Consider the following 115,343-nt stretch of genomic DNA (forward strand, 5'->3'; position numbering starts at 1 on the left):
AATACGTCTCGCTCTTCTAATAAAAGGTCAAAGCCAATTCCTTTTTGCATACACCACGATTGGAGCGCTTTGATTTCTTTCGTTAGCATGTTTTGGAGATCCAGTTTTTCAATAAATAAATCATTTTCAATATGTTGGATCCTGCTTTGATGCAGCTGTGCATCAAGGAGTAAATGTATTCTAAGCCATTCATATGTCATATTTGATTTGAGCGGCTGTTCTGTTATGCGGTCAATCATTAAGTGCATCGCCGTGAGCGGCGTTTTCACCTCATGTATCCATGAGAGCAGTTCATCTTTTTCTTCTTCCAGCGCAGTCTTTTGCTTAGCCGTCATCTGGCGGTATCGGTCGATTTGCTCTGACGCTGCCTCCTGTACAATTTGTTCAAAGGGGGAAGAGGGTTTGAGACGTATTTGATGGTCTATGTTTTCATCCCATTCTTTCAGTTGCATGTAATAAGCAGTTTCTTTCCGATAACGAAAAAAAAGAAAAACAATGAAGAGTAATGTAGACAAAAGCACGATATAAAAAAGAGAAGCTAGTGGAATCGTTGTATCCAAATATGCAACAAAGAGAATGAGAAGCTGCAAACTAAGAAAGAACAAGATCCAGCTTCTTCGTTCTTTTAGAAATGCTTGCAGCATCATTGATCATCCTTTTCCTTTGCAAGATAACCTTGACCCACTTTTGTTTCAATGAAGGCGCCAAGGGAGATTTCGTCTAGTTTTTTTCTAAGGCGGTTGACATTTACAGTGAGTGTATTGTCACTCACGAATCGTTCATCGTCCCATAAAGCTTGGATGAGAGATTCCCTTTTGACGATATGGTTTTTATGCTGAATCAATTCTTTGAGAATAAAAAACTCATTTTTTGTTAATTCAACCTCACCGTTTTCATTTGTCACTGTATTATTTTCGAGATCAAGGGTAGCGCCGCACCAGACTTTTAAGTTGGCTGGTTCCGCATTATAATCATGGACTCGGCGAAGAACAGCACTTACTTTGGCGATGAGAACGTCAAAGTGAAAGGGCTTTTGTACAAAATCATCAGCTCCAAGCTGCATCGACATGACCATATCAGCAGGATGATCACGAGAGGAAAGAAAGATGATGGGCACATTAGAATGATGCCGAATCATCCGGCACCAATGAAAGCCATCGTACTTTGGTAGCTGAATATCAATAATGACTAAATCAGGCTGGATGGAAGTGAACTCCTGCATGACCTGTTGAAAATTGTTGATCCCATACACATCATAAGACCAGTTGACTAAACGTTCTTTGATTTCTTGGAAGAGGGTTGTATCATCCTCAATCAGCAAAATTTTAAACAAAACGAGCACCACACTTTTTGAATTACTTGTACATCATTGTAGCGGAAAACAGGCACTCCCGCTAGAAGCAGACAGCAAAAAAGCAAGGGAAGAGATCCCTTGCTTCAGTTTATTTACCTAAAAAGTGCTTTTTAAAGAATGATAATTGATATTCAAGTGTGAGCGGGTCATTAAAGTAAAACTCTTCCGCATTTGCTTCATACACACGATGTTTTTTCACAGCAGGAATGGACTTATAGATTTCACTGTTTTGATAAGAATTGTCCATTTCGCTGTTTTTGCTAATGATCATATAGTCTCCGGCAAATTCAGGGATGACCTCTTGTGATACCGCATAATAGCCAGCTTTTAATGCTTTTTCTTTTACTTTTTCAGGCATTTTTAGTTTCATTGCTTGGTAGAGGATTTCTGTTCCCCGTCCCCACGCATCTCCAAAGACGTAAAGATCTTTTGTGCCGCTTTCAAAGACAGATACGGTTGCATCTTCACCAATTTTTGCTTTGATTTCTTTGCCAGCTTCAGCTGCACGCTGTTTGAAATCCTTGACCCATGCTTTTGCTTCTTTTTCTTTGTTTAAGACTTTTCCAATTTCAATATGCTGCTGAAGGTAATCGACTTTGTTATACGTGAATAAAACGGTAGGGGCGATTTTTTTTAGTTTTTCTACATTTTTTGCACCGCTTAAACCGATGATGACATCAGGTTTTAGCTTCATGATTTTTTCTACATTTTCATCGGATACTTCTTCCACATTTTTTAATTTTTTTTTGAAACGTGGATTCTTTTTTGACCAAGAGTCAACGCCCACAAGGTTCACACCAAGTGACAAGACATTTCCTGTATAAGAGGCGAGAACAACAACACGTTTTGGATTTGCTGGCAGCTTCACAGGTCCATTTTCAGATTGATATGTAATCGTGTCCGATGACGTTGATTGCTTTCCTTTATTTGAGGAAGAGTTGCTGCTATTGCCACATGCGCTCAACGCAAGTACGAAGATGAGCATCAGAGGGAACAATATTTTCTTCATGAATGTAAACTCCTTTGAAATCGGCACATCAGCCGTGTATTTGATTGTATGAGTGATAATGATAATTATTATCACTCAGATATCATACCATAGAAGTGAGGTTTGTTGTCAATGATATTTTAGCAGTGGATAGAGGAATTCTGATAAAAAGAAAAAAAGATCAAGGCAGTGTCTGACCTGATCTTTTTTCTTATTTAAACCAGCCTTTTTCTTTGGAACGAGTGATGGCTTCAATTCGGTTTTTGACTTCTAGTTTATCTAAAATAACGGATATGTAGTTTCGGACAGTGCCGCTTTTTATGCTGAGTTCCTTGGCGATTTCTTTTGTGTTTTTTCCGTCTGCGACGAGTTCTAGAACAGACTTTTCTCTTTCAGTTAAAGGATTTTCGTCGCTGTACAAGTCTTCCATTAATTCAGGGGCGTACACCTTTTTCCCTTTCATCACGCTGCGGATGGCACTTGCCAAATCTTCGCTTGGGCTGTCTTTTAACATGTAGCCGCTAACGCCAGCTTTCAGTGCTCTTTGAAAATAGCCAGAACGGGCAAAGGTTGTTAAAATGATGATCTTCACATCAGACTTTTTGAGTTCTTCAGCGGCGTCGAGCCCAGATTTCCCGGGCATTTCAATATCCATTAAACAAATATCGACCGGGTGTTTTTGAGCAAAATCAATCGCGTCCTGGCCGTTAGTGCCTTTTCCAACAACCGTCATATCGTCTTCTAAATCAAGAAGAGATCCAAGAGCACCGAGCAACATTTGCTGGTCCTCTGCGATAAAGATGTTAATCATTTTATTTCCTCCTTATCTTTCGCTGCTGAATCATTTGGAATACTCATGATCAGCTTCGTCCCGTCTTTTGTTTCAATGTGCAGGCGTCCATTTGCAAATTCCAATCTTTCTCTAATTCCTAAAAGGCCATGTCCCTTCGTTTGAGAGGATGGATCACCGCCTTTAAATGTGCCGTTATCCTCAACTGTAATGACAACTTCCTTTGACTTTTGATGAATGGTGATTTGACAGACAGTGGCATCGCTATGTTTGACGACATTCGTTACGGCTTCTTTGATGCACATGCTCACAATGTTTTCGTTCAGAAGAGAGATGTGTTTCGGCGCTTCCTTTTCATCATAAATCATGTCAATATCGGCGGCTTCAAGGATTTGCTTGATGTTCAATATTTCATCTTTGATCCGAATACCTTTCATGGAAGAAACAATTTTCCGCACTTCATTTAGAGACGTTCTAGCTGTCTGTTGGACGCTTTTTAGTTCGGCGCGTGCCTGTTCAGGGTCTTTATACACGAGTTTACGGGCAAGGTCACTCTTTAAACCGATAAGAGAGAGTTTTTGTCCAAGTGTATCATGTAGATCACGAGCAATGCGCTGTCTTTCTTCAAGTTTGACAAGATCGGCGATCCGTTCATTGGCATTTTCTAATTTCTCTTCAAGGCGTTCACGTTCTTTTCGGCTTCGAATGCTGAGAGGGAGGAGAATGGCGCTAATAAGTGTGATCACAACAAAAGGAATTTGTGTGAGAAACCATCCCTTTTTTAAAATCAAGCTAAAGTTCACTGCTACGGCGGCGCTCCCTAGATGAATATAGTATAAGATATAAAAAGGGACTTTTCTTTTAATGTGCCCATTGAAATAGGCGATGCAAAAAGCGAAATAAATATAGCTGTAGAGCATCACATAGCCTGTAGAAATCGCAATCAATAAAAGACCGAAGACATATAAAGACCAGCCTTTTGCGACAAAGGCAAAACGATACACTCCGAAAAAAACCACGTTCAAAATAATGCCAATGACAATACCTAAAGTCGTAGGCGTCTTTAAGATAAAATAGAAGGGCAGGATGAAAAAAATGGCCCATATATAGGGGGAAATCCCATGCAATTTTTGAATTTTAAACTGTTTTTTCATCCGTGTGCCACCTTTTCCGTTTTCGTTCTTTTCCTTACTTTATCAAATTCAACTTACGGTTGCATCCTGTAAATGGCAACAAGCTCCTTCTAGAGTAAGAAAGAGCTTGCACCAATTATGCATTTTTCTTCAGAATGTCTCCTTTAATGACAGGTGCGGGCATCTTCTTAGATTGCCGTGCTTCTTTAAAGGTAACGAATGCTTTCGTTTCTTCATCCCAAAGTCTAAATTTCATTGATTCGATACTTGTTTTTAAAGTGATGGTTGGAACATTTTGAAGCGGCTCACTATGATCATGTGCATGCTCCAAGTGATAATTCGGTACCCTCGGACTTAAATGATGAACATGGTGATAGCCGATATTGCCTGTTAACCATTGAAGAAGCTTTGGTAATTTGTAAAAAGAACTGCCTTCTACTGCCGCCTGCACATAATTCCAATGTTCATCTGCTTCAAAGTAAGAATCTTCAAATGTATGCTGCACATAAAACAGCCATACGCCGATTGATCCTGAGATCAGGAAGATTGGACCTTGGACAAGCAGGAACTCCTGCCAGCCAAAAAGAAGACACGTTGCAGTTGCTAGTGCAATGATGCTCACGTTTGTGAAATACGTGTTCCAGCGCTCTTTTTTACGAGCATTTTTGACGTTGAAACGGTTTTTTAAGAGAAAAACAAAGATCGGTCCTAAAATAAACATCACAAAAGGATTACGGTAAAATCTGTAGCGAAATTTCGTCCAAGCTGATGCTTCTTGATATTCTTTGACTGTCAGGAGCCAAATGTCGCCAGTACCTCGTTTGTCTAGATTACTGCTTGTGGCATGGTGAATTGAATGATCTCTTTGCCATTGAAGATAAGGGAAAAGGGTGAGTACGCCCGTTACAAAACCGAACAGGTGATTCAGCGGCTTCTGTTTAAAAAAGGATTGATGGCAGCAGTCGTGAAAAATAATAAAGACACGTACTAAAAAACCAGCTGCAATCACCGCAAAGAAGAGGGTTAAAAGGTAGGAGATGTTCAGGCTATAATAGGCAAGAAACCAAAGCCCCAAAAATGGAATGAATGTATTAAAGAGTTGAATGATACTTTTTTTCGAATTAGCACCAGAGAATTGGCCAACTTGTTTTCTTAAAGTGGCTTGCTGCTGTGTGTTTGTTGAAGTCGTCATGAACGTTCAAGTCCTTTCCGTTTCTTTCTACTTCAAAGTATAGAAGGAAAGGTGTCATGCTCATAGTAGCACCCATCATGTATTCAATATGACATTTGTCATGTTGGACGCGGGAAAGGCTGATGGTTCAAGGGTTGTAAGCTTATTTTATTTTAAATAAAAAAAGTAAAGGCGCTTAGCCTTCACTTTTTATGCACGTGCTTCATGTACTTTTAACTGCTTGCCTTTAATCGTTGTGTGGCGCATGGCATTTAGCACAAGAGGGCCTTTGCCATTTAAAATATCGACATATGTTTTCGTTTCCTGAATGGTAATAATCCCAATGTCATCAAACGCAACGCCATCTATTTTGGCGATTGTTCCAACGAAATCAACTGCCCGGAGTTTCTTTTTCTTCCCGCCGTTAAAATAAAGCTTCATAATATCCTTTTCAACGCCAGCTTGTTTATTTTCCTTTTGAATCGGCGTTTCAATCTTTTCTTCAAAGCTTTCTACATGCTGTTCTGCGTCTTCTTTTGTAGGATAAGGATGAGTCTGAAAATGAATGCCAGCTTCCTGCTTTAATTCTTCAATGAGCTGCTGCCCGTGCCTTGTCATAAACGCAATCGTTTTTCCGCTTTTACCCGCTCTGCCAGTTCTTCCGGTCCGATGAATATAGCGTTCTTTTTCATATGGCAAGTCGTAATGAATGACATGTGTCATATCACTGACATCAATTCCTCGGGCTGCTATATCGGTTGCGATCAAATAACGGAATTCCCCGTTTTTGAATTCATCCATTACAGCAAAGCGGTCTTCCTGCCTCATGCCTCCGTGAATTTTGTCACAAGGCACATCCCATTCATCCAGCTTCATTGTGAGTTCGTTCACTCGGTCCTGTGTATTACAGAAAATAATGCAGCTATCTGGGTTTTCAATCACGATCGTACGCTGAAGAAGAGAGAATTTCGCTTCTTCCTCCGTTTCAATCACGGTGTGAGTGATTTGTGGTACAGACGTTTCTTCCCGTGCAATTTCAATTACTTTTGGTGAATGTAAAAACTGTTCACTTAATTTCTTCATCTCATCAGACATGGTCGCTGAAAACAGCATTGACATGCGCTTTGGCGGCAGATACTGAATAATAGAAGAGACTTGATCAATAAACCCCATGTTCAGCATTTCATCCGCTTCATCTAATACAAAAAATTTAAGGTTTTCTAAGGAAAGAGTACCTTTCTCAAGGTGATCCAAGACTCGTCCCGGTGTTCCGCACACAATGTGGTTTTTTTGTGCAAGCTCTACTTTTTGAGCTTGAAAAGGGGCTTTTCCATAAATGGCTGCGGCTTTAATTCGTTTCAATCGTCCAAGACTTGTGAGATCCTGTTTGACCTGCATGGCGAGTTCTCGCGTTGGAACGAGGATGAGGGCTTGAGGTTTATTTTCAGCCCAATCGACCATTTCACAAATCGGCAGACCATAGGCTGCCGTCTTGCCGCTGCCAGTTTGAGATTTGACGATCAGATCCTGCTTTGAAAAAGCAACGGATAAGGTCTCGTGCTGGACGGGTGTAGGTGTATGGAAATGAAGCGCTTCTAGCGCTTGTTTCAATTCATCGCTTAATGGATATTGATCAAAATGTTGTAATGGCATCGTGTTCTCCTTTTCGTACATGTATACTTGTGACATCATACCATATCTTTTCAAAGACACCATGACCTTGAATGAAAAGGCATGAAAAAAGCCCCGTAAAGGAGCTTTCAGCGTGTAGACAAACCCTCGCATTCGGTGTCAGATTTGCGCTCCGGTACTCACGAATGTCAAATTCGCTCCGTTCCGGTGCTCACTCTTCCTAGACTTCAAAGGTTTTCTATCACGCTGAAAAGAAAACAAAAGCCCCTTAAAGGAGCTTTTTGATTAAAGGAATCTGCGTTTTACTTTTTCCCAATAGGAGTTATCTTTTAATTTGACCGTTTTGATCACTTTACCAGAAAGGCCAATATCAATTTGTTTGACATGTTTTGTACCTAGCGCTTCGTTATCAAGACCGATAATCGGATGGTCGTTACCGTCCTGAACAACCTTTAGTGTCAGCTTGCGGTCACTGCTTAAAATGAAAGGAGCTCCAAGTGTACGGTATGAGTTGTTATTCAGCGATGCCAGCTCGGTTACTTGCATACACGGAAGCATCGGATCCACCACGGCGCCGTTGACCGATTTATTGTAGGCCGTTGAACCGGTTGGAGTGGAAATAATCATCCCGTCGCCTCTAAAGGTTTCAAAATGGAAATCATCTATATACACATCGATGACAAATGTTTTAATGATGCTAGAGCGGATCGACAGTTCGTTTAAGCAATGGAACTGGTTTGTACTGTCAACGCTTACATCGATGATCGGATATTTTCTCACTTCAATCTGTTCAGTGTTCATGGCATCAATCATTTTATCAAAATGTTCTAACGAAAAATCGCAGTATAAGTGCGAATTCTCTGTTTTTGATACCCCTACATACAAGCAGTCATCCCGGAAGTTCGTTTTGCGAACCGCTTGAAGAAATGTACCATCTCCACCAATTGAAGCAATGATATGGGCATCTTCTGCACGCTTTACGACATGAAAGCCTTGATCGGTAGCGAGCTTCTCCAGAGAAGAAATGTGTCCATCCAATTCATGATCTTTTTTGTAAAAGAAAAATACATTGCGACGATTGTCTGTCATTGACGTTCTCCCCTTTGTTGTCAAAAATAGATTTCGAGTAGTAAAGGGCTTACATAGAAAACCCTTGTTCACATTTTACACTTTTTTCATATGAAAGTAAAAATATTAGAAAGACGCTTCATCATGATAGAGGCTTCCATTTAAGAAATGAGTCATTGTAAGTGATTAGACAACGCTGACTTTGAGCATAATTTAATAGCTCATTTTGGAAGAAAGAGAGGTCTGGGCGTTTCGTTGTGAAGATGGTCTGAGCTATTAGATATAGGAAGAGGATAAAATCGCCAATTTTTCGTCATGATGAGCAAATGATAGAAGATGTAAAGTTGATCGTCATTTCACATCGATGCTATCATATGTTGAAATGAAATGTAAAAAAACCACAGTTCCTGTGAAACATTTCATGTGTGTATTCGTATGAACGAAGTGAGACAAAAAGGAGGAGAAAGAAATGAATGCGAAAAGATGGGTAGCCTTAATCATTGCACTTGGTGTTTTCGGCTTTTCGATTGTGATTAGTATCACGACTGCCTTGTATGAAAGCTTCAATGATAATAAGATGAGCTATCAATTCGGGGACGAAATCGAAGAAAAGGTACTAGAAGATGGAAGCGGTGCGAGTAAAATTGCTGTACTTGAGATTAATGGTACGATTCAAGATAACGGCGGTGCATCCAGCCTTCTAGGCGGGGAAGCATATGATCATCGTGCGTTCTTAAAAGAATTAGATAAAGCAAAAGACGATGCGTCTGTGAAAGGTGTCTTGCTGCGCGTCAACTCTCCTGGCGGCGGTGTCTATGAAAGTGCTGAAATACATAAAAAATTAGAAGAAGTAAAGAAAGCGAAGAAGCCAATTTATGTTTCTATGGGTTCAATGGCGGCTTCTGGCGGCTATTATGTATCCACTCCAGCGAAAAAAATCTTTGCTTCACCTGAAACGTTAACAGGGTCTCTAGGGGTCATCATGCAAAGTTTGAACTATGCAAAGCTGGCAGATAATTTAGGCATCAAATATGAAACCATTAAAAGTGGAAAATTCAAAGACATCATGTCCCCAAATCGTGATATGACAAAAGATGAGCGAGACATCATGCAAAGCATGGTTGACAACTCCTATGAAGGCTTTGTGAAAGTCATCTCAGAAGGACGTGGCATGTCTAAGCAGGACGTCAAGAAAATTGCTGACGGCCGAATCTATGACGGAACACAGGCGAAATCGAACGGATTAGTGGATGAGCTTGGATACTATGAAGATGCTCTAAAAGCAATGAAGAAAAATGAAAAAGGGTTAAAAGGAGCGACAGTGATCAGCTATTCTCAAAGCTTCGGCTGGAACTCTCTCTTCAATATGAGTGCAAGTAAGCTCTTTAAAAGCGAAATTGATTTTCTGAACTTAAAAGAAACACTGGCTGGCTCCAATGGGTCTAAACCGATGTATCTCTATTCAAAATAAAGGAGGGATCATAGATGGATTCTACATTCGATGAAGTAACGGAAAGTCGCAGCCAAGAGGGAGAATCAAGGCCGACTCTTGCGAAGCGCACTTCAATTGAAGCGCAGGCTTTTGCAGGTTTCTGGATTAGATTCTGGGCATTTATCCTAGATTGGCTCGTCGTATGGGGTGTTAACCATTTGACGGTTTCTCCAATCTTTAGTCTCTTTGGCTGGTCAAAAGGTGGAGGCTGGTTTTCCCCATTTTCCGTCACAACCACAATTGTCTTTCTGCTTTATTTTGCGATCATGACGAAGATTTTCCAACAAACACTTGGAAAGATGGTGTTTGGAATCAAAGTCGTCTCACTTCAGCCGGAGAAGAAGCTGCCATGGGATGTCATTTTCTTTAGAGAAATTGTGGGGCGATATATTAATACGCTTTTTGTTCTCTATGCCGTGGTTGGGTTCACGCCGAAAAAGCAAGGGGTTCATGACTACTTTGCAGATACAGTGGTTGTTCATGAACATTTATATGAAAAAACAGAATCAAACGCATAATCAAAGAGAGTTTGGCCAGGTACCGGTCAAACTCTTTTTTTTGGTGATTGGGTATAAAATCCAGAAGGAGAGCCATAATCGTAGTGGAAGCATCATTTGTTATGGAGGAAGTGAGCACAGTGCTGTACGTTTGGATCGCAGCTTTTTTGTTCCTTGTGATCTTATTGATCTTTATGAAAGTGACCATTTCACTGGATTATTCACATGCAAATGACAATGACCATATTGCGGTGAAGATCATCACCTTATATGGAATCGTCAGACTGAAGAAAGACATTCCGATGGTGAAAGTGAATACGGAAGATCAAACGATTGATATTCGTGAAAAGAAAATGGCCAGCACCAAAACGCCTAATCAAGAAAAAGAAACCATGCATAAAAAAGTGGGAAAACGTGATGTAAAGGAAATCCTTCATCAAATGGAGCGTATTACAAAAGAAATTGTCGATCTAAACCGGATCATGCGAACGTTTTTCATTCATATAAAAATCGTCTCATTTCACTGGTCCACATGGATTGGTTTTCATGACGCAGCTTTAACAGGTGTAGCAGCCGGTGGTGTGTGGTCAGTCAAAGGAGCACTTCTTGCCTTTATGCAGGAGCATCTCACCTTTAAGCACAAACCCGTCTATGAAGTGATTCCCGCTTTTCAGCACAAAGTATCACAGACACACTTTGCATGTATAGCTTATTTTCGGATTGGACATGCTATGCTTGCAGCCATTCGATTACTTGTCCATTGGTTAAAAGGGAGAAAGGCGAGAAAAAATGCCTCTCTTCAAGCAACGAAGAATGAATCATCTGTTTAAGGAGGAACCCGAAAATGGCAGATCATCCAATCCAAGGTCTGATGAAGACAGCGATGGAAAACTTAAAAGAAATGATTGATGTGAACACGATCATCGGCGATCCAGTCGAAACCCCTGACGGCAGTGTCATTCTCACTGTGTCAAAGGTTGGTTTTGGATTTGCAGCCGGCGGCAGTGAATTCAACGGTAACCAAAAGAAAGAAAAACGGTCTGATGAACAAGAACGAAAAGAACCGAGACTCCCATTTGGAGGCGGAAGCGGTGGGGGAGTATCGATTACACCAATCGCCTTTTTAATTGTGGGAACAAATGGCGTAAGAATGCTTCATTTGGATGAACACACACATCTGCTCGATAAAATATTGGATTCTGCTCCTCAAGCAATTGAACGTCTTCAGCACATGTTTAAGAAGGATGAACGGGAGCATCGTCACAAAGAACGAAAACTAGATGACATAGACCTTTAAAAAGTTAGCTGCCCTGCAGTTAACTTTTTTTTCAAAATGGACGATTAGGCTTTGCAGTTTTTTGCTTTCTCTACTATGATAGAACCATACATTTGATAAGGGAGGAATTGTTTTGGCATCGATCACATTTAAAGGGAGCCCAGTAACGCTTGTAGGAAATGAAGTGAAAGTAGGCGAGCAGGCTCCAGATTTCACGGTATTAACGAACTCACTAGGGGAAGTTTCACTTTCTGATTTAACAGGAAAAGTGACGATTATCTCAGTGATTCCTTCTATTGATACAGGTGTGTGTGACGCACAAACAAGACGTTTCAATGAAGAGGCAGCCGGTTTAGGTCCGGTCAATATCTATACCATTAGTGCAGACCTACCATTTGCACAAGCACGCTGGTGCGGAGCAAACGGAATTGAAAATGTTGAAACATTATCTGATCATAGAGATATGTCATTTGGTGAAGCGTTTGGTTTATATATGAAAGAATTGCGTTTATTGGCGCGTGCGGTCTTCGTATTAGACCCAAGCGGAAAAGTGGTTTACACTGAGTACGTAAGCGAAGCAACCAATCACCCAAATTATGAAAAAGCCATTGAGGCTGCGAAATCACTGTTATAAAAGCAGCATCGACAAGAGCTCCGGCTTCATACTGGGGCTCTTTTCAATGAGAACATATAGCTTTTAACAAAGCGAGGAGAGAAAAGCATTGCAGAAAGATCAAGTGAGTACGATTTTTGAGCTGCTCGATACAGCTTCAATTCGTTTAAAAAAGGAACAGAACATTTCCTATATTGAAGCATTGGCAGAAGCAGGAGAAGCCTTTTTCCAGGCAAATGATCGAAACGGTTTACTAAAAGATTTAATAGAGAAAGCAGATTTCACCTCTTATGATCATGAGCAGATTCGTAAAGCGTTTCAGCTCGCCGTATTAAAAGGACAAAAGGATATTTCACATCCAAACCGGCAGATGACACCTGATACAATTGGTCTGTTTGTCAGCTATTTGGTCAATAAATTTTTAGAAGGACAAAAAGAGCTGGTTGTCTTTGATCCAGCAGCGGGAACAGGGAATTTACTGCTTGCGGTCCTCAACAATGTAACAGCAGAAACAACACGCGGTTTTGCCTCTGAAATTGATGACGTGCTCATTAAAATTGCGTGGGCACAAGCGAACTTAGAAGAAAAAGAAGTAGAGCTATTCCACCAGGACAGCCTTGAGCCGCTTCTTATCTCACCAGCAGATGTTGCTGTATGTAGTCTTCCTGTCGGGTTTTATCCAAACGATGAGCGCGCTAAAGACTATGAATTAAAGGCAAAAGAAGGTCATTCCTTTGCGCATTATTTATTCATTGAGCAAAGTCTTCGTTATACGAAAGAAGGCGGCTTCTTATTCTTCATCATTCCAAATGATTTGTTTGAAGGAAAAGAAAGCGTACAATTAAAGGATTTCATCAAAGAACATGCATATATGAATGCGTTAATTCAGCTGCCAGTCTCTATGTTCAAAGACAAAAAGCATGCCAAAAGCTTATTTGTGATGCAAAAGAAAAAAGAGGGGCTCGAAGCACCGAAACGTATGCTATTTGCCAATCTGCCATCTTTCTCACAGAAGGAAGCAATGGTTGGCGTCATGAGAAAATTAGACCAATGGTTTATAGAAGAAAAAGAAACGAAAGAATAGCCAGAGTGATGTCTGGCTATTTTATTATTCAGAAAATAACGACTTATTGATGTAAGCGGTAACAGTTCGAAGGTGTACTTGAAATGCAAAGTTTTCAATGTTTAAATGAAAAAGTCAGATATTTTTCGGACTTATCGTTAAACTATAAAAGACCCGTTCAAACAGGTTGAATATAGCACCGAAAAAACGTGAAACCTTATATAACAACTGAGTAAAAGGAGCGACAGTAATGTCCAAAATTATTGCAATCAACGCAGGAAGCTCATCTCTTAAATTCCAATTGTTCGACATGCCAGAAGAAACCGTTTTAACAAAAGGTCTTGTTGAAAGAATCGGAATGGACAACAGTATCTTCACGATTTCTGTAGATGGAGAAAAGAAAACAGAAGTCACAGATATTCCAGATCATGCAGTAGCGGTTAAAATGCTGCTTGAAAAACTAATTGAATTTAACATCATCAAAGACTTTAATGAAATTGATGGCGTAGGACACCGCGTCGTTCACGGCGGAGAAAAATTCAGCGATTCTGTTGTTTTAACAGATGAAGTCATCAAAGACATTGATCAGCTTTCAGAGCTTGCACCACTTCACAACCCTGCAAACGTTGTAGGAATCAAAGCATTCAAACAAATTCTGCCTGACGTACCAGCGATTGCTGTGTTCGATACAGCTTTCCACCAAACAATGCCAGAGCAGTCTTACCTATACAGCCTTCCGTATGACTACTACAAAAACTTTGGTATTCGTAAATACGGATTCCACGGGACAAGCCATAAGTTCGTAACAGAGCGTGCAGCAGAGCTATTAGGCCGTCCTCTTGAAGAGCTTCGTTTGATTTCTTGCCACCTTGGAAATGGTGCAAGTATCGCAGCAGTTGAAGGCGGAAAATCAATCGATACGTCAATGGGCTTCACACCACTTGCGGGTGTTGCAATGGGAACACGTTCAGGTAACATTGACCCTGCCCTTATTCCATTTATTATGGAGAAAACAGGACATACAGCTGAAGAAGTACTTTCTACTTTGAATAAGAAGAGTGGTCTTTTAGGTGTGTCTGGTCTTTCAAGTGATCTTCGTGATATCGAAGAAGCGACAGAAGAAGGAAACGACCGTGCTGAAGTAGCACTAGATATTTTTGCAAGCCGTATTCATAAATACATCGGTTCTTATGCAGCGAGAATGAATGGTGTAGATGCCATCATCTTCACAGCTGGAATCGGTGAAAACAGCTCAGAAGTGAGAGCACGTGTACTTCGTGGTCTAGAATTCATGGGCGTATATTGGGATCCATCTCTTAACAACATGAGAGGCGAAGAAGCATTCATCAGCTACCCTCACTCTCCTGTAAAAGTCATCGTGATTCCAACGAACGAAGAAGTTATGATTGCAAGAGACGTTATGCGTTTAGCGTAACATCCTTTTGAAGCTCTTTTCCTCAGCGGAAAAGGGCTTTTTTCTATTGAAATCAGCATGCTATAATGTGAAGCAATATGAAAGGAGCGGTGTGAAGATATGAGCGTCGAAGAACATAAACGCGAAGCGAAAACGAGGCTTCATGTAAAAGTCATTACCGTCAGTGATACAAGGACAAAAGAAACAGATAAAAGCGGCCGTCTAATGATTGATTTGCTCAAAGAACAAGGGCACCTTATTCTTGCATACGATATTGTGAAAGATCACATTGGAGCGATTCAAGATGCCGTTTTAGAAGGAACAAGTGAAGCGAAGATTGATGCCGTCTTGTTAAACGGGGGAACTGGTATTGCAGCAAGGGACGTCACGATTGAATCCATTACACCTCTTTTCTCAAAAGAGCTGCCGGGCTTTGGAGAAATTTTTCGCATGCTGAGCTATACAGAAGATATTGGATCAGCCGCTATCTTATCTAGAGCGACGGCAGGGGTGATTAACCAAAAAGCCGTTTTTGCCACACCAGGCTCTACCGGAGCAGTTCGGTTAGCCATGACCAAACTCATTATTCCAGAGCTTCCTCATGTCTTGCGAGAGCTTGAAAAAGATCAAAAATAGCCCAAAATGACTCTGCCAAGAAAATTTGGCAGAGTTTTTTTCATAAAGGGGTTGAAAAAACAATTTTTCCTTGTTACAGTGTATACATACTAAATGCATGTTTATAAATTAAAACTTATTTTTATGCAAAAAAAACATTCACAGAATCAAAACAAGCGAGAGGAGCTTTTCAAACATGTCACAAAATAAAAAAGTCGTATTAGCATATTCCGGAGGTCTTGATACCTCTGTTGCAGTTAAATGGTTACAGGAGCAAGGTTACGAAGTTGTTGCTTGCTGCCTGGACGTAGGTGAAGGAAAAGATTTAGCATTCGTTCAACAAAAAGCACTTCAAGTCGGAGCTGTTCAATCTTACATGATCGACGCAAAAGAAGAGTTTGCTGAAGAATTTGCACTTGCTGCACTGCAAGCACACACGATGTATGAAGGGAAATACCCACTCGTGTCTGCACTATCTCGTCCGCTCATTGCCAAAAAGTTAGTGGAAGTCGCAGAGAAAGAAAATGCCGTAGCCGTTGCACACGGATGTACAGGTAAAGGAAACGACCAAGTTCGTTTTGAAGTATCAATCAAAGCATTGAATCCAGACCTAGAAGTTCTTGCACCAGTGCGTGAATGGAAATGGTCTCGTGATGAAGAAATCGACTATGCACAAAAGCACGGGATTCCAATTCCGATTAACTTAGACAGCCCATATTCAATTGACCAAAACCTTTGGGGCAGAAGTAACGAATGTGGTATTTTAGAAGATCCTTGGGCAGCGCCGCCAGAAGGTGCTTATGATCTGACAAATCCACTTGAAAAAACACCAGACACACCTGAAATCATTGAAATCACGTTTGAAAAAGGAAAACCAACAGCTATTGACGGAATCCAGTATTCATTATCTGATCTCATCCTTCATTTAAATGAAGTTGCTGGCCAGCATGGTGTAGGCAGAATCGATCATGTTGAAAACCGTCTTGTTGGAATCAAATCTCGTGAAGTGTATGAGTGCCCAGGTGCAGTTACATTGTTAAAAGCACACAAAGAACTTGAAGACTTAACGCTTGTCAAAGAAGTAGCACACTTTAAGCCAATCGTTGAACAAAAAATGGCTGAATTAATATACAACGGCTTATGGTTCTCACCACTTAAAGGAGCACTAGATGCATTCTTACAAGAAACGCAAAAGAACGTAACAGGTGTTGTACGTGTGAAACTATTTAAAGGCCATGCCATTGTAGAAGGACGTAAATCACCATATTCACTTTATGATGAAAATCTAGCAACTTACACAAAAGCAGATGAATTCGATCATGATGCAGCTGTAGGATTTATTAACCTTTGGGGGTTACCAACAAAAGTAAACAGCATCGTGAACAAAAAGGAGCAGGTTAAAGCATGAAAAAGCTTTGGGGAGGCCGATTTCAAAAAACACCAGAAAAATGGGTCGATGAGTTTGGTGCATCCATTCATTTCGACAAACAATTAGTCAAAGAAGATCTGACCGGCTCCCTTGCCCATGCAAGTATGCTGAATAAATGCGGTATCATCGGTGATGAGGAGGCCGCTGCAATCAAAGACGGACTGAATACGCTCATGGAAAAGGCAGAGGCGGATGAACTCGATTTCTCAGTAGATTATGAGGACATTCATTTAAACCTTGAAAAAATGCTCATTGATGAGATTGGTCCGCTTGGCGGCAAATTGCACACAGCGAGAAGCCGGAATGATCAGGTCGCAACCGATATGCATTTATATTTGAATAACCAAGTAGAGCATATCATTGAGCTGATCTCTTCTTTTCAAACAGTACTTGTAGAAAAAGCTGAACAGCACGTTGAAACGATTTTTCCAGGATATACGCACTTACAGCGTGCACAGCCTATCTCTTTTGCTCATCATATGCTCGCCTACTTTTGGATGCTTGAGCGGGACAAAGCGCGTTTTCAAGATTCATTGAAGCGGATTAATGTGTCACCACTTGGATGCGGGGCGTTAGCAGGAACGACATTCCCGATTGATCGTGAATATACAGCAGAGCTTCTGGGCTTTGACCATATTTACGAGAACAGCCTTGATGGTGTGAGTGATCGTGATTTCATTTTAGAGTTCTTGTCTAATAGCAGTCTTGTGATGATGCACCTCTCACGTCTTTGTGAAGAAATCATTTTATGGTGCTCTCAAGAATTCAAATTCATTGAGCTTGATGACACGTACGCAACAGGCAGCAGCATGATGCCGCAAAAGAAAAACCCGGATATGGCTGAATTGATCCGCGGAAAAACAGGCAGGGTATATGGCAACCTGATGGGACTGCTCACGATTATGAAAGGCTTGCCGCTTACGTATAACAAAGACTTGCAAGAAGATAAAGAAGGCATGTTTGATACGGTGAAAACGATCGCTGGTAGCCTGCAAATCTTCACAGGCATGATTCAAACGATGACAGTGAACGAAGATGTCATGAAAAAAGCAACAAAAGAAGATTTCTCAAATGCGACCGAAGTGGCAGACTACCTTGCGAAAAAAGGTATGCCATTCCGTGAAGCACACGAAATCGTTGGGAAGCTTGTGTATACGTGCATTCAAAAAGGCATCTATTTAAGTGACCTTCCATTTGAAACATTTACAGAAGCAAGCGGCCTCTTTGAACAAGACATTTACACTGTTCTTGATCCGTATGTTGCTGTTGAAAAAAGAACAAGTGCAGGTGGAACTGGATTTAAACAAATTCAGCTCGCTTTAGAAAAAGCAAAAGCCTGCCTAGCGTAATTCGCCAAAACCATTCGTTTATACGGATGGTTTTTTTCATGGGAAAAAGGAGATTGATCTTCACTGGAGAAAATGAAAGCATACCAGTGTCAAGCTGAATAAGGAGTGACAACAGTTCATGAAGAAAACGCTTCAGGCTTTGTTTGATCAGCCTATCGTATCAGTGAAAACGTTAGGAGAACCATACGACGGCCGGGCTAATGATGTGTGGCTGATTTCCTTACAAGACCAAACGGAATATGTAGTGAAATCTCCAAAAACTGCAAGAGAAGAAAGTGAATTTGTGTTTGGGATCAACATGATTTATGGAGTAGATGCCCGTACTGTACAGGAGCATCTTGATGAAATCAATGAAAAGCTGTCTCATACGAATTCCTTTCATATTCCGAAAGTTGTTCGTAAAGTGAAGAAGGCGGGGAAACACTTTTATGTCATGGAAAAAGTAGAAGGAATCCCTTTAACATCTTTTGAGGGCCGTTCAGCACAATTCTATAGGGATTACGGGAGGAAACTAGCACATCTTCATTCATATCAAACAAACTTTTTCGGTGCAGTATACGGGGGAGAAAAGAGACATTTGAGAGAATTCCATGCGCTGTTAAAAAAGGCAGTTTCCAAACTCATCAGCCACTATTACGCTGATCAGCCTGAATATCAGAATTATGCAGAAAAGGTGCAGCAAAAGCTTGAAAAGCTAAGTCCTCCTGATGCAGCCAGTCTCATTTTAATTGATTTAGACCCATCGCAATATATTGAAGACGATGATCAAGTGACGAGTCTAGTTGATACGGAATATGTCGTATTTGGACCAGCTACGTTTGATTTGATTGCACTCGAATACCTTTTGACGAAAGAAGCTGCACAAGCGGTTCAATTAGGGTATGAAGAGATTTGCCCGCTTCCTCGCCAGCTTCATGAGGTGAGAGAATGCTATCGGTTTGTTTCGCTACTTCTCGATATCCATGGTTCATGGGATATGAAAAAGTGGATGAATCACCCTATACGGTTTTCCCCTCACTGTTAAAGGGTTCAAAAGTGCGAAGGAAGCCGGTTTATAGTAAAGTAAAGATAACAAAAGAAACACATGAACTTGCAACCTTTGCTTTAGGAGGAGATTGTGTGCGACACGCATTAATAACAGCGGGTTCTAAAGGACTTGGCAGGAAAGTCACCGAGTCTTTACTGAATATGGGGTATTCTGTGACAGTCAATTATCGAAGTGATGATGAAGCTGTCCGGCAGATGAAAGAAGAACTGCAAGAATACGAAGAAAAGCTTCAATTTGTCCAAGGCGATGTGACAAACAAAGAAGATTTAAAAAACATGGTCGAGCTGGCAGCAGAGCGATTTGGGCGGATTGATGCCTTGATCAATAATGCTGGACCTTATATTTTTGAACGAAAAAAACTCGCGGATTACTCTGAAGACGAATGGTATCAAATGATGGAAGGCAACCTATCCGCAGTGTTCCATTTGTTCCGAATGGTGATCCCTATGATGAGAAAACAAGGCTTTGGCCGGATTATCACATATGGCTTCCAAGGAGCAGACCATGCGCCAGGCTGGATGCACAGATCAGCTTTCGGAGCGGCAAAAGTGGGCCTTGCGTCATTGACGAAAACCATTGCGATTGAAGAAGCCGAAAACGGCATCACCGCTAATATGGTGTGTCCAGGTAAAATCGTTGGAGACATGAAAGAATCAACGATAGAGGAAGCACGTCAGATAAAAGACGATGAAACACCGATTGGTCGGTCTGGGACAGGTGAGGATATCGGTCGTATCATTTCATTTCTATGTGATGACCGTTCAGACCTCATTACAGGAACCGTCATTGAAGCAACAGGTGGTCTTAATGTAATTCACAGGCACTAAGTTTTTCAGCTTTTTATAGAGGGAATAGACAAAATGAGATCAAATTCGAAAGGTGGATATATTTACATGAAAGCTACATATCATGGACATTCAGTCGTACACATTGAAACAAACGGATACCATATTTGGATTGATCCATTTTTAAATGGAAATAAGCATACAGAGATCAAACCGCAAGATGTGAAAGCAGATGTGATTTTGCTCACGCACGGGCATGGAGATCACGTCGGAGACACGATTGAAATCGCTAAAAACAATGACGCACTCGTGATTGCGCCATTCGAACTTGCCACTTATTTAGGCTGGCAAGGGGTGAAGACACACCCGCTTTCTATTGGTGGCGGACGTGAATTTGAATTTGGTAAAGTCAAGCTGACGCAAGCGTTCCATGGCTCAGCGGTCATTGATGAAGAATCCAAAACGATTACGTATACAGGGATGCCATCCGGTATTTTATTTACTGCTGAAGGCAAAACAATTTATCATGCTGGAGACACGGCTCTCTTCTCGGATATGAAACTCATTGGGGAGCTGAATCATATTGAGCTCGCCTTCCTGCCAATAGGTGATAACTTCACAATGGGACCAGACGATGCGAGAATCGCAGCAGAGTGGCTTCGTGCGAAACAAGTCGTACCGATTCATTACAGTACATTCCCGCCGATTGAGCAAGATCCTCATGCGTTTGCAGACAGCTTGCATGGCGGCGTGGGTCACGTATTAAACAGCGGAGAATCCATCGATATTTAATCAATATGCAGAAAAACCGGCACACAAATATTGGCTTCAGTGTGTAGATAAACCCACGCATTCGTTGTCAGGTCTGCGCGCCGGTGCTCACGAATGTCAAATTCGCTCCGCTCCTGAGCTAGACCTTCCTAGACTGCAAAGGTTTTCTATCACGCTAAAAAGAAGGCAAAGGGCTAAAATAGAGTACATTTTAGCCCTTTGCCAATAATCTAGGGGTAAGTCCGAGATAAGGTCCAAAAAGCGCCATGCAGATGCAAGAAAATGTAAATAAAAGTACATAAGCCCTTATTATGCTTTTAGCTTTCCGTATAAGCCCTCCTGTAATATGGCAATAAAGTTATTTAATTTTAAAGTCTCAAACATGCATAGCCCCGTTCTAAATTTAGGACGGGGTTAAAACTGTAGTTATTTAATTTTTGATGTAAGATACTTCACTACACTAAAAATTTAACAATAAAGTCGTTTGAAAATCTAAGTTTTATTCAACAATAGTACCGGATTGTTAAATTACGATGACTGGAGTTTTTAACTTATTATCATCAAACAGTTAATACCAAAAGTTTATCGCTACTTTTGATAATTAACATAAGTTTCTTTAAAAGAAATATTTACTCATGCCATTTTTAAAGATAGGCAGGGTCTTAGTCACTAGCTCTTCTGATGAAATAAGTCTTCCATCCTTATTCCATGTGTATGCAGCTCCGTAAATCCCCCAACTTAGCATAGTAGATAGGGTTGTTACCATTTGTTTATCCTCTAATTCGATGATGTTGTTAGTTCCTTTTAGCATAAGATCAGCTATTAGTTTCTGTAACTCCTCTTTAATTTTACTTTCGATAATAGTTCCTAAAGATTGATAACCTTTAGGACATAGGTCGCTTATCTCTTTATGGTGATCACACATGGCTAGAAAAATATTTGCAATGACTTTTTCATTGAATCCATCGTGATCATTGAGTCTTTTTTTCAATTTGTCTGTAAATGTATTGGTGATTGTAGAATGTAACAAATCAAATTTATCGTCAAAGTGCGCATAAAATGTAGCCCGGTTAATAGTAGCCTTTTCTGTGATATCACGTACCGTTATATGGTTGAAATCTTTTTCACTAGCTAACGAAAGAAAAGAGACTACAATCAATTGTCTTGTACGAAGTATTCTCGGATCTTTTTTTGGCATAATCATTTTTTCTTCTCCTTTTAGGGTTCATCATCTTGTCTAAAAACGACAATACATTAGAAGTGTTGGGTAAACAACATGTTAGCCATTTTGGTGGTTGTTGATAGTTCTTTTTCATCTTATCATCAATTATACAACGTATGTTGCTTAAATAACACATGTTTTTTTGGGAGGGTTTTATCAAGCTAATTATTGTGATCATTCAGAATCATACCCAAAAATTGAAAAGACAATTGGTTGTTAATAAATAAAATAGTACCTATCATAACACAAGGAGGCAGAAGACCATGAACATCACTATTTTTGAGGCAAGCGGTCACACAGGATTTACGGATGAAAATGTACCTGACCAATCGGGCAAATGCATCATCGTCACCGGGGCCAATACTGGAATTGGCTTCGAAGTATCGCAAGTGCTTGCAGCACGAGGTGCACGTGTGCTGCTGGCCTGCCGCAACCATGCGAAGGCGAAAGAAGCCATGGATCGGATTCGGAGGAAGACCCCGGGAGCGGACCTAGCTTTCCTGCCCCTCGACTTGGCGGATATGGAGAGTGTGCGGAGTGCAGCTGAATTGGCCGCCAAGGAACCACGCATCGATGTATTGATCAACAATGCCGGCGTGCAAGGTTCGAAACTGAGGCACACTGTGCAAGGCTTCGAGCTGACGTTCGGCGTCAATCACCTTGGCTGTTTCGCGTTCACCACGCTGTTGCTGCCCAAGCTCATGGAAACGCCTGGGTCGCGCATCGTCGTCACGAGTAGCGGTCAACACAAAGACGCGAAAATCGAGTGGGAAGACCTTAATGCAGAAAAGAGCTACAAATGGCTCCCGCGCTATGGCGCCAGTAAGCTCGCGAATATGCTCTTCGTCTTCGAGCTGGACCGGCGGTTGCGGGCGGCGGGATCACCAGTAACAGTCGTGGCTTGTCACCCGGGCCTTGTGGGAACGGACCTTGGACGCGATAACATGGCTGGCAAAGTAATGATGCCGTTGATCGGCCTGTTCTTTGCCAAACCGGCCATGGGTGCCTGGGGCGCGTTGCACGCAGCCACAGGGAAGATAAAGCCAGGCGGCTATTACGGGCCGTCAGGATTAGGCGAGTTGCGGGGACCTTCCCGTGAATGTTCCCGCTCAGAGGAGGCGAAAGATCCGAAGCTTGCCAAGCGACTGTGGGATGTATCCGTTGATATGACAGGGATCGATCCCGGCTTGCCTCCTGTAATTTGAAACTGTACTTTTGTTTATAACAAGAGAAAGGGTGTAGTGAACAAGATATCTCCATTGGGGTATAATCCGGCATCAATCACCAAAAATGAAGAAGATGGAAGGAATAATTAAACAATCGAACCTAGATAGGACGGTTGTACGAATGAATAATCCTAATGTCAAACACAAAGGGCAATCTTATGATTATTCATTCGGCGATTGGTAGGCTAAACTGTCCGTCACTAGGGAAAATGTGGTGAAATTCATATATGCCGCTACTCAGCAAAGCCAATTGAACAGAAAAATGCCCATTGTCTATAATAATTAAATCAGCTTAAAAGGGAGCATTCAAAATGAAAATTGAGATATGGTCGGATTATGTTTGTCCTTTTTGTTATATTGGCAAACGTAAATTTGAAATAGGGTTAGAACAGTTTGAACATAAAGAAGAGGTAGAAGTCGTATTTCGTAGTTTTCAATTAGATCCATATGCGAAAAAAAATACAGGGATGGATATCCATCAAGTATTATCTTCAAAACATGGTATCCCATATGAAAAAGCAAAAGCGTTAAATGATCACATGGTGCAACAAGCGAAAACAGTTGGATTAGATTATCAAATGGATAAAATGATTCCTACAAATTCATATGATGCACATCGTCTTTCTTATTATGCAAAAGAGAAAGGTAAAATGAAGGAGTTCATAGAGCGTATTATGAAAGCTCACTTCACGGATTCACTAGACATCGGTGACCATGCAACACTTGTTCAACTTGCAAGTGAGATAGGTCTTGATGTCAACGAAGCTTTGGATGTTTTAGTAAATGATAAATATAACGAGAATATTGCAGCTGATAAAGCCGAGGGATCGAATATTGGGATTCAAGGTGTGCCCTTTTTCGTAGTGAATGACAAATATGCCATCTCAGGAGCGCAACCTAGCCAAGTATTTTTAGAAACATTACAAAATGTTTGGCAAGAAGATTACGCGAAGGCTAAGGCTGAAGAGCATAAATTAGAGCCGTCGCTCGATGATTATTGTTCAGATGGAACATGTAAATTTTAATGACTTTTCAAAAAGGTTTTGATTTGTTTAGATGGAACTTTGTTTTGGGGAATAAGTTTTGGAACTAACATAGACCCGGATGACCTAAGTGTATTTAGTCCTTATCTTAAGGAACGATTACATCATTGATTTAGAAGAACTGCCTGAACCTTTAGTTTAGATGAAAGGCTGGGGTTAGGGTTTAAAACAGCTTAATGGAGGGCCTTTGTGTTCTTTTTTCATTTTTTTACATTTGTATGGCGCTTTTTGGACTTATCTCGGATTTCCCCCATCTAAAACCGGCACAAAAAAGCCGGTTTTTTTGTTTGCCTTTATTGTGCTCGTGTAAAAGACAAATTGCTATTAAAAGCCTCCTGCCTTTATAATGAAATATAGATGAAAACGCTGAAAACAAAAAGGGTGAACGGGATTGGCGACAAAGCATGAGCAAATTTTATCGTATATTGATTCATTGGATGTCGGAGAGAAAATTTCTGTCCGGCGTATAGCGAAAGAAATGAAAGTCAGTGAAGGCACGGCTTACCGGGCTATTAAGGATGCTGAAAATAAAGGGTTCGTGAGCACCATTGAACGAGTCGGTACCATTCGAATTGAACAGAAGAAAAAAGAAAATATTGAAAAGCTGACATATGCGGAAGTCGTCAATGTCATTGATGGTCAGGTACTTGGCGGACGAGCCGGCTTACATAAAACGTTAAATAAATTTGTCATCGGTGCAATGGAACTGGATGCGATGATGCGATACACAGCAGCAGGCAACCTGTTAATCGTCGGAAACCGAATCAATGCTCACCGGCAAGCATTAGAGGCGGGAGCGGCTGTGCTGGTCACGGGCGGATTCTCAACAGATGATGAAATTATTCAGCTCGCAGATGAGCTTGAGCTGCCCATTTTATCAACAAGCTACGATACATTTACCGTAGCGGCTCTCATTAACCGGGCCATTTATGACCAGTTGATTAAAAAAGAAATTGTGCTTGTGGAGGATATTTTAACGCCAATTGAACGGACCGTCTATTTATCGCCAGAAGACAAACTTGAGAAATGGTATGAAAAGAATTATGAAACCGGGCACGGCCGGTTCCCGGTAGCAGACGATCAAATGAAAATTCACGGCATTTTGACCTCAAAGGATATTGCAGGCCATGACCGTTCTACACCGATTGAAAAGGTGATGACAAAAAATCCGCTGACCGTTATTGGCAAAACATCTGTCGCTTCAGCTGCACAAATGATGGTGTGGGAAGGTATTGAGGTACTGCCAGTTGTAAATGATCATGCGAAGCTGATTGGGATGATTAGCCGTCAGGACGTGCTGAAGGCGCTGCAAATGATTCAAAAGCAGCCGCAGGTCGGTGAAAAGTTGGATGATGTCGTGTCACGAGGATTTAAGGAGACTGAGACAGAAAAACCAAAAACAGATGCGGTGTACCAATATGAAGTCTCACCACAAATGACAAATCAACTCGGTAATATTTCGTATGGTGTGTTTACACAAATTTTAATCGAATCAGCCAACCGCTTCTTAAAGTCTCATAAAAAAGGCGAACTAATTGTAGAAAGTCTTTCTGTCTATTTCTTAAAACCGGTTCAAATGGAATCCACGATACAGATCAAACCGAATATTTTAGAAGTTGGGCGCAAGTTTGGAAAGCTGGAAGTGGAAGTTTACCATCAGTCAAATATTGTAGGCAAAGCGATGTTGATGGTGCAGCTGATGGAGAGAGGATAAATGGCAAAAAAGGGCGGCATGAATGCGCCCTTTCAGCGTGTAAACAAACCCTCGTATTCTTTATCAGTCCTGCGTGCTGGTGCTCACGAATGACAAATTCGCTCCGTAAAAGTAGCTGTCCTTCCTAGACTGCAAAGGTTTTCTAACACGCTGAAAAGAAGAGAAAGGGCTAAAATCAAGTTCATTTTAGCCCTTTCTCTATTATGCGTGGTCTTTTTCGCCTTCCTTTAAAAAGAGCGGAAGATAGTGCTTATAGGCTTTATATCCGGCCCATGTACTGCCGATACCAACTGCAACAAAAACAAACCCAATGACAAATGCGAGTGACGAGCGGTTTAAAAATAATTGATTCACACCGAAGAGCAGGACAAAGCAGCCAAGTGCCATACTTGATTTGGCAGACCAGAATTTCTTTTCGACCGGCCGGTTCGTACGGACATTCTTTGCTTTGTAGTATAAATAAAACATGGCAGAACAAATAATAAACACAATCAAAACAAGCATGTGCCAAGCCTCCATTGTAAGTGGTTACAACCCTATTTTAAACGTAAATAGGCTTGCTTACTAGAATAAATTGTCTATTCCTCACTTTTCTGTCTGGGTAGATTATGATTTAATAATAAAAAGAGTATCGCATAAGAAGGAGTATTTATGAAAAAAGAACTGATTAGAACCATATCATTATATGACACCATCATCATTCATAGACATGTAAGACCTGATCCAGACGCATATGGATCACAGTGCGGCCTTACGGAAATCTTGCGTGCCACCTATCCAGAAAAAAATATTTATGCAACAGGAACCCCTGAGCCATCTCTTTCATTTTTATATGAATTAGATGACGTGCCGGATGAAGTGTACAAAGGTGCCCTTGTCATTGTCTGTGACACTGCGAATCAAGCAAGAATTGATGATCAGCGCTATTCAATGGGCGATAAACTGATGAAAATTGATCATCATCCGAATGAAGATCCGTATGGTGATTTGCTTTGGGTTGATACAGAAGCAAGCTCTGTCAGTGAAATGATTTATGAGCTGTATTTAGAGGGGAAAGAAGAAGGATATCAGCTGAATACAAAGGCGGCAGAACTCATTTATGCCGGCATTGTAGGAGACACAGGCCGTTTCCTTTTCCCAAACACAACGAAAAAGACACTCAAATATGCGGGTGAACTCATCGAATATCCGTTTTCATCATCAGACCTTTTCAATCAATTGTATGAGACGGATTTGAATGTCGTGAAATTAAATGGCTATATTTTTCAACATATCTCTTTATCAGAGAATGGCGTAGCTTCTGTTTTTATTAAACGTGACATTTTGGAGTCGTTCCAAACAACAGCGCAGCAAGCCTCACAGCTTGTTGGGACACTTGGAAATATTGCAGGGATTAAGGCATGGGTCTTTTTTGTGGAAGAGAACGATCAGATTCGTGTGAGATTCCGCTCAAAAGGCGTCGTCATTAACACCATTGCTAAAAAATATCATGGCGGAGGTCACCCGCTTGCAGCCGGTGCGTCCATATATGATTGGGCAGTTGCAGATGAGATTTTGCGTGATTTAGAAGAAGTATGTAAATCATCATCGTGAGAGAGGGGCTTCAAGTCCCCCTCTCTTTTTTTGAGCTTTGAGAAAAGGGTTACTTGGATACAGGGATAAACCAGCAGCCAATGTCAGTTGAATCTTCATAGGCTTGGAGATTTTGATGCTTTAATTCTTTTTTAATTAAATGGGCCATCATTTCTGTCTCAGCATAAGCACACATGCCGTCTTTAATCCGGCTTGCTTTGTCTCGTGCCATTTGACGATAGCTGTAAACCTCCATTGTTCTCACCTCTTTCTTATGATCATCTCGTTCTTCTTTTAGTGTATAAAAATAACAAGTGAAAAGCGATCATTGAGTGCAGAAATTCATAAAAATTCCACATCATCTATTATTCAGCGAAGGAAATACGCACTTCAAGCGAAAGCTTTGTATAGATGGTCAGTTCGGTGACTTTGGCGCGGTATGCCTTTTCTCTAATCGTATATTCTTTATTTTCCACGGTCCGTTTTAAGAGCTCTTTTGTTTTATAGACACTTTCAATATCCTTTGTGATCACCTCAGAGATATCTTCTTTCACCTGATCTTCAAATTTCAAGGTATCTGGCTCCGGGATTTTGTACTGCTCACGGTTGACGAGGTGAACGTCTACGCTCTGAATAAGCAGACGCTGCTTATTGTCTTCATTTAATTTATGCAAATCTTCCCGATAGAGTGTGATTTGTTCTTTCAGACTGTCCATATGGTGCTGCTGGCTTCTGAGCAGTGTCACCTGCTTCTCCTGAAAGGTGCCATACGTAAAGAGAAAAATCAGCCAGCTGATAATTGCGCCGAACATCATCCCAGCAAAAAAACGCTGCCAGCCTGGACGTTTATACAGCTCAGGCACCCTCATGATGACACATGCTCCTGAGTGAGCCACGTAATCAGGAGATACCCTGTTTGCGCACCGCCCATAGCAGAGATAATGAGCAAGATCTGCTTGAAAATATCACGTGTGTTCCCTTCGAAAATCCCTCTTTCAAAACTATAAACCGCATCAAAAGTTCCACCGATTGCCGCAACAAGTGCCCAAATTTTTAAGCGGTTGGCAAGACTTGAAATAATTGATAGCGGCGGCTGACCAGATAAATATGCACCTACCCCGCCTATAATGGCACCGCCCAAAATAACCCCTAGTGCGATAAAATAACAGCTAATAAAGTTTGGAATAAAGGCTTCCTTCACATCCATTTTTCCCACCTCACTCTATTCAATATATGGCGAATGCTGGACAAGTATGAACGAGCGGAAAAGAAAGAACATTTGTTTCTCACCGCATCGCGATTTATAATGAAAGAATGAATTTAGACGAAAGGAGTGGATTAAGCATGTCCTATGTTCATCTTCAGGTCCACAGTGGATACAGCTTGTTGAGCAGTGCAGCGAAGGTCAAGGAGCTCGTATTAAAGGCGAAAGAACTTGGCTATCAAGCGCTCGCTCTTACCGATGACCATGTGATGTATGGAACGGTTGAATTTTATAAGGAATGTAAAACACATGGCATCAAACCGATTATCGGTTTAACAGCTTCTGTCTTCATAGATGAACAAGAGACAGAGGCTTATCCTTTGATCCTCCTTGCCAAAAACAATGAAGGCTATCAAAACTTGATCAAAATTAGCAGTGTCTTGAAATCAAAATCAAAAACCGGCCTGAAAGAGAAATGGCTGAAAGCCTATCATCATGGCCTTATTGCCATCACACCAGGCGTATCCGGCTATATTGAAACGCTGCTGCAACATAATCAGCTAGATGAAGCAAGGGATGCAGCCAGCCATTTAAAAGATCTTTTTGGTGAGGAACATGTGTATTTAGCCGTTCAGCCGTTTCAGCAGGGCGAAGAGCTTTCTCGTAAGCTAAGGGAACTCTCAAAAAGAGCGAACATCCCGCTTGTGGCAACAGGTGATGTCCACTATATCCATCAAGAGGACAAAACCGCATATACATGTTTAAAAGCCATTAAAGCAGGCCAGCAGCTATCAGAAATTGAGGAAGACCAAGCAGACAAGCATTTCAGATCGATCGAAGAAATGATGAAGTGGTATGGTGATGATCCAGAATTGCTGGCAAGAACGGTTGAGATTGCAAACCGCTGCGAGGTCGATTTAAATCTTGGCCAGACGAAACTGCCAACCTATCCGACGCCTGATCAATCAACAGCTGATCAATTTTTACGAAGAGTGTGCCAAGAAGGCATGAAACGAAGACAGATTGCTTCAAATGACACATATATCAAAAGGCTTGAGTATGAGCTGAGCATCATTCAAAAAATGAATTTCAGTGATTATTTCCTCATTGTGTGGGATTTTATGAAGTATGCTCATGATCATGGCATTGTCACAGGTCCTGGCAGGGGATCAGCAGCAGGCTCTTTAGTTGCGTATGTTCTGTTTATTACAGATGTCGATCCGATCCGTCACGGGCTTTTATTTGAGCGTTTTTTAAATCCTGAACGCATCAGCATGCCAGATATAGATATCGATTTTCCTGACACGAGAAGAGATGAAATCATTTCATATGTAAAAGACAAATATGGGGATATGCATGTGGCGCAAATTGTCACGTTTGGAACACTTGCCGCAAAGGCAGCTTTAAGAGATGTCGGACGTGTGATGGGAATTGATTCAAAAGCAGCAGACCGCCTTGCAAAGCTTATCCCATCAAAGCCAGGAACGACACTGAAAGAAGCGGTGACAGTCTCCTCAGAATTAAAAACACTGCTCCAGCAATCTGAAGAGCTGCAAAGAGTGTTTCAAACCGCTTTAAAGGTAGAAGGATTACCAAGACATACGTCAACACATGCAGCCGGCGTTGTCCTAAGTGAGGAGCCGCTCACACAAGTCGTGCCTATTCAAGAAGGCCATGATGGAGTGTATTTGACGCAATATGCGATGAATTATTTAGAAGATCTCGGTCTTTTGAAAATGGATTTTTTAGGTTTGAGAAACTTAACATTAATTGAATCCATTAAAAACCAGATTGAAAGACAGGAAAACGTCCACATTAACTTTAGTGACATTTCATATGAAGATCAGAAAACGTTTGATTTGTTATCAGCAGGAGATACAACGGGGATTTTCCAGCTGGAGTCACAAGGTATGCGTCAGGTGCTGAGGCGACTGAAACCTTCTAGTCTAGAAGATATCGTGGCTGTCAATGCCTTATACCGCCCGGGGCCGATGGAGAATATCCCGCTCTTTATCGACCGAAAGCATGGCAGAGTGAAAGTCTCCTACCCGCATCCAGATTTGTATGACATCTTAAAGGATACATATGGGGTCATCGTCTATCAGGAGCAAATCATGCTGATTGCAGCAAAGATGGCAGGCTTTAAGCTGGGCGAGGCCGATCTACTAAGAAGAGCCGTTTCAAAGAAGGATAAAAAGGTGCTTGATGAAGAGCGAAGCCATTTTGTTGAAGGATGCCTAAAAAAGGAGTATCCTGTTAACATTGCAAATGACGTTTATGACCTAATCGTCAAATTTGCAAACTATGGTTTTAATAGAAGCCATGCTGTTGCATATAGCATGATCGGCTTTCAGCTTGCTTATTTAAAAGCGCATTATCCGTTATATTTTATGTGCGGTCTTTTAACGAGTGTGATTGGAAATGAAGACAAAGTGGCTCAATATTTCTATGAGGCAAAGGAAAAAGGGATATCGGTGTTGAAGCCTTCTATTAATAAGAGCGAATTTCCATTCACGGTTGAAAAAGGGGAGATCCGCTACAGCTTAAGAGCGATCAAAAATGTCGGAGTGTCAGCTGTAAAGGATATATACAGAGCAAGACAGGAAAAGCCATTTGAAGATTTATTTGATTTTTGCGCAAGGGTATCAACAAAGAGTGTCAACCGAAAAACGATTGAAGCCCTCATTTTCTCAGGGGCAATGGATGAGCTTCATCCAAATCGTGCTTCGTTATTAGCATCGATAGATATTGCGTTAGACCATGTGTCATTTTTAACACCTGAGGATCAACTGGACTTTCTTGGGGATACAACGTTCTCCATTAAGCCAAAATATGCGGAGATAGACGAACTGCCGCTTGTTGATCTCCTGCAATTTGAAAAAGAGGCACTCGGGTTATATTTATCAAATCACCCTGTACAAGCGTATCGAGATCGCTTAAGAGAGAATGGTGCGGTGGAAATCATCAGACTTTCTTCCTATATAAAGCGAAAGATCTCAATGGGTGGTCTTTTGACAAAGGTGAAATCGATTCGGACAAAAAATGGACAATCGATGGCATTTGTCACATTCGGGGATGAAACGGGAGAAATGGAAGGTGTCGTCTTTCCAGAGCAATTTAGAAAGCTGTCCCCCTTACTTGAGGAGGGCGCAATGCTTTATGTTGAAGGCAGAATAGATGTCAGAAATGAGAGCAGTCAAATCATCGTGCAAGAAGCTGTTCTACTGGAAGAGATGGGCTCTAAAAGAAAAGAATCTGTCTACATTCGAGTCAAAGAAGAGAATCATACGCAGGAGCTGCTAGAACAAGTGAAGCGAGTAATCTCCATGCACAGGGGAGAAGCAGATGTCTATTTGTATTATGAAAAGCAAAAAAAGACGATGAGACTTCCAGATGCATACAAAGTTCATGCAGATCATGCGGTCATTTTCCAGTTAAAAGAGCTGCTAGGTGAACAAAACGTTGTGATTAAATGATGACAAATCGTCTGAATATGTTTTACAATTTCACCTATTGTGTTATCATTTTAAAGATTCTGTGTATTTAAACTGCCAAGTATGTGCTTATCAACTTAGCAATTCATTAAATCATTTTCCACTTGAAGGAGTGTTCATCACATGTCATTAAGAGAAGAAGCATTACATATGCACAAAGAGAATCAAGGCAAACTCGAATCAAAATCAAAGGTACAAGTGAAAAATGCGAAAGACTTGAGCTTGGCTTACTCACCAGGTGTAGCGGAGCCATGTAAAGATATTTATGACGATACAAGCAAAGTGTATGATTATACAATGAAAGGCAATATGGTCGCTGTTGTCACAGACGGAAGTGCTGTATTAGGGCTTGGAAACATTGGGGCAGAAGCATCTCTTCCAGTAATGGAAGGAAAAGCTGTCTTATTCAAAAGCTTTGCAGGTGTTGATGCATTCCCAATCGCACTTGCAACAAACGATGTAGACAAAATCGTTGAAACAGTGAAGCTTCTTGAGCCGACGTTTGGCGGCGTGAACCTTGAAGATATTGCAGCACCAAACTGCTTTATCATTGAAGAGCGTTTGAAAAAAGAGACAAACATTCCTGTTTTCCACGATGATCAGCACGGGACAGCGATTGTAACAGTGGCAGGACTTGTGAATGCACTGAAGCTGTCTGGAAAATCAATGTCTTCAATTAAAGTGGTTGCAAACGGCGCTGGAGCAGCAGGAATTGCGATTATCAAACTTCTTTATCATTTCGGTGTACGTGATATCATCATGTGTGATACAAAAGGCGCTATTTATGAAGGCCGTCCGAATGGTATGAATGCAGTGAAAAATGAAGTAGCTAAATTCACGAACCAAGATCGTAAAGAAGGTTCTTTAGAAGAAGTGATTGAAGGCGCAGATGTCTTTATCGGCGTTTCAGTAGCAGGTGCTTTAACTAAAGAAATGGTTGGAAAAATGGCAAAAGATCCTGTCATCTTCGCAATGGCTAATCCAAACCCAGAGATCATGCCAGAAGACGCACATGCAGCAGGTGCAAGTGTTGTAGGAACTGGCCGTTCTGACTTCCCGAACCAAGTGAACAACGTCCTTGCATTCCCTGGTATTTTCCGTGGAGCGCTTGATGTACGTGCGACACACATTAACGAAGAAATGAAAATTGCAGCTGTTGAAGCGATTGCTTCCCTTGTATCAGATGAAGAATTGTCAGCGGAATACGTTATCCCTGCACCATTTGATGCACGAGTAGCGCCAGCGGTAGCCAAAGCAGTGGCAAAAGCAGCAATGGAAACGGGCGTTTCAAGAATCAAAGTAGACCCAGAAGCTGTTGCAGAAAAAACAAGAAAATTAACGATTATCGGCGAGTAATCGAATTGGAAAAGTGTGCACGTTCTTTCTGAATTTGGAGGAAAAACGTGCACCATTTCCTCTCTTACACGAAATTTTTTTCATCCTAAATGAGATTTTTTTGTAGACGTTCACAATTCACATATACCAACTACTCAGCGCCCCAAACCTATACTCATTTCTCATCAATTCCCCACTGAAAAAATTGAATGAAGGATGACAGCGTTTGACAAAAAAAGTACAATAGTTTCGGTACAGTTATGACATGTCCTATAATAGTGGATGTGCGTGTAAAGAAAAAACCCTTCAAAAAGGGAGGTAGTCATTTGTCAATCAAGAATATTTTCAGTAAAAAGAAAAAATATGCATCTGTACCCTCTGAACAGGCAAGTCAAGATGTGCCTGAAGGCATCATGACCAAATGTCCGCAATGTAAAAAAATAATGCTCACCAAAGAACTAGATAAAAATTTACGTGTTTGCATGAATTGCGGCAGACATTTGCAAATGAATGCAAAACAACGTATTGAAAGCCTTGTAGACGAAGGCACATTTGAAGAATTTAACGGTCACCTCATTTCTGAGAACCCGCTCGGTTTCCCAGGCTACGAAGAAAAGCTTCAGAAAGACAGAGAAAAAACATCTTTGAATGAAGCCATCGTAACAGGAAAAGGTGAAATTAAAGGTCAAAGTGCTGTCATTGCTGTCATGGATGCCACGTTCCGTATGGGCAGCATGGGCTCAGTCGTTGGTGAAAAGATTACATTAGCTATTGAGAAAGCAAAAGCGGACAAGGTGCCATTTATCATCTTCACTGCATCTGGAGGAGCAAGAATGCAAGAGGGGATTCTTAGTCTGATGCAGATGGCAAAAACAAGTTCAGCATTAAAGCTATTCAGCGAGGATCAAGGTCTGATTATCTCTGTGATGACCAATCCGACAACTGGCGGTGTATCAGCTAGTTTTGCGTCTCTCGGTGATTACAACTTTGCAGAGCCTGGTGCATTAATTGGTTTTGCTGGTCGCAGAATCATTGAACAAACCATTCGTGAAGACCTACCAGAGGACTTCCAAACGGCTGAATTTTTAATGAAGCATGGTCAGTTAGATGCTGTGATTCACCGTGCAGAAATGAAAGAAACATTAGGCCAAATCTTAGCATTACACAGCACAGGAGGTGAACGAGAGTGGCTGGAGAACTAGAATTTGAAAAACCTGTCATTGAACTTCGAGCGAAAATTGATGAATTGAAAAAGTTCACACAAAACTCAGAGATGGATTTAAGTGCGGAAATTGAGCGCCTTGAAACGCGTCTGAGTAAGCTTGAAACAGACATTTATACAAATTTAAAGCCGTGGGACAGAGTACAAATTGCTCGTCATGCGATGCGCCCAACAACTCTCGATTACATTCAAGAGCTGTTTGATAACTTTTTCGAATGTCACGGTGACCGTTTTTATGGCGACGATGAAGCCATCGTTGGAGGAATTGCTACGTTTAAAGGACTTCCTGTCACAGTCATTGGTCATCAGCGCGGAAAAGACACAAAAGAAAACTTGCGCCGTAATTTCGGGATGCCGCATCCAGAAGGTTACCGTAAAGCATTGCGCTTGATGAAACAAGCAGATAAATTTAATCGTCCAATCATTTGCTTTATTGATACAAAAGGAGCTTATCCTGGTAAAGCAGCTGAAGAACGCGGGCAAAGTGAAGCAATTGCGAAAAACCTTTTCGAAATGGCAGGACTTCGTGTACCGGTTGTCTGTATTGTCATTGGAGAAGGCGGAAGTGGCGGAGCACTAGGCTTAGGCGTAGGAAACCACCTATTTATGCTAGAGAACTCAACATATTCAGTGATTTCACCTGAAGGTGCAGCAGCACTGCTCTGGAAGGACTCATCACTTGCGAAAAAAGCTGCAGAATCAATGAAAATTACCGCTCCAGACCTAAAAGAATTAGATATTATAGATGATGTTATTAAAGAAGTGCAAGGTGGAGCACACCGAGACGTGAAACAACAAGCAGCCTACATTGAAAAAACATTAAAACAGTCACTTACATCTTTGCTCAAACAATCGCCTGAAGAATTAGTCGAACAAAGATATCAAAAATACAAAGCAATCGGTAAAGTATCGATTGAAAATCAATATATTGGGGTAAACTAAATAAACGTACAGCCTTTTGGCTGGCGTTTATTTTTTTCGTCTTTTTTCATCAAAACGATCTGATGTAAGCGCTATTTGAAAATAATTTTCTTTTGTTTTCATAAAATTTGAAACGTCTGAAAACGTTGATTTGACAAGGTTTAGAGCAATTGAATCAACTGTTTTTTGAACAAAGTGCTTTCATGACTTTCTTAACTTTTGTTTAAAAACATTTTATTTAATTGTATAATAAGTACGGTTTTAGAAATTCGTATTGAAAACATCCGGTTTTGCTCATGATTGTTTTCAAGCAGTGGAAATGGTATGTTTAATTCATATATGGTCTCTGAGGTGAAAAAGATGAAGCGTATAGGAGTTTTAACGAGCGGTGGGGATTCCCCAGGAATGAATGCAGCTGTGCGCGCAGTTGTAAGGAAAGCAATTTACCATAATGTAGAAGTTTACGGTATTTATAATGGATATTCAGGTCTAATTAACGGTAAAATTGAGAAACTCGAAATAGGTTCAGTAGGCGATATCATTCATCGTGGAGGAACAAAACTTTACACGGCAAGATGTCCTGAATTCAAGACAGTTGAAGGTCGTGAAAAAGGGATTGAGAACTTAAAAAAATTCGGTATTGAAGGACTTGTTGTCATCGGTGGAGATGGCTCATTCATGGGAGCGAAGAAATTAACAGAGCTCGGTTTTCCATGTGTAGGTGTCCCTGGCACGATTGACAATGACATTCCTGGTACTGATTTCACTATTGGCTTTGATACAGCACTAAATACAGTCATTGATGCCATTGATAAAATTCGTGATACAGCCACATCTCATGAACGTACATACGTAGTGGAAGTAATGGGAAGACATGCAGGTGATATTGCCCTTTGGTCAGGTCTTGCAGGCGGAGCTGAATCGATTTTGATTCCTGAAGCAGACTATGACATGGACGAAATTATTGCCAGATTGAGAAGAGGACATGAGCGCGGCAAGAAGCACAGTATCATCATCGTCGCAGAAGGCGTAGGCAGCGGTGTCGAATTTGGTAAGAGAATTGAAGAGGAGACAAGCCTTGAAACGCGTGTATCTGTCTTAGGACATATTCAACGTGGAGGTTCTCCAAGTGCGTTTGACCGAGTGCTCGCAAGTCGCCTAGGAGCGTATGCAGTAGAACTTCTTCTTGAAGGAAGAGGCGGACGCTGTGTAGGCATACAAAGCAACGAACTCGTTCATCACGATATTTTAGACATCTTAGATAAAAAGCATACAGTCGATCAAAATATGTACCGACTTTCACAAGAGCTCTCTATATAAAACGAGAAGACCTTAGGAGGAACAGTAATGAGAAAGACAAAAATCGTTTGTACAATCGGTCCAGCAAGTGAAAGCATTGAAAAGCTGACTGAATTGATTGAAGCAGGAATGAATGTAGCCAGACTAAACTTCTCTCATGGAGATTTTGAAGAGCATGGTGCACGTATTGAAAACATTCGCAAAGCAGGTAAAACTTTAGGCAAGGACATTGCGATCCTTCTTGATACAAAAGGTCCAGAGATCCGTACACGCACAGTTGAAAACGGCTCAATTGAGTTAGTTGCTGGTGCTGATCTTATCGTGAGTATGGAAGACATTGTGGGAAACACTGAAAAAATCAGTGTGACGTACGAAGATTTAATTCATGATGTAGAAGTGGGCTCAACCATTTTATTAGATGATGGTCTGATTGGTCTAGAAGTAAAAGAATTAAATAAGGACCGAAAAGAAATCGTCACAAAAGTAATGAATACAGGCACACTGAAAAACAAAAAAGGTGTCAACGTACCAGGTGTGAGTGTGAACTTGCCGGGTATTACAGAAAAGGATGCCAATGATATTCTGTTTGGAATTGAACAAGGTGTCGATTTCATCGCAGCTTCTTTTGTGAGACGAGCTTCTGATGTTCTTGAAATTCGTGAGCTACTTGAAAAGAACAACGCAACTGACATTCAAATCATTCCGAAGATTGAAAACCAAGAGGGCGTTGATAACATCGATGAAATCCTTGAGGTATCAGATGGACTGATGGTTGCGCGTGGAGATCTTGGTGTAGAGATTCCGGCAGAAGAAGTACCACTTGTTCAAAAAATGCTAATCAAAAAATGCAACCGTTTAGGCAAGCCTGTCATCACAGCAACTCAAATGCTGGATAGCATGCAGCGTAACCCGCGTCCAACACGTGCGGAAGCAAGTGACGTGGCAAATGCTATTTTTGACGGTACAGATGCGATCATGCTATCTGGTGAAACAGCAGCAGGAACATATCCAGTTGAAGCTGTGCAAACGATGCACAACATTGCCTCACGTTCAGAGGAAGCACTTAACTATAAAGCAATCCTTTCTCGCAGAAGCGAAGAAGTAGAGGTCAGCATTACAGATGCAATCGGTCAATCTGTTGCGCACACAGCTATGAAGCTTGATGTGGCAGCAATTGTGACACCTACTGAGAGTGGTCATACAGCAAGAATGATTTCAAAATATAGACCTAAAGCACCAATCGTTGCAGTCACAGCAAACGAATCAGTAGCAAGAAAGCTATCTCTCGTATTCGGTGTATTTGCGAAGAGTGGATCAAATACGTCATCTACTGATGAAATGCTAGAGAATGCAGTAGAAAAATCTATTGAATCTGGCTATGTAAGACATGGCGACTTGATTGTCATTACAGCTGGTGTGCCGGTTGGAGAAGCTGGTACAACGAACTTAATGAAAGTGTATGTTGTCGGTGACATCATTGCGAAGGGTCAAGGAATTGGCCGCAAATCTGCATTTGGACCGGTTGTTATTGCACAAAGCGGAAAAGAAGCAGAGGAAAAAATGTATGATGGTGCGATTCTTGTCGCAAACTGCACAGATCGTGATATGATGGGTGCTTTAGAAAAAGCGTCTGCCCTTATCACGGAAGAAGGCGGTCTAACAAGCCATGCAGCAGTCGTTGGGCTTAGTCTTGGAATTCCAGTCATTGTCGGTCTTGACAGTGCCACAACACTTCTAAAAGAAGGCGAAGAGATTACAGTAGATCCAGCACGCGGAGCGATCTACAAAGGCCGTGCAAGCGTCCTTTAAATCACACACGAGGGGAGTTATCTGACTCCTCTTTTTTTTTATGTTACACTAAAAAAAGTAAACAGCTTTCGATGAAAGAGACCCCATGAGGTGATATGGTTGAAAAAATATTTTCTACTATTATTGATTCTGTTCCCAGCAGTGGAAATTAGTTTATTTTTAATCTCAAGTAACATCATTGGTATTTTACCAACGATGCTATTCATTGTGCTAACAAGCGCATTAGGTGCTTACTTTGCAAGAAAACAAGGAATAGAAGCATTTCAGAAAGTGCAGCGAGATTTACAGTATGGCAAAATGCCAGGGGCCACCATTGTCGATGGCTTCTGCATTCTGATCGGTGGTTTGCTGCTGCTCATACCTGGATTCCTTTCTGATCTGATTGGGGCTGTGCTGCTCATTCCCATGACAAGAAAACGGATCAAACCGCTCTTTGAGCGCTGGCTTAGAAACATGTCCAATCGCAAACGCTATACGATTATACGATAAAGAGACCTTCGCATCAGGTCTCTTTTATTTTTGCGCACCATACCGAATGTACTGATAAAGGTCTCTGAAAACCCCTGCATTACGAAACGCCTGCCAAACGACAAGAGAAGCGGGACCGAGTGCAAGTCCAAGAAAACCAAAGCATTTTAACCCGACAAACAGCGCCACAAGTGTTGCTAAAGGATTAAGACCGATTGATTTACTTAAGACTTTTGGCTCTGATATTTGTCTTTGAATGAGCACCACAATATACAAAATGCCTAGTCCAATGGCGAGTGAAAGATTTCCTGTCATGGCGGAGTAAATGATCCACGGAAGAAAAACGGTGCCACTCCCGATGTAAGGAAGTAAATCAACTAGACCAATACATAGAGCAATCACAATCGCATGCTCGACCTTTAAGATGAAAAGTCCAATCAGCACGATCCCAATGGTCATGGCAACAAGGAGAAGCTGGGCCTTCATAAAGCCAGAAATGGCTTTTTTGATTTCAGATAAAATGGCACGTGTATGAAGCATCCATTTGGCGGGAAAGATACGAGAACCATATTTTTTTAACGTAAACCAATCTTTTGTGATAAAAAAAGTCGCTAGTGCGGAAAATAAAAGCGTCGCTGCTGCGTCAGGCAAAAGACCTAAAAAAGCTGGAATGAATTCAAGAGTTTTTGAAAGGAAAGTCCCGATTTTTGCCGCTGCTTCGTCACCAAGTGCTTGGATTTGTCCTAAAATCGATTCCTTTTGACCTGCTTGAAGTGTATTAAATTGAGCAGTCAAATCATGATATAAAGGCAAAATCTGATCTGTGAAAAAACGTTCCACGATCCCAATCAGTTGATCAAGATGACCTGGCAGGACCTTTGCTAAATAAGCACTTCCTGAAATGATTTCCGCCACTAAAAGTGTCATGAATCCAGCTGCTGCCACTAAAAAGAGTAATAACACAATGATGACAACAAAACCTCTTGGCATCCCGGTCATGTTTTCGATTTTGCATACGGCTGGATGAATCAAACACGACACGGCAAATGCAATCCAAAATGGATATAAAAACGGAAAAGACTGATATAAAAAAACAACCGCACAAACGGCGATGCTGAAAATCATCAAACTTCGCAAAAAAATGCCCACATAAGTGTGATTCACACAATCCCCTCCAAAAAACAAGCATGTCCGATACTTCATTTTATTCAAAAAGATTAGTAATATGAAAAGGTCGCAATAAAAAGAAAGAAAGGAGCGGCGTATGTTTACTCAAGCAAATTTGTTTTTGGTTCTTTTACTCGTTATTGCACTTATTGCAAAAAACAATTCGTTAATTTTAGCGGTCTCTGTGCTGATTGCCATTAAGCTGATTGGCCTGGATCAAAAAATATTCCCGGTTCTGCAATCAAAAGGTATCAATTGGGGTGTGACGGTCATCACGATCGCTGTGCTTGTACCGATCGCAACAGGGGACATTGGATTTAAACAACTTGGAGAAGCGATGAAATCTTCCTATGCTTGGATAGCTCTTGGAGCGGGTATATTAGTAGCATTAATTGCAAAAAACGGCATTGTGCTACTCGAAAACGATCCGCATATCACAGCAGCACTTGTATTCGGTACGATTTTGGCAGTCAGCTTATTCAAAGGTGTGGCTGTTGGCCCGCTGATTGGTGCTGGAATTGCCTATTTAGCGATGCAAGCAGTGAAATTTTTCAGCGGTTAAAAAGAGAGTGGCTCATGCCACTTTCTTTTGATTTTTTTCTGGCATGAGCTTTTGCAAAAAAACATAATTAAATATATTAAAAGAAGCAAAATCCCTTTATTCCATGCCCGAACCGGAAGGCTGGAAAAAAAAATATCAAAAAAAATTATAGTTAAACATTTAACAAATGTCTGATTATTGTTTATAATGGGAATAGGCTTAATTTTGAACTCATTGATCAAACACGAGATATGAGGCTAAAAGCGCTCTAACCGTATAGGTAAATGTAAGCATTTTCTTTTCTAAACCTGCCAGCCTATTTTGGTTGGATAGCGCTTTCAAAAAGCGAGAATTTTGCAACGAAGGGGAATCTTTTTAAAAAGGGGAGATTGAACATGACAGCAACAAGAGGTCTTGAAGGTATCGTGGCAACAACTTCATCCGTAAGCTCAATTATTGATGATACTCTTACTTATGTAGGGTACAATATCGATGATTTAACTGAAAAAGCGACTTTCGAAGAAATTGTCTACCTGTTATGGCACTTAAAGCTGCCGAATGAGCAGGAGCTAAGCGAGTTAAAGCAGCAGCTCAATGAAAATGCTCATATTCCGCAAGAGATCATTGAGCACTTTAAATCTTATTCGCTGGATGGGGTTCATCCAATGTCTGCGATTCGTACAGCGGTATCCTTATTAGGTTTACTTGATGACGAATCAGAGATTATGGACAAAGAAGCGAATTACAGAAAAGCCATTCGCTTACAAGCGAAAATTTCTGGACTTGTCGCTGCATTCTCACGTATTCGAAAGGGACTTGAGCCTGTACAGCCAAAAGAAGAATACAGCTATGCTGCAAACTTCTTATATATGCTAAACGGCGAAGAGCCTTCACCAGTAGAAATTGAAGCGATTGATAAAGCGCTCATTCTACATGCGGATCACGAATTAAACGCATCGACATTTACAGCACGTGTATGTGTTGCTACACTATCAGATATCTACTCTGGTGTAACAGCGGCTATCGGCGCATTGAAAGGACCACTTCATGGCGGCGCGAATGAAGGCGTAATGAAGATGCTCTCAGAAATTGGCGAAGTTGAAAACGTAGATTCCTATATTCATGGTAAGCTAGAGAAGAAAGAGAAAATTATGGGCTTTGGCCACCGCGTTTACCGCCAGGGTGACCCGCGTGCAAAACATTTAAAAGAAATGAGCCAGCGCTTAACAAATCTCACAGGCGAGCCAAAATGGTATGAAATGTCTGTACGCGCAGAGGAAATCGTGACATCAGAGAAAAATCTTCCACCAAATGTTGATTTTTATTCTGCTTCTGTCTATCACAGTCTTGGAATTGATCATGACTTGTTTACACCAATTTTCGTGATCAGCCGATTCTCTGGATGGATTGCTCACATTTTAGAGCAATATGACAACAACCGTCTGATCCGTCCAAGAGCTGACTATATTGGACCTGATCTTCAAACGTTTGTTCCGATCAGTGAAAGAGACTAATGTTTATAGAATAGCGGAGGCTGATCCATCTAAACCAATCAGCCTCCATATCAACAAAAAACGAATCACGTGAAAAACTTCTTGGCTTGCAGACATCAAGCTTGGAAGTTTCAAATATTCACTACATAACCTGGGAGGTAATATCATTGTCACAAGGCGAAAAAATTACAGTTACTGGCGGCGTATTGAATGTACCAAATAATCCAATTATCCCGTTTATCGAAGGGGACGGAATCGGTCCTGACATTTGGAAAGCAGCATCAAGAGTTCTTGAAGCAGCTGTAGAAAAAGCATATAAAGGTGAAAAGCAAATCACTTGGAAAGAAGTATATGCAGGTGAAAAAGCTTACAATAAAACTGGCGAGTGGCTTCCAGAGCAAACACTTGAAGACATTCGTGAATATTTAATCGCGATCAAAGGACCACTGACAACACCAATTGGCGGAGGAATCCGTTCATTGAACGTGGCACTAAGACAAGAGCTTGATTTATTCACATGCTTACGTCCAGTTCGCTGGTTCAAAGGTGTACCATCTCCTGTGAAACGTCCAGAAGACACAGACATGGTCATCTTCCGTGAAAACACTGAAGATATCTATGCAGGAATCGAGTATGCAAAAGGATCAGACGAAGTGAAGAAGTTAATCGACTTCTTGAAAAACGAATTAGGTGTGAATAAAATCCGTTTCCCAGAAACATCAGGTATCGGAATCAAACCAGTTTCTGAAGAAGGAACATCTCGTCTTGTCAGAGCAGCGATCCAATATGCGATTGACCAAGGCCGTAAATCTGTGACGCTTGTTCACAAAGGAAACATCATGAAATTTACAGAAGGAGCCTTCAAAAACTGGGGCTACGAAGTGGCTGAAAAAGAGTTTGGCGACAAAGTCTTTACATGGGCACAATATGATCGTATTGTAGAACAAGATGGAAAAGATGCGGCAAACAAAGCGCAAAGTGAAGCAGAAGCTGCTGGCAAAATCATTGTCAAAGACAGCATTGCAGATATTTTCCTTCAACAAATTTTAACTCGTCCAGCTGAGTTCGATGTTGTCGCAACAATGAACTTAAACGGAGACTACATCTCTGATGCACTTGCAGCACAAGTTGGTGGAATTGGTATCGCACCTGGTGCAAATATCAACTACGAAACAGGACACGCTATTTTTGAAGCGACTCACGGAACAGCACCGAAATACGCTGGTCTTGATAAAGTGAATCCATCTTCTGTTCTTCTATCAGGCGTGCTTTTACTTGAGCACCTTGGATGGCAAGAAGCTGCTGATCTAGTGATTCAATCTGTTGAAAAAACAATTGCATCTAAAGTCGTCACGTACGATTTTGCTAGATTAATGGACGGTGCAACAGAAGTGAAATGTTCTGAGTTTGCTGACGAGCTCATCAAAAACTTGTCTTGATTCTTAAACTTTAAAGTTAAAGGGGAAAAAGGAAATGGCAAACAAGCGTAAAAAAGTATCTGTCATCGGAGCAGGCTTTACTGGAGCAACTACAGCATTTCTAACAGCTCAAAAAGAATTAGCGGATGTCGTATTAGTGGATATCCCTCAGCTTGAGAACCCGACAAAAGGGAAAGCACTTGACATGCTGGAAGCAAGCCCTGTTCAAGGCTTCGATGCGAATATTACAGGAACTTCTAACTACGAAGATACAGCCGGTTCTGATGTCGTGGTCATTACGGCAGGAATTGCAAGAAAGCCGGGAATGAGCCGTGACGACCTCGTGTCAACAAATGAAAAAATCATGCGCAGTGTGACACGTGAAATCGTTAAATATTCTCCAGAAGCGATCATTGTTGTGTTAACAAACCCTGTTGATGCAATGACATATGCAGTTTATAAAGAATCAGGATTACCAAAAGAAAAAGTCATCGGACAATCAGGAATTCTTGATACAGCACGTTTCCGTACGTTCGTTGCTCAAGAATTAAACCTATCTGTGAAAGATGTGACGGGCTTTGTTCTTGGCGGACATGGGGACGACATGGTTCCTCTTGTACGTTACTCTTATGCAGGCGGTATCCCGCTGGAAACATTAATTCCTAAAGAGCGAATTGATGCAATTGTTGAAAGAACAAGAAAAGGCGGCGGTGAAATCGTCAACCTATTAGGTAACGGTAGTGCGTATTATGCACCTGCTGCTTCACTCGTTGAAATGGTTGAGGCGATCTTAAAAGATCAACGCCGCGTCATGCCGACGATTGCATACCTTGAAGGTGAATATGGCTACGAAGGCATTTACCTTGGAGTTCCAACAATCGTAGGTGGAAACGGTCTTGAGCAGATCATCGAGCTTGAGCTGACAGAAGAAGAAAGAAGTCAGCTTGACCGTTCTGTTGAATCTGTAAAGAACGTCATGAAAGTATTGTCTTAATAAGAATAAAAAAGAAGGCTTCTCATATGAGGAGTCTTCTTTTTGTTTACAAAGCCAATATTGTCGAAATTTTAAATTGTTCTCTTGTTAAGCTTTCGTTAAAATGAAAGAGAAAGCATGACTTCTCGCTTTTCACATAAGATACAAAAAACCGGATGCAGGGGAAATCACTAATTGGAGGCACAACATGAATAAAAAAATATTAGTTGTGGATGATGAAGAATCAATTGTAACACTTCTAAGCTATAACCTTGAAAGGGCGGGCTACGATGTCGTCACAGCAAGAGACGGAGAAGAAGCGCTTGAAAAAGCAGCAAGTGAACAGCCTGATCTGATTGTGCTTGATTTAATGCTTCCGAAAATGGACGGCATTGAAGTGTGCAAACAACTGAGAATTCAAAAAATGATGTTCCCTATTTTAATGCTGACAGCAAAGGACGATGAATTTGATAAGGTGCTCGGTCTTGAACTTGGAGCCGATGATTACATGACAAAACCTTTCAGTCCTAGAGAAGTGGGTGCTCGGGTAAAAGCCATTTTGAGAAGAGCACAGCAATCTCAGCCGGCTCCCGTGCAAGAAGAGAAGGAAGAGATCATTGCAGACCAAATCAAAATTGGAGACCTGCGCATTTTACCTGAACATTACGAAGTCTATTTCCAAGAAGAACGTCTAGAGCTTACGCCAAAGGAATTTGAACTGCTTCTTTATTTGGCTAAGCATAAAGGCCGTGTCCTTACGCGTGATCTATTGTTAAGTGCGGTTTGGAATTATGACTTTGCAGGTGATACTCGTATTGTGGATGTGCATATCAGCCACTTGCGGGACAAAATTGAAAAGAACACGAAAAAACCAACATATATTAAAACCATTCGAGGCTTAGGCTACAAATTGGAGGAGCCAAAGCCAAATGAGTAAAGTGAGAACCCGCCTTTTTTCTGGGCTCATTTTTCTCTTGTTTATTGTGTTTGTTGCGCTTGGTCTTTTCTTGGATCATATGTTTCATATTTTCTATGAAACAAAATTAACCGAACGAATGGAAAAGGAATCGAGTTTTCTCCTTTCTTCTATGAATGTTGAAGATTTGAATGCGGAGCAAAACAAGAAGATTCTTAATCAAGCAAAGCAGCATCTCGATATGAATGCGTCGATTGTGGACGTGAAGGGGAATATCATACATACAACGGGTCAAGCAGAACAAAGGGCTGTCATTTTAAACACACTGAAAAGTGAGCAGCTCCAAACAAAAGGAACGTTCATTGAGGATGAGAAGGATGCGCTGTTTCATTATGCACTTCCAATGATGAAACAAAACGAACCGGCGGGATATTTATTTCTGCATGCTTCATTCCAGCCTTTGAATGAGATTGACGGCCAGCTCTGGCTTGCATTAGCCTTTTGTCTTGGTTCGGCCATCATTATCATCGTCTTCTTTGGCTATCGCATGTCGATGAAGTATGTAAAGCCGATTGATTATGCCACAAAGGTGGCCAAACAGCTTGAACGAGGGAACTATGATACAAATAACTATGAAGAGCTGATCATTGAAACAAGTGAACTCAATACATCAATGAAGCGTCTGGCAGAAAGTCTTCAAGACATGACAAGCGCTGGCGAAATGCAGCGAGATCGTCTGCAAACAGTCATTGAAAACATTGGAGCGGGGATTATTTTGATTGATAAAATGGGCTATATCCACTTAGTCAATCGAACATTCCGCAAGCAATTCAAAGTGCAAAAACATATTTACATGCACAAGCTGTATCATGAAGCCTTTACCCATGAAGAGATTATTGAGTTAATAGACGAAATTTTCATGACAGAAACCAAGGTCCGAAAGTTTTTACGTCTCGCTGTTGACATCGAGCGCCGTTATTTCCAAGTCGATGGTGTCCCGATCTTAAGTACAGACGATGAATGGAAAGGGATTGTTCTTGTCTTTCATGATGTGACAGAAACAAAGCAGCTAGAACAGATGCGAAAAGACTTTGTCGCTAACGTGTCACATGAATTAAAGACACCGATCACGTCAATTAAAGGCTTTTCTGAAACACTTCTGGATGGTGCCATTGACGATAAAGAAGCGCTGACACAATTTTTGTCCATCATCCTAAAAGAGAGTATTCGTTTAGAAACGCTCATCCAAGACTTACTTGATCTCTCGAAAATTGAACAGCAGCATTTTAAGCTGAATATTCAAGAAGCCAATGCGACAGAAATCATTCAAGAGATTGAAGTACTGCTAAAACAAAAGGCTGCTGAAAAAGGCATTGACCTACAAGTGCGTGTCCCGAAAGAGCCGGTCTATGTCATGGCAGATCCGCTGAGATTAAAACAAATTTTCCTCAACCTGATCAATAATGCCCTCACCTATACACCAGAGGGAGGAAGTGTCACGATCACAGCAAGACAGAGGAAAGACAGCTATGAATTTGATGTAGCAGATACAGGGATCGGTATGAAAAAGAGTGAGATTCCAAGAATATTCGAGAGGTTTTATCGAATTGATAAAGATAGAAGTAGAAACTCAGGCGGTACAGGGCTTGGTCTTGCCATTGTCAAACACCTTGTCGAAGCACATGAAGGAACGATTTCTGTTCATAGCAAACAAGGCAAAGGGACGACGTTTACCGTGAGTTTAAAGTCAAAATAGAGAAGAATGGAAAGTGGCGTTAAAATTTACATGATCTTTACAATGAATTCATGTTTTGTTAATCAATCATTGGTAGGATGAATAGGAACCCCTTCATCCAAGGAGCCAATTTTGGAAGGACGAAAACACTTGTTGTTTTCGTCCCTTTTTTATGCAGGCTCGTCTATTTTCTTTTCAAAATAAACTTTGATAAAATGAACATACAATGTGCGAAAGAGACGGCTGAGCCGGCTCAGTCGATGGAGGATTAAAAGATGACAGATCAAAAGAAATTAGTACTTGTGGATGGAAACAGTCTCGCTTATCGAGCCTTTTTTGCTTTGCCGCTATTATCCAATGATAAAGGCGTACATACAAATGCCATTTATGGCTTTGCGATGATCTTAATGAAGATGCTGGAAGACGAGAAGCCGACTCATATGCTCGTAGCATTTGATGCGGGTAAAACCACCTTCCGTCACGAGACCTTTAAGGAATATAAAGGCGGAAGACAAAAAACTCCGCCAGAACTATCAGAACAAATGCCGTTCATCCGTGAGCTATTAGATGCTTATCAAGTGAAAAGGTACGAGCTTCCGCAATACGAGGCGGATGACATTATCGGCACACTGGCTGTAGAGGCAGAAAAGGACGGCTTTGAGGTCAAAATCTTCTCAGGAGATAAAGACTTAACGCAGCTTTCAACAGACCATACAACAGTAGCCATTACGAAAAAAGGCATCACAGAAGTAGAATATTACACACCGGCCCATATTGAAGAGAAATACGGCCTCAGACCAGATCAAATCATCGACATGAAAGGGCTGATGGGAGACTCATCAGACAATATCCCTGGCGTGCCTGGTGTCGGTGAAAAAACAGCGATCAAATTACTAAAGCAGTTTGAAACGGTTGAAAATCTGCTTGATCATATTGACGAAGTCAGCGGGAAAAAGCTAAAAGAAAAGCTTGAAGAATATAAAGAACAAGCGGTGATGAGTAAAAAGCTGGCGACGATTCTCGTAGAAGCACCAATAGATGTGTCAAGCAAAGAGCTCGCCTATGAAGGTCCTCACATGGAGCAGGTCATCTCTCTTTATAAAGAACTGGGCTTTCAAACGCTGCTAGAGCGTTTAGGAGAAGCGCCAGAATCAGATGAACCAGTAGAAATAGACGAACTAGACGTGAAGAAAATGACAGATGTCACGGAGGACATGCTGACAGATCACGCTGCACTTGTGGTAGAACAGCTAGGAGACAATTATCACGAAGCCGATTTGATAGGGTTTGCGATCCATAATGAGAACGGTGCATTTTTTATGACAAAAGAAGATGCTCTGCAATCTGAAGCGTTTAAACAATGGGTACAGGATGAAACGAAGAAGAAATGGGTCTTTGATTCCAAAAGAGCGGTTGTTGCCCTTAGATGGCATGATGTTGATCTAAAAGGTGTCGATAACGACGTCCTGCTCGCTTCCTATGTGGTCAATCCGCAGAAATCCTATGAGGACGTTGCAAGTGTGGCGAAGGAATATGGCCTGAACATAGCCCTTTCCGATGAAAAAGTTTACGGAAAAGGAGCGAAACAGGCGATTCCACCTGAAGAAGAGCTAAAAGACCATCTTGGAAGAAAAGCAGCAGCGATCTCTGCGCTGCATGATTTGACCCTTGAAGCGTTAGAAAAGAATGATCAGCATGAGCTGTATGAAGATTTAGAGTTGCCACTTGCCCTCATCTTAGGTGAAATGGAATCTCTTGGAGTAAAAGTGGATGTTGAACGTCTTCAGAAAATGGGTGAAGAACTCACGAAGAAGCTGAAGGAATATGAAGAAACCATTCATCGGTTAGCAGGAGAAACATTTAACATCAATTCACCGAAGCAACTTGGTGTGATTTTATTTGAAAAATTAGGACTGCCGGTTATCAAAAAGACCAAAACAGGCTACTCTACGTCTGCGGATGTCCTTGAAAAGCTTGAAGATAAGCACGAAATTATTCGGTCCATTCTGCATTACCGTCAAATAGGAAAGCTGCAATCCACTTATGTGGAAGGCTTAATGAAAGTGACGCGCAAAGATACGCATAAAGTGCACACAAGATTTAATCAGGCACTTACACAAACAGGAAGATTAAGCTCAACAGACCCAAACCTTCAAAACATCCCGATTCGTTTAGAAGAAGGCCGAAAAATTCGTCAAGCGTTCGTTCCGTCAAAAGAAGGCTGGCTCATGTTTGCAGCTGACTATTCTCAAATTGAGCTGCGTGTACTCGCGCACATTTCTCAAGATGAGAACTTAATTGAAGCCTTTACGCAAGATATGGATATTCACACGAAAACAGCCATGGATGTGTTCCATGTCTCAGAAGAAGAAGTGACTTCCTCTATGAGAAGACAGGCCAAAGCTGTCAACTTCGGAATCGTATATGGAATTAGTGATTATGGACTGTCTCAAAACCTTGGGATTACAAGAAAAGAAGCAGCGGCCTTCATTGAGCGTTATTTAACAAGCTTTAAAGGCGTGAAAACCTATATGGAGGACATCGTGCAGGAAGCAAAACAAAAAGGGTATGTGACCACGCTTCTTAAACGCAGACGATATATCCCAGATATCACAAGCCGTAATTTTAATGTGAAAAGCTTTGCTGAAAGAACGGCAATGAATACACCGATCCAAGGCAGTGCCGCCGATATCATCAAAAAAGCGATGATTGATATGGCACGAAAGTTAAAAGAAGAGAATCTGCAGGCAAATCTGTTATTGCAAGTGCACGATGAACTGATCTTTGAAGCGCCAAAAGAAGAAATCGCCATATTAGAAAAAATCGTCCCTGAAGTCATGGAAAGCGCACTTCAGCTCGATGTGCCGCTAAAAGTCGATTTCGCTTCAGGCCCATCTTGGTACGACGCAAAATAAAGAGAGAGAAAAAGGAGCGAGGAGCATGCCGGAATTACCAGAGGTTGAGACCGTCCGGCGCACTCTTCAGCGGTTAGTCAAAGGAAAAACGATTGAAACGGTCGATATCAAATGGCCAAATATCATCAAACGTCCTGGGGAACCGGAAGAGTTCGCTAGAAGGATGGTAGGAGAAACCATTCAAACCATTGAAAGAAGAGGGAAGTTTCTACTCTTTCATTTAGACCACTATGTGATGGTCTCCCATTTAAGAATGGAAGGGAAATACCGTGTACATGAAACTGGTGAGCCTTATGATAAACATGTACACGTCGTCTTTACGTTCACAGACGGTACCGAACTTCGGTACCATGATGTCCGTAAATTTGGGACGATGCATCTATTTCAGCCAGGCGAAGAAGAAAAAGAACTTCCGCTATCACAGCTGGGGTATGAACCTTTTTCAGATTCATTTACACCAGACTATTTATGGGAGCAATTAAAGAAAACCTCCCGCGTAGTCAAAACGGCTTTACTTGATCAAAAAATCGTGGTTGGCCTCGGTAATATTTATGTAGATGAAGTGCTGTTTAAATCAGGTATTCATCCAGAAACAAAAGCGAATCAGCTAAGTCTTGCATCTTGCAAGGTGCTCCACAAACATATTATTGACACGCTTCAAGTGGCTGTTGATGCAGGAGGTAGCACCATTCGCTCCTACATCAATTCACAAGGTGATATTGGGACTTTTCAATTACAGCTTCTTGTATATGACCGGCGGGGAGAACCTTGCCAGACGTGCGGCAGTATCATAGAGAAAACAGTGGTGGGAGGGCGCGGCACCCATTTTTGTGTGACCTGCCAAAAACGCCCTTCATAAAGGTAAGCCGTCAGCATGCTTCCTTTTTGCCATGCATACGATAAAAAACATTCTTTTTTCAGCAAGGTGTAGACTGACACACAGCCCACCTGCTCTTCATATAGTGAAGAAGAGTCTAAGGACGCCTAGAGACTCTTGATCATCGTTGCATGAACAGAAAGGAAGAGTACAGGTATGATTTCGTTTTCGCTTCTGTTTTTAGCTATTGCCGTCAGCATTGACAGCTTTTCTGTAGGTTTTACGTATGGTCTTCGCAAGATGAGGATTCCATTTAAAGCCATCGTTATTATTGCTTGCTGTTCAGGAATTGTGTTGCTCATTTCCATGCTGATTGGCAGCCTGCTCACGACATTCCTCCCTGTCTCAGTGACAGATAAACTGGGTGGAGGCATTTTAATTGCCATCGGACTTTGGGTTCTGTATCAATTTTATAAACCAGCGAAAGAGCGTGATTTGCTCCTTCATGAAAAAACACTTCTCAATGTAGAAGTGCAGTCTCTTGGGCTTGTCATTCATATTTTACGAAAGCCTACAAGTGCAGATATTGACCGCTCTGGCACCATTAATGGAATGGAAGCGGTGCTTCTTGGAATTGCTTTATCCATCGATGCATTTGGTGCAGGGATTGGTGCCGCGATTCTTGGTTTTTCTCCAATTGTCATGAGCATCACGGTCGCTGTGATGAGTTCTCTTTTTGTATGCATCGGACTGCGTGCAGGTCATTATTTGGCCAATTGGCGCTGGATCGATAAACTCGCATGCTTACCAGGGCTGTTGCTCATTTTAATTGGGGTGTGGAAGCTGTAAAGGAGGAAACGAATTGACGCTCGTCATTGGATTAACAGGCGGGATTGCTAGCGGAAAAAGCACAGTCTCGCAGATGATAAAAGAGAAAGGCATTCGGGTGGTGGATGCTGATATCATTGCAAAAGAAGCGGTTTCTAAAGGATCGGCTGCCCTTCATCAAATCGTTCAAACTTTTGGTGAAGAGGTTCTTCTGCCAAATGGTGAACTGAACCGGCAGCAGCTTGGAGCGATCATTTTTTCTGATGAAGAGAAAAGAAAAAAGCTCAATGCCATCGTTCATCCTGAAGTCAGAAAGGAAATGCTCGAGCAGCGTGATGAAGGGGTGAGCAACAATGAAACATTCGTTGTGCTTGATATCCCGCTCCTATTCGAGAGCAAGCTGGAAGGGCTAGTCGACCGCATCATCGTTGTGTACACGACGCCTGAATTGCAGCTGTCGCGGCTCATGAATCGAAACGACCTGAGCGAGGAAGAAGCACTGAATCGCATTCACTCCCAGCAGCCTCTTGAGGAAAAGTGCCAAAAAGCAGACCGCGTGATAGAAAACACAAAAGATCTTGCTTTTATTAGAAAGCAATTAGAGAACATATTAAACGAATGGGAACATACAGATAAGTAAGAGTACATACAGTACTCTTCTTTTTTTATGCTTTTTTCGTCAATTTCATTGCAAAGAACAGCCCTTTTTTGAAAATATACGTTTATATACTGGCAATTACATTCTAATGTGATATACTAATTTCATAAATAAATTTATTGAGTATAACACATAATAGAGGAGTGACCTGTTCATGAAGGTAAAAGCAGCGATCAATGGGTTTGGCAGAATTGGACGCATGGTCTTCAGAAAAGCAATGCTTGATGATCAAATTCAAATTGTAGCGGTGAACGCAAGCTATCCTGCCGAAACGCTAGCACATTTAATTAAATATGACACAAATCATGGACGTTACGAATGCGATGTGACAGCAGAAGATGATGCGTTGATTGTCAATGGCAAAAGAGTGCTTTTGCTCAATAATAGAGACCCAAAGCAGCTTCCATGGGGAGAGCTTGGGATTGATATCGTGATCGAAGCAACAGGGAAATTTAATTCAAAAGATCAAGCGATGGGCCATATAGATGCCGGAGCGAAAAAGGTCGTACTTACAGCTCCAGGTAAAAATGAAGACATTACAATTGTGATGGGTGTCAATGAGGATGATCTTGATCCTGAAAAGCATGTCGTTATTTCAAATGCATCTTGTACAACAAACTGTTTAGCACCAGTTGTCAAGCTGTTAGATGATGAATTTGGCATCGACAACGGTTTAATGACAACGGTTCATGCTTATACAAATGATCAAAAAAATATCGACAACCCCCACAAGGATTTGCGCCGGGCAAGAGCATGTGCCCAGTCCATCATTCCAACGACGACGGGTGCCGCTAAAGCGCTTTCTTTAGTGCTGCCGCACATGAAAGGGAAATTACATGGACTTGCACTTCGCGTGCCAGTTTCTAATGTATCGATGGTTGATCTTGTGGTCGACTTGAAAAAAGATGTCACAGCAGAAGAGGTCAATGCTGCCTTTGCAACGGCTTCAAAAACATCTCTTGCTGGCATATTAGATTACACCGATGAACCACTTGTCTCCACAGACTTTAACACAAACCCTTATTCTGCTGTCGTTGATGGACTTACAACGATGGTGATGGAAGGCAGAAAAGTAAAAGTTCTTGCATGGTATGACAATGAATGGGGCTATTCTTGCAGAGTGGTTGATCTTGTAAAGTTTGTTGGTTCCCAGATGAAAGAGCTTTCAGCTGTTTGAAATGAAGAAGACTGAACGTCCCTTTTCAAGAAATGAGAGAAAATCCCACTAAAAACACAGCTTGCAAAATGGGTCTAAACAAAGTATACTATTTTTCGTGAACTTCTTGTTCGCAGACTCATTCGGGTATACTTAAAGGGTTAGGACCTCTTTGGACTAACTTTCCCCCGTGGTATATGTCCGGTCCGGCTGCTTAGAACTTCACTCTTTCATTCTTGTTTAAGGGGGGTCCATGATGGAAACAATCGGACGTCACGTTATCTCCGAGTTATGGGGATGCGACTGTGATAAACTGAACGACATGGATTTTATTGAAAAAACGTTTGTAAATGCAGCTTTGAAATCAGGAGCTGAAGTAAGAGAGGTTGCTTTTCACAAATTTGCACCTCAAGGAGTAAGTGGAGTTGTCATTATTTCTGAATCTCATCTGACAATTCACAGCTTTCCTGAACATGGTTATGCGAGCATAGATGTTTATACTTGCGGCGATCTAGATCCGAATATTGCAGCAGATCATATCGGAGATGAACTAGGTGCTGAAACAAGAGAAAACATCGAAATTCCTCGAGGCATGGGACCTGTACAAGTGAAACAGGCGCAAGCCAAAGCACTGTAAACATAAAAAAGATTGCAATGGGAGCTGGCCAAAAGCATTAAATGCCTTTGTGTTATGCTCCTTTTTATATTTGTTCCATACACGACATCCAGCATGATCCAACCTGTCTATACTTTTGTTCTAGGAAAACAAAGGTTTTTTTTATAAAATAAAGAAGAGGGTTTATGACAAAGGGGATACGTGTATGACTTTAGGACAAAAGCTCAAACGATTCATTTCAAATCATACAGAAACATCTGACCATCATCCAGTGTCAGAGCTGAAAAGCCATTACTACAAATCGACACAAACTCAAGTTTTCCAAGCGGTAGAAGCCGTTCTTTCAAGAAACGATTCCTATCAAGTGACATCTGTTTCAGCAGAACGAGGTGAAATCAGCGCAAACATACGAACGCCGAAAAAAGCTTTTCTCGTGGCGACTGTCATTTCAATTCGTCCTTTTGAAACAGCTGTCGATTTTAATGTGACAACAGAAACAGCACTGCCCACAGACTTTGGCTACAGTCAAAAGGCTGTTTTGTCCCTTTATAAAGAACTAGACAAACAACTTCCAAGAAGAGATCGGAGCTGATGAAATGAAATGTCCCACATGTCAGCACCTTGGCACAAGGGTGCTTGATTCAAGACCAGTAGATGAAGGGAAGTCCATCCGTCGGAGAAGAGAGTGTGAAAGCTGTCAATATCGCTTCACGACGTTTGAAAAATTAGAAGAATTGCCATTGATTGTGGTGAAAAAAGAAGGAATTCGAGAAGAATTCAGCCGGGAAAAGATGCTGAGAGGCCTCATCAAAGCATGTGAAAAACGTCCTGTCGCTTTAAAACAGCTCGAGGATGTCTGCTTTAACATCGAGAAGGAATTGCGTAACCAAGGCATGTCAGAGGTGAAAAGCGAGCTTGTAGGGGAAATGGTGATGGACGAGCTGGCGAAAATTGATGAAGTGTCTTACGTCAGGTTTGCCTCGGTATACCGTCAATTTAAAGATATCAATGTATTTATTGATGAATTAAAAGATTTATTAAAGAAAGAACGCTAAAAAAGAGCTGAAGATTCTTCATGCTCTTTTTCCTGCGTAAAGCGTAAAACGCAAAAAGAGTGTACAATGAAGACAACCGTATTAAGGGAGGATCAGCATATGACAGAGCATTGGAAGGAAGTGCTAGCCGTCGATCCGTATGTCGTCAAAAGCGCTTCATTGCTCGGTGACATCGATAGACAGCTTGTTACTCTTTTATATCAGCCGCTTATTGGCATGTCCGCTTTCAGTTTATACATGACGCTGTGGGGAGAGCTGGAACAAAATCGAATGTGGGGGAAACCCGCACCTCACCGTCAGCTGATGGTGATGCTGCAAACGAATTTAAATGATATTTTTGAGGAGCGCTTAAAGCTTGAAGCGATCGGATTACTCCGCACATATGAACAGGAAACGGAAGAAGGCAGACTGTTTACATATGAGCTCGTGCCGCCGCTGAGACCGGATGAATTTTTCCAAGACGGTATGCTGAATGTCCTTTTGTATCATCGGGTAGAGAAAGCAAAATATATGCAGCTTCGTGATTATTTTTCTTATCCAGGAGTTCCTGCTGATGCAAAGAACATCTCCCGATCGTTTGAAGAAGTGTTTCACGTCTTGCAGCCAGGAGAGCGCAAGATGACAGAGGAAATCAATCAGGCGTCATCGCTTGACGAGGGCTACGAATATGTGTCAGTTGGCTCAAGTCAGCCTGCACCGCTTTCAGATGAATCTTTTGATTTTGATTTATTGTTAGCAGGTATGTCGGACATGATGATTCCGAGAAAAGCTTTGACAAAGCAAGTGAAAGAGACAATTAAGAAGTTAGCGGTCGTCTATGGCATCACCCCGCTGCAAATGCAAAATATTGTCGCAGGTGCCTGTGGTTCAGATCAGATGATATCAACTGAGGATCTGCGAAAAGCAGCGAGAGACTGGTATCAAATTGAATACAGAGGTGAACAGCCGAAGCTGATTGATCAAAAACAGCCAAGGCATTTACGTCACAATGTCACGCAGAATTCAGGTGCAGATGCGCCTGATGCGAAATTGATTGAAAAGCTTGATCATATTTCGCCTAGAGAGCTTCTAAAAGATATGGCAGATGGCATTGAGCCGACGTATGCAGACTTAAGAATTGTTGAAGATATTATGCTTGAGCAGCAGCTAGAGCCTGGGGTCATGAATGTCCTGATCTACTATACACTGCTAAAAACCGATATGAAACTGTCCAAAACATATATGCAGAAAATCGCCGCCCACTGGGTGCGAAAGAAAATCAAAACAGTGGCAGCTGCTATGAAAATTGCCAAAGAAGAGAATAGGCAAATGACAGAATGGGCGCAGCAAAAAAATAAGCGTCAATCATATGGGTCAGGAAAAGTGATCCGCGAGGAGAAACTGCCTGACTGGATGAAGGAAGCTGAAACGAAAGAACAGCCAAAGGAACAGACAGATAACTTGTCTACAGAGGACCTCGAACGAGAAAAAGAAAAATTGTTAGATCAGTTTAATAATATGAAAAAGTACAATGCACATTAATGTGAGGTGAGATGGAGATGAAACCGATCGGTCGTTCATTTGATCAGCTAAAAGGGCGGGTAGATTTTCGCGTGAGATACAATCAGATTAAAGAAAGTGTCCTAGCTGATGAAGATGTAAAAGCTTTTTTAAAGGAGCATCAAGAGGACATCCAAGAAGACATGATCAATCGCAGCTTGAACAGGCTCTTTGAATATGTACAACAATCAAAGGGTTGTTCTTACTGCTTAGAGGAAGAGAATGTAAATGTCATTTTAGACGGGTATCACCCGAAGCTTGTGATCAAAGGTCAAAGCATTGATATTGAATATTCCCCTTGTCCTGTCAAACTGCGGCTTGATAGACAGAAAAAACAGCAAGAACTCATGAAAAGCATGTACATTCCGCAGAATGTTCTTCAAGCGACGTTTGCTGATTTAAATGTGGTTGGAAGACAAGAAGTCATTCAAAAAGTAGGTCAATTCCTGCAAAGTTATGATGAAACAGGTAAGGGAAAAGGCCTCTATTTACATGGAAAGTTTGGGGTCGGAAAAACATTTATTCTGGCAGCGATTGCGCAGCAGCTAGCGGTAAAAGAGTATCCATCTCTCCTTGTATACGTGCCTGAATTTGTGAGAGAGTTAAAAAATTCGTTAGCTGATCATACACTCGAAGAGAAGCTGAATATGGTCAAATCTACACCAATTTTAATGCTTGATGATATTGGAGCAGAGTCGATGACAAGCTGGGTACGAGATGAACTTTTAGGAACAATCTTGCAATACCGCATGGCAGAGCAGCTGCCGACTTTTTTCTCTTCTAATTTCTCACCGAATGAGTTAAAGCATCACTTTACGTACTCACAGCGCGGGGAAAAAGAAGAGGTGAAGGCAGCTCGATTAATGGAACGTATTCTCTACCTAGCTGAACCAGTTCTGCTTGAAGGAGAAAATCGCCGTCATTTATAAAAAGATAGGTCACGTGAAGGGGAGCGGATGAAATGAATAAAAGAAAATGGCTGCTTTTCCTCGTGATTGGGGTTCTAGCTGCTGTGCTATGGTGGCTCAACAAACAGCATTTTCAACTGTCGCCGAAAGATGTGAAGAATTGGATTCTTCAATTTGGGATGCTGGCTCCCTTTGTCTTTCTTTTCTTATCACTTTTTCGTCCATTTGTGCTTGTCCCTCTCACCGTCTTTTCGCTAGCAGCAGGTTTGGCATTCGGCAGTGTCCTTGGGACCATTTATGCCTTAGCTGGTGCGACAGCAGGTGCAACAGGATCTTTCCTGCTTGCCTCAACCTTCCGTTCAAACAAGCAGGAAACCGAATCAAGCAATCGGAAGCTAAAAGCGGTGACGTCCCGTATTCAAGAGCATGGATTTCTTTATATCCTCTTATTACGCATTGCGCCCATTCACTTTGATTTTGTCAGTTATGCCGCAGCAGCTTCACGTGCGAATTATCGTGCATTTGCGGCGGCGACTTTTTTAGGATTGATACCTGGTACTGTGGCGTTAAATGTCCTTGGATCAAGCTTTGTAAGCGGAAATTATGCCGCCTTAGCGATTGTTTGTTTGATTTATTTGATCTTTATCTCAGTGCCACTGATTTTAAAAAGAAAGATGCCTGATTTATTTTAGGCGTCTATTTTTTATGTTCTCCCCATATATATGTAACAGATGTCGTTAGGGGGGACAAACATGCTTGAAATAATCTTTGAAGATGAATATGATACCGCCGCTTTTTTACATCTTGCTGAACACTTTGACAGTCGGCATCACATTTCGATTCAACAAGGGAAAGACCGGCTTCTCATAGAAGCGAAAAAATCAGGAGAAGCCATTGAGCACATTGTGCGGACATTACTGATTCACTTTTTTTTGGAATGCAAAGAAAATGAACGCATGCGCAGCATCCTTGAAAACACATACTTATTTAAAGATCCAGAAGAGCAACACCAAATTCTTTCAATCGCCCATAGCATCATGAAAGGGGATCTAGATGATATTCCTGGAATTCATCAAGACCCACCGAGGGAGGATCTGTTAAAAAAAGAGCTTGAGACGATTTCTTTACAGAAAGGTGTTTTTTCCATTGGTTCATTTATGACATTTAGGCTCTCAGCGTATGACAGAAGGCTGAAGAACTATGTTGAAGTATCCATCGAAGAATATAAAATGGAACAAGAATATCAAAACTTTATTCAATCCCTTCGAGACTATGTGATGTCAAGAGAACCTAAGCTTGAAAAAGTACATGTTGTGCATCAGGACCGCCTGATGATTTGGGAATTTCGGTACGCTTCTGAGCGTGATCAAAAACAATACATAGACAGACAGTTTGTAAGAGAGCATCCAATGTATATTGATTCGCAGTTGATTGCACCGCTTGTATCCATTGCGCCACAAAAGATTGACCTATTTACAGATGATACAGGTCACTCGATGGTGCAAACCATTCAAAATATTTTTCAAGAAAGAGTTGAGGTATTCCCTTCTCATTCGTTTCAGGAACAGCATGTTCAATTTGTTCCTAGTCATTTGGAAAAGAAAAGTGAAAAGCTTTCTTGATTTTCACGAAAAAACGTTTTATAATACGGTGTAACTTCATACAGAGACCGTATTGATAAGGACATGAACAAATGAACACCCGCTTAAAGAGAGGGAAGCCGTGGCTGAAAGCTTCCTAGCAGAGGACCATTTGCTTTACCACCTTTGAACATCAGCTGTGAACTGTTTAGTAATAGCTGACGGGAATTCCCGTTATTGAACCACAAGCCGTATTTGCTTTTGACAAAGCAAGCTGCAAATACGGGAAAAAGGGTGGAACCACGATTCCGTTTATTCAACCTCGTCCCTTTCCAGGGGGCGGGGTTTTTATATTGCCAAAAAAAGGAGTGACTAGAGATGTCAGAACAAATTCAACTTACATTTCCAGATGGAGCAGTCAAGGAGTTTGACAAAACAGCTACAACAGAAGACATCGCGGCATCAATTAGCCCAGGCCTAAAGAAAAAAGCGCTTGCCGGTAAATTGAACGGCAAAGAAATAGATCTGCGTACGCCGCTGTTAGAAAGTGGAACAATCGAGATCATCACAGATAAGAGTGAAGAAGCGCTCGATATTATGCGCCACAGCACAGCGCATTTGCTTGCACAGGCAATCAAACGCATTTATGGAAAAGAGCATCACGTCCAGTTTGGCGTAGGCCCTGTCATCGAAAATGGCTTTTACTATGATGTCGATATCGATGTAGCGATTACACCTGAAGATTTACCAAAGATTGAAAAAGAAATGAAAAAAATCATTAACAGCAATTTGCCGATTGAGCGCATTGAAGTTTCTAGAGAAGAAGCGAAAGCACGCTTTGAAGCAATTGGCGATGAATTGAAGCTAGAGCTGTTAGAAGCAATCCCAGAAGGCGAAGCCGTCACAATTTATGAGCAAGGTGAATTCTTCGATCTATGCCGCGGTATTCACTTGCCGTCTACAGGGAAAATCAAAGAATTCAAGTTGTTAAGCCTTGCAGGTGCTTACTGGAGAGGCGACAGTAACAACCAAATGCTTCAGCGTATTTACGGAACAGCTTTCTTCAGCAAAGAAGAATTAAACGAGCATTTACGTCTGCTTGAAGAAGCAAAAGAGCGTGATCACCGTAAACTAGGCAAAGAATTGAAACTGTTTGCGAACTCTCAAAAGGTGGGCCAAGGTCTTCCGCTCTGGCTGCCAAAAGGGGCCACAATTCGCCGCGTCATTGAGCGTTATATTGTTGATAAAGAAGTACGCCTTGGTTATGAGCATGTGTATACACCCGTTCTTGCGAGTGTAGAATTGTATAAAACATCAGGCCACTGGGCGCATTATCAAGAAGACATGTTCCCTGTGATGGAAATGGACAATGAAGATCTTGTTCTCCGTCCAATGAACTGTCCGCACCATATGATGATTTACAAAAACGAGCCACATAGCTATCGCGAATTGCCAATTCGGATTGCAGAGCTTGGTACAATGCACCGTTATGAAATGTCAGGTGCTTTATCCGGCCTTCAACGTGTTCGCGGGATGACATTAAACGATGCCCATATCTTTGTTCGTCCAGATCAAATCAAAGACGAATTCATTCGTACAGTTCGCCTAATTGAAGAAGTGTATCAAGACTTTGGCTTGAATGACTACACATTCCGCTTATCTTACCGTGATCCAGAAGATACTGAGAAGTATTTTGACGATGATGCAATGTGGAATAAAGCACAGTCTATGCTGAAAGATGCAATGGACGAGCTTGGACATGACTACTATGAAGCAGAAGGCGAAGCGGCATTTTATGGTCCTAAGCTTGACGTCCAAGTAAAGACAGCTCTTGGAAAAGAAGAGACTTTGTCTACTGTACAGCTAGACTTCTTACTTCCAGAGCGTTTCGATCTCACATATATCGGAGAAGATGGAAAACACCATCGTCCAGTTGTCATTCATAGAGGAGTTGTGTCCACAATGGAACGCTTCGTTGCCTTCTTAATTGAAGAATACAAAGGAGCTCTTCCAACATGGCTAGCACCTGTACAATTCCAAGTCATCCCGGTTTCACCATCTGTCCATCTAGATTACGCGAAAAAAGTGCAAGAACGTTTGCAGCTTGAAGGACTGCGTGTAGAACTAGACAGTCGTGATGAAAAAATAGGATACAAAATTAGAGAAGCGCAAATGCAAAAGATTCCGTACATGCTGGTTGTCGGTGATCAAGAAGCAGAAAATGGCGCGGTCAATGTAAGAAAATATGGGGAACAAGATTCAGAAACAATGGACCTCGAAGCTTTTGTGAAACATGCAGTCGCAGAAGCAAAAAAATAATGAAGGCGAACGAAACAGTCAGTGATCTTATCTATTGAGGTTGCTGGCTTTTTTCTTATGGAAAAAAATTCTCCACTAGTGATCCAATTGCGCAAATGATACGTTTAGATAGTACGAAAGTATGGGTAAGTATGTACTATTAGAGAGAGGCAAATGGGGGGAATGAAAGCAATGATTCAAACAACAAATACTTTATCAACACAAGTATTGGAGCAATCAGCTGTGCTTCGTGCGCTAGAGCACTCACTGGCGATGATTGAATTTGATGTCACAGGTAAGGTCCTATGGGTCAATGATATTTTTGCAAAAGCCATGAAATATTCAAAGGAAGAAATGATTGGTTTAAAGCATAGACAGTTTTGTCCTCCGCATATTGCAGAAGACGCAAGTTATCAAATGTTTTGGAAGCGTTTGAAGAATGGTCAAGTGTTTCAGGAAAAGGTGCAGCGGATCACGAAGTACGGTGACACCTTATGGCTTGAAGCGACGTATACACCAGTGCTCAATGAAGAGGGGAATGTAGTGGCTGTCGTGAAAGTGGCAACAGATATTACGGAGAGAGAAAACACAATGAAGCAGGTAGTAGAAGACCTAAAGGATATGTCTGCAAAATTAATGGAGCGAGCGGAAATCGGCATCCAGCATAGTCAAAGTGTAAATGCTTCTTTTGAACATATTGCGAATGAAACTAATCAAAACATGAGTTTGCTAGAAGGGTTAACAGAGCAGGTGGAGTCGATCAGCTCAATTGCTACAACGATTAACAGTATCGCTTCCCAAACGCAGCTGCTCGCATTGAACGCGGCTATAGAAGCTGCGCATGCGGGTTCCTATGGAAATGGCTTTAGTGTCGTCGCGGCAGAAATCCGTAAGCTTGCGACAGATTCAAAGGAAGCGATCGTAAAGGTGGATCGTTATGTGAAGGCGATCCATTTAGAAGTTGAAAAGGTCAGCAACGGAACAAGCCGTGCAAAGACAAGCGTGTTTACAAACCGGGATCTTGTCAAGCAGGCAAGCGAGGAATTCATGAATGTAGGAGAAGCAGCACGCGGCTTAGATCGTCAAGCACAAAGTTTAGCAGCAATTGTATAGCCGAAAACGAAAAAACACCCAATCTCGATCAGGAGAAGGGTGTTTTTCCTATGGTTTATTTTAAAATATCAAACAATTCGTGTAAGTCTTTAATTTCATAATCTGGAGTCACATCTGTTTCATTTTTCTTGCCATGACGATTGATCCAAACGGTTTGGATGCCAGCGCGAGAAGCGCCGAGAATATCTGTTTTTGGATTATCTCCTACCATGATGACGTCATCTTTTGTGAGATTTAACAGCTGAAGGCAGTGCTCAAAGATGCCAGGATCAGGCTTTCCTTTTCCATAATCTCCAGAAATCACAATTTCATTAAAGTAAGGGGCAAGTTCCGGAACACCTGCAAGTTTTTCTTTTTGCAGACTAGGATCTCCATTTGTTAAAAGGAGTAATTCATAGGTGCCCTTCAGGCGCTCTAAAACAGGATACGTTTCTTCATAGACATACGGGCGTTTTCTGCGCTCTGCTGCAAAGAAATCTGCTAAGTATTGACCAAATGCTTCATCGTCAATTCCTGCCTCTTTTAAGCCGTTCGTCCATGCGTTTTTGCGATACTCTGGTGCAAGGGCGTTCAGCTTTTGAAAGCCTTCGCTAATCGGCTCACTAAAATTAGACCACAGTCCTTCAAAAGGATTAATGCCAATCATAACAGTATAATCATATGTTTCATAAGAAGAGTACAGCTTTCTTGCTTCTTCACGCACGATCTGTTCAAACGATTCTGGATCAAGTCCATATTTCTTTTCCGCTTCCCTGCATGTTTCCTGAAAAGTGGTATGAATGCTTTTTTCATCCCAAAGCAAAGTATCATCTAAATCGAAAAATACGGCTTTCATGATCTTCTCCCTTGTTATGTATGTAGTTACCCTCAATTGCATGTGACAGGCTCATGTTCATTTTACAATAGAAGTTTTAGAGTTTAAATAGATTATTTAGTAATAAAAAAAGTGCACAAAAATGTGCACTCTTACATTATTTTGATAAATCAATGGTCTTATACTTACCGCCAGTCCATCCTAGTCCTGATGAGACTTGAAGCGAGAATTTCTTTTCGTTTGGAACTTCAAAAGCAATTTTACCTTTTTTAGATAATTTAGGATTTATTTGTTTTAAGAAGAAACTTGAATCGATATCATTGACATACATGTTATTTGTTGCGAGTGATTTGTATTCTGTACCGTCTTTGCCAATTAACCTAAACATCTCAGTATCTACCGTTCTATCTTTTTTACCTGTATTTATGACCGTTACTTCAACAATCACGAATTTGCCGTCTGTCGTTACATCGCTCATATACTGTTTTTGTAAAGATTTCGCTTCTGTTACGCTGTTTACTTGATAAGTAAAGTCTTCGACTGCTACTTTATCTCCAATTTTATGCGTTTTTTCTTTATTATTTTTCTTTTCGCTACTCGTTACTGCATTTTTAGAACCAGTATTTGGTGTATTATCTTTTTTGTTGCCGCCCCCAGCCATACAAGATACAAAGATAATAATCAAAATGAGAATAATGATACTAAGACACCCAATCTTAAAAAACTTTTTCAAATAAATCCCCTACTTTTCCTTATTTTATTTTTTATTAAATGAATTTGAATACCTCACCAATGATAAGTCTAAAGGATTATAAAATCAATCATTTTTTTGAAAAAATAGATATAATATCCTTTTTTATATGGAATATGATTTATATTTTGGTTTATTTTGTGTATACAACTTGATTTATATCGGTGTGTTAATGAAATATTGAAGGAATTGAAGAGACTTTATTTTCTTTTTAAATAAGTCTTGCCCAAATCGTTTCGTCATGCTAAAATGAAAAAGTTGTTTCAAGAGTTCGGTTACTTGACGGACAAATGAAAATTGTGTAGAATAGTTAACGAATTGAATAGATATCACAAGCAGAAGCACCCGCTTCTCACCTGATTGACACATGTTTGTAGTTGACAGGTTGACCGTACATTTATTTTTTCATGCAAATGTTCGCAGTGTGGGTGTTTTATATGCCCACACTTTTTGTTTGCCTGTAAAACATACAACGAAATGGTCAAAATGAATTGTGAACTCAATTCAAAATCTCATGGAGGTGGCTCACTATTAGCAAAGATCAATTAGTTAATGAAGGTATTCGTGCGCGTGAAGTTCGTTTGATCGGACAAAATGGCGATCAGCTGGGGATTAAAACCCGCCAGGAAGCTCTGGAAATTGCTACGAAAGCCAATCTTGACCTTGTGTTAGTTGCTGCAAATGCAAAACCACCTGTTTGCCGAATCATGGACTACGGTAAGTTCCGATTCGAACAACAGAAGAAGGAAAAAGAGGCACGTAAGAATCAAAAAATCATTAGCTTAAAAGAAGTTCGGTTGAGCCCGACAATCGATGAACATGATTTTAACACGAAGCTCCGTAATGCAATCAAATTCCTTGAAAAGGGAGATAAAGTGAAAGCTTCTATCCGCTTTAAAGGCCGTGCGATTACGCATAAAGAAATCGGACAGCGCGTGTTAGACCGTTTCTCTGAAGCTTGCGCTGAAGTAGCAACAGTAGAAACAAAACCTAAGATGGACGGACGCAGCATGTTCCTCATGCTTGCACCAAAAGTCGAAAAGTAAAAGTAACAGAGGGAGGAAACATCCAATGCCAAAAATGAAAACTCACCGCGGATCTGCTAAACGTTTCAAAAAAACAGGTTCTGGTAAACTTAAACGTTCTCATGCGTACACAAGTCACTTGTTCGCTAACAAATCTACAAAGCAAAAACGTAAATTGCGTAAGAGCGCAATCGTAAGTGCTGGAGATTTCAAACGTATCAAACAACAACTTGCAAACATCAAGTAATCTGGAATAGGAAACATAGGAGGGAATTACAATGCCAAGAGTAAAAGGCGGAACTGTGTCGCGTCAGCGTCGTAAAAAGGTTCTTAAATTAGCAAAAGGTTATTTCGGTTCAAAACATAGATTATATAAAGTAGCAAACCAACAGGTGATGAAATCTGGAAACTACGCTTTCCGTGACCGTCGTCAGAAAAAACGTGACTTCCGTAAACTATGGATCACTCGTATCAATGCTGCAGCTCGTATGAACGGTCTTTCTTACAGCCGTTTAATGCATGGCTTAAAGCTTTCTGGTATCGAAGTAAACCGCAAAATGCTTGCTGATCTTGCTGTGAATGACCTAAACGCATTCAACCAGCTTGCTGATGCTGCAAAAGCACAACTAGACAAGTAAGTCATATAAAAGATCATTCCGCCAAGGAGTGATCTTTTTTTCTCATCATGTGAGGTGAAATCAATGAATATCGCTCTGATCATGCTGCTCATCTTGGTCAATGTCTATGGGTTTTGTCTCATGGGAGAGGATAAACGCCGAGCGAAAGCACACAAATGGAGAATATCAGAAGCGCACTTATGGAGTGTCGCAGTACTTTTTGGTGCTGCTGGGTCATTTCTTGGCATGCAGTATTTCCGTCATAAAACGAAGCATCCTGCCTTTCAAATGGGTATGCCTGCTTTAATTGTTGTCCAATTGGTGATATTGGTCTATCTCAATCTCATCTGAAAAGGGAGCAGACGCCGTTAAGTCGGCGTGTCTGCTCCCTTTTTTTGTTTGATTTTTTTGATGGGCTGATCCCAATCAATTTTTGTTTGAGGATACCGTTCAATGATGTTGTCCTCAAGTTTTTCAAAGTCTTCTAATGTGAATTCATTTAGCTTCTCAGGTGACTCCGTCCAAACGTAAATGGAGTGGACAAACAGAGGATGATCCTTAGAAGGAACATGCTTCTCCCCTTCAAACAAGACACCTTTATAGACGAAATTAAAATTTTTGCGGGCATTTTGCTGTTCGTCCATAAAATAAAAGCCTTCTTTTAATTGTGCTTGTTTCAGCTTTCTTCTCGGGTTTGAGAAGAATTTTACCGCCATGTAGAAAATATAGACAAGCAATGCAACAAGAGCAAGTCTAATGAGGATGACAAACATGACAGGATGCACCTCCAATACCGTTATCTGATGTACTACGAATGAGAAAGCCAAAAGGTTTCAACTTTTTTTAAAAAAATATTTCGATTAACGAAAAAATATTCATAAAAAGATCGTATTGAACGAAAGAGGTTTTGTATAATAAGAATGCACCATGAAGAAAAAGGAGGATACACAGAATGACAAAACTAGATCAAACATTAACTATGCTGAAAGACCTAACGGATGCAAAAGGGATTCCAGGAAATGAACGTGATGTAAAAAAAGTCATGCAGTCATACATAGAAACATATGCGGATGAAGTCTCTACAGACCGCCTTGGCAGCTTAATTGCTAAGAAGGAAGGAAATGCAAATGGGCCTAAAGTGATGCTTGCTGGTCACTTAGATGAAGTAGGATTCATGGTGACAAAAATCGATGACAAAGGCTATATTCGTTTTCAAACGGTCGGTGGCTGGTGGTCTCAAGTTATGCTGGCGCAGCGTGTCACCATTGTGACGAAAAAAGGAGACATTACAGGTGTGATTGGTTCTAAACCGCCACATGTTTTATCACCAGAAGCACGAAAGAAATCAATCGAAATCACAGATATGTTCATTGATATTGGGGCTTCGAGCAAAGAACAGGCAATGGAATGGGGCGTCCTCCCTGGAGATCAAATCGTACCTTACTTTGAGTTTACGGTAATGAATGACGAAAAAATGCTTCTTGCAAAAGCCTGGGACAACCGTATCGGCTGTGCAGTAGCGATTGATGTCATGAAGAATTTAAAGGATACTCAGCATGAAAATATTGCATACAGTGTAGCAACTGTCCAAGAGGAAGTTGGCTTACGCGGAGCTAAAACAGCTGCAGCTACCATCCAGCCTGATATTGGATTTGCTATTGATGTTGGAGTAGCAGGTGATACACCAGGTATTACTGAAAAAGAAGCAACAAGCAAACTTGGCAAAGGACCAACGATTGTCGTATTCGACGCTTCCATGGTTTCTCATAAAGGGCTTCGCGATTTTGTTGTCCAAACTGCAGATGAATTAAACATTCCTTATCAATATGATTCCATGCCAGGTGGAGGAACAGATGCTGGAGGTATTCACTTAACAGGTCATGGTGTTCCATCACTATCCATCGGGATTCCAAGCAGATATATTCATACCCATGCAGCCATGATTCATCGAGATGATTATGAAAATGCGGTGAAGCTTTTAACAGAAGTCATCAAAAGACTTGATCAAAAAACGGTCGAACAAATTACGTACGGTTCTTAATGATAAAACCTTTCCTCAGTATGGGGAAAGGTTTTTTCATTGCGTTGAATTTCCCAGGAAATGAACTTTGGAATGTAAGTTGTGTCAAAAGAACTGTTTTCAGTAAATGAAGTGATATTTTTCTAGTGAGGAAGGCACATGTGATCTATCTTGTATTTATGTAAGATGAAATCAATAAAAAGGACAGAGCCAATTGAGGCTCTGTCAAAAGAGAGTTTATGGAAGTAGGTGAAGCTTATTTTAGATTAAATCAATTATTCCTATTTGTCAACTCGGTTTTAAAAGAAAGAAAAATCACTCAATTTATGTTATATTTGTAACAAATTGTTTATAAAAAGGGGATGATTAAATGAATGCGGTTTCAATTGTGATAGGATCGATGTGTATTTTAGCGATTGCCTATCGCCTCTATGGCACGTTTATGATGGTGAAGGTATTAAAGGTCACAGATGATCATCCTACACCGGCTCATGCACTCGAGGATGGGAAAGATTATGTGCCAACAAACAAATGGGTCACATTTGGGCATCACTTTGCTGCAATTGCCGCTGCTGGTCCATTAGTTGGTCCGATTTTAGCCGCACAATTTGGGTATTTACCTGGTCTCCTTTGGCTCTTAATTGGAGCGGTGATTGGCGGAGCTGTTCATGATCTTGTGGTCTTGTTTGCTTCGATGCGAAAAAAGGGGAAATCACTATCCGAGGTAGCGAAAGAGGAGCTTGGTCCTGTGGCAGGATTTTGCACAGGGCTCGCCATGTTATTTATTATTACAATTACAATGGCAGGACTGTCCATGGTTGTGCTTCATGCTTTAGAACGAAATCCTTGGGGAACCTTTGCAGTTGGTATTACCATTCCAATAGCGATGGGAGTCGGGCTTTATTATAAAAAGACAGGCAATTTAAAGCTGGCGACATCTGCGGGATTCATATTACTGATGTTGGGGGTATTCCTTGGACCGAATATTCAAGGAACAGCACTTGGAGATTTGTTAACACTTGATACAAAAACGCTTGCTCTTGCCCTGCCAATCTATGCGTTCTTTGCTGCGGCCCTGCCGGTTTGGTTGCTTTTGGCACCAAGAGACTATTTAAGCAGTTTTATGAAAATTGGTGTTTTCATCGCGCTGATTGCGGGAATCTTTGTGGTTAATCCAACCATTCAATTTCCGGCGTTTACGGAGTTTGTAAATGGAGGAGGGCCTGTCTTAGCTGGACCTGTATGGCCTTTTATTTCGATTACCATTGCTTGTGGTGCGATTTCTGGTTTTCATGCATTTGTTGGCTCTGGCACAACGCCAAAAATGCTAGATCGTTGGAGTGATATGAAGCCGGTGGCGTTTGGCGCGATGCTCGTAGAATGTTTAGTGGGAATCATGGCGTTAATTGCCGCTACTGCGCTTCATCCGGGAGATTATTTTGCAATTAATAGTACACCTGAAGTGTTCCGTACGCTTGGTATGAGTGTCGAGAATCTTCCTCAACTAAGCAAAGAAATCGGTCTTGACTTAGAAGGAAGAACAGGTGGAGCTGTTACATTAGCTGTAGGGATGGCGTACATCTTTACGGGTATTCCGTTCTTTAGTCATTTGGCCTCTTATTTCTTCCAATTCGTGATTATGTTTGAAGCCGTCTTTATTTTAACGGCGATTGACGCAGGAACCCGTGTCGCGCGATATTTGATCCAAGACTTCTTTGGAGAAGCATATAAACCGCTGAAACGAAATGACTGGGTACCAGGTTCAGTCTTTGCAAGTGCACTTGCTTGTTTTATGTGGGGATACTTGCTTTACTCTGGAGACATTGGGTCCATTTGGGCACTCTTTGGCGTGTCAAACCAATTAATGGCCTCGGTCGGATTAATCATTGGGGCGACGGTTGTATTAAAAATTGCGGATAAAAGACGGTATATGTTGACTTGTTTAATTCCACTTGCTTACTTATATGTGACGGTGAATTATGCGGGTTATTGGATGGTTGCGAATGTCTATCTCAATCCTGAAGCATCTGGCTACAGTGTACTGAATGCCGTGCTTTCGATGATTATGCTGATTTTAGGTTTTGTCATTATCGTGTTCGCTATTAAAAAGTGGATCGAGATTTGGCGCGATCCAGCTCTTCGAATGGAGACGCCAATCACTGGCTAAATGAACAAAGCCGGCTTGCTCAGAGATAAGCAAACCGGCTTCTTTTTATTGCTGATGCTCAGGCTTTAAGCCCTGCTCTAATGTTTCAAGAATTTCATTTTTTTCATCTTCTGATGCCTCTTGCCATAACACCTCAAACAAAACGCCAAGCCCTGGCAGCATTTTTTCCTCGCCACTTTGAATCGCATCTAAAATCGTATGCTCAAGCTGCTCTTGATTATGGCCAGTAATGTTTTGAATCACTGCGCCTCTTAAATTAAAATCCATTGCCCACACTCCTTTTTTGATGGTGATAGCCCTATTCTGTCTCAAAGACAGGTTTATTATGTAGTGTGCTTGAGATATAATAAATTCATGATATTTAAAGGAGTTAAAGTCGCTTGAAATATATAGAATCAGCTAAAAACGCACACATTAAACAATGGAAAAAGCTCCATACAAAAAAAGAACGAACGAAAACAGGGCTGTTCCTTGTTGAAGGAAAACACTTAGTAGAAGAAGCATTAAAAAGCGGGGTTGTGAAAGAGTTAATGGTCGCAACGCTTGATATGCTCCCTGCTGACATCGAGCCTGATATTGAGTTGTATGAATTAAGTGAAGAGGCTTTTACTGCGATGACGGAAACGGAAACACCTCAGCAAATCGCAGCGGTTTGTACAATTCCTGTATTTGAGGAGAAAAAGTATGAACGAATGCTTCTGTTAGATGCAGTACAGGATCCGGGGAATTTAGGCACACTTATTCGGACAGCAGATGCAGCGGGTCTTGATGCTGTGGTCCTAGGGGATGGAACCGTTGATGCGTTTAACGGAAAAACGCTCCGTTCAGCACAAGGGTCTCATTTTCACCTGCCTATCTTCAAACAAACACTCCAACAGACAATTCCAGCATTAAAGGCGCAAGGTATACCCGTATATGGGAGTGCTTTGAAAGATGCGAAAGAGTATAGACACATAGCATCAGAAGGTCCATTTGCGTTAATTGTGGGCAACGAAGGAGCAGGTATTGATCCAGAGATTCTTCAAATGACAGATCAAAATTTATATGTTCCGATGTACGGACAAGCGGAATCATTAAATGTGGCTGTGGCAGCAGCGGTTCTTGTCTATCATTTGCGCGGATAGTGTTGCAACACGTCCTATTTTTCACTATAATGAAACTAATATTTTAAAAACCATGATAGAGGAAGATTGTTTCACGGAGCGTCCTAATAGGGAGAATGCATCGTAGACTGAAAGTGCATTTAAGGAATGCTGAAACAGGAATTCACCTCTGGAGTTGTCACCGGGACCGCAGATTTTGCGTAAAGGTGGACCGGATTCGTTTGATTCCGTTATGTCAATGAAGCTTATTCGCACATATATTTGTGCTTAACAAGGGTGGTACCGCGACCACAACTCGTCCCTTCTTTTTTGGAGGGGCGGGTTTTTTTATTGTCTTCAAACAATCAAACACCCGTTTATTCAGACGGTTTTGTATATTAAAAGGAGGATAACACTCATGCAAGAAACGTTAAAACAGCTTGAAACAGAAGCGATAGCGAAGGTAGAAGCAGCCAGCTCGCTCAAAGAAGTCAATAATATTCGTGTTCAATATTTAGGGAAAAAAGGTCCGATTACAGAAGTGCTGCGCGGAATGGGCAAGCTTTCCGCTGAAGAAAGACCAAAAATGGGCGCACTTGCAAATGAAGTGAGAGAGCAGATTGCTGGTGCCATTGCTGAAAAAAATGAGCAGCTAGAAGCAGAAGAAGTGAAAAAGAAACTGGCTTCTCAAACCATTGATGTCACATTACCAGCAAGTCCGATCAAAATTGGGGCAAGACATCCATTAACGATTGTCGTAGAAGATATTGAAGATTTATTTATCGGCATGGGCTATACCGTTGAAGAGGGCCCAGAGGTGGAAACAGATTACTATAACTTTGAAGCGCTCAATCTTCCAAAAGAACATCCGGCACGTGATATGCAGGACAGCTTCTATATTACTGAAGACACACTCATGAGAACGCAAACATCACCCGTTCAAGCACGTACACTTGAGAAATATAAAGGCCAAGGCCCTGTGAAAATCATCTGCCCTGGTAAGGTATATAGACGTGACAGCGATGATGCCACTCACTCCCATCAATTCATGCAAATTGAAGGACTTGTGGTCGATCACAATATTAGCATGAGTGACCTCAAAGGAACGCTTGAGACAGTCGCAAGAAAAATGTTTGGTGAAGATCGTGAAATTAGACTGCGCCCAAGCTTTTTCCCATTCACAGAACCTTCCGTTGAAGTTGATGTGTCATGCTTTAAATGCGGCGGGAAAGGCTGTTCTGTATGTAAAGGAACAGGCTGGATTGAAATTTTAGGTGCAGGAATGGTACACCCGAATGTATTGAAAATGAGCGGATTTGATCCAGATAGTTATCAAGGCTTTGCTTTTGGAATGGGTGTTGAACGTATTGCCATGCTGAAATACGGCATAGATGACATTCGTCATTTCTACACAAATGATATTAGATTCACGAAGCAATTTAAGCAGGACTAAGAGGAGGAAATCAACATGTTTGTTTCATATAAATGGTTAGAGGACTATGTCGATTTAGAAGGCATTCAGCCGGATGAATTAGCAGAGAAAATCACAAGAAGCGGAATTGAAGTGGAAGCCGTTGAGTATAAAGGCGAAGGCATCAAAGGTGTTGTCGTTGGACACGTCATTGAACGTGAACAGCATCCGAATGCGGATAAATTAAACAAATGTCTTGTTGATATCGGCGAAGACGCACCGGTGCAAATTATATGTGGGGCTCCAAATGTGGATAAAGGACAGCATGTGGCTGTCGCAACGGTTGGTGCAGTCCTTCCTGGAAACTTTAAAATTAAAAAAGCAAAACTGCGCGGTGAAGAGTCTCATGGCATGATTTGTTCTCTGCAAGAATTAGGCGTAGAGAGCAAGCTCGTACCAAAAGAATATGTAGAAGGTATCTTTGTTTTCCCGAATGACGTGAAACCAGGAGATGATGCCCTTCAAGCGCTTCAATTAGATGACGCGGTACTTGAACTTGGCTTAACACCAAACCGTGCCGATGCTCTTAATATGCTAGGAGTGGCTTATGAGGTTGCCGCCATTTTAGGGAGAGACATCAAGCTTCCTGATACAGCGCATGACACTTCTTCTGAAAAAGCAGCAGACTATATTTCTGTTAAAATTGAGGATCAAGAAGCGAATCCACTTTATGCAGCGAAGATCATTAAAAACGTAAAGATTGGACCAGCACCGCTTTGGATGCAAACAAGATTGATGAATGCAGGTATCCGCCCAATTAACAACGTCGTGGATATTACGAATTTTGTCTTACTTGAATACGGTCAACCTCTACATGCCTTTGATTATGACCGGTTTGGTTCAAAGCAGGTGGTCGTACGTAAAGCGGCTGAAAATGAAATGATTCAAACTCTGGATGAACAAGAACGTACATTGTCTTCGAAGCATCTTGTCATTACAAATGGCACAAAAGCGCATGCTGTTGCAGGTGTCATGGGCGGTTTTGAATCAGAGGTGCGTGATGAGACGACAACGATTCTTTTAGAAGCGGCATATTTCAACGGTCAAACCGTCCGTCAAGCATCTAGAGACTTAGGGCTTCGCAGTGAATCAAGCACACGATTTGAAAAAGGGCTCGATCCGCAGCGGACGAAATCAGCAGCCGAAAGAGCAGCGCAATTGATCAGCACCTATGCAGGCGGTGAAGTGCTAAGCGGTACAGTTGAGGAAAACCACCTTGAAACAAGTATGAATGTCATCCACGTATCAACGGAGCGTGTGAACAAGGTGCTTGGCATGAGCATTTCAAAAGAAGATATGATTCAGATTTTCAACAAACTAGGCTTTAATGTGGGTGAATCAAATGATGTGCTTGTCGTAACGGTTCCTTCCCGCAGAATGGATATTACGATTGAAGAGGACCTCATTGAAGAAGTCGCGAGATTATACGGATACGACAATATTCCATCTACACTGCCTGCGACAGCTGGTACCGTTGGCGGTCTCACGCCATACCAAGTGAAGCGCAGAAAGGTGAGACGTTTCTTAGAGGGCGCAGGGCTTTCTCAAGCGATTACGTATTCATTAACGAATCAGCATAAGTCCACAGCCTTTGCTTTAAATCCAGCTTATCAAACAAGACTTTCCCTGCCAATGAGTGAGGAACGCAGTGTGCTGAGACAAAGCCTTCTGCCGAACTTACTTGATTCTGTCGCATATAACTTAGCAAGACAAGCTGATTCTTTTGCCTTTTACGAAACGGGTTCTGTTTTCTTAGCGGAAACGGAAGGCGCAAAACCAGTTGAGAAAGAGCATGTGGCAGGTGCGTTAACAGGTCTTTGGCATAAAAATCTTTGGCAGGGCGAGAAAAAAGCTGTCGATTTTTATGTAGCGAAGGGTATTGCAGAAGGGCTGTTTGAAAAGCTTGGAGTATCAGAAGAGATCACGTATGTTCAAGCAGAGCGTGAGGGCCTTCACCCAGGACGTACAGCCGATGTTCATTTAAATGGAAAAGTGATTGGCTTTGTAGCTGCACTTCATCCAGTAGTGGAAAAAGAATTAGATTTAAAAGAAACGTATGTATTTGAATTTGATTTAACAGATGTGATGACGTCTGAAACAGAGGATATGAAATATACGGCTATTCCGAGATTCCCAGCAGTGACAAGAGACATCGCACTTGTCGTCGATCAGCATATTTCAAGCGGACAGTTGGAGCAAGTCATTTATGAAGCTGGCGGCCAATTGCTCACAGACCTTTCCGTCTTTGATGTGTATGAGGGTGAGCATATGGAAGAAGGCAAAAAGTCTGTTGCATTCTCTCTGCAATATTTAAACCCAGAACAAACGTTGACCGAGGAAGAAGTCACGGCTGTTCATACAAACGTATTGAAAGCATTAGAAGATACGTATCAAGCCGTCTTGCGCGGATAATAAAAAGAGCTATCGCTTTATGCGCGATAGCTCTTTTTTGATTATAACCATTTTTTCGCTTTTTGGGTGTTGGCAAAATGAAGTTTTGTAAATTGGCGTAAAGCCTCTTCGCCGTGCTGTTTCATCAGCTTTGCTGCCGCTTTGTCAACATGCGGACCGGCCCCTTTTGGAATGTCAAAGCCCGCTGCTTTTGATAATTTATCCATTTCAATTAAAAAAGCATACCTTGCAATAATAGAAGCTGCAGCAACCGATAAGTGGATGCCTTCTGCTTTCGTACTAAAATATGTACGCTCCCGAATGATCTTTTTCCCCGCAAGGTGCCTGAAATAAATGCCTGGTTCGGCAAATTGGTCAATGAGAATGGCTTCTGGTTTCTTGCCATCCAGTTTTTCTAGCACGGAGGTGATGACTTGGTTATGAAGCAGTGCCTTCATTTTCCCTTGGCTCATGCCCTTTTCTTGCATCGCATTGTATTTTTCATTCCGAAGCACGAGAAGGCTGAACGGGATGGTTTTGATCAAGTCTTTGGCAATGTTGATAATCTGCGGATCTTTTAGTCCTTTTGAGTCTTTCACCCCGAGCTCTTTCATGAGAGCAAGCTGACTGGAATCAACATAAGCCGCACAGACCGTAATGGGTCCAAAATAATCGCCAGTACCGACCTCATCTGAGCCAATAACCGACATGGAAGCAATGCCGGGTGGTGGGCTGTACTGTGTGATGGATGGTGTTTTTTTGCTTTTTGTTTCAGCTGCTTGTAAATGGTTGAACTGACTCGCTTCAGCTTCTGCCTTTTGTCCTTGGAACAGTACTTTTCCAGATTTGTAGGCTGTAATCGTACAGCCGGGAACCTTTGCTTGAAAAAGAGCGCCTGGCGGCAAAATGTCAGTTAAATGCTGAGCGTACACGCTCTTCATTTTTTTCATGTCTTCTGATGTTGCTTTTAAGACGGATTGGGGCACAGTGGATAACTCCTTTTTACCTTGATATCATTGATTTCTAAAGTGTACCATAACAGGGAAGGGCTCGTCTTTCCATTCAATGTCTAAACATGTTATGATAGAGACTAGGATTCTCGTGGAATGGAGGAGAAACGTTGTCTGACGGCGGTAAAACGAAAACAACAGTTGAGATTTACGGACAGTCCTATACGATCATCGGCCAAGAAACGAAGATGCATATGCGACATGTTGCTTCAATTGTTGATGATAAAATGAGAGAAATCAATGAAAAAAATCCATACCTTGATATAAACAAATTAGCTGTACTGACAGCAGTCAATGTCGTCCACGACTACTTGAAATTAAAAGAGCAATACGAAAAACTAGAGCTTCATCTAAAAGAAAAGGAATGAAATTACCGTGATCGATATCATCATTTTGTTTTTGCTTCTTATGGGAACGCTTGTCGGTCTAAAACGCGGGTTTATTCTTCAATTTATTAAATTGATTAGCTTTGTTGTTTCTATTTTAGTGGCTTCTATGTTTTATCAGTCACTTGCACCACAGCTTACGTGGATTCCAGCACCTAATTTTAGCGGCGGTCAAGCGCAGCTCGCTTTCTTTAGTGGGAATCTAGAAACAGCTTATTATAATACCATTGCGTTTATCATTCTGTTTATCTTGACCAAAATCCTGCTCGCTATCATCGGCGGATTGCTCACAACCATTGCAAGTATCCCTGTGATTAAACAGGTCAACAAACTGCTTGGCGCTGTTTTAGGATTTCTTGAAACCTATCTATTTGTGTTTATTCTATTGTTTGTGGCTGCATTACTTCCAGTCGATGCGCTTCAAGCCATGATGAGCAAATCAATGTTAGCAGATGTGATCGTAAATAGCACCCCTTACCTGTCCGGTCTTGTCAAAGACCTCTGGTCGACGTATGGAGTTTAAGAACTTCTCCTTTCTTGGAGAAGTTTTTTCTCATTCCATGACAGAAAGTTGTAGGATGAAGGGAAAGTTTGTATATTTATATAGGAAGATGCCAAAGCGGCTGGAGGATGAGAGATGAATAAAAAAGATATAATCAAACTTCTTGAAACAATTGCAGTTTATATGGAGCTAAAAGGAGATAATCCTTTTAAAATTTCTGCCTTTCGTAAAGCAGCTGCGGCACTGGAACAAGATGACCGCAGTCTTTCTCAAATAGATGACCTATTAGCATTACCCGGCATTGGAAAAGGAACCTTTGCTGTGATCACAGAGTATATCGAAAAAGGACAGTCTGAAACACTCGAACAATTAAAAAAAGAAGTGCCTGAAGGACTTGTCCCGCTCTTAAAATTGCAAGGACTCGGCGGGAAGAAGATTGCTAAGCTCTACCAAGAGCTTGGTGTTCACGATGCACAGTCTTTAAAAGAAGCATGTGAAGCGGAAAAAGTACAAACGCTTGCTGGGTTTGGCAAAAAAACAGAAGAAAAGATTCTTGCCGCTCTTGAGGAGGCAGGGAAGCAGCCAGAACGACTGCCAATTGGTTTTGCATTAGATGTGGCAGAGCGAATTGATGATGCGCTGGAACAAATGGAGGGAATCATCCGCTTTTCAAGAGCGGGCAGTTTAAGACGTGCGCGTGAAACGGTCAAAGATTTAGATTACATCATTGCGACTGATAATCCTGAACAAGTGAGAGAACAACTTGTTGCTCTTGATGATGTCAAAGATGTCATTGCGAGCGGTGATACGAAGGTATCTGTCATGCTTGCACTTGATTTTGAAATCAGTGTAGATTTCCGGCTTGTGACAACAGACCAATTTGCAACAACGCTGCACCATTTCACTGGCTCAAAAGATCATAACATTCGTATGCGCCAGCTTGCGAAGGAACGCGGTGAGCGTATTAGTGAATATGGGGTTGAAACGATCGAAACTGGGGATGTGAAAACATTTGAAGACGAAAGCGCTTTTTATGCACATTTCCAACTTCCGCTCATTCCGCCAGAAATTCGTGAAACCGGAGCAGAGATTGATTCGTATAAAGAAAGTATGCAATTTGTAGACCGAAAAGATATCAAAGGCGACCTTCATATGCACTCGACATGGAGTGATGGCGCTTTTTCTATTCGCGAAATGGCAGAGGCATGTATCGCAAAAGGCTATGAATACATGGCGATCACAGACCACTCACAATATTTAAAAGTAGCAAACGGTTTAACAAAAGAACGTTTGCGTTTGCAAGCAAAAGAAATTGACAAGCTGAATCAAGAATTCGAGCATTTTCACATTTTCAAAGGGGTCGAAATGGATATTCTGCCGGATGGATCGTTAGATTATGATGATGACTTTCTAGCAGACATGGATTTTGTCATTGCGTCTATTCATTCTAGCTTCTCTCAGCCGGAGGAAGTCATTATGGAGCGCCTAGAAAATGCCTTGAATAATCAGCATGTGGATTTAATTGCCCATCCAACTGGCCGTTTGATCGGTAGACGAGACGGCTATGCCTTAAATATTGATCAGCTCATAGAGCTTGCGAAAAAAACGGGCACTGCACTGGAACTCAACAGCAACCCGTCAAGACTTGATTTAAAAACAGAGCATTTAATGAAAGCAAACGAAGCGGGTGTGAACATCATGATCAATACAGATGCACACAACATCGCTATGCTCGATCATATGGACGTCGGTGTCACAGCTGCAAGAAAAGGATGGACACCAAAAGCAAATGTCGTGAATACATTTTCACTCAATGAGATGAAAAAGTTTTTAACGCGTGACAGGTAGTCGTTAGGAGGCTGGACCATGCTGCAACAAAAAGTGTTAGCATCATTAGAATTTCATAAAGTAAAAGAAAAAGTCATGTCCTATACTGCTTCGACTTTAGGGAAAGAAAAAGCGCAGGACTTAATACCACTCACAGATATCGAGAGCATTCAGCATCTGCTAGAAGAGGTAGCAGAAGCGCAAGATGTGATTCGTTTAAAAGGATCTGCGCCATTTGGCGGGTTAACGGATATTAGACGAGGAGTCAAACGAGCAGAAATAGGCAGTATATTAAGCCCTTCTGAGCTGATGGAAATTGCGGCGCTGTTATATACCACAAAAAACATGAAGCACTTTCTCGCCTCTACGTATGAGGACGGAGTAGAGATACCCCGTCTTCATACATATGCAGAATCGCTGATTTTACTGCCAGACGTGAGAAAAGAAATCGAAAGCTGTATTGGTGATAATGGAGAAGTGCTTGATCACGCAACGCCAGCCCTCCGCACCATACGAACGCAGTTACGATCACTAGAATCAAAAGTACGAGATAAATTAGAATCAATGATTCGTTCACAATCTGCCTCGAAAATGCTGTCAGACACCATTGTGACGATTCGTAATGATCGGTTTGTCATTCCCGTAAAACAAGAGTACCGCTCGAATTATGGAGGGATTGTTCACGATCAATCTTCTTCAGGCGCAACTCTTTTTATTGAGCCGCAGGTGGTCGTAGATTTAAATAACACCTTGCAGCAAACTCGCCTAAAAGAAAAGCAAGAGATTGAAAAGATTTTGCAAATGCTGACAGCGAGTGTGTCAGAGCACATTGATGAATTGCTTCATAATGTGAATGAACTTCAGACATTAGATTTTATTTTCGCCAAAGCCAAATATGCAAAAGCAGAAAAAGCCACAAAACCTACTGTGAATAACCAAGGGGAGATTTATTTAAAACGGGCAAGACATCCCCTATTGCCCCGAGATCAGGTTGTGGCAAATGATATTGAGCTGGGCAAAGATTTTTCTACGATCGTCATCACAGGTCCAAATACAGGCGGTAAGACCGTCACTTTAAAAACACTCGGACTTCTTACGCTGATGACGCAGGCAGGTCTTCATATTCCAGTCGAAGAAGGATCAGAAGTGGCTGTATTCGATCAAGTCTTTGCTGATATTGGAGACGAGCAGTCTATTGAACAGAGCTTGAGTACATTCTCATCTCATATGGTCAATATTGTGGATATCTTAAAGCATTTGACGTCTAATTCACTTGTGTTATTTGATGAATTAGGTGCGGGGACAGATCCTGCTGAAGGTGCAGCACTTGCGATGAGCATCTTAGATGAAGTTCATCAAACAAATGCGCGCGTCATCGCAACGACTCACTATCCTGAGCTGAAGGCATACGGATATAACCGAGAAGGCGTCACAAATGCGAGTGTAGAGTTTGATATTGAAACCTTATCCCCTACATATCGCTTGCTCATCGGGGTGCCGGGACGAAGTAATGCATTTGAAATTTCCAAGCGTCTAGGACTGCCTCATCATTTAATTGATCGTGCAAAAGCAGATATGCACGCGGAACATAATGAAGTCGATCAGATGATTGCTTCATTAGAAGACAGCAAAAAACAAGCAGAAGAAGAACTGCATGAGACGGAATTCTATAGAAAAGAAGCAGAGAAGCTCCATAAAGAATTGCAAAAACAAATCCTTGAATGGAATGAACAAAAGGACAAACTGCTTGAAGAAGCCGAACAAAAAGCGGCAGAAAAAATTGAACAAGCAACAAAAGAAGCAGAAGAGATTATTCAGGAGCTTCGGTCCATTAAAAGTGAGCATCGTTCATTCAAAGAACATGAACTCATTGATGCGAGAAAGCGTCTTGAAGAAGCTGTCCCTGAGTTTGACCGTAAGAAAAAACCAGAGCCGGTGAAAAAAGCAGCAAGACAGCTAAAGCCAGGCGATGAAGTCAAAGTGCTGACGTTTGGCCAAAAAGGAACGCTCATCGAACAAACGGGTAACAAAGAATGGAGTGTCCAAATGGGCATTCTAAAAATGAAAGTAAAAGAAAAAGATATGGAATTTATCAAATCAGCACCGGAATTTAAACAAGAGAAAGCCATCACGGCGGTCAAAGGAAAAGACTATCATGTATCACTTGAGCTTGATTTAAGAGGAGAGCGTTATGAGAATGCCTTAAGCAGAGTCGAGAAATACTTAGATGATGCCGTCTTAGCTGGCTATCCGCGTGTGTCGATCATTCACGGTAAAGGCACTGGCGCCTTGAGAAAAGGGGTCCAGGAATTATTAAAACAGCACCGTAGTGTAAAAAATGCTCGTTTTGGAGAACAAGGCGAGGGAGGATCAGGCGTCACCATCGTCGAATTAAAGTAAAAAGGAGAAAACGCATGAAAGCCTTTTGGGAAAATGAACTTGTGGAAATTGCCGCCTATTACAGCGTGGCTGTCCTATGTCTTGTCTTATTTCTTACCATATTTGAACTCGTGACCTCCTATAAAAACTGGGAAGAGATTCAGCGGGGGAACTTAGCTGTTGCTATGGCAACCGGCGGGAAGATTTTTGGGATTGCTAATGTCTTTCAGCATTCCATCGCCCAGCACAACTCGCTTCTTCAAATGGTCGGATGGGGCGTATACGGCTTTGTGATGCTACTCGTCAGCTATTTCATTTTTGAATTTTTAACACCACGATTTAAAGTAGACAAAGAGATTGAGAATGATAATAGAGCGGTCGGGTTTATTTCACTCATTATTTCTGTTGGGCTGTCTTATGTAGTAGCAGCCGGCATTTAAGGAGACGACATGGAAAAACTAGCCAAAGTATTAATTGTAGTTGCCTGCACTTTTGCGGTTATTGGTGCCGTTTACATGTTCCTGTAAAATGAAGAATACATTCTAGAAAGCTGTCAGGGAAAATCTTGACAGCTTTTCACTCATCAAAGGCGGCGAATCAGAATGAATCAAATCTTGCAAAAAGACGAACTCATAAAGCGCATTGACAGTTGTCTCAAAAAGACATCTCTTCCCCAAGACATATATGAACCGTATATTGCACGTCCTTTTCAAACGACTGGTTTTTTTGATGATTTGAGCCCCTATATTGAAATTGATCCAGCCGGCTATATTCTTATTCAATATGAACGAGGGATTAAAGTGCTTCATAAAAGAACAAAAGAGGCGGATGAAGTCATTTATTGGATTTTAGAAGACACCATCTTTCTAACTGTGTATCTAGACATGATGAGACAATATCAAGTGGACAACATCCACACACATTTACCTAATGACCCTAGTATCCATAAACAGATTGTGGAGAGAGTCCATGAGTCATTTCGTGCGATCGGTGGATTATACGAAAAGTGGCATCATGAAGGGAAAAGAGCCTCTATAGAAACACCGGCGAAAAAATGAAGATGTGTCATGGAACGAGCTCGATTTGAAAAAAGCAAACAGCCATAAGGAAAAGTTTGCTATAATAAAATAGTACGAAAGTTCAGGAAGGAGGGTTTTTATGCAGTCAGATAAACGTTGGCTTCTGCATTACCCGAATCAAATTCCCCACGAACTCACCATCCCAAATGAAACGTTGCAATCTTACTTATTCAGCTCCGCAGAGGCAGCACCTGAGCATACAGCCATTCATTTTTTAGGAAAAAACATCACCTACCAGCAGTTACAAGAAGATGCACTGAAATTAGCCAGTCACTTGATTGACATCGGTGTCAAAAAAGGCGACAGAGTAGCGATTATGCTGCCAAACTGCCCGCAATCGGTGATTTCTTATTATGCGGTTTTAATAGCAGGCGGCATTGTCGTTCAAACCAATCCGCTTTATACGGAGAAAGAACTGGAATATCAAATGGAGGACAGTGGCTCTAAGGTGCTGATCACTCTCGATCTACTGTATCCAAAGGCCTATAAAATGAAAGCGCTGACAAGTATGGAACATTTGATCATCACAAAATTACAAGATTACTTGCCATTTCCGAAAAACATATTGTTTCCGATTGTCCAGCGAAGGAAAAACAACATGGTCATCCAAGTGGAGAAGAGTGAGACCATTCATCATTTCTCACAGATCATGAAAGAATCGTCAGGAGAACGGATTCCGCAAATACCCTTTCAACCGAAAGAGGATGTCGCAGTTTTGCAATATACAGGCGGAACGACCGGTTTACCAAAAGGAGTCATGCTCACACACGAAAATATAGTAGCCAATACAGAAATGTGTGCATCCTGGATGTATAAAACGAACCGCGGAAAAGAGAGGATTCTTGGGATTATTCCGTTCTTTCATGTATACGGCATGACGACCGTGCTAAACCTTGCAGTCAAAGAAGGTCATCAAATGATTCTTCTTCCGCGTTTTGATGCAGCGGATGCCTTGAAGACCATTGAAAAACAGAAACCGACGCTGTTCCCAGGAGCACCAACGATGTATATTGCCCTGCTTCATCATCCGAATATTGAAAAGTATGACCTATCATCCATCACCGCATGCTTAAGCGGATCGGCCGCTCTTCCTGTTGAAGTCAAACAGAGTTTTGAAAAACTAACAGGAGGAAGGCTGGTGGAGGGGTATGGACTTTCAGAAACTTCTCCTGTCACTCATGCCAATTTCTTATGGGGAGCGAACAAAATAGGAAGTATCGGGTGCCCTTGGCCGAATACAGATGCCGGTATTTATTGTGAAGAAACGGGTGGACTCAAAGCGCCATATGAGCACGGAGAGATTATCGTCAAAGGTCCTCAAATCATGAAAGGATACTGGAATCAGCCGGAGGAGACAGCGGCAGTGTTAAGAGACGGCTGGTTTTTCACAGGAGACATTGGGTATATGGATGAGGATGGTTTTTTCTATATCGTAGACCGGAAAAAGGATGTCATCATCGCGAGCGGCTATAATATTTACCCAAGAGAGGTTGAAGAAGCCCTTTATGAGCATGAGCTTGTACAAGAAGTGGTTGTGGCGGGTATTCCAGATCCGTATAGAGGGGAAACAGTAAAAGCCTTTGTTGTCCCGAAAAAGGATGCCTATGTAACAGAGGATGAACTGGATCGTTTTGTTAGAACAAGAATTGCCTCATTTAAAGTGCCGCGTGTCTACGAATTTAAGGAATCACTGCCTAAAACGGCTGTAGGGAAAATCTTGCGCAGAGTGTTAATTGAGGAAGAAAAAAGAAAGCAATCATCTTCAAAAGAAGAACCAGTCGATCGATGAGAGAATGAACCAGCATCATCCGGTCAAGCGGCCGGATGATTTGAATTGTAGGTGTCTGCTCTGGTATGCTAAAGGTTGAAAAGAAAGAAGAACATCACTTGACAAATCACTCGTTTCTTTTTAACATAAAGTTATGAATGAATGCTCATTCAATTTAGAAAGGGACGAAGCACATTGAAGCAGAAAAGACCGAAGTACATGCAAATTATTGATGCAGCCGTTGTGGTGATTGCAGAGAACGGCTACCATCAATCACAAGTTTCAAAGATTGCCAAACAAGCAGGGGTAGCAGACGGAACCATTTATCTCTATTTCAAAAACAAAGAGGACATTTTGATCTCGTTGTTCAAAGAAAAAATGGGACAATTCATCGAACGGATGGAAACAGATATTCAAAAGAAACCGTCTGCCAAAGAAAAGCTTCTTCTCCTCATTCGAGAACACTTTCGCCTGCTATCGCAAGACCATCATTTGGCCCTTGTGACACAGCTTGAACTCAGGCAGTCAAACCTTGAACTGCGCCAAAAAATCAATGAGGTGCTGAAAGGGTATTTAAATATGCTAGACTCCATTTTAACCGAAGGAAAGAAGACAGGAGAATTTAGACAAAATCTAGATGTCCGCTTAGCGAGACAAATGGTATTTGGGACGATTGACGAAACCGCTACAACATGGGTCATGAATGATCAAAAGTATGACCTGCCTGCACTCGCAGAAAGTGTACATGATCTTCTCTTAAACGGAATACATCAATCTTAAAGACAATTGAAAAAGGATGATTGACATGGAAAAAATACTTAGCTTACACCAAGACGAACAGACAGCACTCATCACGATTCAACACCCACCTGCAAATGCCTTATCCTCTCAGCTTCTCACTGAACTCAACGACATGTTTGATCAGCTTGAACAAAACAGTGAAGTGAGAGCTATTGTCATTCATGGAGAAGGTAGATTTTTCTCAGCAGGTGCTGATATTAAAGAATTTACGACCTTGCAGGAAGAATCTGATTATGCCAGCCTTGCAGACAGAGGACAGCAAGTGTTTGAACGAATTGAACAATGTCCAAAGCCGGTGATTGCTTCCATTCACGGGGCAGCATTAGGCGGCGGGCTTGAGTTGGCGATGTCATGTGATATTCGAATCGCAACAAAAGATGCAAAGCTGGGACTGCCGGAATTAAATCTCGGTATTATCCCAGGATTCGGCGGAACGCAGCGCCTGCCTCGCTATGTTGGATCAGCTAAAGCACTTGAAATGATGGGAACAGCTGAGCCGATTACAGGGGAAGAAGCATTTGCTTGCGGACTTGTTTCAAAACTTGCGGAAACAGAAGAAGAAGCGCTGGAAACAGCCAAAACATTGGCGGCGAAATTTGCAGCGAAAAGCCCTAAAACGCTTGAGTATGTGCTTGAGTTATTGAATGCGACAAAAGTGTACTCATATGATGGCGGAATGAAGCTGGAAGCCAAAAAGTTTGCTGAGGTGTTCCAGTCGAATGATGCCAAAGAAGGCATCCAGGCTTTTATCGAAAAGCGCAAACCGAATTTTAAAGGGGAATAAGGGATTAATACGACACAAGGGGGAGAAATGAATGAATATTTTTGTTTTAATGAAGCGTACGTTTGACACGGAAGAGAAAATCTCTATTCAGTCTGGTGCTATTCAAGAAGATGGGGCAGAGTTCATTATTAATCCTTATGATGAGTACGCAATTGAAGAAGCGATTCAGCTTCGGGATGAGCACGGGGGAGAAGTAACGGTCGTGACAGTTGGCAATGAAGATGCGGAGAAACAGCTTAGAACAGCACTTGCAATGGGCTGCGATCAAGCCGTTTTATTAAATGTTGAAGATGATTTGGAGGAGTGGGATCAGTTTTCCGCTTCTACGATTCTATATCACTATTTCAAAGATAAAGAAGCTTCCTTAATTTTAGCAGGGAATGTAGCGATTGACGGCGGGTCTGGACAGGTGGCCCCGCGTCTTGCTGAATTACTCGGTTTTCCATATGTCACAACCATTACAAGTATTCAAATCGACGGCGACTCAGCTTCAATTGAGCGAGATGCAGAGGGTGATGTGGAAGTGATTTCTGCCGAGCTCCCGCTAGTGGTCACCGCGCAGCAAGGTCTCAATGAGCCTCGTTATCCATCGTTACCAGGCATCATGAAGGCAAAGAAAAAGCCTTTAGAAGAATTAGAATTAGACGATCTAGATTTAGATGAAGACGATGTGCCATATAAAATCAAAACCATTGAACGTTTTTTACCGGAGAAAAAAGAGGGTGGCAAGGTGCTGAGCGGCGAGCTTCAGGATCAGGTCAAGGAACTGACAGACCTGCTAAGAAATGAAGCAAAAGTCATCTAAACATCCACTTTACGATATCACGAGAACAAGGGGGAGCTTAAAGGATGAGTAAAAAAGTTGTTGTACTTGGAGAAAGTCGTGACGGTAAATTAAGAAATGTGACTTTTGAAGCGATTGCTGCCGCTCACGAGGTGGCTGATGGCGGTGAAGTGATTGGCGTTTTAATAGGGGATCACGTCAAAGACCAAGCGGATGAACTGCTTTATTATGGAGCGGATCATGTGATGATCGTCGAGCACCCGCATCTTTCTTATTATACGTCTGATGGTTTTGCGCAGGCGCTTCAAGCAATATTAGATCAAGTCAATCCTGATGCAGTGCTGTTCGGTCATACATCGATCGGAAAAGACTTGTCACCAAAAATAGCTGCACGCCTGCAAACAGGCTTAATTTCAGATGCAATAGATGTAAGCGTTACCGGTGAACATCTTGTTTTCACTAGACCGATTTATTCAGGAAAAGCTTTTGAAAAAGTCATTTCAACAGATCGTCTGCTTTTGGCTACTATCCGTCCAAACAACGTGGCACCGCTGGAGCGTGATGCGTCACGCAGCGGAGAAGTGACGCCAGTTTCTGTCGATATTCAAAACCTAAGAACGATCGTGAAGGAAGTCATTAAAAAAACATCAGAAGGTGTAGATTTATCTGAAGCGAAGGTCATTGTCGCAGGAGGCAGGGGGGTCAAGAGCAAAGAAGGCTTTGAACCGCTGAAAGAACTTGCCCAAACGCTTGGCGCAGCAGTCGGTGCCTCGCGTGGTGCATGTGACGCTGACTATTGCGATTATGCCCTGCAAATTGGTCAAACCGGTAAAGTCGTCACACCTGACCTTTACATTGCCTGCGGGATTTCAGGAGCTATTCAGCATTTAGCCGGTATGTCCAACAGTAAAGTCATTGTTGCGATCAATAAAGACCCAGAAGCTGAAATCTTCAAAATTGCCGATTACGGAATTGTCGGTGACTTATTCGAAGTCGTTCCGCTTTTAAATGAAGAGTTAAAAAAGATGAATATCCATTCTTAACGCTCATACACTCAGAATGCCTAGGTATTCTGGGTTTTTTTGTATGTCATCACGAAACAAAGGAGCGGTTTACAAGTGAATGGGACAGTAAAAATCAATGAAGTGATTGGACGCATTTCTAAACACATCTATGGACACTTTCAAGAGCATTTAGGAAGAGGAATTTATGACGGCATTTGGGTAGGGAAAGACTCATCGATTGACCATATTGAGGGGATTCGTACCGATGTACTAAAGGCACTTCAAGCCTTACATATCCCGGTGCTGAGGTGGCCGGGCGGCTGTTTTGCAGACGAGTATCATTGGGCAAACGGAGTCGGTGATCTGAGTGAACGAAAGCCGATGGTGAATACTCATTGGGGTGGCACCGTTGAATCAAATGCGTTTGGTACACATGAATTTATGAGACTGTGTGAATTACTTGAATGTGAGCCTTATATTTGTGGAAACGTTGGAAGCGGTTCTGTTCAAGAATTAGCAGAATGGATTGAATATATCACATTTCCTAAGGGGACACCTATGTCGGATTGGCGGATTCAAAATGGAAAACAAGAACCGTGGGAGCTGACGTATGTTGGTGTAGGCAATGAAAGCTGGGGATGTGGTGGAAATATGACGCCAGAGTATTATGCAGACTTATATAAACGCTACCAAACGTATGTGAGAGAATTTGCTGGTCAGCGCATTTACAAAATCGCATGCGGTGCGAATTCAAATGATGTGAATTGGACAAAAGTATTAATGGAGCGCGCAGCGCCTTGGATGGATGGGCTCAGTTTGCATTACTATACGGTCCCAGGAACATGGGAGAAGAAAGGGTCAGCGACCGATTTTGATGAGGATGAGTGGTTTACAACGCTGAAAAAGGCGTCTGAAATGGAGCGGCTTGTTGTAGATCACGGAGAGATCATGGATCGTTATGACCCAGACAAGCGAATCGGGATGATTATTGATGAATGGGGGACATGGTATGATCCAGAACCGGGGACAAATCCAGGGTTTTTGTATCAGCAAAACACATTAAGAGATGCTCTAGTCTGTGCCTTGCATTTTCATATTTTTCATCGCCATTGCCAGCGGATTCATATGGCGAATATTGCCCAGACCGTCAATGTGCTGCAAGCGATGGTGTTAACACAGGACGAAAAGATGCTCCTGACACCTACCTATCACGTATTTCACATGTTTCAAGTGCATCAAGAAGAAGAAGCGCTTGAAGTAGAATTGAATGCTCCTTCGTATGAACGCCGGGGTGAAAAAATCCCTCAAGTCAGTGTGTCAGCCTCGCGGTCATCTGACAAGATGCATATAAGTTTATGTCATGTGAATCCCCATGAAAAAGCAGACGTATCTCTTGCGATAGAGGGAATCGATGCAAAAACGAAGGTCACTGGCCGTGTGCTGACTGCTGATCGGATGAATGCGCACAACACGTTCGATGATCCTCATTCCGTTCAGCCTGAGGACTTTCGGCAATTTGCTGTTAAGCACGGCGAGCTGACTATTGATCTGCCGCCTATGTCGGTTGTAATGTTGACCGTCGATCTGGCTTGATCGCATATTTCAATGTTTGATGAGAAGAATGTTGGGGCATCATACATTGTAAATGAAGCGGAAAGGGAGTTATGTCATATGCTTAGAACCATTCTGATGATCATCGGTGCGATTGTTGTTATTGGTGCGATTATACGGTTTGTTTTTTAATTCATTTCATAAAAAATGATTCGTAAGCATTTCATTCGCAAGTCACATTGGTAGATGCTATACTAAAAAGCATAATTTACATTGGAGGAATGAATAATGGCAATCGTAAAAGCTACTGACGCAACATTTTCACAAGAAACTGCAGAAGGTGTTGTTCTTGCAGACTTTTGGGCACCTTGGTGCGGACCTTGTAAAATGATTGCTCCAGTTCTTGAAGAACTTGATCAAGAAATGGGCGATAAAATGAAAATTGTAAAAATTGATGTGGATGATAACCAAGAAACTGCTGGTAAATATGGCGTTATGAGTATCCCAACACTTCTTGTTTTAAAAGACGGTGAAGTCGTCGAAACGTCTGTTGGTTTCAAACCAAAAGAAGCACTAGCTGAGCTTGTAAACAAACATCTATAAACCGATCTATGCCCGCGTGGCATGATCTCAAAAGCGGTTCTCGTATAGTCGAGAGCCGCTTTTCTTTCATCGTGGTATAAAACAAATGTTCGTGATACACTAGAAGGAGTGAAAGTGGAAAACAAGGACGGATGAAAATATGAACAAATTGATCAAAGAAAAGCTGTCAGTCTTACCTGATCAACCAGGCTGTTACTTAATGAAAGATAGACAAAATACGATCATTTATGTGGGAAAGGCAAAGGTATTAAAAAATAGGGTCCGCTCTTATTTTACAGGATCTCATGATGCCAAAACGCAGCGGCTTGTCAGTGAAATCGAAGACTTTGAATACATTGTCACCTCTTCAAATATTGAGGCACTTATTTTAGAGCTGAATTTAATCAAAAAATATGACCCGAAATACAATGTCATGCTCAAGGATGACAAAACGTACCCTTTTATTAAAATTACGAATGAACGTCACCCTAAGCTGATTGTCACCCGCAATGTGAAAAAGGATAAAGGGAAATACTTCGGTCCATATCCGAACGTACAAGCAGCAAGAGAAACGAAAAAGCTGCTCGACCGTTTATATCCACTTAGAAAATGTGCGACACTCCCTGACCGAGTCTGCCTTTATTATCATCTTGGACAATGTCTTGCTCCGTGTGTGTATGACATTTCTGAAGAAACGAATAAACAGCTCGTCGACGAAATCACAAGATTTCTAAACGGAGGACATCAGCAAATCAAGAAAGAATTAACAGAAAAGATGCAAGAAGCGGCCGAACAATTAGAATTTGAGCGGGCAAAAGAACTGAGAGATCAAATCGCATACATTGACTCAACGATGGAAAAGCAAAAGATGACGATGAGTGACTTATCCGATCGTGATGTGTTTGCCTATGCTTATGATAAGGGCTGGATGTGTGTCCAAGTCTTCTTCATCAGACAGGGGAAATTAATCGAACGTGATGTCAGCCTATTTCCGATGTATCAAGACCCTGAGGAAGAATTTCTCACGTTTATGGGGCAGTTTTATGAAAAGAACAACCATTTTCTTCCGAAAGAAATTTTGGTGCCGGACAGCGTCGATCAAGAGATGATTGAGCAATTGCTTGAAACGAATGTTCATCAGCCGAAAAAAGGAAAGAAAAAGGATTTGCTTTTACTTGCCCACCAAAACGCCAAAATTGCTCTCAAAGAAAAGTTCTCGCTTATAGAGCGTGATGAAGAACGGACAATTGGTGCAGTGGAGCAGCTTGGCGATGCACTCAATATTTATATGCCATACCGGATTGAGGCGTTTGATAACTCCAATATCCAAGGAGCAGACCCCGTATCCGCTATGGTTGTCTTCCAAGACGGGAAGCCGTATAAAAAGGAATACCGAAAATACAAAATTAAAACCGTTGAGGGGCCCGATGATTATGCTTCCATGCGTGAAGTCATTAGAAGGCGGTATACCCGTGTGTTAAAGGATGAACTGCCGCTTCCTGACTTGATTTTAATCGACGGAGGAAAAGGACAAATCAACGCAGCCATAGATGTGCTCGAAAATGAATTAAATCTGTCTGTTCCTGTGGCAGGTCTAGTGAAAGATGAAAAACACAGGACATCGAATCTTATGATGGGTGATACGCTTGAAATTGTTGCGCTGGAGCGGAATAGTCAGGCCTTTTATTTATTGCAGCGTATTCAAGATGAAGTGCACCGATTTGCGATTAGTTTTCATCGGCAGCTGCGCGGGAAGAATGCATTCCAGTCTATTCTAGACGATGTCCCAGGTATCGGGGAAAAGCGCAAAAAGCAGTTGCTGAAACATTTTGGCTCTGTGAAAAAGATGAAAGAAGCCTCTATCCAGAATTTTCAGGACGCTGGTATTCCGAAACAAACGGCTGAACTTTTAATGGAGGCATTAAAAAAATAGATTGTACTTTTTCCAAAAGTCTGTTAAGATGTGACTAATTTAATAAATGAACGTGTTGTTTGTTGAAGATAGAGGTGCGAACTTCAAGAGTAAGCCTTCAGAGATCGAGGGGATCTAGGAAGAGGGCTGAAAGGGGAGCGTCGCCGAAGTGAATAAAATCCACTCATTTTATTCGCTGGCTGTACATTGAAGAAATGTAGGGCTGTCAAGAATTCATTTCTTGGAGGGCTATCTCATTGTTTGCATCGTTTGATGATGATTTTAAAGCAATGGGAGATTTGTTCTCTCATTGCTTTTTTATTTGCAGTGAACAGAGCAGTCTCCGCAGCCTCTTCTCTCACACGTGATCTTTTGAAAAAGGGTGGTAGACATGGGACTAATTGTACAAAAATTTGGTGGAACATCTGTTGGATCGACAGAAAAAATTCGCAATGTCGCAGAGAGAGTCATCGCTGAACGCGAGGCAGGAAATGATGTGGTCGTGGTTGTGTCTGCGATGGGCAAATCAACGGATGTTCTAGTAGACCTAGCGAAAGAACTCACAGATGATCCAAGCAAAAGAGAAATGGATATGCTACTGACAACTGGTGAGCAGGTGACCATTTCATTATTAGCAATGGCACTCCAAGCAAAAGGTTATGATGCCATTTCCTTTACAGGCTGGCAAGCTGGGATGAAAACAGAGAAGGTGCACGGAAATGCAAGAATCGTGGACATCGATGAAGCAAGAATCAAAGAAGAACTGAGTGCGGGAAAAGTCGTCGTTGTAGCAGGTTTCCAAGGAATTGCGGATGATCTACATATTACAACACTTGGGCGTGGTGGATCAGACACGACTGCTGTGGCACTAGCTGCGGCACTCAAAGCGGACAAATGTGATATTTATACGGACGTACCAGGTGTGTTTACAACAGATCCTCGTTATGTGCCATCTGCGCGAAAACTTGCAGGAATTTCATACGATGAAATGCTTGAGTTAGCCAATTTAGGAGCAGGTGTGCTGCATCCGAGAGCGGTCGAATTTGCAAAAAATTATCAAATCCCACTAGAAGTCCGTTCTAGTATTGAAAATGAATCGGGTACGTTAATTGAGGAGGAATCATCCATGGAACAAAATTTAGTTGTAAGAGGCATTGCATTTGAAGATCAGATGACACGCGTGACGGTATGCGGCCTTTCAAGCGGTTTAACAACGCTATCGACGATTTTTACGACACTTGCAAAGCAAAATATCAATGTCGATATCATCATTCAGTCTGTCACAAGCACCAATCAGACCTCCATCTCTTTCTCTGTGAAAACGGATGATTTGTCTAAAACAGTTGAAGTATTAGAAGAATACAAAGGTGCGCTTGGTTATGAGCAGATTGAGACAGAAAGCAAATTAGCCAAAGTATCCATCGTGGGTTCTGGTATGGTTTCAAACCCAGGCGTTGCGGCTGAAATGTTCGCTGTGTTAGCTCAAAAAGACATTCAAGTGAAAATGGTCAGTACGTCTGAGATCAAAGTCTCAACAGTCGTTGATCGTGAAGATATGGTGAAAGCGGTAGAAGCCCTTCATGATGCGTTTGAATTATCAAAGGTGAGCGCCGCTGCTCATTCTTAAACAACAAAAGAGGTGTACCCATTGTAGCGGGTACACCTCTTTTTTATTGTGCTGTTGGAATGGCAACCCAGTGATCTTTTGATATTTCTACTAACTCTGCATTCTGTAAATGATAAGGATCTTCGTCCATCTGTTCTGCCGAAACGAACCTTTCCTTCTTTGCTTCCACTTTAGGATCAGGTATAGGGATAGCTGAAAGTAACGATTTTGTGTAGGGGTGCTGCGGATTGTTGTAAAGCTCCTCACTTTCGGCTAATTCAACAATTTTACCAGCATACATCACAGCCACTCGGTCACTAATATGTTTCACCATCGACAAATCGTGTGCAATGAATAAATAAGTCAACCCAAGCTTTTTCTGAAGATCCTCTAATAAGCGTACGATTTGCGCTTGGATAGAAACATCAAGTGCAGACAGAGGTTCATCACATACAATCAATTGTGGTTCGACGGCAAGCGCCCTTGCGATTCCAATTCTCTGGCGCTGTCCTCCGGAGAATTCATGAGGGTACCGATCGGCATGTGACGGCTTGAGGCCAACCATCTCAAGCAGTGCTTCCACCCTTTTTCTTCTTTCGGTGTTGTTTGTGCTTAACCTGTGGAGATCAAGCGCCTGTCCGATAATATCCAGCACTTTAAAGCGAGGATTTAGAGATGAATAAGGGTCTTGAAAAATCATCTGCATATGCCGCCGCATCGTTTTCATTTCTTTTTTCGACAGACGGTGGACTGGAATGCCTTGAAATAAGATATCTCCATCTGTTGGTTCGTTTAAGCGCAGGATCGCTCGGCCAGTGGTTGATTTCCCTGAACCTGATTCGCCAACAAGCCCCAGTGTCTCTCCGCGTTTAATCAAAAAATCAATCTGATCAACCGCTTTTAGCACATGCCCTTTACCGATTTGAAAGTGCTGAGATAATGATTTAACTTTCAGTAAAGGCGGATGATGTTTGATATGTATGGCATCAAAATCTTTCTTGTTTTTTTTCTTTTCATGTAAACGAGGCAAAGAATTGAGAAGCTGTTTTGTATATTCATGCTGAGGGTTTTCAAACAATTCTTCTGTTGTATTGGATTCGACAATTTTTCCTTCTTTCATCACAACCACTCGATCACACATTCCGGCAACAACGCCTAGGTCGTGTGTGATGAAAATAATCGATGTCCCAAATCGTTCTTGAATATCCTTCATCACATGTAAAATTTGGGCTTGTATCGTCACATCGAGTGCAGTCGTTGGTTCATCTGCGATAAGCAAGGCTGGCTGAGAGGCTAAAGCGATGGCAATGACGATCCGTTGACGCATACCGCCAGAGAATTCATGAGGATATTGCTGATAGCGCTCCTTACTATGCTGAATCCCTACAAGTTTCATCAGGTCAATGGCCTGTCGTCTGGCTTCTTCTTTTGAAAGCTTCTTGCGTTTGATTAAGCTTTCAGCGATTTGGGGTCCGATCCGTATCGTTGGATTGAGAGACGTCATAGGGTCTTGAAAAATCATGCCAATATCCCGCCCTCTTACAGCCTGCATTTCTTTTTCCGTTTTTGTTGTGAGTTCTTCCCCCTGAAAGGTGATGCGTCCTGATTTTAAAAAAGAAGGAGGTGATGGAAGGAGTTGTAAAATACTCCGGGCTGTTACGCTTTTCCCGCTTCCTGATTCCCCGACAATACCAAGTGTTTCTCCTTTGTTTACTTCAAAGCTAATGCCACGGACAGCTTCTAATTCGCCATCTCGTGTGTGAAAAGATATATGTAAATCCTTCACTGTTAGAAGAGGTGCTAAATCCTTCAATTTTTTCCACCACCTGTATGATATGGATATTGACTTTCAAATGAAGCTAGCATAAACTTTACTATACAGATCGGAATAATGAAATTAACTTTTTGGAACGAACATTCATGTGAAAGGGGGAACGATGGGTTGTCGAGAATGGTAGCTGTAAAACATGATGAGATTGGCGGCGTATCTCATCCATCCTGGGTTAGTCGAATATTTCAAGACATTCAATCGCGCCGCGCATATCAATTAGTGCTGTGGATTGTTGGTTTACCCGTGCATTTGTTTGTGTTTTTTTATTATTTACATAAGAGTAAACAAGATACATATATTCATGTATTAGAAGAAGTGAAGGCTCGTTTAGATGTTTCCGGTGTTAAAGAGAAAATGAGAGCGGATATTCAGCAGCAAGTGTTGAGGAAAAAAGAATTCTTCCATGAAAAAATAGATCCACATGAGATCGACAGCCTCACTCACCAGTGGACAGAAGAAGCCTTTCAAAAAACAGTGAAATTGAAGGTTGAGGAAGAGCTCAAAAAACAAGGTCAGTCGAAAGTCACGTTTCACACGGTTTTTGCTTCACTATTATCTAACCGGCTTTTTCTTATGGTGACATTGATTCCAGGCTTACCAATGTACATTCTGCTTTTTTTATACCGGCATGCATTCTTGAAATATGTTGTTGAACGGCTGCTTATGAGTGTATTGGTGATTATCGGTGTAGTCATTCTTGTCTTTACCATTCTCTATTTCTCTCCATTTGATCCAGCAGTAAATATTCTTGGAGAATCCGCAACAAAGGAGCAAATCGCAGCTTTTAATCACCTATATGGTCTAGATCAACCATATATCCAACAGCTTTGGAATGCTTTAAAAGGACTTTTCACATTTGATCTAGGAAAATCGTTTACCGGAAATGAAGAAGTGGCAACAAGCATAGCGAGTAAATTTCCTATCACGCTCACATTAGCTGTTTGGTCACTCGTCATGGCGATTGTGATTGCCATTCCAATAGGGGTTATTTCTGCAACAAGACCGTATTCATTTTTTGATTATTCGTTCATGTTTATCGCATTACTTGGGTTGTCTATTCCAAATTTTTGGCAAGGACTCATTTTCATTTTGAACTTTTCGATTAAATGGAAATGGCTTCCCGCCACGTATTCCCCAGAAAATTGGTTATCGTTACTCATGCCAGTCATTGTCCTTGGTACGGGGTTAACTGCCTCGATTGCTCGGATGACCAGGTCATCTATGCTCGAAGTTATTCATGAAGATTACATGATTACAGCAAAAGCAAAGGGGCTAAGTCAGCAGTATATTCTATGGCGACATGGAATTGGCAATGCCATGATTCCGATTATTACCGTCATTGGACTGCTTTTCGGCGGCATGCTTGGAGGAGCGGCTGTTACAGAAAAGGTATTCAACATTAGTGGGATTGGAAGCTATATTGTTGATAAGCAGTTTATTCCTGATATTCCGAGTATTTTGGGAGGGGTTGTATATGTGGCGATTACCATCTCCATCGTGAATGTCATCATTGATATTTTATATGCATTTTTTGATCCTCGTATTAGATCAAAGATGAAACAATATTGAAGTAGGTGTAGGAATGTCAGCAACGATGAAGTCGATTCACTCTCATGAGCAGCATCACGTGAAAAAGCGGTCTATCGAGTATATTGGCGCAAAATTCACATCTGTTGCATCAATTGTCATGACCATTCTTTTCTTTATAAACAGCGTTGATATTGCGAATCAAACCGTGAAGCCACTGATGTTCAGTGTATCTTTTATTTACCTTTTCTTTTCGCTTATTCAAGTCAGTATTACATGGAAAATGAAGAATGATCTAGAAAAGACAGGTGTAATTCAAACCTTCACGAGGCGTCTAGGTTATGTGCAGCTGTTGAGTCTTTTGGCCGGTCATCTCATCATCACCGTTTTTGCCTTTAGTCTCATAAAAGAAAGAAAATCTCTGGCATATATATTTGCTTTTTACATGCTGATCAATCATATCGTGATCATGGCTTTGTCCGCTCTTAATTTATTCAAACCCTATGTAACGAATTCCTTTCCACTTGCTATGCTGATTCTGCTTGTCATCGGTCTCTTTTATACGGCAGTATTTGTGTTTGTCATCAAGCAGGAGGATAGAAAGGTATCACCGGTAGCAGGAACATATTTTGCTATTGCCCTTGTGCTTTCATCTGTGATGGGCAACGTATTTGCTCTTCTTCTTGCGATACAGCTTGTGGTGAAAACAGGACATATCAAAAAATATCGTTTTGAAAAATGGCGTTCCATCTGGGAGAAAATAACGAGAAACCAAGCAGCGATGCTAGGACTGTTGTTCATTGTTTTTGTTTTTTCTCTGTCAATGTGGAGTGTGTTTACCTTCGATTATGACTTGGCGGTTGAAAATCAATATGGTGCTATTTTGCAAACACCAAGTCTTGCTTATCCACTTGGAACTGATCAATTTGGCCGTGATGTATTTTCGCAAATTGTCTTTGGGGCAAGAATTTCCTTACTCGTTGGCTGCATTTCAACCCTTATTCCAGCTGTCATTGGAGGTTTTTTGGGGGCGATTGCAGGATACTACACGCCAAAAATAGATCATGTCATTATGCGGCTGCTGGATGTTCTTTATGCCATCCCTGGCATATTGCTGGCGATCGCGATCATTGCAGCATTTGGAGCCAATATTGTGAACTTGATCATTGCTCTTAGTGTAGGAGCGATTCCGACCTATGCCAGAACAATGCGTGCCAATGTCATGATGATTTCTAATCTCGAATATGTTCACTCAGCCCGTGCATTAGGTGCTAGTGATTGGTCTATTATTTTTAAAGAAATTGTCCCTAATGCACTCGCGCCGATGATTGTGAAAGCCACTTTGACAATTGGGTCGGCAGTGATTGCGACAAGTAGTTTGAGTTACTTGGGCCTTGGTGTTGAACCTCATATTCCGGAATGGGGAAATATATTAAAAGCGGGGAGTACCTATCTAGAATCTCATGCCTATCTAGCAATTTTTCCAGGGCTCGCCATTATCATGCTTGTCTTATCATTTAACTTTTTAGGTGACGCATTACGGGATGCGTTAGATCCAAAATTAGATGAAATGTAAAAACACAAGGGGGAAATATTATGAAAAAAAGTGTATTACCATTGCTCATCATATTGCTTCTCGTATTAGCAGGCTGTGTCAATACGAAGTCAAGTGTAGGAAATGAAGAAGGTAGTCAAGCGTCGAAAGAAACCATTGAATTACTTGGAATGAGTAGCAGTGAAGATGACCTGAATATTGTTCGAGATCAATTGGTCAAGAGTGGATTTAAAGTAAAACTCAATATTCAGCCTGATTATGGCAGCTATACAGCTCAAAAGGATGCCGGGAATTATGACATTGTTCTTTCGAGTTGGACGACTGTGACGGGGAACCCTGATTATGCGGTTCGTGGCCTGTTTAAAACCGGTGCTGATAACAGCATCATGTCAGATAAACAAATCGATCAATTGATTGACAAAGCAGCAACAGAAACGCCTGTCGAATACATTCAAACGTATCAAGAATTAGAAAAGCGTCTCGTCTTTGATAAGGCCTATATTGCGCCGCTTTACAATTCATTGAAAGCTCAAGGTGTGAACAAAGGTGTGATCAATGAGAAGACCGTTCGTCTAGCTAAATCTCGGGCAGTTGCATGGGAATCAATTGATTTTAACGATTCATCCAAAAGAAATAAAGATCCGCTCATCACGCAGCAGGCACTGGCTTCCCTTACATCGCTTGATCCGATCAAAGGCAATGATGGATCAATTAATACACTGAATACAAATATGTATGTAAGACTTGTGAATTTGACAGATGATGATAAAGTCACATCAAAAGGTTCACTTTCTTGGAATCATGCCGCAGCAAAAGATAAAACACATTATTACTTCTTATTAAGAGACGATATCCGTTTTGCAAAGGTGGAGAATAAAAAAGCGATGGATTCGGGTGAACGCGTAGGTGCAGATGATGTGGTTTTTTCGCTGAACAGAGCCAAGGATAAAAACGCAGTACCAGACCATCGTACATACTCATTGCATGAGCATATTCAAAGCGCAGAGGTTGTTACCGATCTATCTGAACTGAAAGCAACATCTGGTAATGGCGGTACGATCAAAGAAGAATTAGAAAAAGATGTGCAACAGAAGGTGCAAAAGCTCGTAAAAGATAAAGAAGATGCAGACAATCAAGCAGGTGCGTATCAAGTGGTCAAGATCACGACAACAGAGCCATTCCCGCAAGTATTAAATTATTTAGCCCATCAATCAGCAGGAATTGTTTCTAAGAAACAGATAGAGCGTGTAAACACATATGATATGGATGCCTTTGATCCAGCAAAGGATATCCCATATGGTGATCAGCGTACAATCACGGAAGGAAAAATGTATAACAATCAATTGTTTGCGAGTGGTCCATACATTTTATCGTATAAAAACGATTATGAAGCCGTTTTTTATAAAAACCCTGCATATATGAAAGGCACAGAGAACGAGCCAAACATTTCTCAAGTCACCGTTCGATTTATTGAAAATCCTGATAGTGCACTGTCTGCACTTCGAAATGGTGAAATTCATATTTTTAATGGTATTCCTGAAACAAAATATGATGTGGTCGAGAAAGACAGCAAGCTCGCCTTGCAAAAAAATCAGAGCAATGCGGTTGCTTATCTATTATTTAACACATCTAAACGCGAAGTGGCAAAAAGTGAAGAATTACGAAAAGCCATCCTTTACTCAATCAATCAAGAGGAATTCGTCAACTTCTATCAAGGTCATAAAAACAAGGCTTCATCCACAGTCAGTCCGCTTGTCGAAACAAAAAATGAGTTAAAGCCAGACGCAGAAAAGGTGAAGGGATACTTAACGACATATCAAAAAAGTAAAAAATGAACAAGGAGCATCTACTCCGAATGGGGGTAGATGTTTTTCTGATGAAAGGAAATCCAGCTTCTGTGTGTATGCTATGATAGAAGGGTATATAAAAAAGGCGTGACACGAAGTCCTCGCCTTTCATAAGCAGTGTTAGCTAGGGTCTCTTAAATCCCATTTAACGGTTAAAATGACTTTATCAGCACGCTTTTTTACTTGTTCATAGGATTCAGCCACGTGCTCATTGAGAAGCTGAATCTGTTCAGCGATAAAACCTGCTTCCATTTGAAAGCATGGCTCCTTTTGATAGCTGAGTCGATTCGATACAAGTGGACCTTCGAGCTCAAACTCAATTTCCTGTTTTTTAGAATGGACCATCGTGAGAGTTCCCCATCCGGCATCATGGAAAAATTCGGGGATCTTTTCCCATGACTCTTGAGGAAATTTACGAGCAAGCAGTTTACCCGCAAAATACATCATAGATGAATGATCCTGACCAAGAATGTCAGGCAGCAGAACTTCGCGTATCAGCTCGTAGGCAAATCCATTGACTTCAATTTCTTTTAGCTGTTCTAAGTTAGATTCGAATTTATTCATTGTATGGCTCCCCTCTTTCAACAATTTATTATAGCTTATGTGGGCATATGATGACAGAGTTTTCCCTGAAGTCTAAGAAATTCTTATTGTAGTAAAACGAATTTTGATTTAAAACTTTTAAATTTCGGAAAATTTTAATTTATGTACGCGGTTTCTTGACGCTTTTTTGACATAGGAGTAAAATGAAATTGTCAATAAATTTGAATAAAGTGCTTACAATTGAAAGAAGCGGGGGTAAGACAATTTTCAAGCAATTGCACTTTTTTTACTAGGGGGTAAAGTAATGTCGGGGAACAAAGAATTTTTTTATCGGAGATTGCATTCTTTGCTTGGCGTCATTCCGGTCGGTCTATTTTTAGTACAGCACTTAGTGATTAACCACTTTGCGACGAATGGACCAGAGGCGTTTAACAAAGCTGCACACTTTATGGAACAGCTTCCATTCAGATATGCACTTGAGCTGTTCGTGATTTTCTTACCACTGATCTATCATGCTGTTTATGGGGTGTACATAGCCTTTACGGCACAAAACAACACGTCTCGCTTCAGTTACTTAAGAAACTGGTTGTTCAGACTGCAACGGATTACAGGTATCATCACATTGATTTTTGTCACTTGGCACGTATGGGAAACACGCATACAAGCGCAGCTTGGAGCTGAAGTAAACTATGACATGATGGCGAATATTTTAAGCTCTCCATTTATGCTAGGTTTCTATATTGTCGGCGTTTTATCTACTATTTTCCACTTTGCTAATGGCTTGTGGTCATTTGCTGTCAGCTGGGGAATTACAGTTTCACCACGCTCACAAAGAATCTCCACATATGTGACATTAGGTATATTTATAGCGCTTTCATATGTAGGGCTAAGAGCAATTTTCGCTTTTGTTTAAGAGGAAATAGATTAGTAGAAGAGGGAGAGGGGCTACAATGAGTAATTCTAGCATCATCGTTGTCGGAGGCGGCTTAGCTGGTCTCATGGCAACTATCAAAGCAGCAGAAGCGGGAACAGCTGTTAAACTATTTTCAATCGTACCTGTGAAACGTTCGCATTCTGTTTGTGCACAGGGCGGAATTAACGGAGCGGTCAATACAAAAGGTGAAGGAGATTCACCTTATGAGCATTTTGATGACACGGTATATGGCGGAGACTTTTTAGCTAACCAGCCGCCAGTAAAGGCAATGTGTGAAGCAGCGCCGTCCATTATCCACTTACTTGATCGTATGGGTGTAATGTTTAACAGAACACCAGAAGGATTACTGGACTTCCGCCGTTTCGGGGGAACACAGCACCACCGTACAGCATTTGCTGGTGCGACAACAGGTCAGCAGTTATTATACGCACTAGATGAGCAGGTTCGCCGTTATGAAGTAGCGGGGCTTGTGACGAAATATGAAGGCTGGGAATTCCTTGGTGCTGTCTTAGATGACGAGGAAGTATGCCGAGGCATTGTCGCGCAGAACTTGACGACAATGGAAATCGAATCCTTCCGTTCAGATGCTGTCATCATGGCAACTGGCGGTCCTGGTATCGTATTCGGTAAATCAACGAACTCTATGATTAATACCGGATCAGCTGCATCGATCGTTTATCAGCAAGGTGCTCATTATGCTAATGGAGAATTCATTCAAATTCACCCAACAGCGATCCCAGGAGATGACAAGCTGCGCCTCATGAGTGAATCAGCTCGTGGTGAAGGTGGACGTGTTTGGACATATAAAGACGGAAAACCTTGGTACTTCCTTGAAGAAAAGTACCCAGCATACGGGAACCTTGTACCGCGTGACATTGCAACGCGTGAAATTTTCGATGTATGTGTGGAGCAAAAGCTTGGCATCAACGGAGAGAACATGGTGTACCTAGATCTTTCTCACAAAGATCCAAAAGAGCTTGATATTAAGCTTGGTGGAATCATTGAAATCTATGAAAAATTCATGGGTGATGACCCGCGTAAGCTTCCGATGAAAATTTTCCCGGCTGTTCATTATTCAATGGGCGGATTATGGGTTGATTATGATCAAATGACAAATATCAAAGGCTTGTTTGCTGCCGGAGAATGTGATTACTCTATGCACGGCGGAAACAGACTTGGTGCAAACTCATTGCTTTCTGCGATTTACGGCGGAATGGTTGCTGGACCAAATGCTGTGAAATACATTAGTGGTCTTGAAAAGTCTGCAGAAGATTTATCATCTGCAACATTCGACAGTGCCGTGAAGAAAGAGCAGGAGAAATGGGACAACATCCTTAGCATGGATGGCACAGAAAATGCATATGTGCTTCATAAAGAGCTTGGAGAATGGATGACGGACAACGTTACAGTGGTTCGTTACAATGAGAAGCTCTTAAAAACAGATGAGAAGATTGAAGAACTGATGGAGCGCTATAAGCATATTAACATCAACGATACAGCTTCATGGAGCAACCAAGGCGCTGCCTTCACGCGTCAGCTTGACAACATGCTTCAGCTGGCACGTGTCATTACGATTGGGGCTTACAACCGGAATGAAAGCCGAGGCGCACACTATAAACCGGAATTCCCAGAAAGAAACGATGAAGAATTCCTAAAAACAACGATGGCTACGTTCAAAGGGAAAAACCAAAAACCTGCATTCCACTATGAGGACGTCGATGTATCGTTAATTGCACCTCGTAAACGAGATTACTCGAAGAAAAAGGTGGAGAAATAAGATGAGTGAAAAAAACACGATTCAATTTATTATCACACGTCAAGATACAGCAGATGGCAAGCCTTATGATGAGGAATTCGAAATCCCTTACCGTCCGAATATGAACGTCATTTCCGCACTCATGGAAATCAGACGTAACCCGGTCAATAAAAAAGGTGAAAAAACAACGGCTATTAACTGGGACATGAACTGTCTTGAAGAAGTATGCGGCGCTTGTTCCATGGTCATTAATGGAAAGCCTCGCCAGTCATGTACAGCACTGATCGATAAGTTAGAGCAGCCGATTCGTCTTCAGCCGATGAAAACTTTCCCGGTTGTGAGAGACTTGCAGGTTGATCGAAGCCGTATGTTCAATTCATTGAAAAAAGTCAAAGCATGGGTGCCAATCGATGGCACATATGATCTTGGACCTGGACCAAGAATGCCTGAGAAAAAGCGTCAATGGGCGTATGAGCTTTCAAAGTGTATGACATGTGGTGTCTGCCTTGAAGCTTGTCCAAACGTAAATGATAAGTCTTCCTTTATGGGCCCTGCACCGCTTTCACAAGTTCGTCTATTTAACGCACATCCGACAGGTGCAATGAATAAGTCTGACCGCTTAGAAGAAATTATGGGTGATGGCGGTCTTGCAAACTGCGGAAACTCTCAAAACTGTGTGCAGGCTTGTCCGAAAGGAATCCCGCTCACAACATCAATTGCAGCACTTAACCGAGATACAACATTACAAGCTTTCCGTAACTTCTTCGGAAGCGATCACGCAGAATAACATCACATTCAGTCCTCCTTGCCAATCATGATGAGTGTTTACAAGAGGCTGGATGCAAAACATAACAAGCGCCTCTTCCAATACGGGAGAGGCGTTTTGTTTGCGAATAAGGAGTGGATCAAATGAGGCTGCCGTCATATATTGAAGAACCGTTTGATGAGTGGAGGGCATCGTTTCGATTTTATGTGGAAACAACCGTCCGTTTTTCAGAAACGGATATGTTTGGTCACATGAACAATGTCACCCCGTTTGTGTATTTTGAAGAGGCGCGGATTGCCTTCTTTCAAAAAACGGGAATTGTAGATAAACGAATGAAGCGAGCGAGAGAGACGATTACGGTCGTGGCAAACCTTCAATGTGATTACATCAAGCAAGTGGAAATCGGTGAGAGGCTGCGTGTGTATGTAAAGCCAGAAAAGGTTGGATCAAGCTCTCTCATCCTTCATTATTTAGGAGAAAATGAACAGCAAGAACCGTGTTTTACAGGCTCAGTCACCATGGTGCAAATAAGTAAAGACACCGGTGCCCCTGTACCGTTTACAGAAGAGGAAAAAGAGACTTTTCAGGCCCAGCGACATTAAAGAATCACGGGTGAATGCTTCATTTTGTTATAATAAAAGAATCATAATGAAGAAGAAACAAAAGGAGAGCACATGAAGATTTTTCAATACGACACCATTGATAGTACAAATAATGAAGCGAAAAGGCTTATTCAGCAAGGAGAAACCCCTTCATTTGCTGTATATGCCCGGCAGCAGACAGCAGGGAGAGGCAGGCTTGGAAGACCGTGGGAAACGCCTACAGGGAATGTAGCTGTCACGATGACAGTAAAACCGCCAGTAGATATCTCCACCCAATCAACGATTGCCCCGCTGACGGCACTCGCCATTTATGATGTACTCAAACCACTCATGAGAAAAGATGATCAGCTGGCGATCAAATGGCCAAATGATCTATTGATTAATGAAGCGAAAGTATCTGGCACATTAATTGAAGCAGACCGCAGCGCCATTTACATCGGTGTGGGCATCAATGTAGAGACAAAGCCCGAGCACGTTCCGTATAAAACCGTTTGCCTATCAGAACTGACTGAGGTGAAAGCGGACCATCTAGTGAAAGATTTGGCAGCGGCCTTTGAAAAATACCATGCACGCTGGCAAATGGAAGGATTTGAAGCCCTCACAGCCCTCTATAACAAACGATTATATCGGCTGAATCAACCGCTTCGTATTTCATTAGATCGTGAAAAGCAAACATGGCAGGAAGGGATTTGCTGTGGTGTGAACCGTTATGGTCATATTCAGTTAAAAGATGATCAAGGACATATAAAAGCCCATTCAGCAGGAGATATTGATGCACCGCCCAAGTAGACAATTTCTTGTTCGATGAGTGTGGAGACAAACCGTTGCATTCGGTGTTAGAACGGAGTTGCTTTAAGATCTTCACACTGAAAAAAAGACCAAGAGCTAAAATCAGTTTATTTTAGCTCTTGGTCGACAAGATGACGTCTCATTTATGCTTCTCTTTTTATTTGAGGTTGAACCATGTAGTCTTTTTTTGTAAAGACCACTCCATCTAGAATTTCTCTTGCGGTTCGAATGACTTTCACTCTGTTTTGTGAGATATCAATTTCAGTTTGCATAATACCAGCAGGGTGACCAATTCGAAGTGTATCATCTTGACCTTGAAACAGCTGTGCCGGAAGCGTTTGATCCATGAAACAGCTGGCTGATACACAGACAGATCCGGTAATGGCAAGTGCTTGGTGCGGTCTTTGCATCGATAGCATCCGAACGATGATGTCCATATCTGCTGCTCTTCTCAATATTCCATTTGTATCTACATAATCAGCAGGCTCGCTAATAATTGCAAGCTTTGGAACAGCTGGAGACTGTAATGTGGCCAGTTCTTTTGGTGCAAAATGGCACATTTCAGCAGCGATGGAACGAATCTCTTCTAAATCATCCAGCAATTCGTCTGTAAACTCCTCAGGCAATTCAGTTCCTTTTAATTGAATATCTTTGGCACGGATAAAGGCGATTGGATTTGCAATGTCAACGATTGAGATCGGAATCTCTCCAAACTTTGTCTGGATCGTATCCATTTTGTTTCCAGTCGGAAAGGTTTTACCTGTGACAGCGCCTTCAGGTTTTTCAAAGGATAAATAAATGGGAGAACCTGTTCCTTTCACTCCTGGAATTTCTGCCTGTCCTTCAAATTTCACTTCTCCGTTCTCGACTTCTACCTCTGCCACAATGATTTTATTCGTGTTGGTATTCAGAATACGTACTGTTGTGACAGGCTCAACTGCTTGGACAAGTCCTTTAATGATGGCATACGGCCCAACTGCTGATGAGATATTCCCACAGTTTCCCTTAAAGTCGACAAATCTTTCATTGATGCTGACTTGTGCAAACGTATAGTTCACATCCACATCTGGACGAGTGGCTTTATCGATAATGGCCACCTTACTTGTTAAAGAATTACCGCCCCCGATTCCATCAACCTGTAGCTGGTCAGGGCTGCCCATAATGTCTAATAAAAATGCTTCGAGCTCATCGTGTTCGTAAGGTGCATCATTGGCTTGAATGAAGACCCCTTTGCTTGTACCGCCTCGCATGATTGTGATTGGAACTTTTCTCATTGCTCTCACCCTCAATTGTTTAGTTACTATTTATCTAATCAAAATGGTAAAGTATAATAAGAAATAAGTTAAATACATTATTTTAAGAGAAAACGATAAATTATTTTTATAACAAGGTCAAAAGGAGGGCACACAATGGATGAGAAAGACTGGCGGTTTTTAAAGGTGTTATATGAAGAGAAGAACATCACAAAAGCGGCAGAAAAATTATTTGTCTCGCAGCCTGCCTTAAGTTATCGATTGAAACAGCTTGAAGAGGAATTTGACATGAAGCTTTTCTTTAAAAGAAAACGAGGCATTGAATTTACATCAGAGGGCGAATACTTGGCTAAATACGCAAATGACATGCTCAAGCAGCTCCAGCAAACGAAAGATGGCATGCTCAATATGCAAAAAAAGGTCAAAGGAACGATCCGACTAGGGGTGTCGAGTAACTTTGCTCAATATAAACTGCCGGAAATTTTAAGAGAGTTTTCTAAGCAGTATCCACATGTTCAATTTATGGTGAACACAGGATGGAGCACAAAAGTCATGGATTTATTAGGTACATCAAGTGTACATTTAGGGATTTTAAGAGGAGATTACGACTGGAATGGAGAACGATTTTTGCTTGATAAAGAACGCCTTTGTATCATTTCAAAATCAGAAATACAGCTAAAGGACCTACCAAAGCTGCCGCTCATTGACTATCACACGGATAGTTCATTAAAACGATTGATTAACAGATGGTGGCAGGAGACGTTCACGATGCCTCCGCTTGTGACAATGGAGACAGACAGGCAAGATACATCAAAAGAGATGGTGAAGCATGGTTTAGGTTATGCCATTGTCCCGGAAATTTGCCTCAGACCAAGTGATGAGCTATTTGTAAAAGGTCTTTCGTATAAAGATGGACAGCCTGTTTTAAGAGATACATGGCTCATGTACCAGCCGGATTCCCTTCATTTGTCTGTTGTGAAAGCATTCATTGAGTTTTTAAGAAGTCAGCAAGGCTAATTATAAAAAAAATTTATTGAATAGACGAAAAAATCGATATTTTCATTATAAAAAAAGCTATTATATCCTTGAAATAGAAAGCGCTAACATTTCGGGCCGCAAGTGCAAAAGGGGCGCTTGTGGATCGTGTAAAGAAGAGGATGGAGGGATATGAAGTGCTAGCTATTTTAGGGATCTTGATGGTCGTGACTTTTACCTTTCTTATTATGACAAAACGTATGCATCCGGTGGTGGCTCTCACCGTTGTGCCAATCATCTTTGCATTAATCGGTGGATTTTACAGCGGATTAGGGGACATGATGCTTGATGGACTCAAGACCGTTGCACCATCTGCTGCTTTACTGTTATTTGCCATCTTATTTTTCGGTGTCATGCTGGATGCTGGATTGTTTGACCCATTGATCAAACTGATTTTACGTCTTGTGAAAGGCGATCCGGTCAAAATTGCTTTTGGGGTAGCGATTTTGTCTATGCTTGTTGCATTAGATGGTGATGGGACGACAACGTACATGATTACCGTATCAGCTATGTTGCCACTTTTCTTAAGAATTGGGATGAACCCACTGATTTTAGGGACGATTTCATTATTATCACTAGGCATTATGAGTGGAATGACGCCTTGGGGCGGTCCAGCTACTCGTGCGATTGCTGCACTTGGTTTAGATGCAGCGGAATTCTTCATTCCATTACTCCCGACGATGATAGGGGGCGGTCTTTTTATCCTTTTTACAGCGTATGTTCTTGGAAAAAAAGAACGGAAGCGCATTGGGGTTGCCGAGATTCAGTATAAAGAAGAGGTCTCGATCTCTCCTGAATTGGCGGCATCAATTGAAGATGGCGTAGCTGATATGAAGAGACCAAACTTGATTTGGGTTAACTTCTTCCTGACGATTGCTGTCATGGCTACACTTGTATTGGATATCGTACCGATTCCTGTACTCTTTCTCATTGGCTTTGTCATTGCGCTTATGATCAACTATCCAAAAGTTGAAGATCAGCGTGAGCGGATTTTATCGCATGCAGGAAATGCCTTAACGGTCATTACCCTTGTGTTTGCAGCAGGAATTTTCACAGGCATTTTTTCGGGAACAAAAATGGTGGAGTCCATTGCTAACTTGGTCATTTACATGATTCCGGATTCATACAGCTCATTTTTTCCACTCATTGTCGCTTTGACGAGTATGCCATTTACATTTGTTCTTTCAAATGATGCTTATTATTTCGGGGTACTGCCAATCTTAGCTGAAGCCGGCGCAGCTTACGGAATTGATCCAGTGGAAATTGCGCGCGCCTCTATTATCGGACAGCCTGTCCATTTGCTGAGTCCGCTTGTCGCTTCCACATTACTGCTTGTGAGTATGCTGAATAAAGATATTGGTGATTTGCAAAAGTACGCACTGCTATGGACCGTACTAACAGCCCTGTTTACAACACTTATTGCTCTTTTAACAGGAGCCATTTCGATATTTTAAAAGCTTGTTTGATAAAGGACGATGTCTCTATAGGGGACTCGTCCTTTTTTGTGCGGTTTGAAGGCGAGGAAATTGGACGCTGCTCTGCGGGAATTCTCGATTTTAACGTCACCTACCTCAAGTACCCGGCATATGATATCTCGACTATACAGAATCCCATTCTATAGAGACTAGAGCTCTCACCTTAGCAAGGAGGGTTACAATACTTGAAGGAGAAAGAGTTTCAATCCAAGCCGCTATTAACCAAAAGAGAAAGAGAAGTATTCGAATTGCTCGTCCAAGATAAAACAACAAAAGAAATTGCAAGCGAGCTTTTTATTAGCGAAAAGACTGTTCGAAATCATATTTCGAATGCCATGCAAAAGCTAGGAGTTAAAGGTCGTTCACAGGCCGTAGTCGAGCTTCTGCGTATGGGTGAGCTAGAGCTCTAACGTCAGCCGGTTTTCCTTCCGCACCAGGGAGGAGCCGGTTATTTCTATATCGTTTCCATGAGTCTCTTCTTGCAATTTCTTTGAAAAACGAGGAAAATAGGAATGTACGTTTTAATCAAAGTGAGATGCTATAGTGAGGTATCAATGAAATGGAAACGAATGAGTCAGGCCATGTTGCAGAAATTGAAAAATCATTGCGCCATATTGCTGCAATCATTAAGCAAAAAGGTAGAGAAATTCTGAATCAATATACGATTACACCTCCCCAATTTGTAGGGCTTCAGTGGCTTTATGAATTCGGAGATATGACAATAGGTGAGCTATCACAAAAGATGTATTTGGCTTGCAGCACGACAACCGATTTAATTGATCGAATGGAAAAAAGTGAACTTGTTGAACGGGTGAAAGATCCGTCTGACCGCCGCGTGGTTCGCATTCATTTATTGCCTGAAGGTGAGCGGATCATTCAAGAAGTGATTGTCAAACGCCAAGAATACGTCAGTGAACTTCTAGGGGCTTTCTCAGAAGAAGAAGCCATCGTTTTCAACCAATCTTTAACGAAACTACAGCAGCAAATGAAAAGAAAATGAGGCGATTTTGTTGGATCAACCCATCGGCGTGATTGATTCCGGCGTAGGCGGTTTAACCGTTGCGAAGGAAATCATGAGACAACTGCCAAAAGAAAAAATTATTTATGTAGGCGACACAAAACGATGTCCATACGGCCCTCGAGCAGAAGAAGAGGTTCTTCAATATACATGGGAAATGGCGCACTACCTGTTAAGACATCACCATATTAAAATGCTAGTCATTGCGTGTAACACTGCGACGGCGATAGCACTTGATGAAATTAAAGCAACACTTGATATCCCGGTTATTGGCGTGATCCAGCCCGGAGCTCGCACAGCGATCAAGGTCACAAACAATCAGCATATTGGCGTGATCGGCACAGCCAATACGATCAAAAGTGAAGCCTATAAAGAAGCACTGCTTTCTTTAAAAGCAGGACTAACTGTTCAAAGTCTGGCATGTCCAATGCTTGTGCCGTTTGTGGAAAGTGGTACGTTTTTAGATCATACAGCAGATGAAGTCGTAAAAGCTTCTCTTGAACCGATGAAAGAAACAGGCATTGATACGCTTATTCTTGGCTGCACACACTACCCGATTTTAAAAGAACCGATTCAGCGCTTTATGGGCAGTGGCGTCAACATCATTTCTTCAGGAGACGAGACTGCGAGAGAAGCGAGCACCATTCTTTCATATAAAGGGCTGTTAAATGATTCGAAGGAAGAGCCTGTTCATACTTTTTATACAACAGGGCAGCAGCAAAACTTTCAAAATATTGCTCAAGACTGGTTCGGCTACCTGCCAGGAAAGGTCGAAACGGTTTCGCTTGAACACGTATATCAGCAATAACCTACTTCTCATGGAAGTGGGTTATTTTTTTATGAAAAGGGTCTAATCCTCTGAGGGAGCTCGTATACATACTAGTACAAACCACTAGAGGAGGGTGAAGTATGCTGAAAAAAGGAACTACAGCAGCTGTTACGTGTATTGCGTCAGCCATGCTTTTATCAGGATGCGGATTGTTTCAAACAGACCAAGCGAAAACAGAGATTGATCCACCACAAAATGTCACATTTGTGAAAGAAAATAAAGAAGAGAAACAAACAGCGAAAGAAGGAAAAGAAGAGAAGCAAGCAGATACCGTCATGAGAGAATTATATTTAATTGATAAAAATGGATATGTTGTGTCTCAATCCATTCCGCTGCCGAAAAACGAAGGAAGTGCGAAACAAACACTTGAATACCTCGTAGACGGGGGACCGATTTCTAACCTGATGCCAAATGGATTCAGAGCCGTGCTGCCGGCGGACACGAGCGTATCTGTCGATATTAAAGATGGCACTGCGGTTGTGGATTTCTCAAATGAATTCAAAAATTATAAAAAAGAAGATGAACAGCGCATTTTGCAATCGGTCACTTGGACATTAACGCAGTTTGATTCAGTAGCGAAAGTCAAATTAAAGATGAATGGCCATGAATTAAAAGAGATGCCTGTGAATGGGACGCCGATTTCAGATGATTTAAGCAGAGAGGACGGCATTAATATTCAGCACGAGGCTGCGGCTGATATGACATCGACAAAGCCTGTGACCGTCTACTATTTAGCTGAATCTGACAAACAGACGTACTATGTCCCGGTGACCAAAAGAGCACCAAAAGACGATGATGATCCAATTACAGCAGCCATTGATGAGCTCGTCTCTGGGCCAAGCAAAACAAGCCAATTGCTGACAGACTTTGATCAAGATGTGAAGCTCAATGATGTCCCGAAAGTAAAAGACGGTCATGTGACACTAGATTTCAATGAATCCATTTTTGGCAGTGCAGATGAAAAGAAAAAAGTCATTTCGCAAAAAGTTCTTGATAGCATTGTGCTGACATTAACAGAGCTGCCAGATGTGAAAAGCGTGTCTGTGAAGGTAAACGGAAAGGCAGATCTTGTGAACGAAAAAGGAACAGAACTCACAAAGCCAGTTTCAAGACCAGAACAAGTGAATACAGGTAGTTTTTAACGTCACACATTGATATAATGGAGAAAAAGAGGCATGCACATTCGCTGCCTCTTTTTTATTCCAAGCGATTAGAACGGATCGAGGTTGTCAAAGTTAATAGGAGAACCCCGCTGACACCCGCGCGGAATGTATATTGTAACGGAGGTAAAACATGAGATTAGATGAAAGACAATACGACGAATTAAGAAAAATTGAAATACAGGCAGGCTACATCACGCACCCAGAAGGCTCTGTCTTAATCTCAGCGGGAAATACGAAGGTGATTTGTAACGCATCTATCGAGGACCGCGTACCTCCTTTTTTAAGAGGAGAAGGAAAAGGCTGGATTACAGCAGAATATAGCATGCTTCCAAGAGCAACGGCTCAAAGAACGATAAGAGAATCATCTAAAGGAAAAGTCACAGGACGTACAATGGAGATCCAGCGTTTAATTGGACGAGCTCTGCGCGCAGTCGTTGACTTAGAAAAGCTTGGTGAGCGCACCATTTGGATTGATTGTGATGTCATTCAAGCAGACGGCGGAACACGCACAGCATCTATTACAGGTGCATTTGTGGCCATGACACTAGCGATTCAAAAGCTTCAATCAGCAGGCGTTTTGAAAGAAAATCCGATCACTGATTATTTAGCCGCAATATCCGTCGGAATTGATTCTAAACAGGGACTTCTGTTAGATTTAAATTATGAAGAAGATTCTTCAGCTGAAGTGGATATGAATGTCATCATGACAGGCGCTGGACGCTTTGTTGAACTTCAAGGCACTGGCGAAGAAGCGACATTCTCAAGAGAACAACTAAACGGACTGCTTGATTTAGCCGAAAAAGGCATCAAAGAATTAATTGAAAAGCAAAAAGCAGTGACAGGAGAAGTTATCGAATAAAGAGAAGGGTTTGATCAGGATGAAAACTGCCATCATCGCAACGCACAATGCGGGCAAAGCGAAAGAATTCAAAGCCATTCTTGAGCCAAAAGGATTCACGGTCAAAACACTAGCGGACATCGGATTTACGGAAGAGATTGAAGAAACAGGACATACCTTTGAAGAAAATGCGATCATCAAAGCCGAGGCCATTCAAGCCAAAGCAGGTGAAATGGTGATTGCAGACGACTCGGGTCTGTCAATTGATTACCTTGGGGGAAAACCTGGCGTCTATTCAGCGAGGTACGCGGGCGAGCATAAAGACGATGCCGAGAACGTGGAAAAGGTGCTGAATGAGCTGCAAGGCATCGAAAAAGAAGACCGCACTGCTAGATTCAGATGTGCCCTGGCTGTCAGTATACCGGGGAAAGAAACAAAAACGGTAGAAGGATCAGTAGAAGGCTTCATCGCAGAAGAACCGATCGGCGAAAACGGCTTCGGATACGACCCGATTTTCATCGTCAAAGACAAAGACCAGACGATGGCCGAGTTATCACCAGAGGAAAAAAACAAGATCAGCCATCGAGCGGTCGCGCTTCAAAAGCTTTCATCACTGCTAGACGCAAATGAATAAGGGGGAATGAAGCCATGAAGATACTCATCATTAGTGACAGTCATGGACTCACAGACGAACTTCAAACCATTGCCAAACGGCATGCGGCTGAAGTGGACATGATGATTCACTGCGGAGATTCAGAACTCGAAACGAACCACCCAGCACTCGAAGGATACAAAGTCGTCAAAGGAAATTGTGACTTTATGGGCGATTTTGAAGAAGAACTCCTGCTCCCACTGGATGGAGGCGGAAAACTATTTCTTACTCACGGACATCTGCATGGCATCAAACAATCCTTGCTTCAAGTCTACTACCGTGCAGAAGAGCTAGGCGCAGACATTATCTGCTTTGGCCACTCGCACATCCCTGGCAGTGAACTGCTAAGAGGAAAACTGCTCATTAACCCAGGTAGTGTGCACCTGCCAAGAGTGCGCAAAGAGCGCAGCTATGCTATACTGACACTAGATGGAAGCGAAGCAAACGTACAGTTTTTCACGGACGAAGGTCACGTCATCCAAGACCTCGAAAACACCGTCACATTGGAAGGTATTTCATAAGGGTGCAGCATTTGCCCCTTATGAAAAAACTTTCGAAAAACCGTTGACTTTAAAGAACAATAGTAATATAATAAATCTTGTCGCTGAGGTAATACGCCAAAGCACACTACATAACAACATGTCCCAGTAGCTCAGCAGGATAGAGCAACGGCCTTCTAAGCCGTCGGTCGGGAGTTCGAATCTCTCCTGGGACGTACTAAATTTAAAGCCTGAAATCCTTTATTATCAAGGGGTTCAGGCTTTTTTGTTCTTTAGAACATAAGTTCGTAAATTGCTTCAAAACAGGGCTTTGGGAGCGGATTTATTTTTAAGTATTTCCGTTCCCTGTTTTTGTATCGAAGAATCTATCAAAATGCGTGGACGGAAAGATATTGTTTGAAATAAACTCAATGCCATGCCGGAGAGTGTGAAGGATAGACCAACAAGCTCACATGAATATATTTTTCTTCTCTCAAAATCACAAAAGTATTATTACGCTTATGAAGCGATTAAAGAAGAAGCTGCTTATAAACCGTTTGCAGATCCACCAAGAGAATCAAAAGGAGCATTCGCGGGAAGTATTTTGACTTAGCCTTCAAAGCTATCAGAAATAAGCGGAATAAGCGTTCAGTCTGGACCGTTGCGACCAAGCCAACCAAAGATGCTCACTTTGCTACCTATTCAGTTGAACTGATAGAGCCGTGTGTATGAGCTGGATGCCTTGTTGATGGCATTGTATTGGATCCATTCATGGGATCAGGAACAACAGGTATAGTTGCACTCAAGCATAGTAGAAATTTTATCGGAATTGAATCCAGAATATATAAAGAGCGCAAACAAACGCTTAAACGGCGTGCAAATTGAACTGTTGCATCACCTATAAACAGCCTAGCGGCTTAGGAGGAAAAAGGCCTCGCTACTGATGAATATGAGGTTTTAAAGACGACCGTCAATGAATTTGAAGAGGCTCTGGAATCAATTCGGGGAGAGGCTGAAAGCAACAGCCCTTAGGCCGCAAGGTAAACGGTTTTTGGGAGAGCAATATAAAGAGAAAGCCGACCTTGATTGAGATTTACTGTTTAGTTACATGTGTGAGGACAACAATACCAGGGGTTATAAAATATTGGTATTGTTGTTCGTCATGAGATTAAAAAATGGGTGGCGTAACCGAAAATAACACGATTGCATTTTCCTTGAATGGGTTTTCCCACATATGTCTTAGGTTTGTCGGTATTTTTACACTATCTCCAGTCTCTAAAATATACTCATCTTCATTTAAATACACTTTAATCTTTCCTTGGAGTATATAAGCGATTTCTTCACTAGGGTGTTCCATAAGTTTCTCGGAGGAGGAAGAATTTGGCGGGACATTCA

110 protein-coding genes, 1 tRNA gene, 1 riboswitch and 2 other annotated features (2 of these 114 cut by a window edge) are annotated in these 115,343 nt (G+C 41.6%); of the genes, 88 read left to right on the forward strand and 23 right to left on the reverse strand.

Annotation, left to right across the window (positions count from 1 at the left end):
- The 8 genes from M2369_RS00290 to M2369_RS00325 form a co-directional block, all read right to left on the reverse strand.
- On the reverse strand, positions 1-644 hold the 5' portion of the coding sequence (locus tag M2369_RS00290; protein ID WP_025207788.1) for a sensor histidine kinase. Its footprint begins 361 nt before the window's first position; the window shows 644 of its 1,005 coding nt (coding positions 1-644); the start codon lies at positions 642-644; its stop codon lies off the left edge, out of view.
- On the reverse strand, positions 644-1,333 hold the full coding sequence (locus M2369_RS00295; protein ID WP_047945292.1) for a response regulator transcription factor: 690 nt from the start codon (positions 1,331-1,333) through the stop codon (positions 644-646). Before M2369_RS00295 ends, M2369_RS00290 begins: the two co-directional genes overlap by 1 nt.
- 109 nt (positions 1,334-1,442) lie before the next feature.
- Positions 1,443-2,363: an iron-hydroxamate ABC transporter substrate-binding protein gene (locus M2369_RS00300; RefSeq protein WP_025207786.1), complete on the reverse strand. Its 921-nt coding sequence runs from the start codon at positions 2,361-2,363 to the stop codon at positions 1,443-1,445.
- Positions 2,364-2,553: 190 nt separating this feature from the next.
- On the reverse strand, positions 2,554-3,153 hold the full coding sequence (locus M2369_RS00305; RefSeq protein ID WP_007501749.1) for a response regulator transcription factor: 600 nt from the start codon (positions 3,151-3,153) through the stop codon (positions 2,554-2,556).
- A complete protein-coding gene (locus M2369_RS00310) occupies positions 3,150-4,286 on the reverse strand; it encodes a sensor histidine kinase (protein ID WP_024718676.1) in 1,137 nt (378 codons plus the stop codon). The genes M2369_RS00305 and M2369_RS00310 overlap by 4 nt, the downstream gene beginning before the upstream one ends.
- Before the next feature lie 115 nt (positions 4,287-4,401).
- Positions 4,402-5,457, reverse strand: coding sequence for a Delta(5) desaturase DesA (desA, locus tag M2369_RS00315; RefSeq protein ID WP_007501745.1), 1,056 nt, complete (start codon positions 5,455-5,457; stop codon positions 4,402-4,404).
- 189 nt (positions 5,458-5,646) lie between these two features.
- Positions 5,647-7,089 carry a DEAD/DEAH box helicase gene (locus tag M2369_RS00320; RefSeq protein WP_259253261.1) on the reverse strand — a complete coding sequence of 481 codons (1,443 nt, stop codon included), beginning with the start codon at positions 7,087-7,089 and terminating at the stop codon, positions 5,647-5,649.
- A 264-nt stretch (positions 7,090-7,353) separates the two neighbouring features.
- Entirely contained in the window at positions 7,354-8,157 is an 804-nt protein-coding gene (locus M2369_RS00325) for an NAD kinase (protein ID WP_008343132.1), read from the reverse strand.
- 448 nt (positions 8,158-8,605) lie between these two features.
- Here M2369_RS00325 and sppA point away from each other — a divergent pair, with 448 nt between their 5' ends.
- The 13 genes from sppA (at position 8,606) to M2369_RS00390 (ending at position 20,509) form a co-directional block, all read left to right on the forward strand.
- Positions 8,606-9,607 carry a signal peptide peptidase SppA gene (gene sppA, locus M2369_RS00330; protein ID WP_024718673.1) on the forward strand — a complete coding sequence of 334 codons (1,002 nt, stop codon included), beginning with the start codon at positions 8,606-8,608 and terminating at the stop codon, positions 9,605-9,607.
- A gap of 14 nt (positions 9,608-9,621) precedes the next feature.
- On the forward strand, positions 9,622-10,146 hold the full coding sequence (locus M2369_RS00335) for an RDD family protein (protein ID WP_008343136.1): 525 nt from the start codon (positions 9,622-9,624) through the stop codon (positions 10,144-10,146).
- 101 nt (positions 10,147-10,247) lie between these two features.
- Positions 10,248-10,955, forward strand: a complete 708-nt coding sequence (locus M2369_RS00340) for a DUF2953 domain-containing protein (protein WP_034647385.1) — start codon at positions 10,248-10,250, stop codon at positions 10,953-10,955.
- 14 nt (positions 10,956-10,969) lie between these two features.
- Positions 10,970-11,422, forward strand: coding sequence for a GerW family sporulation protein (gene ytfJ / locus M2369_RS00345; RefSeq protein WP_007501733.1), 453 nt, complete (start codon positions 10,970-10,972; stop codon positions 11,420-11,422).
- 112 nt (positions 11,423-11,534) lie between these two features.
- Positions 11,535-12,035 (forward strand): thiol peroxidase, encoded by a 501-nt coding sequence (gene tpx, locus M2369_RS00350; protein WP_007501731.1) that lies wholly within the window; start codon positions 11,535-11,537, stop codon positions 12,033-12,035.
- Between the two features lie 88 nt (positions 12,036-12,123).
- Positions 12,124-13,098 (forward strand): class I SAM-dependent methyltransferase, encoded by a 975-nt coding sequence (locus M2369_RS00355; protein WP_226650676.1) that lies wholly within the window; start codon positions 12,124-12,126, stop codon positions 13,096-13,098.
- Between the two features lie 229 nt (positions 13,099-13,327).
- Positions 13,328-14,512 (forward strand): acetate kinase, encoded by a 1,185-nt coding sequence (locus M2369_RS00360; protein WP_024718669.1) that lies wholly within the window; start codon positions 13,328-13,330, stop codon positions 14,510-14,512.
- 99 nt (positions 14,513-14,611) lie between these two features.
- Positions 14,612-15,127: a MogA/MoaB family molybdenum cofactor biosynthesis protein gene (locus tag M2369_RS00365; protein ID WP_024718668.1), complete on the forward strand. Its 516-nt coding sequence runs from the start codon at positions 14,612-14,614 to the stop codon at positions 15,125-15,127.
- A 175-nt stretch (positions 15,128-15,302) separates the two neighbouring features.
- On the forward strand, positions 15,303-16,514 hold the full coding sequence (locus M2369_RS00370; protein ID WP_017358278.1) for an argininosuccinate synthase: 1,212 nt from the start codon (positions 15,303-15,305) through the stop codon (positions 16,512-16,514).
- Entirely contained in the window at positions 16,511-17,884 is a 1,374-nt protein-coding gene (gene argH, locus M2369_RS00375) for an argininosuccinate lyase (RefSeq protein ID WP_058337295.1), read from the forward strand. Before M2369_RS00370 ends, argH begins: the two co-directional genes overlap by 4 nt.
- Positions 17,885-18,002: 118 nt before the next feature.
- A complete protein-coding gene (locus tag M2369_RS00380) occupies positions 18,003-18,908 on the forward strand; it encodes an aminoglycoside phosphotransferase family protein (protein WP_259253263.1) in 906 nt (301 codons plus the stop codon).
- Between the two features lie 95 nt (positions 18,909-19,003).
- Positions 19,004-19,759: an SDR family oxidoreductase gene (locus M2369_RS00385; protein ID WP_008343153.1), complete on the forward strand. Its 756-nt coding sequence runs from the start codon at positions 19,004-19,006 to the stop codon at positions 19,757-19,759.
- A 66-nt stretch (positions 19,760-19,825) separates the two neighbouring features.
- Positions 19,826-20,509 (forward strand): metal-dependent hydrolase, encoded by a 684-nt coding sequence (locus M2369_RS00390; RefSeq protein ID WP_017367834.1) that lies wholly within the window; start codon positions 19,826-19,828, stop codon positions 20,507-20,509.
- 595 nt (positions 20,510-21,104) lie between these two features.
- Here the strand turns inward: M2369_RS00390 and M2369_RS00395 are convergent.
- Positions 21,105-21,692, reverse strand: coding sequence for a TetR/AcrR family transcriptional regulator (locus M2369_RS00395; RefSeq protein ID WP_259253264.1), 588 nt, complete (start codon positions 21,690-21,692; stop codon positions 21,105-21,107).
- Positions 21,693-21,973: 281 nt separating this feature from the next.
- Here M2369_RS00395 and M2369_RS00400 point away from each other — a divergent pair, with 281 nt between their 5' ends.
- From M2369_RS00400 to M2369_RS00410, 3 genes are all read left to right on the forward strand, one after another.
- The gene (locus tag M2369_RS00400) at positions 21,974-22,915 is read left to right on the forward strand and encodes an oxidoreductase (RefSeq protein ID WP_144679811.1); all 942 of its coding nucleotides are present in this window, start codon (positions 21,974-21,976) and stop codon (positions 22,913-22,915) included.
- Positions 22,916-23,247: 332 nt separating this feature from the next.
- The gene (locus tag M2369_RS00405; protein WP_144679813.1) at positions 23,248-23,961 is read left to right on the forward strand and encodes a DsbA family oxidoreductase; all 714 of its coding nucleotides are present in this window, start codon (positions 23,248-23,250) and stop codon (positions 23,959-23,961) included.
- A gap of 409 nt (positions 23,962-24,370) precedes the next feature.
- The gene (locus M2369_RS00410; RefSeq protein WP_017358275.1) at positions 24,371-25,693 is read left to right on the forward strand and encodes a CBS domain-containing protein; all 1,323 of its coding nucleotides are present in this window, start codon (positions 24,371-24,373) and stop codon (positions 25,691-25,693) included.
- 201 nt (positions 25,694-25,894) lie between these two features.
- Here the strand turns inward: M2369_RS00410 and M2369_RS00415 are convergent, their stop codons facing one another.
- Positions 25,895-26,197 (reverse strand): YtpI family protein, encoded by a 303-nt coding sequence (locus M2369_RS00415; protein WP_008343164.1) that lies wholly within the window; start codon positions 26,195-26,197, stop codon positions 25,895-25,897.
- A 147-nt stretch (positions 26,198-26,344) separates the two neighbouring features.
- On the opposite strand from M2369_RS00415, the gene M2369_RS00420 reads away from it, so the two are divergent.
- Positions 26,345-27,286, forward strand: coding sequence for a DHH family phosphoesterase (locus M2369_RS00420; protein ID WP_025207776.1), 942 nt, complete (start codon positions 26,345-26,347; stop codon positions 27,284-27,286).
- A 49-nt stretch (positions 27,287-27,335) separates the two neighbouring features.
- Here M2369_RS00420 and M2369_RS00425 read toward each other — a convergent pair whose 3' ends face one another.
- The 3 genes from M2369_RS00425 to ytrH form a co-directional block, all read right to left on the reverse strand.
- The gene (locus tag M2369_RS00425; protein WP_008346082.1) at positions 27,336-27,521 is read right to left on the reverse strand and encodes a YtzJ family protein; all 186 of its coding nucleotides are present in this window, start codon (positions 27,519-27,521) and stop codon (positions 27,336-27,338) included.
- 109 nt (positions 27,522-27,630) lie between these two features.
- A complete protein-coding gene (ytrI, locus tag M2369_RS00430) occupies positions 27,631-28,134 on the reverse strand; it encodes a sporulation membrane protein YtrI (protein ID WP_007501718.1) in 504 nt (167 codons plus the stop codon).
- Positions 28,131-28,472, reverse strand: a complete 342-nt coding sequence (gene ytrH / locus M2369_RS00435; protein WP_007501717.1) for a sporulation membrane protein YtrH — start codon at positions 28,470-28,472, stop codon at positions 28,131-28,133. Before ytrH ends, ytrI begins: the two co-directional genes overlap by 4 nt.
- A gap of 137 nt (positions 28,473-28,609) precedes the next feature.
- Between ytrH and dnaE the strand changes: the two genes are divergently transcribed.
- From dnaE to M2369_RS00470, 7 genes are all read left to right on the forward strand, one after another.
- Positions 28,610-31,945: a DNA polymerase III subunit alpha gene (gene dnaE / locus M2369_RS00440; protein ID WP_259253265.1), complete on the forward strand. Its 3,336-nt coding sequence runs from the start codon at positions 28,610-28,612 to the stop codon at positions 31,943-31,945.
- Between the two features lie 141 nt (positions 31,946-32,086).
- Positions 32,087-33,319: an NADP-dependent malic enzyme gene (gene ystJ / locus M2369_RS00445; protein WP_007501712.1), complete on the forward strand. Its 1,233-nt coding sequence runs from the start codon at positions 32,087-32,089 to the stop codon at positions 33,317-33,319.
- 305 nt (positions 33,320-33,624) lie between these two features.
- Positions 33,625-34,500 carry an acetyl-CoA carboxylase, carboxyltransferase subunit beta gene (gene accD, locus M2369_RS00450; RefSeq protein ID WP_008346077.1) on the forward strand — a complete coding sequence of 292 codons (876 nt, stop codon included), beginning with the start codon at positions 33,625-33,627 and terminating at the stop codon, positions 34,498-34,500.
- On the forward strand, positions 34,485-35,462 hold the full coding sequence (gene accA, locus M2369_RS00455; RefSeq protein WP_008346075.1) for an acetyl-CoA carboxylase carboxyl transferase subunit alpha: 978 nt from the start codon (positions 34,485-34,487) through the stop codon (positions 35,460-35,462). The genes accD and accA overlap by 16 nt, the downstream gene beginning before the upstream one ends.
- Before the next feature lie 339 nt (positions 35,463-35,801).
- Entirely contained in the window at positions 35,802-36,761 is a 960-nt protein-coding gene (gene pfkA, locus M2369_RS00460; protein WP_017358271.1) for a 6-phosphofructokinase, read from the forward strand.
- A 27-nt stretch (positions 36,762-36,788) separates the two neighbouring features.
- Complete coding sequence (gene pyk / locus M2369_RS00465; RefSeq protein WP_259253266.1) at positions 36,789-38,549, forward strand: pyruvate kinase; 1,761 nt, start codon at positions 36,789-36,791, stop codon at positions 38,547-38,549.
- Positions 38,550-38,648: 99 nt separating this feature from the next.
- On the forward strand, positions 38,649-39,038 hold the full coding sequence (locus M2369_RS00470) for an FxsA family protein (RefSeq protein ID WP_061419875.1): 390 nt from the start codon (positions 38,649-38,651) through the stop codon (positions 39,036-39,038).
- Positions 39,039-39,062: 24 nt separating this feature from the next.
- Here the strand turns inward: M2369_RS00470 and ytvI are convergent, their stop codons facing one another.
- Positions 39,063-40,181 (reverse strand): sporulation integral membrane protein YtvI, encoded by a 1,119-nt coding sequence (gene ytvI / locus M2369_RS00475; protein ID WP_024718659.1) that lies wholly within the window; start codon positions 40,179-40,181, stop codon positions 39,063-39,065.
- A gap of 100 nt (positions 40,182-40,281) precedes the next feature.
- Here ytvI and M2369_RS00480 point away from each other — a divergent pair, with 100 nt between their 5' ends.
- The 20 genes from M2369_RS00480 to M2369_RS00575 all read left to right on the forward strand — a co-directional run bounded on the left by M2369_RS00480 (position 40,282) and on the right by M2369_RS00575 (position 62,743).
- Entirely contained in the window at positions 40,282-40,746 is a 465-nt protein-coding gene (locus M2369_RS00480) for a DUF441 domain-containing protein (protein ID WP_007501699.1), read from the forward strand.
- Positions 40,747-41,120: 374 nt separating this feature from the next.
- Positions 41,121-42,239 carry a citrate synthase gene (gene citZ / locus M2369_RS00485; RefSeq protein WP_008346063.1) on the forward strand — a complete coding sequence of 373 codons (1,119 nt, stop codon included), beginning with the start codon at positions 41,121-41,123 and terminating at the stop codon, positions 42,237-42,239.
- Positions 42,240-42,385: 146 nt separating this feature from the next.
- Positions 42,386-43,657, forward strand: coding sequence for an NADP-dependent isocitrate dehydrogenase (icd, locus tag M2369_RS00490; RefSeq protein ID WP_024424789.1), 1,272 nt, complete (start codon positions 42,386-42,388; stop codon positions 43,655-43,657).
- A 34-nt stretch (positions 43,658-43,691) separates the two neighbouring features.
- The gene (mdh, locus tag M2369_RS00495; protein WP_007501693.1) at positions 43,692-44,630 is read left to right on the forward strand and encodes a malate dehydrogenase; all 939 of its coding nucleotides are present in this window, start codon (positions 43,692-43,694) and stop codon (positions 44,628-44,630) included.
- Between the two features lie 187 nt (positions 44,631-44,817).
- Complete coding sequence (locus M2369_RS00500; protein ID WP_007501691.1) at positions 44,818-45,546, forward strand: response regulator transcription factor; 729 nt, start codon at positions 44,818-44,820, stop codon at positions 45,544-45,546.
- Positions 45,539-47,281: a two-component system histidine kinase PnpS gene (gene pnpS, locus M2369_RS00505; protein WP_259253267.1), complete on the forward strand. Its 1,743-nt coding sequence runs from the start codon at positions 45,539-45,541 to the stop codon at positions 47,279-47,281. The genes M2369_RS00500 and pnpS overlap by 8 nt, the downstream gene beginning before the upstream one ends.
- 254 nt (positions 47,282-47,535) lie before the next feature.
- A complete protein-coding gene (polA, locus tag M2369_RS00510) occupies positions 47,536-50,175 on the forward strand; it encodes a DNA polymerase I (protein ID WP_017358267.1) in 2,640 nt (879 codons plus the stop codon).
- 25 nt (positions 50,176-50,200) lie between these two features.
- Positions 50,201-51,034: a DNA-formamidopyrimidine glycosylase gene (mutM, locus tag M2369_RS00515; protein ID WP_007501686.1), complete on the forward strand. Its 834-nt coding sequence runs from the start codon at positions 50,201-50,203 to the stop codon at positions 51,032-51,034.
- Between the two features lie 174 nt (positions 51,035-51,208).
- Positions 51,209-51,841 (forward strand): sporulation membrane protein YtaF, encoded by a 633-nt coding sequence (ytaF, locus tag M2369_RS00520; RefSeq protein WP_007501684.1) that lies wholly within the window; start codon positions 51,209-51,211, stop codon positions 51,839-51,841.
- A 13-nt stretch (positions 51,842-51,854) separates the two neighbouring features.
- Positions 51,855-52,460, forward strand: coding sequence for a dephospho-CoA kinase (gene coaE, locus M2369_RS00525; protein WP_024718656.1), 606 nt, complete (start codon positions 51,855-51,857; stop codon positions 52,458-52,460).
- Between the two features lie 172 nt (positions 52,461-52,632).
- Positions 52,633-53,655, forward strand: a complete 1,023-nt coding sequence (locus tag M2369_RS00530; protein WP_144679819.1) for a glyceraldehyde-3-phosphate dehydrogenase — start codon at positions 52,633-52,635, stop codon at positions 53,653-53,655.
- 235 nt (positions 53,656-53,890) lie between these two features.
- Positions 53,891-54,271, forward strand: a complete 381-nt coding sequence (gene speD / locus M2369_RS00535) for an adenosylmethionine decarboxylase (RefSeq protein ID WP_003216492.1) — start codon at positions 53,891-53,893, stop codon at positions 54,269-54,271.
- Positions 54,272-54,455: 184 nt separating this feature from the next.
- The gene (locus tag M2369_RS00540; protein WP_017358264.1) at positions 54,456-54,842 is read left to right on the forward strand and encodes a hypothetical protein; all 387 of its coding nucleotides are present in this window, start codon (positions 54,456-54,458) and stop codon (positions 54,840-54,842) included.
- 4 nt (positions 54,843-54,846) lie between these two features.
- Positions 54,847-55,305, forward strand: coding sequence for a transcriptional regulator NrdR (gene nrdR / locus M2369_RS00545; RefSeq protein ID WP_003216720.1), 459 nt, complete (start codon positions 54,847-54,849; stop codon positions 55,303-55,305).
- A 99-nt stretch (positions 55,306-55,404) separates the two neighbouring features.
- Entirely contained in the window at positions 55,405-56,826 is a 1,422-nt protein-coding gene (gene dnaB / locus M2369_RS00550; protein ID WP_259253268.1) for a replicative helicase loading/DNA remodeling protein DnaB, read from the forward strand.
- 17 nt (positions 56,827-56,843) lie between these two features.
- A complete protein-coding gene (gene dnaI / locus M2369_RS00555; protein ID WP_008346034.1) occupies positions 56,844-57,773 on the forward strand; it encodes a primosomal protein DnaI in 930 nt (309 codons plus the stop codon).
- A 32-nt stretch (positions 57,774-57,805) separates the two neighbouring features.
- Complete coding sequence (locus M2369_RS00560; RefSeq protein WP_058336551.1) at positions 57,806-58,444, forward strand: TVP38/TMEM64 family protein; 639 nt, start codon at positions 57,806-57,808, stop codon at positions 58,442-58,444.
- Positions 58,445-58,504: 60 nt separating this feature from the next.
- A complete protein-coding gene (gene ytxC / locus M2369_RS00565) occupies positions 58,505-59,374 on the forward strand; it encodes a putative sporulation protein YtxC (protein ID WP_259253269.1) in 870 nt (289 codons plus the stop codon).
- A gap of 43 nt (positions 59,375-59,417) precedes the next feature.
- Positions 59,418-59,665: a binding site (T-box leader), on the forward strand.
- A gap of 45 nt (positions 59,666-59,710) precedes the next feature.
- Entirely contained in the window at positions 59,711-61,651 is a 1,941-nt protein-coding gene (gene thrS / locus M2369_RS00570; protein WP_007501674.1) for a threonine--tRNA ligase, read from the forward strand.
- A 171-nt stretch (positions 61,652-61,822) separates the two neighbouring features.
- Positions 61,823-62,743, forward strand: coding sequence for a methyl-accepting chemotaxis protein (locus tag M2369_RS00575; protein WP_058336769.1), 921 nt, complete (start codon positions 61,823-61,825; stop codon positions 62,741-62,743).
- A gap of 55 nt (positions 62,744-62,798) precedes the next feature.
- Here the strand turns inward: M2369_RS00575 and M2369_RS00580 are convergent, their stop codons facing one another.
- Positions 62,799-63,578: an HAD family hydrolase gene (locus M2369_RS00580; protein WP_024718651.1), complete on the reverse strand. Its 780-nt coding sequence runs from the start codon at positions 63,576-63,578 to the stop codon at positions 62,799-62,801.
- A 136-nt stretch (positions 63,579-63,714) separates the two neighbouring features.
- A complete protein-coding gene (locus tag M2369_RS00585; protein WP_259253270.1) occupies positions 63,715-64,290 on the reverse strand; it encodes a DUF4352 domain-containing protein in 576 nt (191 codons plus the stop codon).
- 345 nt (positions 64,291-64,635) lie between these two features.
- Positions 64,636-64,767 (forward strand) — a sequence feature (ribosomal protein L20 leader region).
- 71 nt (positions 64,768-64,838) lie between these two features.
- On the opposite strand from M2369_RS00585, the gene infC reads away from it, so the two are divergent.
- The 4 genes from infC to M2369_RS00605 all read left to right on the forward strand — a co-directional run bounded on the left by infC (position 64,839) and on the right by M2369_RS00605 (position 66,301).
- Positions 64,839-65,354, forward strand: coding sequence for a translation initiation factor IF-3 (infC, locus tag M2369_RS00590; RefSeq protein ID WP_024718649.1), 516 nt, complete (start codon positions 64,839-64,841; stop codon positions 65,352-65,354).
- Between the two features lie 25 nt (positions 65,355-65,379).
- Entirely contained in the window at positions 65,380-65,580 is a 201-nt protein-coding gene (gene rpmI, locus M2369_RS00595; protein ID WP_003216324.1) for a 50S ribosomal protein L35, read from the forward strand.
- A gap of 31 nt (positions 65,581-65,611) precedes the next feature.
- Positions 65,612-65,971 (forward strand): 50S ribosomal protein L20, encoded by a 360-nt coding sequence (rplT, locus tag M2369_RS00600; RefSeq protein WP_007501659.1) that lies wholly within the window; start codon positions 65,612-65,614, stop codon positions 65,969-65,971.
- Positions 65,972-66,034: 63 nt separating this feature from the next.
- Positions 66,035-66,301: a DUF1294 domain-containing protein gene (locus tag M2369_RS00605; protein ID WP_110487339.1), complete on the forward strand. Its 267-nt coding sequence runs from the start codon at positions 66,035-66,037 to the stop codon at positions 66,299-66,301.
- A 17-nt stretch (positions 66,302-66,318) separates the two neighbouring features.
- Here M2369_RS00605 and M2369_RS00610 read toward each other — a convergent pair whose 3' ends face one another.
- On the reverse strand, positions 66,319-66,723 hold the full coding sequence (locus tag M2369_RS00610; RefSeq protein WP_046527305.1) for a hypothetical protein: 405 nt from the start codon (positions 66,721-66,723) through the stop codon (positions 66,319-66,321).
- A gap of 179 nt (positions 66,724-66,902) precedes the next feature.
- On the opposite strand from M2369_RS00610, the gene M2369_RS00615 reads away from it, so the two are divergent.
- Positions 66,903-67,991, forward strand: a complete 1,089-nt coding sequence (locus M2369_RS00615) for a M42 family metallopeptidase (protein ID WP_017358255.1) — start codon at positions 66,903-66,905, stop codon at positions 67,989-67,991.
- A gap of 349 nt (positions 67,992-68,340) precedes the next feature.
- The gene (gene cstA / locus M2369_RS00620; RefSeq protein WP_039168858.1) at positions 68,341-70,137 is read left to right on the forward strand and encodes a carbon starvation protein CstA; all 1,797 of its coding nucleotides are present in this window, start codon (positions 68,341-68,343) and stop codon (positions 70,135-70,137) included.
- Between the two features lie 45 nt (positions 70,138-70,182).
- Here cstA and sspI read toward each other — a convergent pair whose 3' ends face one another.
- The gene (gene sspI, locus M2369_RS00625) at positions 70,183-70,404 is read right to left on the reverse strand and encodes a small acid-soluble spore protein SspI (RefSeq protein WP_008346010.1); all 222 of its coding nucleotides are present in this window, start codon (positions 70,402-70,404) and stop codon (positions 70,183-70,185) included.
- Positions 70,405-70,517: 113 nt separating this feature from the next.
- Here sspI and M2369_RS00630 point away from each other — a divergent pair, with 113 nt between their 5' ends.
- The 3 genes from M2369_RS00630 to pheT all read left to right on the forward strand — a co-directional run bounded on the left by M2369_RS00630 (position 70,518) and on the right by pheT (position 75,102).
- Positions 70,518-71,261, forward strand: a complete 744-nt coding sequence (locus M2369_RS00630; RefSeq protein WP_259253271.1) for a TrmH family RNA methyltransferase — start codon at positions 70,518-70,520, stop codon at positions 71,259-71,261.
- A 376-nt stretch (positions 71,262-71,637) separates the two neighbouring features.
- A complete protein-coding gene (gene pheS / locus M2369_RS00635; protein WP_096881720.1) occupies positions 71,638-72,672 on the forward strand; it encodes a phenylalanine--tRNA ligase subunit alpha in 1,035 nt (344 codons plus the stop codon).
- A 15-nt stretch (positions 72,673-72,687) separates the two neighbouring features.
- On the forward strand, positions 72,688-75,102 hold the full coding sequence (gene pheT / locus M2369_RS00640; RefSeq protein ID WP_259253272.1) for a phenylalanine--tRNA ligase subunit beta: 2,415 nt from the start codon (positions 72,688-72,690) through the stop codon (positions 75,100-75,102).
- A 41-nt stretch (positions 75,103-75,143) separates the two neighbouring features.
- Here the strand turns inward: pheT and rnhC are convergent, their stop codons facing one another.
- Positions 75,144-76,067: a ribonuclease HIII gene (rnhC, locus tag M2369_RS00645; RefSeq protein WP_138278842.1), complete on the reverse strand. Its 924-nt coding sequence runs from the start codon at positions 76,065-76,067 to the stop codon at positions 75,144-75,146.
- 134 nt (positions 76,068-76,201) lie between these two features.
- On the opposite strand from rnhC, the gene zapA reads away from it, so the two are divergent.
- The 15 genes from zapA (at position 76,202) to M2369_RS00720 (ending at position 93,077) form a co-directional block, all read left to right on the forward strand.
- The gene (gene zapA, locus M2369_RS00650; RefSeq protein ID WP_008345998.1) at positions 76,202-76,459 is read left to right on the forward strand and encodes a cell division protein ZapA; all 258 of its coding nucleotides are present in this window, start codon (positions 76,202-76,204) and stop codon (positions 76,457-76,459) included.
- A gap of 7 nt (positions 76,460-76,466) precedes the next feature.
- Positions 76,467-77,000, forward strand: a complete 534-nt coding sequence (locus M2369_RS00655) for a CvpA family protein (RefSeq protein WP_039166871.1) — start codon at positions 76,467-76,469, stop codon at positions 76,998-77,000.
- Between the two features lie 114 nt (positions 77,001-77,114).
- Positions 77,115-78,827 (forward strand): DNA polymerase/3'-5' exonuclease PolX, encoded by a 1,713-nt coding sequence (gene polX, locus M2369_RS00660; RefSeq protein WP_256688571.1) that lies wholly within the window; start codon positions 77,115-77,117, stop codon positions 78,825-78,827.
- 21 nt (positions 78,828-78,848) lie between these two features.
- Positions 78,849-81,206, forward strand: a complete 2,358-nt coding sequence (locus tag M2369_RS00665; RefSeq protein WP_259253380.1) for an endonuclease MutS2 — start codon at positions 78,849-78,851, stop codon at positions 81,204-81,206.
- Between the two features lie 14 nt (positions 81,207-81,220).
- Entirely contained in the window at positions 81,221-81,625 is a 405-nt protein-coding gene (locus tag M2369_RS00670; protein WP_007501637.1) for a DUF350 domain-containing protein, read from the forward strand.
- A gap of 162 nt (positions 81,626-81,787) precedes the next feature.
- On the forward strand, positions 81,788-82,243 hold the full coding sequence (locus M2369_RS00675; protein WP_046344177.1) for an Imm63 family immunity protein: 456 nt from the start codon (positions 81,788-81,790) through the stop codon (positions 82,241-82,243).
- A 100-nt stretch (positions 82,244-82,343) separates the two neighbouring features.
- The gene (locus M2369_RS00680; protein ID WP_259253273.1) at positions 82,344-84,053 is read left to right on the forward strand and encodes an AMP-binding protein; all 1,710 of its coding nucleotides are present in this window, start codon (positions 82,344-82,346) and stop codon (positions 84,051-84,053) included.
- A gap of 174 nt (positions 84,054-84,227) precedes the next feature.
- On the forward strand, positions 84,228-84,812 hold the full coding sequence (locus tag M2369_RS00685; protein WP_017358246.1) for a fatty acid metabolism transcriptional regulator FadR: 585 nt from the start codon (positions 84,228-84,230) through the stop codon (positions 84,810-84,812).
- A 25-nt stretch (positions 84,813-84,837) separates the two neighbouring features.
- Positions 84,838-85,617 carry an enoyl-CoA hydratase gene (locus tag M2369_RS00690; RefSeq protein ID WP_017358245.1) on the forward strand — a complete coding sequence of 260 codons (780 nt, stop codon included), beginning with the start codon at positions 84,838-84,840 and terminating at the stop codon, positions 85,615-85,617.
- 31 nt (positions 85,618-85,648) lie between these two features.
- Positions 85,649-86,422: an electron transfer flavoprotein subunit beta/FixA family protein gene (locus M2369_RS00695; protein WP_259253274.1), complete on the forward strand. Its 774-nt coding sequence runs from the start codon at positions 85,649-85,651 to the stop codon at positions 86,420-86,422.
- Positions 86,423-86,466: 44 nt separating this feature from the next.
- Positions 86,467-87,444, forward strand: a complete 978-nt coding sequence (locus M2369_RS00700) for an electron transfer flavoprotein subunit alpha/FixB family protein (protein WP_017358243.1) — start codon at positions 86,467-86,469, stop codon at positions 87,442-87,444.
- Positions 87,445-87,519: 75 nt separating this feature from the next.
- A complete protein-coding gene (locus tag M2369_RS00705) occupies positions 87,520-88,998 on the forward strand; it encodes an alpha-N-arabinofuranosidase (protein WP_096881715.1) in 1,479 nt (492 codons plus the stop codon).
- 246 nt (positions 88,999-89,244) lie between these two features.
- On the forward strand, positions 89,245-89,559 hold the full coding sequence (gene trxA / locus M2369_RS00710) for a thioredoxin (RefSeq protein ID WP_007501629.1): 315 nt from the start codon (positions 89,245-89,247) through the stop codon (positions 89,557-89,559).
- Between the two features lie 139 nt (positions 89,560-89,698).
- Positions 89,699-91,471 carry an excinuclease ABC subunit UvrC gene (uvrC, locus tag M2369_RS00715; protein WP_259253275.1) on the forward strand — a complete coding sequence of 591 codons (1,773 nt, stop codon included), beginning with the start codon at positions 89,699-89,701 and terminating at the stop codon, positions 91,469-91,471.
- 61 nt (positions 91,472-91,532) lie between these two features.
- Positions 91,533-91,710: riboswitch (Lysine riboswitch) on the forward strand.
- Between the two features lie 131 nt (positions 91,711-91,841).
- Positions 91,842-93,077, forward strand: a complete 1,236-nt coding sequence (locus M2369_RS00720; RefSeq protein WP_056705939.1) for an aspartate kinase — start codon at positions 91,842-91,844, stop codon at positions 93,075-93,077.
- A gap of 43 nt (positions 93,078-93,120) precedes the next feature.
- Here the strand turns inward: M2369_RS00720 and M2369_RS00725 are convergent, their stop codons facing one another.
- Positions 93,121-94,869, reverse strand: a complete 1,749-nt coding sequence (locus M2369_RS00725) for an ABC transporter ATP-binding protein (protein ID WP_135009377.1) — start codon at positions 94,867-94,869, stop codon at positions 93,121-93,123.
- A 129-nt stretch (positions 94,870-94,998) separates the two neighbouring features.
- On the opposite strand from M2369_RS00725, the gene M2369_RS00730 reads away from it, so the two are divergent.
- The 3 genes from M2369_RS00730 to M2369_RS00740 are packed head-to-tail and all read left to right on the forward strand — an operon-like array spanning position 94,999 to position 99,804.
- Positions 94,999-96,456: an ABC transporter permease gene (locus tag M2369_RS00730; RefSeq protein ID WP_259253276.1), complete on the forward strand. Its 1,458-nt coding sequence runs from the start codon at positions 94,999-95,001 to the stop codon at positions 96,454-96,456.
- Between the two features lie 13 nt (positions 96,457-96,469).
- Positions 96,470-97,990 carry an ABC transporter permease gene (locus M2369_RS00735; protein WP_259253277.1) on the forward strand — a complete coding sequence of 507 codons (1,521 nt, stop codon included), beginning with the start codon at positions 96,470-96,472 and terminating at the stop codon, positions 97,988-97,990.
- Between the two features lie 20 nt (positions 97,991-98,010).
- Positions 98,011-99,804, forward strand: coding sequence for an ABC transporter substrate-binding protein (locus M2369_RS00740; RefSeq protein ID WP_096881713.1), 1,794 nt, complete (start codon positions 98,011-98,013; stop codon positions 99,802-99,804).
- 132 nt (positions 99,805-99,936) lie between these two features.
- On the opposite strand, the gene M2369_RS00745 is transcribed toward M2369_RS00740, so the two are convergent.
- Positions 99,937-100,380 carry a YslB family protein gene (locus M2369_RS00745; RefSeq protein ID WP_008345974.1) on the reverse strand — a complete coding sequence of 148 codons (444 nt, stop codon included), beginning with the start codon at positions 100,378-100,380 and terminating at the stop codon, positions 99,937-99,939.
- A gap of 283 nt (positions 100,381-100,663) precedes the next feature.
- Here M2369_RS00745 and M2369_RS00750 point away from each other — a divergent pair, with 283 nt between their 5' ends.
- From M2369_RS00750 to M2369_RS00770, 5 genes are all read left to right on the forward strand, one after another.
- Positions 100,664-101,272, forward strand: a complete 609-nt coding sequence (locus M2369_RS00750; protein WP_007501622.1) for a succinate dehydrogenase cytochrome b558 subunit — start codon at positions 100,664-100,666, stop codon at positions 101,270-101,272.
- Between the two features lie 37 nt (positions 101,273-101,309).
- Positions 101,310-103,070 (forward strand): succinate dehydrogenase flavoprotein subunit, encoded by a 1,761-nt coding sequence (gene sdhA / locus M2369_RS00755; protein ID WP_007501620.1) that lies wholly within the window; start codon positions 101,310-101,312, stop codon positions 103,068-103,070.
- Position 103,071: 1 nt separating this feature from the next.
- The gene (gene sdhB, locus M2369_RS00760) at positions 103,072-103,836 is read left to right on the forward strand and encodes a succinate dehydrogenase iron-sulfur subunit (RefSeq protein WP_072367454.1); all 765 of its coding nucleotides are present in this window, start codon (positions 103,072-103,074) and stop codon (positions 103,834-103,836) included.
- Positions 103,837-103,958: 122 nt separating this feature from the next.
- The gene (locus tag M2369_RS00765; protein ID WP_073413707.1) at positions 103,959-104,417 is read left to right on the forward strand and encodes an acyl-CoA thioesterase; all 459 of its coding nucleotides are present in this window, start codon (positions 103,959-103,961) and stop codon (positions 104,415-104,417) included.
- 72 nt (positions 104,418-104,489) lie between these two features.
- Positions 104,490-105,206 (forward strand): biotin--[acetyl-CoA-carboxylase] ligase, encoded by a 717-nt coding sequence (locus M2369_RS00770; RefSeq protein WP_259253278.1) that lies wholly within the window; start codon positions 104,490-104,492, stop codon positions 105,204-105,206.
- A gap of 143 nt (positions 105,207-105,349) precedes the next feature.
- Here M2369_RS00770 and M2369_RS00775 read toward each other — a convergent pair whose 3' ends face one another.
- A complete protein-coding gene (locus M2369_RS00775; RefSeq protein ID WP_259253279.1) occupies positions 105,350-106,480 on the reverse strand; it encodes a 2-methylaconitate cis-trans isomerase PrpF family protein in 1,131 nt (376 codons plus the stop codon).
- Between the two features lie 135 nt (positions 106,481-106,615).
- Here M2369_RS00775 and M2369_RS00780 point away from each other — a divergent pair, with 135 nt between their 5' ends.
- The 12 genes from M2369_RS00780 (at position 106,616) to M2369_RS00835 (ending at position 114,833) form a co-directional block, all read left to right on the forward strand.
- On the forward strand, positions 106,616-107,476 hold the full coding sequence (locus M2369_RS00780) for a LysR family transcriptional regulator (protein ID WP_007501609.1): 861 nt from the start codon (positions 106,616-106,618) through the stop codon (positions 107,474-107,476).
- A 155-nt stretch (positions 107,477-107,631) separates the two neighbouring features.
- Entirely contained in the window at positions 107,632-108,948 is a 1,317-nt protein-coding gene (locus M2369_RS00785) for a CitMHS family transporter (RefSeq protein WP_024718630.1), read from the forward strand.
- Positions 108,949-109,154: 206 nt separating this feature from the next.
- A complete protein-coding gene (gene gerE, locus M2369_RS00790; protein WP_003184172.1) occupies positions 109,155-109,379 on the forward strand; it encodes a spore germination transcription factor GerE in 225 nt (74 codons plus the stop codon).
- 149 nt (positions 109,380-109,528) lie between these two features.
- The gene (locus M2369_RS00795) at positions 109,529-109,969 is read left to right on the forward strand and encodes a MarR family winged helix-turn-helix transcriptional regulator (protein WP_007501606.1); all 441 of its coding nucleotides are present in this window, start codon (positions 109,529-109,531) and stop codon (positions 109,967-109,969) included.
- Positions 109,970-109,976: 7 nt separating this feature from the next.
- Entirely contained in the window at positions 109,977-110,795 is an 819-nt protein-coding gene (racE, locus tag M2369_RS00800; RefSeq protein WP_089374140.1) for a glutamate racemase, read from the forward strand.
- A gap of 101 nt (positions 110,796-110,896) precedes the next feature.
- Complete coding sequence (locus tag M2369_RS00805; protein ID WP_041506760.1) at positions 110,897-111,958, forward strand: GerMN domain-containing protein; 1,062 nt, start codon at positions 110,897-110,899, stop codon at positions 111,956-111,958.
- 151 nt (positions 111,959-112,109) lie between these two features.
- Positions 112,110-112,838, forward strand: a complete 729-nt coding sequence (gene rph, locus M2369_RS00810) for a ribonuclease PH (RefSeq protein ID WP_024718627.1) — start codon at positions 112,110-112,112, stop codon at positions 112,836-112,838.
- A gap of 10 nt (positions 112,839-112,848) precedes the next feature.
- Entirely contained in the window at positions 112,849-113,451 is a 603-nt protein-coding gene (locus M2369_RS00815; RefSeq protein ID WP_007501598.1) for an XTP/dITP diphosphatase, read from the forward strand.
- Between the two features lie 14 nt (positions 113,452-113,465).
- The gene (locus tag M2369_RS00820) at positions 113,466-113,990 is read left to right on the forward strand and encodes a YfcE family phosphodiesterase (protein ID WP_008345914.1); all 525 of its coding nucleotides are present in this window, start codon (positions 113,466-113,468) and stop codon (positions 113,988-113,990) included.
- 120 nt (positions 113,991-114,110) lie between these two features.
- Positions 114,111-114,184, forward strand: a tRNA-Arg gene (locus M2369_RS00825).
- Positions 114,185-114,396: 212 nt separating this feature from the next.
- A complete protein-coding gene (locus M2369_RS00830) occupies positions 114,397-114,561 on the forward strand; it encodes a hypothetical protein (RefSeq protein ID WP_396126087.1) in 165 nt (54 codons plus the stop codon).
- Positions 114,562-114,719: 158 nt separating this feature from the next.
- Entirely contained in the window at positions 114,720-114,833 is a 114-nt protein-coding gene (locus M2369_RS00835; protein ID WP_235701794.1) for a DNA methyltransferase, read from the forward strand.
- 283 nt (positions 114,834-115,116) lie between these two features.
- Here M2369_RS00835 and M2369_RS00840 read toward each other — a convergent pair whose 3' ends face one another.
- Positions 115,117-115,343: the 3' portion of a cupin domain-containing protein gene (locus tag M2369_RS00840; protein ID WP_259253282.1), read on the reverse strand. Its footprint extends 319 nt past the window's final position; the window shows 227 of its 546 coding nt (coding positions 320-546); its start codon lies off the right edge, out of view; the stop codon is at positions 115,117-115,119.

Origin of the sequence: Bacillus sp. JUb11, from assembly GCF_024807925.1 — a bacterium.
Classification (GTDB): domain Bacteria; phylum Bacillota; class Bacilli; order Bacillales; family Bacillaceae; genus Bacillus; species Bacillus altitudinis.

What these genes read in the sequence shown, in the direction of transcription:
- M2369_RS00300 (WP_025207786.1), bottom strand. Translation starts at nt 2,363, where the DNA reads ATGAAGAAAATATTGTTCCCTCTGATGCTCATCTTCGTACTTGCGTTG.
- M2369_RS00305 (WP_007501749.1), bottom strand. Translation starts at nt 3,153, where the DNA reads ATGATTAACATCTTTATCGCAGAGGACCAGCAAATGTTGCTCGGTGCT.
- M2369_RS00310 (WP_024718676.1), bottom strand. Translation starts at nt 4,286, where the DNA reads ATGAAAAAACAGTTTAAAATTCAAAAATTGCATGGGATTTCCCCCTAT.
- desA (WP_007501745.1), bottom strand. Translation starts at nt 5,457, where the DNA reads ATGACGACTTCAACAAACACACAGCAGCAAGCCACTTTAAGAAAACAA.
- M2369_RS00320 (WP_259253261.1), bottom strand. Translation starts at nt 7,089, where the DNA reads ATGCCATTACAACATTTTGATCAATATCCATTAAGCGATGAATTGAAA.
- M2369_RS00325 (WP_008343132.1), bottom strand. Translation starts at nt 8,157, where the DNA reads ATGACAGACAATCGTCGCAATGTATTTTTCTTTTACAAAAAAGATCAT.
- sppA (WP_024718673.1), top strand. Translation starts at nt 8,606, where the DNA reads ATGAATGCGAAAAGATGGGTAGCCTTAATCATTGCACTTGGTGTTTTC.
- M2369_RS00335 (WP_008343136.1), top strand. Translation starts at nt 9,622, where the DNA reads ATGGATTCTACATTCGATGAAGTAACGGAAAGTCGCAGCCAAGAGGGA.
- M2369_RS00340 (WP_034647385.1), top strand. Translation starts at nt 10,248, where the DNA reads ATGGAGGAAGTGAGCACAGTGCTGTACGTTTGGATCGCAGCTTTTTTG.
- ytfJ (WP_007501733.1), top strand. Translation starts at nt 10,970, where the DNA reads ATGGCAGATCATCCAATCCAAGGTCTGATGAAGACAGCGATGGAAAAC.
- M2369_RS00360 (WP_024718669.1), top strand. Translation starts at nt 13,328, where the DNA reads ATGTCCAAAATTATTGCAATCAACGCAGGAAGCTCATCTCTTAAATTC.
- M2369_RS00365 (WP_024718668.1), top strand. Translation starts at nt 14,612, where the DNA reads ATGAGCGTCGAAGAACATAAACGCGAAGCGAAAACGAGGCTTCATGTA.
- M2369_RS00370 (WP_017358278.1), top strand. Translation starts at nt 15,303, where the DNA reads ATGTCACAAAATAAAAAAGTCGTATTAGCATATTCCGGAGGTCTTGAT.
- argH (WP_058337295.1), top strand. Translation starts at nt 16,511, where the DNA reads ATGAAAAAGCTTTGGGGAGGCCGATTTCAAAAAACACCAGAAAAATGG.
- M2369_RS00380 (WP_259253263.1), top strand. Translation starts at nt 18,003, where the DNA reads ATGAAGAAAACGCTTCAGGCTTTGTTTGATCAGCCTATCGTATCAGTG.
- M2369_RS00390 (WP_017367834.1), top strand. Translation starts at nt 19,826, where the DNA reads ATGAAAGCTACATATCATGGACATTCAGTCGTACACATTGAAACAAAC.
- M2369_RS00395 (WP_259253264.1), bottom strand. Translation starts at nt 21,692, where the DNA reads ATGATTATGCCAAAAAAAGATCCGAGAATACTTCGTACAAGACAATTG.
- M2369_RS00400 (WP_144679811.1), top strand. Translation starts at nt 21,974, where the DNA reads ATGAACATCACTATTTTTGAGGCAAGCGGTCACACAGGATTTACGGAT.
- M2369_RS00405 (WP_144679813.1), top strand. Translation starts at nt 23,248, where the DNA reads ATGAAAATTGAGATATGGTCGGATTATGTTTGTCCTTTTTGTTATATT.
- M2369_RS00415 (WP_008343164.1), bottom strand. Translation starts at nt 26,197, where the DNA reads ATGCTTGTTTTGATTGTGTTTATTATTTGTTCTGCCATGTTTTATTTA.
- M2369_RS00420 (WP_025207776.1), top strand. Translation starts at nt 26,345, where the DNA reads ATGAAAAAAGAACTGATTAGAACCATATCATTATATGACACCATCATC.
- M2369_RS00425 (WP_008346082.1), bottom strand. Translation starts at nt 27,521, where the DNA reads ATGGAGGTTTACAGCTATCGTCAAATGGCACGAGACAAAGCAAGCCGG.
- ytrI (WP_007501718.1), bottom strand. Translation starts at nt 28,134, where the DNA reads ATGAGGGTGCCTGAGCTGTATAAACGTCCAGGCTGGCAGCGTTTTTTT.
- ytrH (WP_007501717.1), bottom strand. Translation starts at nt 28,472, where the DNA reads ATGGATGTGAAGGAAGCCTTTATTCCAAACTTTATTAGCTGTTATTTT.
- dnaE (WP_259253265.1), top strand. Translation starts at nt 28,610, where the DNA reads ATGTCCTATGTTCATCTTCAGGTCCACAGTGGATACAGCTTGTTGAGC.
- ystJ (WP_007501712.1), top strand. Translation starts at nt 32,087, where the DNA reads ATGTCATTAAGAGAAGAAGCATTACATATGCACAAAGAGAATCAAGGC.
- pfkA (WP_017358271.1), top strand. Translation starts at nt 35,802, where the DNA reads ATGAAGCGTATAGGAGTTTTAACGAGCGGTGGGGATTCCCCAGGAATG.
- pyk (WP_259253266.1), top strand. Translation starts at nt 36,789, where the DNA reads ATGAGAAAGACAAAAATCGTTTGTACAATCGGTCCAGCAAGTGAAAGC.
- M2369_RS00480 (WP_007501699.1), top strand. Translation starts at nt 40,282, where the DNA reads ATGTTTACTCAAGCAAATTTGTTTTTGGTTCTTTTACTCGTTATTGCA.
- citZ (WP_008346063.1), top strand. Translation starts at nt 41,121, where the DNA reads ATGACAGCAACAAGAGGTCTTGAAGGTATCGTGGCAACAACTTCATCC.
- mdh (WP_007501693.1), top strand. Translation starts at nt 43,692, where the DNA reads ATGGCAAACAAGCGTAAAAAAGTATCTGTCATCGGAGCAGGCTTTACT.
- M2369_RS00500 (WP_007501691.1), top strand. Translation starts at nt 44,818, where the DNA reads ATGAATAAAAAAATATTAGTTGTGGATGATGAAGAATCAATTGTAACA.
- pnpS (WP_259253267.1), top strand. Translation starts at nt 45,539, where the DNA reads ATGAGTAAAGTGAGAACCCGCCTTTTTTCTGGGCTCATTTTTCTCTTG.
- polA (WP_017358267.1), top strand. Translation starts at nt 47,536, where the DNA reads ATGACAGATCAAAAGAAATTAGTACTTGTGGATGGAAACAGTCTCGCT.
- mutM (WP_007501686.1), top strand. Translation starts at nt 50,201, where the DNA reads ATGCCGGAATTACCAGAGGTTGAGACCGTCCGGCGCACTCTTCAGCGG.
- ytaF (WP_007501684.1), top strand. Translation starts at nt 51,209, where the DNA reads ATGATTTCGTTTTCGCTTCTGTTTTTAGCTATTGCCGTCAGCATTGAC.
- M2369_RS00530 (WP_144679819.1), top strand. Translation starts at nt 52,633, where the DNA reads ATGAAGGTAAAAGCAGCGATCAATGGGTTTGGCAGAATTGGACGCATG.
- speD (WP_003216492.1), top strand. Translation starts at nt 53,891, where the DNA reads ATGGAAACAATCGGACGTCACGTTATCTCCGAGTTATGGGGATGCGAC.
- M2369_RS00540 (WP_017358264.1), top strand. Translation starts at nt 54,456, where the DNA reads ATGACTTTAGGACAAAAGCTCAAACGATTCATTTCAAATCATACAGAA.
- nrdR (WP_003216720.1), top strand. Translation starts at nt 54,847, where the DNA reads ATGAAATGTCCCACATGTCAGCACCTTGGCACAAGGGTGCTTGATTCA.
- dnaB (WP_259253268.1), top strand. Translation starts at nt 55,405, where the DNA reads ATGACAGAGCATTGGAAGGAAGTGCTAGCCGTCGATCCGTATGTCGTC.
- dnaI (WP_008346034.1), top strand. Translation starts at nt 56,844, where the DNA reads ATGAAACCGATCGGTCGTTCATTTGATCAGCTAAAAGGGCGGGTAGAT.
- M2369_RS00560 (WP_058336551.1), top strand. Translation starts at nt 57,806, where the DNA reads ATGAATAAAAGAAAATGGCTGCTTTTCCTCGTGATTGGGGTTCTAGCT.
- ytxC (WP_259253269.1), top strand. Translation starts at nt 58,505, where the DNA reads ATGCTTGAAATAATCTTTGAAGATGAATATGATACCGCCGCTTTTTTA.
- thrS (WP_007501674.1), top strand. Translation starts at nt 59,711, where the DNA reads ATGTCAGAACAAATTCAACTTACATTTCCAGATGGAGCAGTCAAGGAG.
- M2369_RS00575 (WP_058336769.1), top strand. Translation starts at nt 61,823, where the DNA reads ATGATTCAAACAACAAATACTTTATCAACACAAGTATTGGAGCAATCA.
- M2369_RS00580 (WP_024718651.1), bottom strand. Translation starts at nt 63,578, where the DNA reads ATGAAAGCCGTATTTTTCGATTTAGATGATACTTTGCTTTGGGATGAA.
- rpmI (WP_003216324.1), top strand. Translation starts at nt 65,380, where the DNA reads ATGCCAAAAATGAAAACTCACCGCGGATCTGCTAAACGTTTCAAAAAA.
- rplT (WP_007501659.1), top strand. Translation starts at nt 65,612, where the DNA reads ATGCCAAGAGTAAAAGGCGGAACTGTGTCGCGTCAGCGTCGTAAAAAG.
- M2369_RS00605 (WP_110487339.1), top strand. Translation starts at nt 66,035, where the DNA reads ATGAATATCGCTCTGATCATGCTGCTCATCTTGGTCAATGTCTATGGG.
- M2369_RS00610 (WP_046527305.1), bottom strand. Translation starts at nt 66,723, where the DNA reads ATGTTTGTCATCCTCATTAGACTTGCTCTTGTTGCATTGCTTGTCTAT.
- M2369_RS00615 (WP_017358255.1), top strand. Translation starts at nt 66,903, where the DNA reads ATGACAAAACTAGATCAAACATTAACTATGCTGAAAGACCTAACGGAT.
- cstA (WP_039168858.1), top strand. Translation starts at nt 68,341, where the DNA reads ATGAATGCGGTTTCAATTGTGATAGGATCGATGTGTATTTTAGCGATT.
- sspI (WP_008346010.1), bottom strand. Translation starts at nt 70,404, where the DNA reads ATGGATTTTAATTTAAGAGGCGCAGTGATTCAAAACATTACTGGCCAT.
- pheS (WP_096881720.1), top strand. Translation starts at nt 71,638, where the DNA reads ATGCAAGAAACGTTAAAACAGCTTGAAACAGAAGCGATAGCGAAGGTA.
- pheT (WP_259253272.1), top strand. Translation starts at nt 72,688, where the DNA reads ATGTTTGTTTCATATAAATGGTTAGAGGACTATGTCGATTTAGAAGGC.
- polX (WP_256688571.1), top strand. Translation starts at nt 77,115, where the DNA reads ATGAATAAAAAAGATATAATCAAACTTCTTGAAACAATTGCAGTTTAT.
- M2369_RS00670 (WP_007501637.1), top strand. Translation starts at nt 81,221, where the DNA reads ATGAAAGCCTTTTGGGAAAATGAACTTGTGGAAATTGCCGCCTATTAC.
- M2369_RS00675 (WP_046344177.1), top strand. Translation starts at nt 81,788, where the DNA reads ATGAATCAAATCTTGCAAAAAGACGAACTCATAAAGCGCATTGACAGT.
- M2369_RS00680 (WP_259253273.1), top strand. Translation starts at nt 82,344, where the DNA reads ATGCAGTCAGATAAACGTTGGCTTCTGCATTACCCGAATCAAATTCCC.
- M2369_RS00690 (WP_017358245.1), top strand. Translation starts at nt 84,838, where the DNA reads ATGGAAAAAATACTTAGCTTACACCAAGACGAACAGACAGCACTCATC.
- M2369_RS00695 (WP_259253274.1), top strand. Translation starts at nt 85,649, where the DNA reads ATGAATATTTTTGTTTTAATGAAGCGTACGTTTGACACGGAAGAGAAA.
- M2369_RS00700 (WP_017358243.1), top strand. Translation starts at nt 86,467, where the DNA reads ATGAGTAAAAAAGTTGTTGTACTTGGAGAAAGTCGTGACGGTAAATTA.
- trxA (WP_007501629.1), top strand. Translation starts at nt 89,245, where the DNA reads ATGGCAATCGTAAAAGCTACTGACGCAACATTTTCACAAGAAACTGCA.
- uvrC (WP_259253275.1), top strand. Translation starts at nt 89,699, where the DNA reads ATGAACAAATTGATCAAAGAAAAGCTGTCAGTCTTACCTGATCAACCA.
- M2369_RS00720 (WP_056705939.1), top strand. Translation starts at nt 91,842, where the DNA reads ATGGGACTAATTGTACAAAAATTTGGTGGAACATCTGTTGGATCGACA.
- M2369_RS00735 (WP_259253277.1), top strand. Translation starts at nt 96,470, where the DNA reads ATGTCAGCAACGATGAAGTCGATTCACTCTCATGAGCAGCATCACGTG.
- M2369_RS00740 (WP_096881713.1), top strand. Translation starts at nt 98,011, where the DNA reads ATGAAAAAAAGTGTATTACCATTGCTCATCATATTGCTTCTCGTATTA.
- M2369_RS00745 (WP_008345974.1), bottom strand. Translation starts at nt 100,380, where the DNA reads ATGAATAAATTCGAATCTAACTTAGAACAGCTAAAAGAAATTGAAGTC.
- M2369_RS00750 (WP_007501622.1), top strand. Translation starts at nt 100,664, where the DNA reads ATGTCGGGGAACAAAGAATTTTTTTATCGGAGATTGCATTCTTTGCTT.
- sdhA (WP_007501620.1), top strand. Translation starts at nt 101,310, where the DNA reads ATGAGTAATTCTAGCATCATCGTTGTCGGAGGCGGCTTAGCTGGTCTC.
- sdhB (WP_072367454.1), top strand. Translation starts at nt 103,072, where the DNA reads ATGAGTGAAAAAAACACGATTCAATTTATTATCACACGTCAAGATACA.
- M2369_RS00765 (WP_073413707.1), top strand. Translation starts at nt 103,959, where the DNA reads ATGAGGCTGCCGTCATATATTGAAGAACCGTTTGATGAGTGGAGGGCA.
- M2369_RS00770 (WP_259253278.1), top strand. Translation starts at nt 104,490, where the DNA reads ATGAAGATTTTTCAATACGACACCATTGATAGTACAAATAATGAAGCG.
- M2369_RS00775 (WP_259253279.1), bottom strand. Translation starts at nt 106,480, where the DNA reads ATGAGAAAAGTTCCAATCACAATCATGCGAGGCGGTACAAGCAAAGGG.
- M2369_RS00780 (WP_007501609.1), top strand. Translation starts at nt 106,616, where the DNA reads ATGGATGAGAAAGACTGGCGGTTTTTAAAGGTGTTATATGAAGAGAAG.
- M2369_RS00795 (WP_007501606.1), top strand. Translation starts at nt 109,529, where the DNA reads ATGGAAACGAATGAGTCAGGCCATGTTGCAGAAATTGAAAAATCATTG.
- M2369_RS00805 (WP_041506760.1), top strand. Translation starts at nt 110,897, where the DNA reads ATGCTGAAAAAAGGAACTACAGCAGCTGTTACGTGTATTGCGTCAGCC.
- rph (WP_024718627.1), top strand. Translation starts at nt 112,110, where the DNA reads ATGAGATTAGATGAAAGACAATACGACGAATTAAGAAAAATTGAAATA.
- M2369_RS00820 (WP_008345914.1), top strand. Translation starts at nt 113,466, where the DNA reads ATGAAGATACTCATCATTAGTGACAGTCATGGACTCACAGACGAACTT.
- M2369_RS00835 (WP_235701794.1), top strand. Translation starts at nt 114,720, where the DNA reads ATGGGATCAGGAACAACAGGTATAGTTGCACTCAAGCATAGTAGAAAT.